The 111,458-nt window shown below is 68.8% G+C and carries 103 protein-coding genes (1 of these 103 running past the window's edge); 42 read left to right on the forward strand and 61 right to left on the reverse strand.

Annotated elements, in window-relative coordinates:
- Positions 1–75: 75 nt before the first annotated feature.
- From MOX01_RS16630 to MOX01_RS16640, 3 genes are all read right to left on the reverse strand, one after another.
- Positions 76–1,344, reverse strand: coding sequence for an ABC transporter substrate-binding protein (locus MOX01_RS16630; protein ID WP_141370630.1), 1,269 nt, complete (start codon positions 1,342–1,344; stop codon positions 76–78).
- Between the two features lie 175 nt (positions 1,345–1,519).
- Positions 1,520–1,879, reverse strand: a complete 360-nt coding sequence (locus tag MOX01_RS16635) for a fluoride efflux transporter FluC (protein ID WP_113681462.1) — start codon at positions 1,877–1,879, stop codon at positions 1,520–1,522.
- Complete coding sequence (locus MOX01_RS16640; protein WP_141370632.1) at positions 1,876–2,250, reverse strand: fluoride efflux transporter FluC; 375 nt, start codon at positions 2,248–2,250, stop codon at positions 1,876–1,878. Before MOX01_RS16640 ends, MOX01_RS16635 begins: the two co-directional genes overlap by 4 nt.
- 87 nt (positions 2,251–2,337) lie before the next feature.
- On the opposite strand from MOX01_RS16640, the gene MOX01_RS16645 reads away from it, so the two are divergent.
- A complete protein-coding gene (locus MOX01_RS16645; protein WP_141370634.1) occupies positions 2,338–3,864 on the forward strand; it encodes an FAD-dependent oxidoreductase in 1,527 nt (508 codons plus the stop codon).
- On the opposite strand, the gene MOX01_RS16650 is transcribed toward MOX01_RS16645, so the two are convergent.
- The 3 genes from MOX01_RS16650 to MOX01_RS16660 all read right to left on the reverse strand — a co-directional run bounded on the left by MOX01_RS16650 (position 3,833) and on the right by MOX01_RS16660 (position 6,013).
- Positions 3,833–4,672, reverse strand: a complete 840-nt coding sequence (locus MOX01_RS16650) for a nitroreductase family protein (RefSeq protein WP_058631650.1) — start codon at positions 4,670–4,672, stop codon at positions 3,833–3,835. The two genes, MOX01_RS16645 and MOX01_RS16650, sit on opposite strands and share 32 nt — an antisense overlap.
- A gap of 5 nt (positions 4,673–4,677) precedes the next feature.
- Positions 4,678–5,052 (reverse strand): hypothetical protein, encoded by a 375-nt coding sequence (locus tag MOX01_RS16655; protein WP_046746508.1) that lies wholly within the window; start codon positions 5,050–5,052, stop codon positions 4,678–4,680.
- A gap of 145 nt (positions 5,053–5,197) precedes the next feature.
- On the reverse strand, positions 5,198–6,013 hold the full coding sequence (locus tag MOX01_RS16660; RefSeq protein WP_230977974.1) for a MerR family transcriptional regulator: 816 nt from the start codon (positions 6,011–6,013) through the stop codon (positions 5,198–5,200).
- A gap of 228 nt (positions 6,014–6,241) precedes the next feature.
- On the opposite strand from MOX01_RS16660, the gene MOX01_RS16665 reads away from it, so the two are divergent.
- Both MOX01_RS16665 and MOX01_RS16670 read left to right on the forward strand, forming a co-directional pair.
- Positions 6,242–7,081 (forward strand): DUF4097 family beta strand repeat-containing protein, encoded by an 840-nt coding sequence (locus tag MOX01_RS16665; RefSeq protein ID WP_141370636.1) that lies wholly within the window; start codon positions 6,242–6,244, stop codon positions 7,079–7,081.
- Positions 7,078–7,704 (forward strand): PadR family transcriptional regulator, encoded by a 627-nt coding sequence (locus MOX01_RS16670; protein WP_046746510.1) that lies wholly within the window; start codon positions 7,078–7,080, stop codon positions 7,702–7,704. The genes MOX01_RS16665 and MOX01_RS16670 overlap by 4 nt, the downstream gene beginning before the upstream one ends.
- 150 nt (positions 7,705–7,854) lie before the next feature.
- Here the strand turns inward: MOX01_RS16670 and MOX01_RS16675 are convergent, their stop codons facing one another.
- Positions 7,855–8,400: a universal stress protein gene (locus tag MOX01_RS16675; protein ID WP_058631648.1), complete on the reverse strand. Its 546-nt coding sequence runs from the start codon at positions 8,398–8,400 to the stop codon at positions 7,855–7,857.
- 150 nt (positions 8,401–8,550) lie between these two features.
- On the opposite strand from MOX01_RS16675, the gene MOX01_RS16680 reads away from it, so the two are divergent.
- The 5 genes from MOX01_RS16680 to MOX01_RS16700 all read left to right on the forward strand — a co-directional run bounded on the left by MOX01_RS16680 (position 8,551) and on the right by MOX01_RS16700 (position 13,133).
- Positions 8,551–8,736 (forward strand): DUF3073 domain-containing protein, encoded by a 186-nt coding sequence (locus MOX01_RS16680; RefSeq protein WP_029259537.1) that lies wholly within the window; start codon positions 8,551–8,553, stop codon positions 8,734–8,736.
- 80 nt (positions 8,737–8,816) lie between these two features.
- The gene (locus MOX01_RS16685) at positions 8,817–9,638 is read left to right on the forward strand and encodes an MOSC domain-containing protein (RefSeq protein ID WP_141370638.1); all 822 of its coding nucleotides are present in this window, start codon (positions 8,817–8,819) and stop codon (positions 9,636–9,638) included.
- Positions 9,639–9,834: 196 nt separating this feature from the next.
- Complete coding sequence (locus MOX01_RS16690; RefSeq protein WP_046746513.1) at positions 9,835–11,148, forward strand: ABC transporter substrate-binding protein; 1,314 nt, start codon at positions 9,835–9,837, stop codon at positions 11,146–11,148.
- A 90-nt stretch (positions 11,149–11,238) separates the two neighbouring features.
- Positions 11,239–12,216, forward strand: a complete 978-nt coding sequence (locus tag MOX01_RS16695; RefSeq protein WP_127011708.1) for a carbohydrate ABC transporter permease — start codon at positions 11,239–11,241, stop codon at positions 12,214–12,216.
- Positions 12,213–13,133, forward strand: a complete 921-nt coding sequence (locus MOX01_RS16700) for a carbohydrate ABC transporter permease (protein WP_052748586.1) — start codon at positions 12,213–12,215, stop codon at positions 13,131–13,133. Before MOX01_RS16695 ends, MOX01_RS16700 begins: the two co-directional genes overlap by 4 nt.
- Before the next feature lie 407 nt (positions 13,134–13,540).
- Here the strand turns inward: MOX01_RS16700 and MOX01_RS16705 are convergent, their stop codons facing one another.
- Together MOX01_RS16705 and MOX01_RS16710 are read right to left on the reverse strand one after the other, a co-directional pair.
- Entirely contained in the window at positions 13,541–18,730 is a 5,190-nt protein-coding gene (locus MOX01_RS16705) for an endo-alpha-N-acetylgalactosaminidase family protein (protein WP_141370640.1), read from the reverse strand.
- A 265-nt stretch (positions 18,731–18,995) separates the two neighbouring features.
- The gene (locus MOX01_RS16710) at positions 18,996–20,816 is read right to left on the reverse strand and encodes a glycoside hydrolase family 35 protein (RefSeq protein ID WP_141370642.1); all 1,821 of its coding nucleotides are present in this window, start codon (positions 20,814–20,816) and stop codon (positions 18,996–18,998) included.
- Positions 20,817–20,910: 94 nt separating this feature from the next.
- Here MOX01_RS16710 and MOX01_RS16715 point away from each other — a divergent pair, with 94 nt between their 5' ends.
- Positions 20,911–21,945 carry a LacI family DNA-binding transcriptional regulator gene (locus MOX01_RS16715; protein ID WP_113680999.1) on the forward strand — a complete coding sequence of 345 codons (1,035 nt, stop codon included), beginning with the start codon at positions 20,911–20,913 and terminating at the stop codon, positions 21,943–21,945.
- Positions 21,946–21,954: 9 nt separating this feature from the next.
- Here MOX01_RS16715 and MOX01_RS16720 read toward each other — a convergent pair whose 3' ends face one another.
- From MOX01_RS16720 to purM, 3 genes are read right to left on the reverse strand one after another with little or no spacing between them, the layout of a single operon-like run.
- Positions 21,955–23,271, reverse strand: a complete 1,317-nt coding sequence (locus tag MOX01_RS16720; protein WP_058631643.1) for an MFS transporter — start codon at positions 23,269–23,271, stop codon at positions 21,955–21,957.
- The gene (gene purF, locus MOX01_RS16725; protein WP_046746860.1) at positions 23,268–24,740 is read right to left on the reverse strand and encodes an amidophosphoribosyltransferase; all 1,473 of its coding nucleotides are present in this window, start codon (positions 24,738–24,740) and stop codon (positions 23,268–23,270) included. Before purF ends, MOX01_RS16720 begins: the two co-directional genes overlap by 4 nt.
- Before the next feature lie 6 nt (positions 24,741–24,746).
- Positions 24,747–25,862, reverse strand: a complete 1,116-nt coding sequence (gene purM / locus MOX01_RS16730; RefSeq protein ID WP_046746859.1) for a phosphoribosylformylglycinamidine cyclo-ligase — start codon at positions 25,860–25,862, stop codon at positions 24,747–24,749.
- Between the two features lie 248 nt (positions 25,863–26,110).
- On the opposite strand from purM, the gene MOX01_RS16735 reads away from it, so the two are divergent.
- From MOX01_RS16735 to MOX01_RS16750, 4 genes are read left to right on the forward strand one after another with little or no spacing between them, the layout of a single operon-like run.
- A complete protein-coding gene (locus MOX01_RS16735) occupies positions 26,111–27,691 on the forward strand; it encodes an amino acid adenylation domain-containing protein (protein WP_170224302.1) in 1,581 nt (526 codons plus the stop codon).
- On the forward strand, positions 27,688–28,980 hold the full coding sequence (locus MOX01_RS16740) for an FNR domain-containing protein (protein WP_141370646.1): 1,293 nt from the start codon (positions 27,688–27,690) through the stop codon (positions 28,978–28,980). The genes MOX01_RS16735 and MOX01_RS16740 overlap by 4 nt, the downstream gene beginning before the upstream one ends.
- The gene (locus tag MOX01_RS16745; RefSeq protein WP_141370648.1) at positions 28,977–29,801 is read left to right on the forward strand and encodes an enoyl-CoA hydratase/isomerase family protein; all 825 of its coding nucleotides are present in this window, start codon (positions 28,977–28,979) and stop codon (positions 29,799–29,801) included. Before MOX01_RS16740 ends, MOX01_RS16745 begins: the two co-directional genes overlap by 4 nt.
- Before the next feature lie 44 nt (positions 29,802–29,845).
- Positions 29,846–30,451, forward strand: coding sequence for a zinc-binding alcohol dehydrogenase (locus tag MOX01_RS16750; RefSeq protein ID WP_082108549.1), 606 nt, complete (start codon positions 29,846–29,848; stop codon positions 30,449–30,451).
- A gap of 3 nt (positions 30,452–30,454) precedes the next feature.
- Here MOX01_RS16750 and MOX01_RS16755 read toward each other — a convergent pair whose 3' ends face one another.
- Both MOX01_RS16755 and MOX01_RS16760 read right to left on the reverse strand, forming a co-directional pair.
- Positions 30,455–30,769: a hypothetical protein gene (locus MOX01_RS16755; protein WP_058631637.1), complete on the reverse strand. Its 315-nt coding sequence runs from the start codon at positions 30,767–30,769 to the stop codon at positions 30,455–30,457.
- A 105-nt stretch (positions 30,770–30,874) separates the two neighbouring features.
- A complete protein-coding gene (locus MOX01_RS16760) occupies positions 30,875–35,062 on the reverse strand; it encodes an HtaA domain-containing protein (RefSeq protein WP_170224303.1) in 4,188 nt (1,395 codons plus the stop codon).
- Positions 35,063–35,225: 163 nt separating this feature from the next.
- Between MOX01_RS16760 and MOX01_RS16770 the strand changes: the two genes are divergently transcribed.
- Genes MOX01_RS16770 through MOX01_RS16780 form a run of 3 tightly spaced genes read left to right on the forward strand, consistent with a single transcriptional unit; the run spans position 35,226 to position 38,172 of the window.
- Positions 35,226–36,332: a heme/hemin ABC transporter substrate-binding protein gene (locus MOX01_RS16770; RefSeq protein ID WP_141370653.1), complete on the forward strand. Its 1,107-nt coding sequence runs from the start codon at positions 35,226–35,228 to the stop codon at positions 36,330–36,332.
- Complete coding sequence (locus MOX01_RS16775) at positions 36,329–37,402, forward strand: FecCD family ABC transporter permease (protein ID WP_141370655.1); 1,074 nt, start codon at positions 36,329–36,331, stop codon at positions 37,400–37,402. Before MOX01_RS16770 ends, MOX01_RS16775 begins: the two co-directional genes overlap by 4 nt.
- Positions 37,399–38,172, forward strand: coding sequence for a heme ABC transporter ATP-binding protein (locus tag MOX01_RS16780; RefSeq protein WP_058631633.1), 774 nt, complete (start codon positions 37,399–37,401; stop codon positions 38,170–38,172). The genes MOX01_RS16775 and MOX01_RS16780 overlap by 4 nt, the downstream gene beginning before the upstream one ends.
- An 11-nt stretch (positions 38,173–38,183) precedes the next feature.
- Here MOX01_RS16780 and MOX01_RS16785 read toward each other — a convergent pair whose 3' ends face one another.
- Positions 38,184–38,633, reverse strand: a complete 450-nt coding sequence (locus tag MOX01_RS16785; protein WP_141370657.1) for a MarR family winged helix-turn-helix transcriptional regulator — start codon at positions 38,631–38,633, stop codon at positions 38,184–38,186.
- Positions 38,634–38,695: 62 nt separating this feature from the next.
- Here MOX01_RS16785 and MOX01_RS16790 point away from each other — a divergent pair, with 62 nt between their 5' ends.
- The 3 genes from MOX01_RS16790 (at position 38,696) to MOX01_RS16800 (ending at position 40,461) form a co-directional block, all read left to right on the forward strand.
- On the forward strand, positions 38,696–39,064 hold the full coding sequence (locus MOX01_RS16790) for a VOC family protein (RefSeq protein ID WP_058631632.1): 369 nt from the start codon (positions 38,696–38,698) through the stop codon (positions 39,062–39,064).
- Positions 39,065–39,127: 63 nt separating this feature from the next.
- Positions 39,128–39,904 (forward strand): inositol monophosphatase family protein, encoded by a 777-nt coding sequence (locus MOX01_RS16795; RefSeq protein WP_141370659.1) that lies wholly within the window; start codon positions 39,128–39,130, stop codon positions 39,902–39,904.
- Between the two features lie 110 nt (positions 39,905–40,014).
- On the forward strand, positions 40,015–40,461 hold the full coding sequence (locus MOX01_RS16800) for a hypothetical protein (RefSeq protein ID WP_061016936.1): 447 nt from the start codon (positions 40,015–40,017) through the stop codon (positions 40,459–40,461).
- 13 nt (positions 40,462–40,474) lie between these two features.
- Here the strand turns inward: MOX01_RS16800 and MOX01_RS16805 are convergent, their stop codons facing one another.
- The 8 genes from MOX01_RS16805 to MOX01_RS16840 all read right to left on the reverse strand — a co-directional run bounded on the left by MOX01_RS16805 (position 40,475) and on the right by MOX01_RS16840 (position 50,465).
- Positions 40,475–42,175 (reverse strand): dihydroxyacetone kinase family protein, encoded by a 1,701-nt coding sequence (locus MOX01_RS16805; RefSeq protein ID WP_141370661.1) that lies wholly within the window; start codon positions 42,173–42,175, stop codon positions 40,475–40,477.
- A 1-nt stretch (position 42,176) separates the two neighbouring features.
- On the reverse strand, positions 42,177–43,250 hold the full coding sequence (locus tag MOX01_RS16810; protein ID WP_141370663.1) for an aminopeptidase: 1,074 nt from the start codon (positions 43,248–43,250) through the stop codon (positions 42,177–42,179).
- The gene (locus tag MOX01_RS16815; RefSeq protein WP_141370665.1) at positions 43,250–44,737 is read right to left on the reverse strand and encodes an FGGY-family carbohydrate kinase; all 1,488 of its coding nucleotides are present in this window, start codon (positions 44,735–44,737) and stop codon (positions 43,250–43,252) included. Before MOX01_RS16815 ends, MOX01_RS16810 begins: the two co-directional genes overlap by 1 nt.
- 22 nt (positions 44,738–44,759) lie before the next feature.
- Positions 44,760–45,857: an ABC transporter permease gene (locus tag MOX01_RS16820; RefSeq protein ID WP_230977975.1), complete on the reverse strand. Its 1,098-nt coding sequence runs from the start codon at positions 45,855–45,857 to the stop codon at positions 44,760–44,762.
- Between the two features lie 2 nt (positions 45,858–45,859).
- Complete coding sequence (locus MOX01_RS16825; RefSeq protein WP_230977977.1) at positions 45,860–46,888, reverse strand: ABC transporter permease; 1,029 nt, start codon at positions 46,886–46,888, stop codon at positions 45,860–45,862.
- Positions 46,885–48,420 (reverse strand): sugar ABC transporter ATP-binding protein, encoded by a 1,536-nt coding sequence (locus MOX01_RS16830; protein ID WP_141370667.1) that lies wholly within the window; start codon positions 48,418–48,420, stop codon positions 46,885–46,887. Before MOX01_RS16830 ends, MOX01_RS16825 begins: the two co-directional genes overlap by 4 nt.
- A gap of 64 nt (positions 48,421–48,484) precedes the next feature.
- The gene (locus MOX01_RS16835) at positions 48,485–49,519 is read right to left on the reverse strand and encodes an autoinducer 2 ABC transporter substrate-binding protein (RefSeq protein ID WP_141370669.1); all 1,035 of its coding nucleotides are present in this window, start codon (positions 49,517–49,519) and stop codon (positions 48,485–48,487) included.
- 172 nt (positions 49,520–49,691) lie between these two features.
- Positions 49,692–50,465, reverse strand: coding sequence for a DeoR/GlpR family DNA-binding transcription regulator (locus MOX01_RS16840; protein WP_028503122.1), 774 nt, complete (start codon positions 50,463–50,465; stop codon positions 49,692–49,694).
- Positions 50,466–50,590: 125 nt separating this feature from the next.
- On the opposite strand from MOX01_RS16840, the gene MOX01_RS16845 reads away from it, so the two are divergent.
- Entirely contained in the window at positions 50,591–51,409 is an 819-nt protein-coding gene (locus tag MOX01_RS16845; protein WP_113680446.1) for a BtpA/SgcQ family protein, read from the forward strand.
- Positions 51,410–51,493: 84 nt separating this feature from the next.
- Here MOX01_RS16845 and MOX01_RS16850 read toward each other — a convergent pair whose 3' ends face one another.
- Complete coding sequence (locus MOX01_RS16850) at positions 51,494–51,862, reverse strand: sterol carrier family protein (protein WP_141370671.1); 369 nt, start codon at positions 51,860–51,862, stop codon at positions 51,494–51,496.
- 50 nt (positions 51,863–51,912) lie between these two features.
- Here MOX01_RS16850 and MOX01_RS16855 point away from each other — a divergent pair, with 50 nt between their 5' ends.
- From MOX01_RS16855 to MOX01_RS16870, 4 genes are all read left to right on the forward strand, one after another.
- On the forward strand, positions 51,913–52,587 hold the full coding sequence (locus MOX01_RS16855) for an NUDIX hydrolase (protein WP_141370673.1): 675 nt from the start codon (positions 51,913–51,915) through the stop codon (positions 52,585–52,587).
- A gap of 68 nt (positions 52,588–52,655) precedes the next feature.
- Entirely contained in the window at positions 52,656–53,933 is a 1,278-nt protein-coding gene (gene purD / locus MOX01_RS16860; protein WP_046746842.1) for a phosphoribosylamine--glycine ligase, read from the forward strand.
- Between the two features lie 263 nt (positions 53,934–54,196).
- Positions 54,197–54,676 (forward strand): winged helix-turn-helix transcriptional regulator, encoded by a 480-nt coding sequence (locus MOX01_RS16865; RefSeq protein ID WP_141370675.1) that lies wholly within the window; start codon positions 54,197–54,199, stop codon positions 54,674–54,676.
- Positions 54,673–55,974 carry an MFS transporter gene (locus MOX01_RS16870; RefSeq protein WP_058631628.1) on the forward strand — a complete coding sequence of 434 codons (1,302 nt, stop codon included), beginning with the start codon at positions 54,673–54,675 and terminating at the stop codon, positions 55,972–55,974. Before MOX01_RS16865 ends, MOX01_RS16870 begins: the two co-directional genes overlap by 4 nt.
- Before the next feature lie 78 nt (positions 55,975–56,052).
- Here the strand turns inward: MOX01_RS16870 and MOX01_RS16875 are convergent, their stop codons facing one another.
- From MOX01_RS16875 to MOX01_RS16895, 5 genes are all read right to left on the reverse strand, one after another.
- Entirely contained in the window at positions 56,053–56,781 is a 729-nt protein-coding gene (locus MOX01_RS16875) for an amino acid ABC transporter ATP-binding protein (RefSeq protein ID WP_058631627.1), read from the reverse strand.
- Positions 56,778–58,256, reverse strand: coding sequence for an amino acid ABC transporter substrate-binding protein/permease (locus MOX01_RS16880; protein ID WP_058631626.1), 1,479 nt, complete (start codon positions 58,254–58,256; stop codon positions 56,778–56,780). Before MOX01_RS16880 ends, MOX01_RS16875 begins: the two co-directional genes overlap by 4 nt.
- Before the next feature lie 54 nt (positions 58,257–58,310).
- Positions 58,311–58,865, reverse strand: a complete 555-nt coding sequence (locus MOX01_RS16885; RefSeq protein WP_141370677.1) for a GNAT family N-acetyltransferase — start codon at positions 58,863–58,865, stop codon at positions 58,311–58,313.
- A 66-nt stretch (positions 58,866–58,931) separates the two neighbouring features.
- On the reverse strand, positions 58,932–60,503 hold the full coding sequence (locus MOX01_RS16890) for an MFS transporter (protein ID WP_141370679.1): 1,572 nt from the start codon (positions 60,501–60,503) through the stop codon (positions 58,932–58,934).
- Positions 60,500–61,126: a PadR family transcriptional regulator gene (locus tag MOX01_RS16895; RefSeq protein ID WP_046746836.1), complete on the reverse strand. Its 627-nt coding sequence runs from the start codon at positions 61,124–61,126 to the stop codon at positions 60,500–60,502. The genes MOX01_RS16890 and MOX01_RS16895 overlap by 4 nt, the downstream gene beginning before the upstream one ends.
- Before the next feature lie 199 nt (positions 61,127–61,325).
- Here MOX01_RS16895 and MOX01_RS16900 point away from each other — a divergent pair, with 199 nt between their 5' ends.
- The gene (locus tag MOX01_RS16900) at positions 61,326–62,204 is read left to right on the forward strand and encodes a phosphoribosylaminoimidazolesuccinocarboxamide synthase (protein ID WP_141370681.1); all 879 of its coding nucleotides are present in this window, start codon (positions 61,326–61,328) and stop codon (positions 62,202–62,204) included.
- 18 nt (positions 62,205–62,222) lie between these two features.
- On the opposite strand, the gene MOX01_RS16905 is transcribed toward MOX01_RS16900, so the two are convergent.
- Entirely contained in the window at positions 62,223–62,618 is a 396-nt protein-coding gene (locus MOX01_RS16905) for a type II toxin-antitoxin system VapC family toxin (protein WP_141370683.1), read from the reverse strand.
- Positions 62,615–62,878: a type II toxin-antitoxin system VapB family antitoxin gene (locus MOX01_RS19235; protein WP_170224304.1), complete on the reverse strand. Its 264-nt coding sequence runs from the start codon at positions 62,876–62,878 to the stop codon at positions 62,615–62,617. The genes MOX01_RS16905 and MOX01_RS19235 overlap by 4 nt, the downstream gene beginning before the upstream one ends.
- Before the next feature lie 111 nt (positions 62,879–62,989).
- On the opposite strand from MOX01_RS19235, the gene MOX01_RS16915 reads away from it, so the two are divergent.
- On the forward strand, positions 62,990–64,318 hold the full coding sequence (locus MOX01_RS16915) for a uracil-xanthine permease family protein (protein ID WP_113681474.1): 1,329 nt from the start codon (positions 62,990–62,992) through the stop codon (positions 64,316–64,318).
- A 73-nt stretch (positions 64,319–64,391) separates the two neighbouring features.
- Here the strand turns inward: MOX01_RS16915 and MOX01_RS16920 are convergent, their stop codons facing one another.
- Genes MOX01_RS16920 through MOX01_RS16940 form a run of 5 tightly spaced genes read right to left on the reverse strand, consistent with a single transcriptional unit; the run spans position 64,392 to position 70,571 of the window.
- Positions 64,392–66,122, reverse strand: coding sequence for an acetyl/propionyl/methylcrotonyl-CoA carboxylase subunit alpha (locus MOX01_RS16920; RefSeq protein WP_141370687.1), 1,731 nt, complete (start codon positions 66,120–66,122; stop codon positions 64,392–64,394).
- Positions 66,119–67,723 (reverse strand): 5-oxoprolinase subunit B/C family protein, encoded by a 1,605-nt coding sequence (locus MOX01_RS16925; protein ID WP_061016957.1) that lies wholly within the window; start codon positions 67,721–67,723, stop codon positions 66,119–66,121. The genes MOX01_RS16920 and MOX01_RS16925 overlap by 4 nt, the downstream gene beginning before the upstream one ends.
- Complete coding sequence (locus MOX01_RS16930; RefSeq protein WP_046746830.1) at positions 67,723–68,523, reverse strand: putative hydro-lyase; 801 nt, start codon at positions 68,521–68,523, stop codon at positions 67,723–67,725. Before MOX01_RS16930 ends, MOX01_RS16925 begins: the two co-directional genes overlap by 1 nt.
- A 1-nt stretch (position 68,524) precedes the next feature.
- On the reverse strand, positions 68,525–69,289 hold the full coding sequence (locus tag MOX01_RS16935) for a LamB/YcsF family protein (protein ID WP_058631618.1): 765 nt from the start codon (positions 69,287–69,289) through the stop codon (positions 68,525–68,527).
- 4 nt (positions 69,290–69,293) lie between these two features.
- Positions 69,294–70,571, reverse strand: coding sequence for an NRAMP family divalent metal transporter (locus MOX01_RS16940; RefSeq protein WP_046746828.1), 1,278 nt, complete (start codon positions 70,569–70,571; stop codon positions 69,294–69,296).
- Positions 70,572–70,744: 173 nt separating this feature from the next.
- Here MOX01_RS16940 and MOX01_RS16945 point away from each other — a divergent pair, with 173 nt between their 5' ends.
- Together MOX01_RS16945 and MOX01_RS16950 are read left to right on the forward strand one after the other, a co-directional pair.
- Positions 70,745–71,383, forward strand: a complete 639-nt coding sequence (locus tag MOX01_RS16945; RefSeq protein ID WP_141370689.1) for a GntR family transcriptional regulator — start codon at positions 70,745–70,747, stop codon at positions 71,381–71,383.
- Between the two features lie 235 nt (positions 71,384–71,618).
- The gene (locus MOX01_RS16950; protein WP_141370691.1) at positions 71,619–72,437 is read left to right on the forward strand and encodes a matrixin family metalloprotease; all 819 of its coding nucleotides are present in this window, start codon (positions 71,619–71,621) and stop codon (positions 72,435–72,437) included.
- Positions 72,438–72,506: 69 nt separating this feature from the next.
- On the opposite strand, the gene MOX01_RS16955 is transcribed toward MOX01_RS16950, so the two are convergent.
- Complete coding sequence (locus MOX01_RS16955; protein ID WP_082738499.1) at positions 72,507–73,193, reverse strand: TetR/AcrR family transcriptional regulator; 687 nt, start codon at positions 73,191–73,193, stop codon at positions 72,507–72,509.
- Positions 73,194–73,317: 124 nt separating this feature from the next.
- Here MOX01_RS16955 and MOX01_RS16960 point away from each other — a divergent pair, with 124 nt between their 5' ends.
- Positions 73,318–74,190 carry a DUF1266 domain-containing protein gene (locus MOX01_RS16960; RefSeq protein WP_061016965.1) on the forward strand — a complete coding sequence of 291 codons (873 nt, stop codon included), beginning with the start codon at positions 73,318–73,320 and terminating at the stop codon, positions 74,188–74,190.
- Positions 74,163–75,221, forward strand: coding sequence for a hypothetical protein (locus MOX01_RS16965; protein WP_141370693.1), 1,059 nt, complete (start codon positions 74,163–74,165; stop codon positions 75,219–75,221). The genes MOX01_RS16960 and MOX01_RS16965 overlap by 28 nt, the downstream gene beginning before the upstream one ends.
- An 88-nt stretch (positions 75,222–75,309) precedes the next feature.
- On the opposite strand, the gene MOX01_RS16970 is transcribed toward MOX01_RS16965, so the two are convergent.
- The 6 genes from MOX01_RS16970 to MOX01_RS16995 all read right to left on the reverse strand — a co-directional run bounded on the left by MOX01_RS16970 (position 75,310) and on the right by MOX01_RS16995 (position 81,768).
- Entirely contained in the window at positions 75,310–76,305 is a 996-nt protein-coding gene (locus MOX01_RS16970) for a LacI family DNA-binding transcriptional regulator (RefSeq protein ID WP_058631612.1), read from the reverse strand.
- Between the two features lie 99 nt (positions 76,306–76,404).
- Positions 76,405–76,941, reverse strand: coding sequence for a DUF6578 domain-containing protein (locus MOX01_RS16975; protein WP_061016971.1), 537 nt, complete (start codon positions 76,939–76,941; stop codon positions 76,405–76,407).
- 27 nt (positions 76,942–76,968) lie between these two features.
- Positions 76,969–78,399: a GH1 family beta-glucosidase gene (locus tag MOX01_RS16980; protein WP_174799799.1), complete on the reverse strand. Its 1,431-nt coding sequence runs from the start codon at positions 78,397–78,399 to the stop codon at positions 76,969–76,971.
- A 5-nt stretch (positions 78,400–78,404) separates the two neighbouring features.
- Positions 78,405–79,295, reverse strand: coding sequence for a carbohydrate ABC transporter permease (locus tag MOX01_RS16985; protein ID WP_046746820.1), 891 nt, complete (start codon positions 79,293–79,295; stop codon positions 78,405–78,407).
- A complete protein-coding gene (locus MOX01_RS16990) occupies positions 79,292–80,380 on the reverse strand; it encodes a carbohydrate ABC transporter permease (protein ID WP_141370695.1) in 1,089 nt (362 codons plus the stop codon). The genes MOX01_RS16985 and MOX01_RS16990 overlap by 4 nt, the downstream gene beginning before the upstream one ends.
- A 77-nt stretch (positions 80,381–80,457) precedes the next feature.
- On the reverse strand, positions 80,458–81,768 hold the full coding sequence (locus MOX01_RS16995; RefSeq protein WP_141370697.1) for an ABC transporter substrate-binding protein: 1,311 nt from the start codon (positions 81,766–81,768) through the stop codon (positions 80,458–80,460).
- Between the two features lie 234 nt (positions 81,769–82,002).
- Here MOX01_RS16995 and MOX01_RS17000 point away from each other — a divergent pair, with 234 nt between their 5' ends.
- The 3 genes from MOX01_RS17000 (at position 82,003) to purQ (ending at position 83,567) form a co-directional block, all read left to right on the forward strand.
- The gene (locus MOX01_RS17000) at positions 82,003–82,536 is read left to right on the forward strand and encodes an adenine phosphoribosyltransferase (protein ID WP_058631608.1); all 534 of its coding nucleotides are present in this window, start codon (positions 82,003–82,005) and stop codon (positions 82,534–82,536) included.
- Positions 82,537–82,614: 78 nt separating this feature from the next.
- Entirely contained in the window at positions 82,615–82,863 is a 249-nt protein-coding gene (gene purS, locus MOX01_RS17005; protein WP_017831295.1) for a phosphoribosylformylglycinamidine synthase subunit PurS, read from the forward strand.
- Complete coding sequence (purQ, locus tag MOX01_RS17010; RefSeq protein ID WP_141370699.1) at positions 82,860–83,567, forward strand: phosphoribosylformylglycinamidine synthase subunit PurQ; 708 nt, start codon at positions 82,860–82,862, stop codon at positions 83,565–83,567. Before purS ends, purQ begins: the two co-directional genes overlap by 4 nt.
- A 57-nt stretch (positions 83,568–83,624) precedes the next feature.
- Here the strand turns inward: purQ and MOX01_RS17015 are convergent, their stop codons facing one another.
- A complete protein-coding gene (locus MOX01_RS17015) occupies positions 83,625–84,887 on the reverse strand; it encodes a hypothetical protein (protein WP_046746815.1) in 1,263 nt (420 codons plus the stop codon).
- Between the two features lie 241 nt (positions 84,888–85,128).
- Here MOX01_RS17015 and MOX01_RS17020 point away from each other — a divergent pair, with 241 nt between their 5' ends.
- Positions 85,129–86,025 carry an SDR family oxidoreductase gene (locus tag MOX01_RS17020; protein ID WP_141370701.1) on the forward strand — a complete coding sequence of 299 codons (897 nt, stop codon included), beginning with the start codon at positions 85,129–85,131 and terminating at the stop codon, positions 86,023–86,025.
- 12 nt (positions 86,026–86,037) lie between these two features.
- Here MOX01_RS17020 and MOX01_RS17025 read toward each other — a convergent pair whose 3' ends face one another.
- Positions 86,038–86,469: a DUF1761 domain-containing protein gene (locus MOX01_RS17025; protein ID WP_046746813.1), complete on the reverse strand. Its 432-nt coding sequence runs from the start codon at positions 86,467–86,469 to the stop codon at positions 86,038–86,040.
- Between the two features lie 226 nt (positions 86,470–86,695).
- Between MOX01_RS17025 and MOX01_RS17030 the strand changes: the two genes are divergently transcribed.
- On the forward strand, positions 86,696–88,366 hold the full coding sequence (locus MOX01_RS17030; RefSeq protein WP_141370703.1) for a glycoside hydrolase family 13 protein: 1,671 nt from the start codon (positions 86,696–86,698) through the stop codon (positions 88,364–88,366).
- An 81-nt stretch (positions 88,367–88,447) separates the two neighbouring features.
- Complete coding sequence (locus tag MOX01_RS17035) at positions 88,448–89,455, forward strand: LacI family DNA-binding transcriptional regulator (protein WP_141370705.1); 1,008 nt, start codon at positions 88,448–88,450, stop codon at positions 89,453–89,455.
- Positions 89,456–89,479: 24 nt separating this feature from the next.
- On the opposite strand, the gene MOX01_RS17040 is transcribed toward MOX01_RS17035, so the two are convergent.
- From MOX01_RS17040 to fdxA, 4 genes are read right to left on the reverse strand one after another with little or no spacing between them, the layout of a single operon-like run.
- Positions 89,480–90,109 carry a superoxide dismutase gene (locus tag MOX01_RS17040; protein WP_058631605.1) on the reverse strand — a complete coding sequence of 210 codons (630 nt, stop codon included), beginning with the start codon at positions 90,107–90,109 and terminating at the stop codon, positions 89,480–89,482.
- Positions 90,110–90,146: 37 nt separating this feature from the next.
- Positions 90,147–90,656 (reverse strand): flavin reductase family protein, encoded by a 510-nt coding sequence (locus MOX01_RS17045; RefSeq protein ID WP_046746807.1) that lies wholly within the window; start codon positions 90,654–90,656, stop codon positions 90,147–90,149.
- Positions 90,653–92,026, reverse strand: coding sequence for an FAD-dependent oxidoreductase (locus MOX01_RS17050; RefSeq protein WP_141370707.1), 1,374 nt, complete (start codon positions 92,024–92,026; stop codon positions 90,653–90,655). Before MOX01_RS17050 ends, MOX01_RS17045 begins: the two co-directional genes overlap by 4 nt.
- Positions 92,023–92,349, reverse strand: coding sequence for a ferredoxin (gene fdxA / locus MOX01_RS17055; RefSeq protein WP_046746806.1), 327 nt, complete (start codon positions 92,347–92,349; stop codon positions 92,023–92,025). Before fdxA ends, MOX01_RS17050 begins: the two co-directional genes overlap by 4 nt.
- Positions 92,350–92,468: 119 nt before the next feature.
- Between fdxA and soxR the strand changes: the two genes are divergently transcribed.
- Positions 92,469–92,918, forward strand: coding sequence for a redox-sensitive transcriptional activator SoxR (gene soxR, locus MOX01_RS17060; protein WP_082108542.1), 450 nt, complete (start codon positions 92,469–92,471; stop codon positions 92,916–92,918).
- A gap of 111 nt (positions 92,919–93,029) precedes the next feature.
- Here the strand turns inward: soxR and MOX01_RS17065 are convergent, their stop codons facing one another.
- From MOX01_RS17065 to MOX01_RS17090, 6 genes are all read right to left on the reverse strand, one after another.
- Positions 93,030–95,276: an exo-beta-d-1,3/1,6-glucosidase gene (locus MOX01_RS17065; protein WP_141370709.1), complete on the reverse strand. Its 2,247-nt coding sequence runs from the start codon at positions 95,274–95,276 to the stop codon at positions 93,030–93,032.
- Positions 95,276–96,424 (reverse strand): ABC transporter permease, encoded by a 1,149-nt coding sequence (locus MOX01_RS17070; RefSeq protein WP_141370711.1) that lies wholly within the window; start codon positions 96,422–96,424, stop codon positions 95,276–95,278. The genes MOX01_RS17065 and MOX01_RS17070 overlap by 1 nt, the downstream gene beginning before the upstream one ends.
- A gap of 1 nt (position 96,425) precedes the next feature.
- On the reverse strand, positions 96,426–97,514 hold the full coding sequence (locus MOX01_RS17075; RefSeq protein ID WP_046746803.1) for an ABC transporter permease: 1,089 nt from the start codon (positions 97,512–97,514) through the stop codon (positions 96,426–96,428).
- Positions 97,511–98,317: an ABC transporter ATP-binding protein gene (locus MOX01_RS17080; RefSeq protein ID WP_046746802.1), complete on the reverse strand. Its 807-nt coding sequence runs from the start codon at positions 98,315–98,317 to the stop codon at positions 97,511–97,513. The genes MOX01_RS17075 and MOX01_RS17080 overlap by 4 nt, the downstream gene beginning before the upstream one ends.
- Entirely contained in the window at positions 98,314–99,138 is an 825-nt protein-coding gene (locus tag MOX01_RS17085; protein ID WP_061015111.1) for an ABC transporter ATP-binding protein, read from the reverse strand. Before MOX01_RS17085 ends, MOX01_RS17080 begins: the two co-directional genes overlap by 4 nt.
- Before the next feature lie 106 nt (positions 99,139–99,244).
- Positions 99,245–100,906, reverse strand: coding sequence for an ABC transporter substrate-binding protein (locus MOX01_RS17090; protein ID WP_017831277.1), 1,662 nt, complete (start codon positions 100,904–100,906; stop codon positions 99,245–99,247).
- A 157-nt stretch (positions 100,907–101,063) separates the two neighbouring features.
- Between MOX01_RS17090 and MOX01_RS17095 the strand changes: the two genes are divergently transcribed.
- Both MOX01_RS17095 and MOX01_RS17100 read left to right on the forward strand, forming a co-directional pair.
- On the forward strand, positions 101,064–101,711 hold the full coding sequence (locus MOX01_RS17095; protein WP_141370713.1) for a TetR/AcrR family transcriptional regulator: 648 nt from the start codon (positions 101,064–101,066) through the stop codon (positions 101,709–101,711).
- A 129-nt stretch (positions 101,712–101,840) separates the two neighbouring features.
- Complete coding sequence (locus MOX01_RS17100) at positions 101,841–103,055, forward strand: amidohydrolase (protein ID WP_061015113.1); 1,215 nt, start codon at positions 101,841–101,843, stop codon at positions 103,053–103,055.
- Between the two features lie 18 nt (positions 103,056–103,073).
- Here the strand turns inward: MOX01_RS17100 and MOX01_RS17105 are convergent, their stop codons facing one another.
- The 6 genes from MOX01_RS17105 to MOX01_RS17130 all read right to left on the reverse strand — a co-directional run bounded on the left by MOX01_RS17105 (position 103,074) and on the right by MOX01_RS17130 (position 107,944).
- Positions 103,074–103,652, reverse strand: a complete 579-nt coding sequence (locus tag MOX01_RS17105; RefSeq protein ID WP_141370715.1) for a hypothetical protein — start codon at positions 103,650–103,652, stop codon at positions 103,074–103,076.
- Between the two features lie 50 nt (positions 103,653–103,702).
- Positions 103,703–104,788: a GTP 3',8-cyclase MoaA gene (moaA, locus tag MOX01_RS17110; protein ID WP_371861872.1), complete on the reverse strand. Its 1,086-nt coding sequence runs from the start codon at positions 104,786–104,788 to the stop codon at positions 103,703–103,705.
- A gap of 121 nt (positions 104,789–104,909) precedes the next feature.
- On the reverse strand, positions 104,910–105,986 hold the full coding sequence (locus tag MOX01_RS17115) for an ABC transporter ATP-binding protein (RefSeq protein ID WP_141370717.1): 1,077 nt from the start codon (positions 105,984–105,986) through the stop codon (positions 104,910–104,912).
- Entirely contained in the window at positions 105,983–106,771 is a 789-nt protein-coding gene (gene modB, locus MOX01_RS17120) for a molybdate ABC transporter permease subunit (RefSeq protein ID WP_141370719.1), read from the reverse strand. Before modB ends, MOX01_RS17115 begins: the two co-directional genes overlap by 4 nt.
- Entirely contained in the window at positions 106,768–107,550 is a 783-nt protein-coding gene (gene modA / locus MOX01_RS17125) for a molybdate ABC transporter substrate-binding protein (protein WP_141370721.1), read from the reverse strand. The genes modB and modA overlap by 4 nt, the downstream gene beginning before the upstream one ends.
- A gap of 1 nt (position 107,551) precedes the next feature.
- Positions 107,552–107,944: a TOBE domain-containing protein gene (locus tag MOX01_RS17130; protein ID WP_058631999.1), complete on the reverse strand. Its 393-nt coding sequence runs from the start codon at positions 107,942–107,944 to the stop codon at positions 107,552–107,554.
- A 120-nt stretch (positions 107,945–108,064) separates the two neighbouring features.
- On the opposite strand from MOX01_RS17130, the gene MOX01_RS17135 reads away from it, so the two are divergent.
- The 3 genes in view from MOX01_RS17135 to MOX01_RS17145 are tightly spaced (at most 35 nt apart) and all read left to right on the forward strand, a layout consistent with a single transcriptional unit that may run on beyond the window.
- The gene (locus MOX01_RS17135) at positions 108,065–109,435 is read left to right on the forward strand and encodes a D-alanyl-D-alanine carboxypeptidase family protein (protein ID WP_058632000.1); all 1,371 of its coding nucleotides are present in this window, start codon (positions 108,065–108,067) and stop codon (positions 109,433–109,435) included.
- 35 nt (positions 109,436–109,470) lie between these two features.
- Positions 109,471–110,253, forward strand: coding sequence for a HesA/MoeB/ThiF family protein (locus tag MOX01_RS17140; protein ID WP_058632001.1), 783 nt, complete (start codon positions 109,471–109,473; stop codon positions 110,251–110,253).
- Positions 110,250–111,458 carry the 5' portion of a molybdopterin molybdotransferase MoeA gene (locus MOX01_RS17145; RefSeq protein WP_141370723.1) on the forward strand. The gene runs 27 nt beyond the window's last position, so 1,209 of the gene's 1,236 nt are visible here — the first part of the coding sequence; its start codon is at positions 110,250–110,252; the stop codon falls past the right edge of the window. Before MOX01_RS17140 ends, MOX01_RS17145 begins: the two co-directional genes overlap by 4 nt.

Below are 111,458 nucleotides of genomic sequence, written 5' to 3' on the forward strand. Positions count from 1 at the left end.
CGGGGGGCGGATGCCGGGGTCGCCGGCATCCGCCCCGCCGTCTCGACCGCGCGTGGCGCGATGACGGTCATGCGATCACTCCTGCTCGGCGTCCAGTGCCGCCTGCATCTGCTCGGCGAGGTCCTGGAGACCCTCCTCCGGGGCGACCGCCCCCGACCAGACCTGCGAGAGCACCTCGCTCTCGATGCTCGTCCAGGCCGACGTGTTCTTCGATGCCGGGTAGGGGACGGCGTCGTCGAGCGCGTCGATGTAGACCTGCAGGTCGTACTGCGGCAACGCATCGACCCACGCCTGCTGGGTGCCGTCGAATGCGGGGATCACGGTGCCGGTCTCGGCCTGGATCTTCGCCGCCTGCTCGCCGGAGGCGAACTCGGCGAACTGCTTGGCCTCGGCGAGGTGCGCGCTCTTGGCATTGGCGACGTTGCCGACGCCGTGGATCACGCTCTGGTTGCCCTCTGCTCCGGTGGGAAGCGGGGCCACGTCGACGCTGCCGCCGATGTCGGCGTTGTCCGCGTAGGCGATGGCCGCCCACGATCCGTTCTGGAACATGGCGACCTTGCCGGAGAGGAAGAAGTCCTCGGGGTTGGTGTCGGTCATCTGCTGCGCCGTGGGCGACGATCCTGCGGCGATCAGGTCGGTCCACAGCTCGATACCGGCGAGTGCCTCGGGCGACCCGTAGCCGCTCTTCGTGCCGTCGGCGGAGATCACCTCACCACCGGCCTGCGCGATCGAGTTGTAGAAGTTCTCCTGCCCGTACTGGCTTGCCGCGACTCCGAACTGCCCCGTGGCAGGGTCGGTGAGCTTCGCGGCCGCGGCGGAGAAGTCGTCCCACGTCCAGCCCGCCGACGGATACCCCACCCCGGCCGCGTCGAACAGCGCCTTGTTGTACCAGAGGGCGACGGTGTCGAAGTCCTTCGGTGCCCCGTAGAGCTTCCCGTCGTAGGTGTAGAGGTCGATCAGGCCCTGCGGGTAGTCGGCCGCGTCGATCCCGCCGTCGTCGAGGGGAGCGAGCTGACCGTTCGAGGCGTACAGCTGGAAGTTCGGGCCGTTCATCCAGAACACGTCGGCCGCCGAACCACCGGTCGCGGCAGTCTGCAGCTTGGTGAAGTACTCCTTGTACGGCGTGACCTGGATGTCGATCGTGACGTTCGGGTGCTCCTTCGTGAACGCCGCGGCGATCTCCTCCATCGCAGGCTTCTGGTTCTCGTCCCAGATGGCGTAGCTCAGGGTGACCTCGCCGTCCGAGCTCCCTCCCCCGGTTCCGGACGAGCAGGCGCTGAGGGCGAGAACGGCTGCGGCTGACGCGGCGATGGCGCCGAGAGCGCGGCGGGTCGTACGGGGCATCGGTGTCTCCTTCGACAGTGCACGGTGCGCGGATTCACGGTTGTTAATCGTTTAGCGCTAATCGATTAACAAGGAGAGTACCCCGAGGTTGACACCCCCGCAACCATCGAGTCGTTCGAATCGCGCGAATGGCCCGATCGCGGGGGCGGATGCGCGATGCGGGAAGGCCCGACGACTACAGAACGGAACCGAGAGCCAGACCGAGAGCCGCGGCGAGCAGACCGAGCAACAGCATCCCGACCGCGTTGAAGGCCGACGCCGGGCGCTCTCCGTCACGCCACAGGGCGACCGTGTCGAGCATCGCCGTGCTGAAGGTCGTGTACCCACCGAGCAGCCCCGCCCCGAGGAGGAAGGCCGCGTCGGGCAGCGCAGTGGCGACGACTCCGAGCGCGAACGAGCCGCTGAGGTTGACGAGGAGGATGCCCCAGGGGAAACGGCGGCCCGTGAAGCGGGCGACCCCGAGATCGACGAGGTAGCGCAGCACCGCGCCCACCCCTCCGGCGAGCGCTGCACCGATGAAGAGGAGCGGACTCACGATGCCCCTCCCGCGCGCGGCCGACCGAGACGCAGTCCCAGAGCCGCCGCGGCGAGCCCGAGCGTGAGACTGCCGACCGCATAGGCGACGGCGATGACAGGCGCGTCCGCCCACAGGGAGAGGGTGCCCGTCATGAAGGCGCTGTAGGTGGTGAAGCCGCCGAGCACGCCGGTGCCGAGCGCGAGTCGGAGCTCGGCTGTGGCGGGCAGGCGCGCGGCCAGCAGTCCGATCAGGAGGGCCCCGACGACGTTGGCGACCAGCACGGCCACGGGGAAGCCCCCGACATCCGGCAGCATGAGCCCCAGCCCGAGCCGTGCCGCAGTTCCCGCCGTGCCGCCGGCGGCGACCAGGAGGATGCGGCGAAGGTTCACGTCCGCCACTGTAGTCGCCGCCTGACAGCGGACCGTCCGGATGTCAAGGCGGTGGATACCGGGATGCGCGCCGCGTTGACTGAGCGCATGAATCCCCTGTGGAAGTTCGACCGGACCCTGCCGACCGGAACACCTCTGGAGTCCGGCGCGCGCCATGACGTCGTGATCGTGGGCGCGGGGCTCACCGGGCTCTCGACGGCGGTCATGCTCACCAGAGCGGGCCTCGACGTGGCGGTGATCGACGCCGGCGGGATCGCCGAGCTCGCCAGCGGTGCAAACACCGGAAAGCTGTCCCTGCTGCAGGGCGCGCAGCTCGCGACGATCCGTCGACACCATCCGGCAGAGCTCGTGCGCGCCTACGTGGATGCCAACCGCTCGGGAATGGAATGGCTGCTCGCATTCGCCGAGCTCTCGGGTGTTCCGTTCACCCGCCACACGGACCATTCCTACGCCCAGGGCCCTGACGGCATCGACACGGTGGACGAGCAGCATGCCGCCGCTCGTGAGGCGGGCCTGCCGACCAGGGTGCTGTCGCCCACCGAGCTCCTGCCCACCCCGTTCCCCGTGGCGGCCGCAGTGGCGCTGGACGATCAGGTCGCCATCGATCCCGTCGCCGTCGCGGTGGCGCTGGCCGCGGAGCTGCTCGCCTCGGGCGGGACTCTGCACACAGGCGTCAGGGCGACGGGGACCAAGGCGTTCGCCGGGCGCGTCGACACCGCACAGGGACCGCTCTTCGCCGAACACATCGTGCTCGCGACCGGCACGCCCATCACGGACCGCGGGCTCTACTTCGCCAAGGTGCGGGGGCTCCGGTCGTACTGCGTGTCGTTCCGGGTTCCCGGCGATGTGCCGGAGGGCACGTTCCTCTCGGTCGACGGACCCACCCGGTCGATCCGTCCCGTGACGGTGGCGGATGGCCCAGGCAGCGGAGCCCGGCTCGTGGTCGGAGGCAACGGCCATCCGGTCGGCCGGTCCGACAGCGAGGCGGCCGCAGTGGAGGACCTCGTCGCCTGGGCGCAGCTGCATTTCCCCGGTGCCGAGGAGACGCATCGGTGGTCGGCACAGGACTACGAGTCGCACGACCTCATCCCGTTCGTCGGGGCGATGCCCCGTGGCTTCGGCCGCATCCGCTTCGCGACCGGCTACGCCAAGTGGGGTCTGTCCAATGCACCCGCCGCGGCCCAGCGCCTCACCTCCGAGATTCTCGGCACACCGCGGCGCGATCGCCCCACCTGGGTCACGACGATCGGCACGCGCCTGACGGTTCCCGCCGACCTCGGTCGCGGCGCCGTGGAGGGCGGAAAGGTCGCTGCCGCCCTCGCCTCCGGGTGGGTGGACGCGGAACGGCGCCGCACGCCGGTCCCTCAGCCCGCGGAGGGCGAAGGGGTGGTCGCGAATCGCGCGGGGCGTCCGGTCGCGGTCTCCACCGTCGACGGCGTGACCCGGGCGGTGGGCGCCGTGTGCACACACCTCGGCGGAGTCCTCAACTGGAACGACGCGGACTGCACCTGGGACTGCCCCCTGCACGCATCGCGCTTCGCCCCGGACGGGACGCGCATCGAGGGTCCGGCGCTCCGCGACCTCACCCCGCTGTCGTCGGCGGACCCGGAGTGACGTCGGCCGAAGGGGGCGGGCCGTCCCACCCCTGCTGCGGCGTGTCCCCGTTCTCGCGGAACACGTACTGCGACACGAGTTTGCGCTGGCTGCTCGACCAGTCGATCGCAGGACGACGCTGCTCCGGCGGCAGGTAGCCCAGCCGGTAGACGGCCATGAGCTCGAGGTCGTCGGGCACGCGCAGCAGCTCGACGATCTCGTCCCACCGCCCCGGCACCTCCATCGGGAACGAGATGAACTGGATGCCCATGCCGAGCTCGACGGTCGTGAGCCACACGTTCTCCATCGCCGCGCCCATGCTGAACACCGAGTAGAACGACGACAGCTGTCCCGGTCGGTACTCGCTGCGATCGAGCATGACGCCCAGCAGCAGTGGTGATCCCGCGACGAGCTTCCGGTTCTCGGCTCCGAGGGTCTTCGGCACTCCGAACGTGTTCATCAGCGTCTGGCCGCGCTTGGTGAACACCTGGCTCGTGAACGGTCGGAGCGCTGCGGGCAGCTTGTCGAACAGCATGCCGCTGCGCTTCTCCTCCATCTCGGCCTGACTGAAGCGGAAGTACGGCTTGTAGCGCTCGAAGAAGGTGCCGTTCGACATCGCCTCGGTCATGCTCTCGCCGGAGATGCGGGCGATCTGCTCGATCGTGTCCCGGCTCTCGATCACGACGAACCGCCAGGGCTGACTGTTCAGCTGCGACGGCGCACGCCCCGCCGCCTCGAGAAGGATGCGCTGATGCTCTTCGGAGACCGGGTCGGGCAGGAACGCGCCGTTCGTGGTCTTACGGCGGCGGATGGCGTCGAGCAGCTCCATGCGTTTCACTTCCGGTCGGCGGTGGACCGCGAGAGCAGCAGCCCCGCGATGATGAAGGGTGCGGCCGTGAGGGCGACCACCGGGTGCCGTCGACCGTGCGTGCCGAGATACGGGATCGCCGCAAGCGGCGCGGCGACGGGGAGCAACGCGAGTGCGGCGCGACGACTCTGTCCGCGCGGGCGGCCCCACAGTGCTGCGCTCAGCGCCAGACCGGTCGTGAGGCACGTGGCGATGTACAGCAGGTGGTGCAGCCACCGGAAGTTCCGTGTGTCGACGACCCGCGCCGCGACGGCCGTGCCGAGAGCGCAGTTCGCTCCGTACGCCGTTGCCGCGGCGACGAACAGCGGCGCCGCATTCGTGCGCCGGGGTCCGTGAGCCATGCCCCGACCCTACGCCCGGGGCTGCTCTGCGATCGCCCCCTTGCGCCCCGCGCGCCCGTTCGGTACGGGCCCGACGCACTTCCGGTCGCGATATGACAGCCGAAACCGTGGCTGAGGCTGGCATATCGCGACCGGAGGGGGCGACTCAGAGGTTGCCGTCCGCGTAGATGCGAAGGGCGTCGCGGACGAACTCCGCGCCGTGCGTGCCGCCGGACGACGTCGCATAGTTCGCGCCGAAGCGCGGATCCGCGACGTACATCTCGCCGAGGCCGATCACGTACGCCTTGACGTCTCCTCCGGGCGCGGCCGCAGGAGTGCCGGGGATGCCCGTGAGCCACTCCACGTGGCGTCGCGCGATCTCCTGGGCTTCGCGGGAAGACGGATCGATGCCGCTCTCCGCCGCCGCGATCCAGTCGCGTCCGAGGTCGGACACCCGCTTCTGCCACTCGCCGCGTTCGGAGTCGGTCATACCGCGCCACCAGCTGTCGCTGTCGGCGTATGCCTTCTTCCCCCAGCGTTCCTCGACCTCGTCCTTGTACTTCGTATGGTCGAAACCGTCGAACATGTTCTCTGCCATGAGGTTCTCACCTCCTCTCAATGCCGTGATGGTGGATTCGACCGACGCGATCTGTCGCGCCAGCCTGGTCTGTTCGTCGCGCAGCAGCGCGAGATGGGTCTCGAGCGCCGAGGCCTCGACCGCCCCGGCGTCCGCGCTGGATGCCGATCCCAGCACCTCCGCGATCTGCGGCAGCCCGAGTCCGAGCTCCCGCAGCAGCAGGATGCGCTGTAGACGCACGAGGGCGTTCCCGTCGTAGTGCCGATAGCCGTTGGACGCGATGCGCGACGGCGGCAGCAGCCCGACCTCGTCGTAGTGCCGGAGCGTGCGACTCGTCGTACCCGCCAGCCGCGCGATCTCCTGGATAGACCAGTCGTCCTTCTCCATCGCCCCTCCGTTCTCCATCGCCCCTCCGTTCCTCGCTCAACACCCTCGACTCTGCCCAACACCTGACTCTAGAAGTTGACGCAGCGTCAAGGTCAACCACGCTCCGGTCGCGATATGTCAGCTGAAAACGCGCGGCAGGGTGTCATATCGCGACGGGAGCGGTGAGTGCCCTTGACAAGAACGAGATATATCGTGTTATCGTGGCAATACACGATATATCGTGACCCCAACCCAGGAGAAGCAGACATGACCGAGAAGTGGCTCATCGCCCCCGGCGAGGAACGTGTCATCGACATCGAATCCGTCACCCGCCTCAAAGTGGGCCTCGTCGGCGGACAGGTCGACATCATCGCCCACGACGAACCGGGCATCCGCATCGAGGTGCACGGCGTCACCACCAAAGACCTGCGCATCGAGTCCCACGACGGCGAGGTCGAGATCGACCACCCGCAGCTGGGATGGGACAACTTCCTCGAGGTGTTCCGCAACTTCGGCTCGGGCGGCCCCCGCGCCGAGGTGAGCGTCGCCGTCCCCCGCGCGATCGCCCTGAACCTCGGTGTCGTCAGCGCCGGCGCCCTGGTGTCGGGACTCCGCAACGACGCCCGCCTCAACACGGTGTCCGGCGACATCATCGTCGACACCCTGATCGGCGACCTCACCGTGAACTCCGTCTCGGGCGATGTGCAGGTGCGCGGACTCACCGGCTCGATCAGCGCGAACAGCGTCTCGGGCGACGTGGCCGTCACGGGCGTCGTGCGCCGGGCAACGGTCGACATCGTCTCCGGCTCCACGCTGGTCGATGCCGCAGGAGACGTGAACACCATCACCGTCAACTCGGTCTCGGGCGGGACCACCGTGCGTCTGGACGAGTCTCTCGCCGCGAACTACGTGATCCGGTCGCTGAGCGGACGCCTGCTGATCGACGGCGTCGAGCGCAGCACCTCGGGCCCCAGCAACTACACCGGCACCACCGGGGAACTCGCGGGGCGCTTCGTCGACCTGCGCGCGAACTCCGTCTCCGGTGGAGTGACCGTGCTCCGCCGCTCCCCCGCTTCGATCACCGACGACCCGGAGTGGGAAGCATGAGCCCCGCGGTCTTCTCCCACGGCGACCTGCGCCTGTATCTGCTGTCGCTCCTCGCCGAGGCGCCCCAGCACGGTTACGGCATCATCCAGTCGCTCACCGATCGCACCGGTGGCACCTACACGCCGAGCGCCGGCACCATCTACCCGCGACTCGCGAAGCTCGAGGAGGAGGGCCTGGTCTCCAAGACCGTCGACGGCCGAACCACCATCTACTCCATCACCGAAGCCGGTCGGGCCGAGCTCGCCTCACGCGAGGGCGACCTCGCCGGCATCGAGGCGGGACTCACCGACTCGGTACGACTGATCGCGAGCGAGGTGCGGCAGAGCGTCAAGGATGCGATGAAGAGCCTCCGCGCCGATCTGGCAGCGGCGGAGAAGGACGAGCGGAGCGCGGCGAAGAACCGTCCACGCACGGCCACCGACGACTCCCGTCTCGTGAGCCGCGAGGAGATGCACCGTGCGGATGCCGTGATCAACGCCTTCCGGGCCAGGGTGCGCACCGACCTTCGCACCCACATCGCCAAAGGCGGCACGCTGTCCCCGTCGATCGTCACCGAGCTCGAGGAAGCCCTGGATACCGCAGCCCGCGGCGTGACGGTCGCACTGAGCGGCTCCGGTTCGTGAACAGCTCCGGGTCCTGAGCCTCCGGGACCCGAGTCCCCGATCAGACGGAACCCGCCCGACCACACGGAACCCGCCCGACCACGCAGAAGGTGTCGGCATCCATCGCGGATGCCGACACCTTCTTTCTGGTTCTCTGTGCGGTCGGACGGACTACTTCTCCGGCCAGATCTCCTTCTGCTCGTCCGGCACCGACTCCCCGAGCGGCACCACGAGGACGGAGCGATGCTGACGATGGGCCAGACGAGCGGCGACCGACCCGGTGAAGAACTCCCTGATGGACTCGCCGATGCCGCGCTTGCGAGTGCCCACGACGATCAGCTGGGCGTCGAGCTTGTTCGCGAGCTGCTTGATCGCCAGCGCGGGGTCTCCCACCAGCTGCCGCGCCGTCCACGTGATGTCCGCACCAGCGAGCATGCCCGCGGCCGCCGCCTCGACCGCCTCGAACTCCGCAGCACCGGCATCGAAGTTGATGTCGATCGGAGCCGAATGCACGTAGCCGTCCGGGTCCTCGTACGTGACGAATCGAGTGACGTCGACATGCGCGACCACCAGCGGCGCACCGAGCAACCGCGCATAGCGCACGGCCTCGTCGATGACGTGTCGGTCCTGGTCCACCTGCATGCCGACGATGACGGCTTTCTGCAGCGCCGCGTTCTGTGCGGCCTCGTCGGAGGGAGTGGAGGTGTCGTCGGTCATGAAGATCGTTCCCTTCAGCAGCCTGGCGTCAGCCAGAGGGGCTTACCCGCGTGCTATTCTGAATGCTACTCTTACCGGCTTTGATCCGGTGTCGTGAAAAATGCCGCGGGCCTCGAACCCCGCCGCTTAACTCGTGAGGGGGTCTCGCGCATGGGCCGTGGCCGTCAGAAGGCGAAGCACACAAAGATCGCCCGCGAACTCAAGGCGTACAGTCCGTCGGTGAACTACTCCGCGCTCGAGCGCGAGCTGGGTCATCCGACAGACGAAGACGCATATGTCGACAAGTGGGCAGATGACTACGCCGACGAAGATGAGGACGAACTAGAGAAGGCCTGACCGCCCCTCTGTTCGTGACACCCGCACGACGTGCGGGTGTTTCTTCGTGCTCCGGGGCCGGCAGCTGAGAGGATCTCCTCATGCCTCGCGTCGTCGCCCTCTACCGTCACCCGATCAAGGGCCTCACGCCCGAACGACGTGAATCCCTGACGGTGCAGTCCGACGGCAGAGTCGACGGCGATCGCGTGCTCGCGTTCCGGTTCGCAGACGCGACCGAGCCGGAGGACCGCGACGGTTTCGACTATTGGCCCAAAGCCAAGGGGCTCGCCCTCCAGGATTTCCCCGCGCTCGCCGCTCTGCGCACGAGTTACGACGACGGGAGCCGCCGCATCCGTATCGTTCACGCCGGTGCGACACTCGTCGACGCAGGTATCGACGAGGAGGGGCGCCGGGAGATCGCGGATGCCGTCACCGACTTCGTCCTCGCCACCCCCGAGGGTCGCCGCCTCCGACGGCCGGGCCGCCTTCCGATCGTGCTCGTCGGCGACGGCGAGACGTCCCGCTTCCAGGACCGCTCGCGCGGCTACGTCTCGGTGCACAGCCGGGGCAGCATCCGCGCACTGGGCGAGGCGCTCGGGATGAGCATCGACGATCGGCGATTCCGTTCGAACATCGTGATCGATGACGCCGACCCGTGGAGCGAACTCGAGTGGACGGACGACGTGCGCATCGGGGAGCTGTGCTTCCGCGCCGCCGGCCCCATCGTGCGCTGCCTGGCGACCCACGCGAACCCCGACGACGGCCGGCGGGACGCGAAGGTCCTCACCACCCTCACCGGAGCGTTCGGCCAACAGGAGCCGACCCTCGGACGGCTGCTTCTCCCCGGCTGGCCGGCCGCGGATGACGACGGCGCTCAGCACGGTGGCGTCGTCCACGTCGGCGACGAGCTCCTCGCCCGCTGAACGCCACGCTCGAACGGGCGGGTTGCTCGATGTCAGCGCTCCCTTTCCGTATCGCCATTTCGGCCGAGAGGTCATCATCTCAGGCTTGTGAGCGCAAACATTTTCTGATTTGATGTGCATGTGATCGACGGCGCCACGACGCCAATCCCCCGCCCAGGGCGATCCGCAGGAACATGACCTCAAAGAGGAGAACAGCATGGCAATCACCCCTCGCTTCACCCGCACCGCCGCGATCGTCGCCGTCGGCGCGGTGTCGGCCTTCGGCCTCGCAGCCTGCTCATCCGGTGATTCCGGAGACGACGGCGCCGGCGGCGAACCCGTCACGATCGAGTACCTGCACCGTCTTCCCGATGGAGAGGGCATGACCCCGACGTCCGAGATCGTCGATCGCTGGAACGCCGAGCACCCCGACATCCAGGTCAAGGCGACGAAGTTCGACGGCAAGTCGAGTGACATGATCCTCAAGCTCGAGACCGACGTCAAGGCGGGCAACGGACCCTGCCTCGCGCAGACGGGATACTCCGAGGTGCCGCAGCTGTTCGTCAAGGGTCTGCTGCAGGACGTCGCGGACGAGGCCAAGAAGTACGAGGACGACTTCTCGGCCGGAGCCTTCAGTGGCATGAAGGTCGGCGACGCCATCGTCGGCCTCCCCCAGGACACCGGACCCCTCGTGTACTTCTACAACGAGGCCGAGTTCCAGGCGCTCGGGCTCGATGCCCCGAAGACGCTCGACGACCTGACGGCGGACTCCGCCACGGCAGCGGCTGCCGGCAAGTACGTCACGGCGTTCACCCCCGATGAGGCGCAGAACTGGCTCGCCGCGCAGTCGGCTGCGGCAGGCGACACCTGGTTCAGCACCGCCGGCGACGAGTGGAAGGTCGACGCCGAGGGTGCGGGCTCCGAGCGCGTCGCCGCGTTCTGGCAGGGCCTGCTCGACGGCAAGCAGACCCTCGCGACCGAGCGCTGGGGCGAAGGCTTCACGGCCGCCCTCAACGACGGCAGCCTCATCGGCCACGTCGGCGCGGCATGGGAGGCCGGATTCCTCCTCGACTCGCTCGACGGCACCCCGGCAGAAGGACAGTGGCGCGTCGCCCAGCTCCCCGACTTCGGTGCCGGCGCCATGAGCGGCCCCGACGGCGGTTCCGGTGTCTCGGTCATGAAGGGCTGCGAGCACCCCGCCGAGGCGATGGAGTTCAACGATTGGTTCAACACCCAGGTCGACGACCTCGCGTCGCAGGGCCTCGTCGTGGCCGCGAAGGGCGACGTGGAGACCCCCGAGAAGATGCTGCGCCAGTTCGGCGGACAGGACGTGCTCGCCGAGCTCGGCACCGCCACCGAGAACCTCAACCCCGACTTCCCCTACGCGCCGGGCTTCTCGACGCTGTCGAAGATGAACGAGACCGCAGCGGCAGCCGTGGCCGGCACCGCGACGGTCGCCGACATCTTCACCACGGCGCAGGACACGGCAGTGGCCTCTCTGAAGGACCTCGGCCTCCCGGTCGCGGAGTGACCGGGCGAGAAGGCATCATCGGATGATCGACGGCGGAGTGCACGCGCAATCGTGCACTCCGCCGTCGTCTTGACATCGAGAGGCGACACCATGGTCACAGTGACCGAGACGCGGGGCGCGGCACCGGAAGCTCCGCCGCGCAGCCCCACGGATCCGGCCCGCAGACGCCGGTTCGGAACCCGGAGGGAAGGCCTCACGGGCTGGCTGTTCATGACGCCATTCGCGGTGCTGTTCGTACTGGTCTTCCTGGTCCCGATCATCGTGTCGATCCGGTCGTCGTTCTTCGCACAGGTTCCCGCGGGTGACGGACTCTACGGCGGCGGTGAGCTCGTCGACACGTTCGTCGGTCTGGAGAACTTCATCACCGCCGCGACCAACGGGGCGTTCTGGACCGGCATGGGTCGCGTGGTGCTCTATGCCGCGCTGCAGATCCCGGTGATGATCCTCGTCGCCCTCGGACTCGCCCTGCTGCTGGACTCGTTCATCGTGCGCCGTCCCACCCTCTTCCGGCTCTCCTTCTTCCTCCCCTACGCGGTTCCCGGCATCATCGCGGCGATGATGTGGCTGTACCTCTACACCCCGGAGGTCTCACCCTTCCTGCCGTTCCTCCCCGAGGGCACCGACTTCATGGCGCCGGGAACGATCCTGTTCTCGATGGCGAACATGACGACCTGGACCTACACGGGGTACAACATGCTCATCTTCCTGTCAGCACTGCAGGCCGTCCCCCGTGACCTGTACGAGGCCGCGCGCCTCGACGGCGCGTCCGGCTTCCAGATCTCGATGCGCATCAAGGTGCCGCTCGTGCGGGGAGCCGCGCTGCTCGCCGTGCTGCTGTCGATCATCGGCACCATCCAGCTGTTCAACGAGCCGGTCGTGCTGCAGGCCGCGAACTCGTGGATGGGCAAGGACTTCACGCCCATGATGCTCACCTACAACACGATGATGGGCGAGATCTCGCCGTCCGGCAGCGGCCCCGCATCGGCATACTCCCTGCTCATGGCTCTGATCGCGGGTGTGCTCGCGATCGTGTACGCGCTGCTGCAGCGCCGGAAGGGCGACGCATGACCACCACGCGCCTCATCACCACAGGAGCTTCCCCGCGCCGACGGCCCCGCAGACCGCGCGACGTGGACGCCCCGCCACCCTCGATCGCCCCCACACCGGCCGCTCGGGCGTTCGGCATCGTCGCGCTCGTCGTGGCCACGCTGTACTTCCTCGTGCCCGTGTACTGGCTGATCGTCGCGTCGACAAAGAACAACACCGACCTCACGTCGACCTTCGGCTTCTGGTTCGCCGACTGGAACCTCGGCACGAACTACGACAGCCTCATGAACTGGACACAGGGCCTTTTCTGGCGGTGGGTCGGCAACTCGATGCTGTACTCCGTGAGCGCGGGCGTCATCGGCACCCTGTTCGCCGTGATGGCCGGTTACGCGATCGCGAAGTTCGCCTTCCCCGGCAAGCGCATCGCGGTGGGTGTCATCATGGCGGGGCTCCTGCTCCCGGTCGCACTGCTGACCGTTCCGCTGTACATCGAGTTCCAGGCGCTCGGACTCACCAACACCGTCTGGGCGATCATCATCCCGTCTGCGGTGTCGCCCTTCGGCGTCTTCCTCGGAATGGTCTACGCCCAGTCGTCGGTGCCGACCGAACTGCTGGAAGCCGCCCGCATCGACGGTGCCGGCGAGGCGCGCATCTTCTTCACGATCGTGATGCGGCTTCTGGGTCCGGCGATGGTGACGATCTTCCTGTTCATCTTCGTGGCCACGTGGAACAACTTCCTGCTGCCGCTCATGATGATCTCGAGTCAGGATCTGAAGCCCGTGACCCTCGGGCTCTACGGGATGGTGAGCTACTTCGCCCCAGACAAGGGAGCCGTCATGCTCGGCGCCCTGCTCGGAGTCATCCCGCTCGTGCTGTTGTTCTTCGCCCTGCAGAAGTACTGGCGCTCCGGCCTCGCCGCCGGCGCTGTGAAGGGCTGATCCGGTCCCCACCCGTCGGCCCCCGCACGGCACCCCGTCCGCCCTCGGCACTGCGCCGAGGGCGGACTTCTGCGTGTGGGGAGGTGATTGCGCCCGTGATCTTCCTCCCGACGGGGAGAAGTCCTTCCGTAAGGGTGGGCCTGAGGAGGGCCCGAGGAGGGTGGGCATGGCCCGGCCCGCCGCAGGCCCCTTGCATGTGCTGTCCTCGTGGGGAGGAGAGCTCTTCAACCGGCGGCAACTGCGGGAGGAGACCACCGCCCAACGAGGAGAACTCCTCCCGACACGGAGAGCTCCTCTCGACGAGGCGAACTCCTCCCGACACGGAGAGCGGGCCGGCACCGTGACACACGGAAAGAGGCGGTCCGGGAGGGATGCTCCCGGACCGCCTCTGCTCATCACGCGAGGGGTCAGCTGTGGCGGCGCCTCCGCAGCCACAGGGTCAGGCCGAGGCCCATCGCGAGCAGGGCCGCGAGCGCCGCCCCGGACCAGATCGCGCCGTCGGCACCGGTCGTCGCGAGGTTTCCGCCGCTTCCACCGCTGCCTATCGCAGCCGTGACGGCGAGGTCGCCCCGAGCCAGCTCGACACCCTGAGCATCGGTCGCGACGAGTGCGTGCCTGCCAGCCGGTGTCGACGCCGGGATCGTGACGGTCGCGACCGCGTCGCCTTCTGTTGACACGGTCACCTCGCCGATCCGCACGGGCTCGGAGTGCAGCCACAGCTGCACCAGCGCATCGGCCTCGAAGCCGCGCAGCTGCACCGTCAGCGTCGCGCCGGCGGAGACAGAGCCGATGGAGGCCGTGACGGTCGCCTTCTTCCCCGGCTTCGCCTTCTTGACCTTCAACGGTGCGCTCGCGAGTTCGGCGCCTGCCGCATCCCGCACGATGACCCGGTGCTTCCCGACCTCGGTGTTCGTCGGGATCAGCAGCCGCGTCGTCAACGCACCCTCCGCATCGACCGTGGCCTCCGTCAGTCCGGAGCCGTCGAGCCAGACCGAGACCGTCGACCGCGGCGCGAAGCCCGTGAGCGCCATGCCCACCGTCTCGCCGGCGCGCACCGTGTCGCTGTCGAGCCCGAGCTTCGGGTCGATCACCGGGTTGCACGCACTCAGGTCATCCGCAGGACGGGTCGCCGGGGCGTGGCCGGCCCGCGGTGCAGAGGATCCGTAGACGGCCATCTCGGCGACTGCGGCGAACTGTGTTCCCGAGATCGACGAGAGCGCCGTCACGCGGATGTAGCGAGCCGTGGTCTCCGCGAAGTCCACGTCCTGCCACTCGGCGACGTTCTTCCACTCCCCCGAGGCGACGGGTGTGTACGCCTGTCCGTCCGTCGACACCGCGACCTCGTATCCCTTGATGGGTCCGTTCTGGTTGGCACCGCGACGCAGGTACGAGATGCCGTCGACCTGCTCGGCAGCACCGAGGTCGAACGTCAGCACGTGCGGGTACGAGGTGGCCGCCGAACTCCACCGACTGTGCCAGAACGTGCCGGCGTTGCCGTCGAGCATGTTCGCGGCAGCGCCGTCTTCGCCCGAGGTCTCCTCCGAGCTCGCCGTCGCGGAGATCTGCGCGTTGGGGATGCGTGCCCGCGAGGACACCGACACCTCCTGGGTCGTGCTGACCGTACGCACATCGCAGTCGGCGAGATACGTCGCCGCTATCCCGATGCCGACCGTCGTACCCGCCGCCTCTGCCGGCGCGGTGACCAGCCAGGTGGTCTCCACACTGTCGCCGGCCGCGACCTCGTCGAACAGGTTCGACGAACCGTCGGCGACCTCGACCACATAGCCCTCCGGAACCTCGAGCTGCACGCCGATGTTCTCCACGGCGATCGACTCGCTGTTGGTGAAGGTGGTCGTGAACGCGGTCTGTGCCCCGGGGCTCAGGACGCCCGCTTCGCCCGAGACGGTCGCGCAGGGCGTGCCGCCGGCCGTGGGGCCGAGGTCGGTGACGGTGAAGTCGTCCAAGACGAAGTCCACGTCCAGTCCGCCCACGCGCTCGAGTCCCACCCAGGTGTAGTCGCCGCAGCCGACGATCACGTCCTGCGAGAACGGCGTCGTCTCCAACGCCTGCGTGATGCCGGTGCGGCTGAGCGTGGTCGAGGTGACCTTGCCACCCGCCACCGCATCGGTGCCGGTGAGCCAGCGGTACGCCCCGCTCGCGCCGGCCTGATAGTCGAATCCGATGCGGTACGAGTGCCCGGCCTGCAGCGGCACGAGCGTCGGATCCGTGCGGTAGACGACCCCGCTGTTCTCGGAGTGCGACATGAGCGAGTGGTCGCCGTTGAGCGTCGTGTCGACGGCCAGACCGGCGAGGGGACCCGCATCGAACGGCTTGGCGGTGTTGCGCCACTCGCTGCTCGCGTACGGGTCATGCCGGCGCGAGATGCTCGTGCGCGGGTCGTCGATGCCGTTGGCGTCGCCCTTCACGAACGGTCCCCAACCCACCTCGTTGCCCTCGAAGTCGTTCGAGTACACCGTGCCGGGTGCGAACGGGCCGGTGGTGTCGGCAGTGACGCGGGCATTGTCGATGCGCACCTTCGCGTCGCCGGCGACGGCACCGATCGAGACCCTCACCTCACCGGACGCCGGAGCGAGGAACGACGTCGAGCCGCGCTGGTAGTACTGGCCCGCCTTGGAGTCGGCGCGCATGTAGTTGTACGTCGGGGAGAGGTTCCACGTGCGCGTCACCGCCCCGGAGCCGGTGTCGACCGAGACGCTCACGTCACGTGTCGCGGTCGGATCGATCTGCACCTGAGCCGAGAACGCGTACCGCTGGCCGGGGGTGAGCCCGGTCACGGTCTGCGAGATCGACGAGGCAGCGGGGCCGAACACGGCGATGTTGTCGCCGCGGGACTCGTTCTTCGCACCGCCGAGGTCGGTGCGCTCGATCGTCACATCGCCCTGCGGGTTCCACACATCGAGCGAACCGGAGTTGAACCCCGGGTCGTCGAGACCGGCATCGCGGTACTCGACCGCCGCGCGCTGTGCGCCGCCCTGCGGCACCACGACGTAGGCCGCGCCCTTGTCACCGCTGAGCGTCAGCTCACCGCCGTTCGCGGTGGCCGTACCGACCTTGACGCGGCCCTGGTCACCGAGTTCGAAGACATCGAAGGTGGTGTTGCCCCGGAACGCGTCCGTGAGACCGAAGGTCTTCTCGCCGCCGGATGCGGAGTAGAAATACATCTTGTCGGCATCGACGGGCGAGCCGGCGTCCTGGTTCGACGCCAGCGACTGCCACGGAAGCAGGTAGGAGTCGCCGCGCAGCACCGTCGCGCCGTCCATGGTGACGACCCTGGTGCTGCCGTCCATCCGCACGGCCACACCATCGGTCAGAGTCGCCTCCGCACCGGCCTCGTAGGTCAACAGGTCGAAGTGCTGCAGGAACTTGGTCGGCAGGCTCTGCGTCCAGATGTTGTCGATGAAACCGTCCCAATTGCGGTTGCCGACCCATCCCTCGGCGTCGACCAGACGCTGCTGGCCGAGCAGGGTGTCGTTGTTCCAGACGTCGGCCTGCCCGTTCTGGATGAAGCGCACCATCGTGGAGTTGATGCCCTTGTTGGTCACGCCCCCGTAGCTGAGGTCGTTCGGCCAGTGCGACCAGACCGTGCTGTCGACGAACTTGTCGCCCCACTCCGTCGCGACCTCGAGGTCCATGCCGTTCAGCTCGTCCGCGAGCTCCTCGGCGACCCACCCGTTGGAGTAGTACACGTCGATGTAGACGCCGCTGAGGCCGGGGACCTCGTCGCGCAGCTGCTGGAAGCGGTCGAGCACGCGCCCCGTGCCGAGGTCGGCCTGCTGGTTGATGTAGTACGACTGGTCGAGCCAGTTCCAGCCCGGCTTGTAGGGCGCCGCTCCGTCGATGATCGCGGAGTCGAACGCGTTCGCCTGCGGATACATCTCCGTGGCGTTGACATGCACGCTCATGTCGGCGTTGAGCTTCGCCCCCTCGTCGACGAGGTTGTTCAGGTCGGTCAGCCCACCCGCGCGCTCGTTGTAGTTCCCGCCGTAGTCGGTGTTCGCGGAGTCATGGCCTTCGCTGCCGTAGCCCTTGTTGAGCACCCACTGTCCGAGGCCGTCGGTCTGGTTCGCGATGCGCTTGGTGTTGTCGAGGGTGAGGTCGAAGTAGTTCGTCGCGCTGGAGGCGAAGTTGAACGGGATCCTGCTGACGACGCGCTCTGCGACCCGGTCGGCGCCGAGACGCGGGGTGTCGACCTCGCGGTAGCGGATCGCCGCGTCCTGCCAGTCGACCGCCGCGTCACCGTTGCGGTCGGCGGCGAGGAGCACCGTGACCTTCGGCAGCGCGTAGGTGGTCACGCGGCTGTCGACGGCGGTGGTCGGGTGGATCAGCCAGGCGCTGGATCCGATCTCAGCGGTGCGTCCCGCCGTCTCGGTCACGCGCGTGGTCAGGCGCGTGTTCCAGGAGGCTGTGCCACCGGATGCCTGCGTCGTCGCGTTGGTGATGACACTGCCGACGAGCGCACCGTTGCCCAGGAAGGCGAAGGCCGCCCCCTTCTGGCCGGTGGCCGTCGAGGCGTTGACCGCGATGTGCTCGTCGGCGTTCTTCGTGCTGTCGGGGCTGATCACGGTGCGGTCGAGCGCTGCACCGGCATCCGCGGCGCTCACGGAGAGGAACGCGTTGTCCGGGAGTCCGAGCGTGGTCACGGTGGCCCCGCCTTCGACAGCGGTGACCTCGAACCCGACGGTCCCGTCCTTCGCGACGCGGATGCTGCTGCGCACGGTCACGTCGATGCCGGTGAGCGTCGACACGTAGTCGACCCCGGTCGCCGAGGACGTCGAGGTGGTCGTCGACGGATAGGTGGTGCCGTTCACCGACCAGGTCTTCGCGGAGCTGCGCTGGCCGGCGATGCTCTCCCCGCCCACCCGGTATCCGGTGATGCGGGGGAACTCGGTCGACACGATGGCTGTCGTACCGCCGGCGGCGATCTCGACGGTCTCGTCGGTGTCGGGCGTCTCCGGTTCGGTGACGATCGGAGGCAGCGGCTCGTCGGAGAGGACCTCGATCTCACCCGCGCCTCCCCCGGTGGTGCCCTGCGCGTCGATCACGAGCAACGCCACGTAGCGGCCGTCCTTGGCGGAGTCCAGGGTGATGCGCTGCTTCTCGTCGTTCGCCGTCGGTGCGTGCAGCGTCGCCGTTGCCGAGGCCGCTCCCCATCCGCCGTCGGCCGGAGAGTTGCGCGCGACATCCGCGTCATCGGTCACATAGACCTCCACCGTCTTGGCGGCGACGCCCTGACCCTTCTTGACCGAGTAGTCGAGGGCCTTCACCGAGAGCGAGCGCTGCAGGTCGACGACGATCCAGTGCGGGAACGGGGCGTTCGCGGAGTACCGCGAGGTCCACTGCGTCGCGAAATCGCCGTCGAACGCCCCCAGCGCGGTGCCGTCGAGCGACGGCGGCGCCGGATAGGGGTCCGACTCGCTCGAGACCGCGTGCAGGCGATAGTCGGTCTTGGGCACCGGAACGAGGTCGGCGGCCTGCGCGGCCGTCGCCGGGGTGAGCACACCGCCGATTGCGAGCGCGGTCGCCAGCACGGAGCTGAGAGCGACGGCGGCGCGGGGCGGTCGGGAAGGTTTCGACACGTCTTGCCTCTCGATCGGAGCGACGTCGGGAGGAGGGACGCCCCGGTGCGCCGCAATTGGTCATCGACGATCCACATCGATGTTTGCGCTATCACTGTAAGCGCACGTGGTCGCCTATATCAAGGCTTTTCGCCAGGCGAGCGCAAACATGCCTCGAAGTGCTGCGGCAGCGAAACCCATTCTCCGCGCCGAGACCCACCCTCACAGCCGCCTGAGACGATGGGTCTCGGCGCGGAGGATGGGTCTCGGAGCAGCAGCAGAGCGGTCAGGAGCCGATGAACTCCTCGGTCTCGCCGAAGGAGGGCTGCTCGCGGATCTCGACCGTCGCGCCGAGTCCGTCGGTGTCGAGCACCACGATCTCGTTGCGGCCCGTCCGCCACAGCGGCGCCGGTGCGTACAGCGTCTCCTGCGGTCCGATCTTCCAGTACCGGCCGAGGAGGAATCCGTTCAACCAGACCATGCCCTTCGAGCCGTCGGGAAATGCGAGCCAGGCGTCGAGCGGTTCGGCGATATCGAACGAGGCCACGGCGACCCCGTCGGCGGCGGGGTCGGCGGAAGGAGAGGTCGCCGCAGGAGCGTCGTGCGGGATCAGTCGATGCGTCCACCCGTTGACCAGTCGGCGACCGATCATCACGCCACGCATGATGCCCTTGCCCTCGCCGGTGTAGGGGCCGTAGTTGATGCGACCCAGGCTCTCGACGACGATGACGAGCCGGCCGACGCCACCTTCGCGCGGCAGGGGCAGAGACGTCTCGCCATCACGCTCGAGCACGCCGAGCCGAGCGCCGTCGAGGAACACCACTGCCCGGTCGTGCAGTCCGTCGACAGTGAGCGTCGCATCGGCGGGGAAGGACACGTCGGCCTCGTAGGCGACGAGCCCGTCTTCGGCGCCGAGCTCTTCGAAGGTGCGTGGTCGCGGCGAGACCTCGCCTGACGTGGGAAGCGAGGAGACCAGCTCGCTCAGGGAGGAGCGACGGTCGAGCGCTGCGGTCGCCGCACCCTGCCGCCGCGGCGCCGCGGGCACAGGCGGAAGAGCAGCTGCATGGAAGGGCGCGAACATCGCTCGGAGCGCATGGAACTTCTCGTCGAGGGTGCCGTCTTCGCCGATCGGCGCATCCGAGTCGTAGCTGGTGACGGTCGGCTGCAGCACCTGATCGTGGTTCGCACCGTTCCAGAGGCCGAAGTTGGTGCCGCCGTGCGCCATGTAGAGACTCACGGATCCGCCCGCACGCAGCAGCTCCTCGATGGTGCCGCCGGCACTCGCGGCCGAACGCACGTGGTGCCGCTCCCCCCAGTGGTCGAACCACCCGCCCCACAGCTCACTGCACATGAGCGCGTCGCCGTGACGACGCAGCTCCACCGCCTTCGCGACACCGGTGCCGAAAGTGAATGTCGCCATGGCCCCAGGCACACTGCCGTGCTCGATCATGTCGCTCGTGATGCCGTCGGCGGTCGTGAGCATCTCGACCATCCCGCGGCGGCGCAGTCCGTCACGCAGATGCGCGAGGTAGGCGGGATCGCTGCCGAACGACCCGTACTCGTTCTCGACCTGAATCGCGACGACGGGTCCGCCGTGGGCAGCCTGCAGCGGGACGAGGCGGGGGATCAGCTCGTCGTACCAGGCGTCGACGGCCGCGAGGAAGTCGGCATCGCTCGTGCGCAGAGCAGCCACGCGGCCGGACAGCCAGAACGGGATGCCGCCGTTGGACCATTCCGCGCAGATGTAGGGGCTCGGCCGCAGGAAGACATCCAGGCCCACCTCTCCGGCGAGGCGGATGAAACGCTCGATGTCGCGCCAGCCGTCGAAGCGCACATCGCCCTCGACGCGTTCGTGGAAGTTCCACGCGACATACGTGTCGACCGTGTTCGCGCCCATCGCGGCGAGGCGGCGGAGGCGGTCCTCCCACTGGTCGGGATGCACCCGGAAGTAGTGGATCGAACCGGCGATGATGCGGTGCGCGACGCCGTCGCGAAGGATCTCCCCGTCGCGCCAGGACAGGGCGGGAGCGCCGATCGGCGGCACGGCGGCCCGAGTGTCGACGGCAACGGACGCGGCGTCGACAGCCGAGGCGAGAAGGTCAGGCATAGCGCTCCAAGTACGAGTGTTTGCGTTCACATTATCGCATCACGATACTCCGCGCCTCCTGGATTCACGCCGATTGATCGCTACCATTGAGCACATGTCACCTCGTCGCCCGAGAGACGACCGCGCCCCCAGCCAGGTCGATGTCGCCCAGCTTGCCGGTGTCTCCACACAGACCGTCTCCCGCGTCATGTCGGGGCAGGACAACGTGCGCCCCGACACCGCCAGGCGCGTGCTGGCAGCGGTCGAGGAACTCGGCTACCGGGTGCACGCCGCTGCCGCCTCGCTGGCGTCCGGTCGCACACGCGTGCTGGGTGTGATCGTCGTCTCCACCGACCGCTACTCGTCGGCAGCGCTCGGCGTCGGCATCCAACAGGCGGCGGCGGCTAACGGATACACGGTCTCGACCGCAGCCGTCGCCGATCACGCGTCGGCCGAGGCCTTCCTCGAAGCCTTCGACCGACTCGAGCGCCAGGGAGCCGAGGGCATCATCCTCGGAGTGCCGCTCGAACTCGAGAGCCCGGCCATGAGGGCGCGCACCGAGCGCACGCCCGCGACCCGCAGCGAGCGCACCTCTCTCGAAGAGGATGCACCGCTCGCCGTCGATCAGCGCGCGATCGCCCGCCTCGCGGTCGAGCATCTCCTCGACCTCGGCCACAAGACCGTGTGGCACGTGTCGGGCGACGACTACTGGACCGAGACGCAGCAGCGCAGCGAGGCGTGGGAGCAGACGCTCCGCGACCGCGGGATCGTGCCCCCGCCGCTGATCCCCGCCGACTGGACACCCGAGTCGGGCTACCGCGCCGGTCGGACGATCGCCGCCATCCCCGAGGCCACGGCCGTGTTCGTCAGCAGCGACGAGATGGCGTTCGGCCTGATCCGCGCGCTGCATGAGGCCGGACGCAGCGTTCCCGACGACGTCTCGGTGGTGAGCGTCGACGACATCGCCCTCGCCGCCTACGCCTCCCCGGCACTCACGACCGTCCGCCAGCCCTTCGAGGCCATGGGTCGCGCGGCGGCGCTCCGGGTGATCGCGCAGATCGAGGGCCATGAGGCGGTGGGCGAGATGCCCTCCACCGATCCTCAGCTCATCGTGCGCTCGTCGACGGCCCCGCCGCGGTCGGTGAGCTGATCGAGCGCATCACCAGCGCCCGTGCCGGCGCTCCCACTCGTCCTCGACCGTGCGCCGACGACCTGCGACGATGCCCGCGGGGATGGAGGCCACGAGCACTCCCGCGACGACCAGCAGCGGAACCTGCCAGCCCGCGGTGGTCTCGTGGAGGAGCCCGACGAGCAGCGGGAAGGTCGCCGCGATCCCGTAGCCGATGCTCTGCACGAAACCGCTCAGCGCCACGGCGCTCTCCGGTGTGCGGGCGCGGATGCTCAGCAGCACGAGACTGAGCGGGAACATGATGGCCGTGAGGCCGAAGATCGCCACCCAGAGCGGCAGAGCGACGGTCGGGAAGAGCAGCAGTCCGAGAAGGCCGACCAGTCCCGCCGCCACTGCCACGAAGAACAGGGGCCTGGTGGCCTGGAAACGCACCACGAGCACGGGGACGAGCATCGAACACGGCAGACCCACCAGAGCGAACAGCGACAGCAGGAACCCTGCCGTGGCCGGGGTGACGCCGCCGATGTCGACGAGCATGGTGGGCAGCCACGCGAAAGCGACGTACGCCATGGTGGACGAGGTGCCGAACACGAGAGCGAGCGACCAGGCCAGCGGCAGCCGCCACAGCCGCCCGAACGCCTTCGGGTTGGCGGACTGGGTCGTGATGGGTCCGGTGGATGCGGCCACCGCGTCGCGGACGTCGTCCACGCCGTCGGTCGGATCCGGGACAAGCAGCTCCGTGGTCATCGCGCGGTCGTCGGGCTCGGAGCGTGAACGCACCAGCAGCGTGATCCAGGGAACCAGAGCGAGAGCGGCCACCACACCCCACATGCCGAGCGACACCCGCCAGCCGAGACTGTCGGCGACGGGAACCGCGACCAGAGGTGGCAGGAACGTCGAGACGGCGAGCGTGGTCGAGTAGGCCGTCATCATGACGCCGAGACGGTCCGCGAAGTACTTCTTGACCAACGGCGGCAGCAGCACGTTGCCGGAACCGACACCCGCGAACACGAGAGCGGTGGCCGCGAGCAGGCTCGTCGAGTCCTGCGCGACGCCGCGCAGGAGCATGCCGGCCGCCATCAGCGTGATCGCGGCGACGGCCATCCGCTCCAGACCGAACCGCCGCTCGAACAGGGGCGTGAGCAGACCGAAGATCGCGAAGCACACCGGAGGCGCGGCACCGATCAGACCGATCACGACGGGCGAGACCGGGAAGTCCGCGGCGACGTGATCGATGACCGGCGACAGGGAGGCGACCGCGGAACGCAGCGAGAACGCCACCAGGACGATCCCCACGAGTGCGAGAGCCCGACCCTGCCACAGCGGTCGTGCGCTCGGCATCGTCATGAAGTCTGCGACCCCTCCACCCAGGCGAGATACTCGTCGGAGACCGTGCCGGTCACATATCGGCCGTCGAAGCAGCTCATGTCGAGATCCGTGAGCACGGAACCCTCGGTGATCGCGGCCTTGAGGTCTTCGACCTCCTGATACACGAGATGGTCGCAGCCGAGCTCGTCGGCGATCTCGGGGATCGTGCGTCCGTGGGCGATGAGCTCGTGACGGGACGGCATGTTGATCCCGTAGACGTGCGGGTGCCGCACGGGCGGTGCTGCCGACGCGAAGGTGACGGAGGCGGCTCCGGCATCCCGCGCCATCTGGATGATCTCCTTGGAGGTCGTTCCCCGCACGATCGAGTCGTCGATGAGGAGCACGTTCTTGCCCTGGAACTCGGTCGACATCGCGTTGAGCTTCTGGCGGACGCTCTTCTTGCGCACCGCCTGCCCCGGCATGATGAAGGTGCGGCCGACGTAGCGGTTCTTGTAGAAGCCCTCGCGGTACTCGATGCCGAGCTTGCGGGCGACCTCCATCGCGGCGGGGCGCGAGGAGTCGGGGATCGGCATGACCACGTCGATCTTGTCCATCGGCACATGCTTGGCGATCGTGTCGGCGAGCTTGTCGCCCATGCGCAGACGCGACTCGTAGACGGAGATGCCGTTCATGACGGAGTCGGGGCGGGCGAGGTAGACGTACTCGAACGCGCAGGGCGCGAGCGTCGCGGCGGTGGCGCACTGCTGGGAGAACAGCTCGCCGTCGTTGGTGATGAAGACGGCCTCACCGGGCTCGACCTCGCGCACGACCTCGTAGTCGCCGTTCTCGAGCACCAGCGACTCGCTCGCGACGACCCACTCGTCCTTGCCCTCGGCCCCTGGGACGGTCGAAGGACGACGGCCCAGGATCAGCGGGCGGATGCCGAAGGGGTCACGGAAGGCGAGCAGACCGTATCCGGCGATCACCGCGATCACCGCATAGGCGCCCTCGATGCGCTCGTGCGTGCGGGCGACGGCCTCGAACACCCGCTCGGGGTCGAGGTCGACGGTCGAGGTGGTGTTCTGCAGCTCACCCGCGAGCACGTTGAGCAGCAGCTCGGTGTCGCTCGAGGAGTTCAGGTGGCGACGGTCGCGCTTGGCCATGTCGGCCGTGAGCTCACGCGTGTTGGTGAGGTTGCCGTTGTGGATGAGGATGATGCCGTACGGCGCGTTCACGTAGAACGGCTGCATCTCCTCCTCGTTCGAGGCCGTGCCCTTGGTGGCATAGCGCACATGACCCAGACCCACGTTGCCGAGCAGGGCGCGCATGTCTCGGGTGCGGAAGGCCTCGCGGACCATGCCCTGTGCCTTGGCGTTGTGCATCACGCCGTTCGCCTCGGCGGTCGCGATGCCCGTCGCATCCTGGCCGCGATGCTGCAGCAGCAGGAGTGCGTCGTAGATGTCCTGATTGACCGGGGCAGAGCCCACCATTCCGACGATGCCGCACATGGGCTCTTACTTCGCTCCGTCCGCATAGGCGCCGACGAGGCGCACTGCTCCACCATCGACGCCCTTGGCGCCCTGTTCGAATTCACCGGCTGGACGCGGGCCGAAGCCCACGGTCCCGACCTGCCACGAGGGCATGCCCTCGGCGTTCAGAGCGGCGATCGCGGCGTCCTTCTTGTCCGCGGCGACCACCGCGAGGAATCCGATGCCGAGGTTCCAGGTGCCCTCGGCAGATTCCAGCGTGGAGCCGGCGATGTCGCTGAGCACACGGAAGACCGGACTCGGCGACCAGCTGCTGCGGTCGACCTCGGCCCAGCTGCCCTGCGGGAGCACGCGGGCGAGGTTCGCCGCGATGCCGCCGCCGGTGACATGGCTGAGCGCGTGGACGCCGCCGGACAGCTGCTCGATCAGGCGCAGCAGCGGAAGCGTGTACAGGCGGGTCGGCTCGAGGAGCGCCTCGCCCCACGTAGTTCCGAAGTCAGCGGCGTTGTCGCCGTAGGAGATGCCGGCACCGGTGATGATGTGCCGCACGAGGGAGTAGCCGTTGGAGTGCAGTCCGCTGGAAGCCACGGCGATGACCGCATCGCCATCCTGCACGCGGTCGGCGCCCAGGATCGCATCCGCCTCGACCACACCCGTCGCCGCCCCCGCCACGTCGTAGTCGCGCGGTCCGAGCAGACCGGGGTGCTCCGCCGTCTCGCCGCCGACCAAAGCCGTGCCGGTCGCGGAGCATGCCTCGGCGATGCCGCGCACGATGTCGGCGATGCGCTGCGGATAGACCTTGCCGCACGCGATGTAGTCGGTCATGAAGAGAGGCTTCGCGCCCACCACCACGATGTCGTCGACGACCATGCCGACCAGGTCCTGGCCGATCGTGTCGTGCTTGTCGATGGCCTGCGCGATCGCGACCTTCGTGCCGACGCCGTCGGTACTGGTCGCGAGCAGCGGACGACGGAAGTCGCGCAGCGCGCTGGCGTCGAACAGGCCGGCGAATCCGCCGACACCGCCGAGCACTTCGGGGCCGTGCGTCGCGCGTACGGAGGACTTCATCAGCTCGACGGCGAGATCACCTGCAGCGGTATCGACGCCGGCTTCGGAATAGGGGTTGGTGGGGGAGGCAGCCACGCCCCCAGCCTACCGCCCGGAGCAGGCCACTCTCTCCGCGAAGTCCGAGGCGGGACCTTCGGCGGTCCGGACCGGTTCCGGGTCGACATGATGACGCCCGAAGTTACGAGACCCCTCGGTTCCTTACCGTTCTGAAAGAACTCCCCCCACCCGCCGAGGCGCTCCTTAGCGTTGGCGCTCACGCCCCGATCCGTCGTCGTCCTTCCGGCCACGGGATCCGCATGCGGGGCGGAGGGAAAGGACACTCGATGACCGATTCGATCGCCCCTGCTGCCTCGGCGGCCTCACCCGCGCGTTCGGCCGCGCACGAGGTATCGACCTCGACCGTCACCGCCCTTTTCGAAGCGCGAGTCGATCGGCAGCCCGACGAGACGGCGGTGCGGCACCTGTCCGCCGCGATGACCTACGCCGAGCTCGATCGAGCTGCCGAGACACTGTCCGCGCGGCTGCGTTCGCGTGGCGTCGGACGCGGTGACGTGGTGGGCGTGTTCGTGCAGCGTTCGATCCCGATGGTCATCGGCATCCTGGCCGTGCTGAAGACCGGCGCGGCGTATGCCCCCCAGGATGCACGGATCTCCCCACGGATGCTGCTCGGTCGAGTGGCGGCCTCATCGCGCATGCGCATCGCACTCACGACCGAGGAGTTCCTCGACGCCATGCCGGAAGCCGTCGACGCCATGGTGATCGACACCGCCCTGATCGACGACACGCAGCTCGACGACACGCAGCTCGACGACACGCAGCTCGACGACACGCAGCTCGACGACGCAGGAGCGGTCATGACGCGCGCATCCGTGGACCGGCGCGCGTCGGACGTCTGCGCCGTGATCTACACCTCAGGCACCACGGGATCGCCCAACGGTGTCCAGGTCACGGACGGCAACCTCGTGAACCTGTTCCGCAATACCCCGGGTGATCTGGGCATCGGCCGAGGGACGACGGTCGGCCAGGTGCTCAACATCGCGTTCGACATGGCCATGTGGGAGATCCTCGGAACGCTGGTCAACGGTGGAACTCTGGTGATCCGCGGCTCCGACATCGCCGAGACCGCCGAGCAGGTCGATGTGCTCATCGCGACGCCCAGCATCGTGAGCACCCTCTCGTCCGCACGCTGCCACGCGCGCACCGTCGTCGTCGCCGGCGAGCGCTGCCCACAGGCGCTGGCCGACGAGTGGGCGGCGGAGCATCGCTTCCTGAACTCGTGCGGGCCGACGGAGATCACGATCATCAACACCCTCGTGGAGCATGTTCCCGGCCGAGCACTGTCGATCGGGACCCCCGTTCCCGGCACGACGGTCTATGTGCTCGACGACGAACGGCAACCGGTTCCCGCGGGGGAGATCGGCGAGATGTGGGTCGGCGGCGCCGGCGTCACCCTCGGATACATCGGTGATCCGGAACTGACGGCGCAGCGCTATCTCCCCGATCCCTTCTCTGCCGACGGCGGGCTGATGTTCCGCACCCGCGATGTCGGCCGCTGGACGTCTCGCGGCGAACTCGAGCACCTGAGCCGCACGGACGACCAGGTGAAGGTACGCGGATTCCGCGTCGAACTCGATTCGGTGTCGCGGGCGCTGGAGACGAGCCTGTCCTGCACCACGGCGGTCACCGTGCAGCTCGACGCGCGACGCCTCGGAGCCGTGATCACCCCGGCGAGCGCAGACCCCGAGGCCGCACGGGCCGCCGTCGCCGCGCTGCTTCCGTACTACTGCGTGCCGTCCGACATCATCACCGTCGATCGGATCCCCCTGACGGCACGGGGCAAGGCCGACCGCGCGGCGGTGCTGCGCATGATCGATACGGGCGCACGACCGAGGCGAGTGGCATGACCGGCGTCTCACTCTCCGCAGCGACGCTCGACACACCGCCGCTCCCGGGCCGGTGGTCCCGGCTGCGGCGGTCCCGCCGTCTCAGGCCGTACAACCGTCTCGCGCTGGCGACCGTCCTGCTGAATCTCGTCGCGTGGGCTGCGAATCCGTCTCCGACCGCGGAGCAGGCATTCGTCGTCGCCGGTGTCAACGTGTTCGTGGCGGCGATCGTCCGTCAGCAATATGTGATCAACGCCCTGTTCCGGCTGGCGACGAGCATCCGCTCCACGGCCCCGCTTCGCGTGAGGTGGGGTCTCGGCAAGATCTACAGCTTCGGCGGGGTGCACGTCGGCGCCGCCGTGAGCGCGACCGCCTGGTACGTCGCGTTCTGCGTGCTCACGATCTCCGACGGGCCCTCGCCTCTGTTCGCGATCACCGCGGTCCTGGGCTCGTCGGCCCTCATCGCGATGCTCGTCACCGCCCTGCCGCCCCTGCGTGCGCGATGGCACGACGCCTTCGAGGTCACCCACCGGTTGGGCGGTTGGCTGCTGCTGGTCCTCGTCTGGGTGCAGACGGTCGCGACGCTCGTCGACGCGCAGGCCTCGCTCCTGCAGGTGCTCTCCTCCGCTGGGCTCTGGCTCCTCGTCGCCACGACGGTGAGCGTCGCGCTCCCCTGGATGCGGCTGCGGAGGGTCCCCGTCGACATCTCGACACCGTCGAGCCACGTCGCGATCGCCCGGTTCGACTACGGCGTCACCCCGTTCGCCGGGTCCTCCACGTCGATCAGTCGCAATCCGCTGCTCGAATGGCACTCCTTCGCGAACGTGCCGTCGCCCGGCGAGCCGGGTTTCCGGCTGACGATCTCGCGCGCCGGCGACTGGACGAGCAGATTCATCGACGACAAGCCACGATACGTGTGGGTCAAGGGCATCCCGACCGCCGGCGTCGGCAACATCGACAAGCTGTTCCGGAAGGTGGTCTGGGTGGCCACCGGCAGTGGCATCGGTCCGTGCCTGCCGCATCTGCTCGCCGGCACGGCGCCGGCGCACCTGGTCTGGTCTGCACGCGCTCCGCAGAGCACCTACGGGACCGAGCTGGTCGCCGAGATCCGCAGGGCCGTCCCCGATGCCCTCGTCTGGGACACCGCCTCCGACGGCAAGCCCGACCTCCTCGCCCTCGCCCGCCACGCCGTCACCACGACAGGAGCCGAAGCAGTGATCTGCATCTCGAACAGCACCACCACCTGGTCCATCGTCGAAGGACTCGAACAGCAGGGGATCCCCGCCTTCGGCGCGATCTGGGACTCATGAACGGCGATCGGGAGACCATGGAGCACAGCTACGAGACGATCGAGGTCATCACGAAGGGTCCCGTCGCCCACATCCGGCTGCAGCGACCGGAGCGGCGGAACGCGCTGTCCGCCCTCATGCTCACCGAGCTCGGTCGCGCCTTCCGCACCCTCGAGCACCTGACGCTGTCCGGCATCGTGCTCAGCGGAGCCGGGTCCGCGTTCTGCGCCGGAGCCGACATCGGCGAGTTGCACGTCGCGCGGGTGTCCGACGACCCGGCCGCAGCAGGACGACGGATCGCCCTGGCAGCGAAGTCGCTCCTGTCGCAGATCGAGGATTCGCCGTGCCCGACGATCGCGTGCGTCGACGGCCCCGCGGTAGGGGGCGGCCTGGAGCTGGTGCTCGCCTGCGACACCATCTACGCGACACCGGATTCTCACTTCGCTCTGCCGGAGCCGACTCTCGGCCTCCTTCCCGGCTTCGGGGGAGTTCGGCGACTCGTCGAGCGGGTGGGGCCAGGACTGGCGGCGGAGATGGTGCTCACCGGTCGGGCCTTGAACGGTGTCGGGGCGCAGGCGCACGGCCTCGCGACCCGTCTCGCGCCGAGGGACGGCGTCCTTCGCGAGGCGGTCGCGGCTCTCTCCTCGGGGCCACGCCGCTCGCGCGCCGCCACCGCGATGGCCCGTCAGGCGCTGCGAGCCGCTGTGCAGGAAGACAGGAGCACGGCCTTTGCGGAGGAAACGCGGTTGTACGGCATCGCCTTCACGCATCAGGACAGTGACGAGGGCATCCGGGCATTCCTCGCCAAGCGTCCACCCGAGTTCTCACCCGACGACATATGAACCCGGAGGGCCGCCGCCGTCGACCATCCGCCTACGATGGGGCCATGGCAGACAAGCCGCAGTGGCTCATCCGCGAAGACGCGAGCGTTCCGGTGCTCGTCGCGCTCGCACTGCGGCAACAACTCGGGATCCGGGTTCCCGAAGACCTGCCGAGCCTGCGGGAACTCGCCGTCCGCGCCCCCGATGCCGCCGACGCCTCGCCCGATCTCGAAGCGCAGTGGCGCCACTACTGGGACATGACCGTGGAACCTCGCGCCCACCCCTCGGATGTGCCGCTCGAACTCATCGACGGATTCGACACCCTGGTCGCGCTACCCGCCCGCGGTGCCGAGGAGCTGATGGCGGCGATCGCACCCCAGGCGACGTCGGCCCTGCTGTATGCGCGTGCCGCGCACGACAGGTACGTGACCTCGATGAAGAGCCATACCGGCGGCGATGCCTACCGCGCGTATGCCAGCGCGATCGCGGAGTTCGAGCGCGAGGTCGGTCGCCGGGCCCACTCGTTCGAGCTGAACGTGCAGGTGCTGCCGTTCTCGCAGCGCGGTATCTGGTGGATCGGGGCTCTCACGGTCGCCGTGACCGATGGACTGCGCCGCGATGTCGTGGCATTCGATGCCGCGATCCGTCCGGTGATCGCCGAGTTGGCGTAGCGGTCAGTCCTCGTCGACGACGGTCTCGCGGTCGACCCGCACGACCCGGTCATGGCGACGGGCGAGACGCTCCAGGATCAGGCCGACGACGCCCCCCAGGGCGATCCCGATCGGGACCGTCCACAGCAACAGGAAGCCGAACACCTGGCCGGGCGGGTAGACGATGTCGAGGGCCTGAGACTCGTCGAAGCTGCCGGTCCAGGTGAGGATGCCGGCCGCGATCACACCGACCACGACGCCGATGCCCATGAGCACGCCGTACCGCGGCACGCGGCGCACGGTCGCTTCGACGGTCTGGTGCGAGTCGGTGGGGGTCATGTCTCCATTGTCCCACCGACGACGGCCGCCGTGCACCGGTGTCACGAGCGGCAGAACGGCCCTCCCCACGTCTGCTGCGGGGAGGGCCGTTCCGTGTCACCGCGATCAGACCTCGGTGGTCATCTCGGCGGTCTCCGCCACCCGGTTGCGACGGGCGATCAGCGCAGCGAGGGCGACCACGACCAGGCCACCGACGATCCACGGCCACACCGGAGCACCCTCGGCGTCGGCGGGCTCTTCCGCGGCAGTCACCACCGCAGTCGCCTCCGAGTCGGATTCCGGCTTCTCCGCCTCGACGCCGCAGTCCGCGCCGACCGGGATGACAGCCGTGACCGGATCGAGCTCCTCCCCCGCGGCGTAGGTGCCGAAGGCTGAGGCCCCGGCCTCGGTCAGCGTCGTGGGGATCGCGTCGAGCGTCAGCGCGCCATCGACGACTGCGGCATCACCGAGGGCGAACTCCGCGAGGCGGACCCCCTTCTGATCGATGCTCTCCCCGCCCTGCGTCGTGCCGGTCACGTCGAAGACGAGGTAGCCCTTGTCTCCCGCGAGTTCGACCGCCGCGTTCGCGAGTGTCGTGTTCAGCGCGCCGTCATGACCCGTGAAGGTGATGCTGCCGCCGAAGGTGATCAGGCCGGCGAGGCTCTCGTCGTCCAGGGATCCCGCCCCGTTCCCCCACACGTAGTCGGGGTACTCATAGGTCACGTCGGTCAGGGTCCAGCCCCCCTTCGCGATGCCCTCGATGTAGGTGCGGAACGACTCCTTGTAGCCCCACTTGAGCGTGGCGCCCTCCACCGTGCAGACGCCGATCGCCGCCGTCGCCCTGTTCAGGGTGAACACCAGACCACGGTTGACGGAGCCCTGGAACGTGAGCGTGTGCTCGCCGTCCTCGAGGGCGGCGGGAAGGGCACCCGACCAGGTCGCGACACCGTTCTCATCGGCCGCCACCGTGTCGAGGAGCACGGGGGTCGAGTACACGACGACCTTGATCCCCTGCTCGTTCGCCCGGAATCCGGATGCGGACACCGTCGCGGGCTGCCCCGCGGCGAGTGCGGCCAGAGCGGCCTCGTCGGCCTCGATTCCCGCGGTCGCCGGCGGGGTCGACGGCAGCGTGACCTTCGGCTTCACGACCGCCGCGGCGACCGTGCCGCTCGATCCGGCGGGCGCTGAGGCGACCGAGCCGATCGTGAAGGTCACCGGGTTCAGTGCCGTGCCGTAGCCCGAGAGCACCCGATCGCGTCCCTCAGCGGTCAGCGCCGCGGGAGCCGCCGTGTAGGTCACCGCGCCGTTGGCAGCGACGCGCGCCGCCCCGGACAGATCGAGCGTCGCGAACGGCACCTGCGCGCCGCCACTGGTGACGTACAGAGTCGCGGCGTTCGTCGAGGTGATGCGGATCGACGGGTTCGAGACCGTCACGTCCAGCACGCCCTGGTGTCCGGTGAAGCGCACGGATCCGCGGTACACGACGCTGCCGAGACCGGTGTTCACGTCGAAGTCGCCCCCGACGGTCTGGCCGAACTGGAACTGACCGCCGGAACGGGTCGCGCCGTCGGAGACCGCGATGGACCCCTTCGCGATGTTGCCCGTGATGTAGTCGGTGAACGACGAGGAGATGGCCCAGCGGAGGGAGCCGCCCGGAACGCTCGCCGCCGGAGCGGTCGGCGTGACCGGTGTGCCCGGTGTCTCCGGTACTTCAGGGTTCTTCACGTCGAGCAGGGCATCCCACTGCGCCGGCGTGATGGTCACGGTGGAGCGCGCGTAGATCGTGCTCGCATCGGGCATCGAGTGCTGCTTCCACACGATCACCTCGTACGACTTCGTGCGGTCGAGGTTCTTCGCCGCGGTCGTGAGGTCGACCGCGAAGGCACCGAACGTGACCTTCTGCACGTACTGCATCGCGAGGAAACCGCCGTCGGCGCTCACCTCCGCCTCGGTCCCGGCCTCGATCAGTGCGACGTAGGCGCCGGGGATCTCGCCGAGGTTCGTGGCTGCGGCGTTGACGGTCAGGCCGTCCTTCGCCGTCGCCGTCTTCACCGTCGTCGTCGTCGTCGGCCCCGCAGGGAACAGCGTGTCCCACTGCGCGCCGGTCACCGTGACGGTGCTCCGCCCGTAGATCGTGCTCGCATCGGGCATCGAGTGCTGCTTCCACACGATGACCTCGTACGACTTCGCGCGGTCGAGCGTGTCGGTGGCTGCGGTCAAGTCGACCGAGAGCGCGCCACCAGAGATGTTCCGCACGTACTGCATGGCCAGGAAGCCGCTGCTGCCGGTGACGTTCGCCTCGGTGCCTTTCTCGATCAGCGCGACGTAGGCGCCGGTGATCGCGCCGAGCTGGGAGGCGGAGGCGGTGACGGTGAGCCCGCCGCTCGCGCTCGCAGATTTCACCGTCGTGGTCACGCCCGACGCGACACCGTAGTTCAGGGCGACACTGCGCTCCTGATCGGCGTTGACCACCCCACCGGCCGCGTACGTGTAGACACCGTAGGAGCCAGGCGTCGCCGCCGCATCCTTCAGGGTGATGGTCGCCTGGAACGTGCCGTCAGCCGCGATGTCGACCCACTGCGCGCGGATCGCGCCCTGGTACTGGGCGGGGACCTGGTTCAGCACGCCCTCGGCGAGTGCCCAGACCTGCGCGCCCACCGAACGGGCCGACGATGCGGCACCGGTCGACGGCTGCCACGTGGAGGCGAAGTTGCCGAAGACCACGTAGGTGCCCTGCGGGAGGTGCTTCGGGATCGGCACGCCACGCCCCTCGGTGCCGAGGTTCGCGGTCGGGTCGTAGCCGGATCCCTTCACCACGACCCTGTCGCCCGCCTTGAGCGGCACCCCGGCAGCCGGAGTCGTGCCATCGGCCAGGAACACCTCGATCGCGGCGGATACGGGGGCCGGCCGCAGAATCTCCCACTGCGCGTCGGAGATGGCGATGGTCGAACGCGCGGAGATGGTGCTCGCATCGGGGTTCGAGTGCTGCTTCCACACGATGACCTCGTACGACTTCGCGCGGTCGAGCGTGTCAGCGGCAGTGGTCAGGTCGATCGTGAAGACCCCGCCCGAGATCGGACGCACCCACTGCATGGCCAGGAAGCCGCTGCTGCCGGTGACGTTCGCCTCGGTGCCCTTCTCGATCAGCGCGACGTACGCGCCGGTGATCGCTCCCAGCTTCGAGCCGGATGCCGTGACGGTCAGGCCGTCCTTCGCGGTCGCTGACTTCACGACCGCGGAGACGGCCGGAGCCTCGGTGTAGTTCAGGGCGACGCTGCGCTCCTGATCGGCGTTGACCACCCCACCGGCCGCGTACGTGTAGACACCGTAGGAGCCAGGAGTCGCGGACGCATCCTTCAGCGTCAGCGTGGTCTGGAACGTGCCGTCGGCCGCGATGTCGACCCACTGCGCGCGGATCGCGCCCTGGTACTGGGCGGGGACCTGGTTCAGCACGCCCTCGGCGAGAGCCCAGACCTGCGCGCCCACCGAACGGGCTGACGATGCGGCACCGGTCGACGGCTGCCACGTGGAGGCGAAGTTGCCGAAGACCACGTAGGTGCCCTGGGGGAGGTGCTTCGGGATCGGCACGCCACGCCCCTCGGTGCCGAGGTTCGCCGTCGGGTCGTAGCCGGATCCCTTCACCACGACCCTGTCGCCCGCCTTGAGAGCGGCGCCTGCGGCCGGCGTGGTGCCGTCGGCGAGGAAGACCTCGATCGCCGCAGACTTCGGCGAGGTGCCCGGATCGGTACCCGGATCGGTGCCGGGGTCCGTACCGGGGTCGGTGCCAGGATCGGCGCCGGGGTCGGTGCCAGGATCGGTGCCAGGGTCGGTACCGGGATCGGTCGGCACGGGACCGAACACGGCGTCCCACTGTCCGGACGAGATGACGACATCGCCGCGACCGTAGATGGTGGCGTCGCTGGGGTTCGAGTGCTTCTGCCACACGAGCACCTCGTAGGACTTCGTCCGATCCAGCGATCCGGCCGGTGCATCGAGCGTGAACGAGCTCGCGCCGGCGGCGACGGTCGGCATCACGAACGCGGCATACCCGCCCCCGCCGCTGAGTCCCGACTCCGTGCCCTTCATGATCAGCGCGGCGTACGTGCCTTCGACCTCGGGCAGGCCGGCGGCCTGCACTTGCACGCTCACGCCGGAGGTGGTTGCCGACGCGACCGTCGCGGTGACCGCAGCGCCGGCAGCATGCGCTGGCGGGACGATCACCGCGCCGGCGGCGACGAGGAGAAGGGAGACGAAAGCGGCGAGCAGCACGCGTATGCGGGTGCTCACCGAGGGTGCGGGGGCTGTGGTGTTCACGGTTCTCCACGGCTCCGGGCGCACCGAGAAGCAGGCGCGCCGGCGGTGCCGCAATGCAGTCGGGCGAGGAAGGAGTTTTGGTTAGGCTTAGCTAAGCAAGCCGCCGGTCCCGAGCGTAGAGGTGCGGATCATCGCGCGTCAAGTTTTAGGATAGCCTTGCCTAATGCGTCGAGTTCCCGCCCTCCTCTTCGTCGCCGTTCTCGCCCTCGGGCTCACCGCCTGCGCAGAACCGGAGGCCACCTCGGCACCGGCCTCCGTCGCCGATGACGACTGCCCGCAGGCATCCGTCCCGCTCGCCTCGCTCGACCTCATCGACGACGTGCGCACGCACGAAGGCCCCTCGACCGCCTGCCTGTCGAGTCACGCGATCGAGCCCGTCGACGACGACAGCGCTCCGAAGCTGCCTGTGACCGTGACCGACAACGAGGGCCACGAGGTCGAGATCAGCGACGTCGACCGCATCCTCCCGATCGACATCTCGGGCACGATCGCATCGACCGTGTTCGCGCTCGGCCTCGGCGATCAGGTCGTCGGTCGCGACGCCTCCACCGTCTTCGCCGGTACCGAAGACCTTCCCGTCGTGACGAAGACCGGTCACACGCTCAATGCCGAGGCGATCCTCGAGCTGGCCCCGACCGTGGTCCTCACCGACACCACGATCGGCCCGAAGGAGGTGCGTCAGCAGTTGCGCGACGCGGGAATCGCGGTCGTCGTGATCTCCAGCGACCGGCGACTCGACACCACCGACGAGCTGGTGACCGAGATCGCCGCCGCTCTCGGTGTGCCGAGCCGCGGTGAAGCACTCATCCAGCGGCTGGATGCATCGGTCGACGAGACGCTCGCGGAGATCGCCGAGGTCGTTCCCGCCGACGAAGCCGAACGCGCACGGATGCTGTTCCTGTACGTGCGCGGCAGCGCGAACGTCTACTACATCTTCGGCGAGGACTCCGGAGCCGATTCGCTGATCGACGCCGTCGGCGGTGTCGACGTGGCGGCCGAGATCGGCTGGGAGGGTATGAAGCCGATGACCGCGGAAGCCCTGGTCGCCGCACAGCCCGACGTCCTCGTGATGATGACCGACGGCCTGGAGTCGGTCGGCGGCATCGACGGACTGATCGAGCGGATCCCCGCCGTGGCAGAGACCCCCGCCGGAGCGAATCGCCGCGTGATCGACATGGCGGACAGCGAGATCCTCAGCTTCGGTCCACGTACCGCCGACGTGATCGGGGCCCTGGCTCGCGCCCTCTACGCCCCCGAGCCCGCGACGTGACCGGCGAGGTCGTCACCCCGACCCCTTCGAGACACCGGGGTCTGCGCTTCGCGCTGGTGGCGGTCGGCCTGATCGTCGCGCTCGCCGTCACCTGCATCGTGTCGATCACGAGCGGACAGTATGACCTCTCCCCCGCATCGCTGATCGGAGTGCTGCTGCGCGGTGTCGGCATCGACACCGCGTGGGCGCCGACGGCTTCCACCGACTACGGCGTGATCTTCAATCTGCGGATGCCGCGCATCGTGCTCGGGCTGCTCGTCGGCGCCGCCCTCGCCGTCTCGGGTGTGCTCATGCAGGCGATCTTCGGCAACCCCCTCGCGGACGCCGGTGTCGTGGGGGTCTCCTCGGGCGCAGCGCTCGGCGCGGCAGCGAGCATCACCTTCGGACTCGCGACGTTCGGCATGTGGACCACGCCGGCGTTCGCGTTCCTCGGGGGGCTGGTCGCAGTGTTCTCGGTGTACTTCATCAGTCGGTCCGGTGGTCGCACCGAGGTCGTGACCCTGCTGCTGACGGGCATCGCGATCAACGCGATCGCGGGCGCCGGCATGGCGTTCTTCACGTTCCTCGGCACCACGTCGACGCGCGAGCAGATCGTGTTCTGGCAGCTGGGATCGCTGAACGGCGCGTTGTGGTTGAACATCCAGCTCGTCGCACCCCTCGTGCTGATCGGCGTCGTCATCGCGCTGATCGTGGCACCGAGCCTCGACCTCTTCGCCCTCGGCGAGCGCACCGCCAGGCACCTCGGCGTCAATGTCGAGCTGCTGCGGATCGTCGTCATCGTGACCGTCGCGCTGCTGGTGTGCGCGGCGGTCGCGTTCGCGGGGATCATCGGCTTCGCCGGGCTCGTGGTCCCGCACCTGATGCGCATGCTGATCGGGCCGGCCCACCTGCCGCTCGTGATCGCCTCGGCTCTCGGTGGCGCACTGCTCATCGCCGTCGCCGACCTCGTCGCGCGTACGGCCGTACCGCTCGCCGATCTGCCCATCGGCATGATCACCTCGCTCGTGGGCGGGCCCTTCTTCCTGTGGCTGCTCGTGCGCACCCGCCGTCGCTCGGGAGGATGGGCATGAACGTGCGGCTGCGCGGATCGGGGCTCACGGTTCGCGTGGGCGAAGGACGGACGATCCTCGACGACGCCTCCATCGAGATCCACCGCGGAGAGATCCACGCCCTGGTCGGGCCGAACGGGGCCGGCAAGTCCACCCTGTTCGGAGTGCTCGCCGGAGACGTGCCGGCTCACGCAGGGACGGTCGAGCTCGACGGGCGGTCGATCGACCGGATCAAGCCGCGCACGCTCGCCCAGCAGCGCGCTGTCCTCCTGCAGGAGAACACCGTCACGTTTCCCTTCAGCGCCGAACAGGTCGTGCGCATGGGGCGTACTCCGTGGGCACGCACACCCGCGGCCGACGAGGACGACGAGCTGGTGTCCGCAGCGATGACACAGACCGAGGTGACGGCGCTCGGATCGCGGGCCGTGCCCTCACTGTCCGGCGGCGAGCGCGCAAGGGTCGCCCTCGCCCGCGTGATCGCCCAGGCCACCGGCGTCCTGCTGCTCGACGAACCGACCGCTGCTCTCGACCTCAAGCACCACGAAGACGTCATGCGGTTGATCCGGGGACTCGCTGACACGGGGATCGCGGTGGCGATCGTGCTGCACGACCTCAACGCCGCACTCGCGCACGCCGACCGCGTCACCTTGCTCACGGGCGGCCGTGTCGCGGCGACAGGCACAGCGAGCGAGGTGCTCACTGCCGAGCGGATCGAGCAGGTGTACGGCCAGGCGGTCGACGTGTTCCCCCACCCCACGACCGGTGTGCCGCTCGTGGTCGCTCGGCGCTGAACCCTGCGGGGCTAGGACTCTTCGCGAAGCGAGCGGATCATGCTTCGGAGGATCTTCCGTGCTTCCGTCTGCTCCTCCTGCGTCATACCGGACAGCATCCGGACCTCGACGGAGCGGACGGCCGCGGTCGCCGTCGCGAGACTTTCACGGCCGCGCTCGGTGAGGCGGGCGGGGAGGGTCTTTCCGACAGGCGCTTCCGACGGCCTGGTGACGAACCCCTCGCGTTCGAGCGCCTGGAGCAGGACGTTCATCGACTGCCTCGTCACGAATGCGCCCCGTGCGAGATCGGAGTTCGACAGGCCGGGCCGCTGGGAGAGCAGTTCGAGACAGGAGTAGTGGGTGATGGTCATGCCGAGCGGACGCAGCACCTCTTCCATCGCGGTGCGGAGAGCGCTCGATGCCTCCTTCAGCAGGTAGCCCAACGACGTGTCGAGGTCGATGCCTGCGCGGTCTTGACTCATGTCAGTATTCTGACATACACTCGCCTATGTCAGAAAACTGACACAAAGCGAAGGATTCTCCCATGCCCGTCACCGGCCCCGACTTCATCTCCCTGCAGGCGCGCGACCTCGCCGCCTCCCAGGCGTTCTACGAGCGCTACCTCGGCCTCGTCCGCTCTCCCGCAGGCCCTCCCCACGCCGTCGTCTTCGAGACCGCACCGATCGCGTTCGCCCTCCGGGACATCGCACCGGGCACCGACCTGACCGGCGTAGCCCAGCCCGGCATCGGCGCCGCCATCTGGCTGCACGCCACCGATGTCCAGGCCATCCACGATGCACTCCTCGCCGACGGACACACCATCGTCGCGGAACCGATCGACGGCCCGTTCGGTCGGACCTTCACGTTCGCCGACCCCGACGGGTACCGGATCACCCTCCACGACCGCGCCTGACTCCCCGCCGCGTGCCTGCCCGCCGCTACGCTGGAGGATCGCCCACCGGAGGATCGATACGCCATGCCGTCTGCATCCGAACTGCTCGACATCGCCCTCTCCGCCGCCGCTGCCGGCGCCGCAGTCCTCGCCGAGGCGGCAGACGAGCGCGATGCATCGCCCGACGCACTCGGCCTTCGCACGAAGGGCGCGTCCGGCGACGTGGTGACCGAGATCGACCTGCGCGCCGAACGCGCGATTCGCGCTGTGATCGCCGAACACCGCCCCGACGACGAGGTGTCGGGTGAGGAGTACGCGACCACCGGCACCGGCTCCGCGCTGCGCTGGTCGATCGACCCGCTCGACGGCACCTCGAACTTCGTGCGCGGACTGCCGCACTACGGATCGTCCGTCGCGGTGCAGGACGTGAGCTCCGGCACCTGGCTCGCCGGCGTGGTGCACGCCCCCGAGCTCGAGCACGTCTACTCCGCCGGAGCGGGACTGGGGGCGTACCGCGAGTCCCGCGGCACGCGGCGAAGGCTTCACGGGCCGGCAGCAGACGCGACCCCTGTGCTGCTCGCAGTCGGCTTCTCGTACGACGCCGAGCAGCGGGCGCGGCAGCTCACCGACCTGCCGGCGAGGATGTCGGCGTTCACGGATCTCCGCAGCGTGGGCTCGGCAGCGCTCGGGCTGTGCCTCGTGGCAGAGGGCAGCGTCGACGCCTTCATCGAGACCGACCTGTACGAGTTCGACTGGGCGGCGGGCGCGCTGATCGCCGAAGAGGCCGGGCTCATCGTGAAGCGTCCGGCGACGATGCGCGGCGGCATCGTCGCTCACCCGCCGCATCTGCCGGTCGACTAGAGGATCTGGCAAAGCCCGGAGGGATCTGCCCGGCACCATACAATCGCGGTGAAGGCGACGCGCCAGGCCGGGATACCGGCAACGGCGAAGGGGTGCGAGGGAGGGCCAGGATGTTCGGTTCGAAGAAGAGGAAGCAGAAGCTCGACGACCTGATGGCGCAGCTCAGGCCCGACCTCAGTCGGGAATCACTGGGCGTCGGCCCCGACTTCCCCGGAGTCGCCCCCAACCCGCTCCTGAGCGGTGAGGCACGCACTCGCAATGCAGAACTGCGTACGGGCGAGCTTGCGCTCGGCGTTCTCGTCGACTGGCGAGAGGTCAACAGCAACCCCCGTGTGGTCCTGATGCTCGACGTGGAGACCGCCGACGGGATCTCGTTCCGCGGTATCGCCGACGAAGACCTCACCATCACCGACCTCACCCGGCTCGCGCCAGGACAGACGATGCCCGTGCGCTACCGGCCGGCGGTCCTGGACCATTACGTCGCCCTCGCCGAGGATGCGGACCCTGCCGAGGTGCAGCTGCTCACCGACGAAATCGCGAGCCGCAGGCGGGGCTGATTCGAAGCATGCTCTAGGCCTCGGGCCCGCCGGTCCCGTCCTGAGCCCGCACGATCTCCTCGACGAAGCGCATGACAGCGACCGAACCGGGGTCTGCATGACCGACCGAGCGCTCCTGCTGCCATCCGGCGCGACCGCGTCGTGACTGCCATCCGGTGCTCTCGGTGACCGCGGCGAGCGCCGCCCTCGAAGCCCCGGCCGCATCCGCCCCGGCATCCAGCGCCTCAGCGATCGGGAGGAGCACGTCGATGACGGTCTTGTCACCGCGCACCGCACCGCCCTGAGCGCCGATCCTCGCCGCAACGGTGCGCACGACGTCGATGAGACCCGCACGGTCGAGGTGTTCACCCACGGGCGCCTGCTCCGCCGCGGCGAGCAGGCCGCTTCCGATCAGTGCCGCGAAGGTGGAGGGATTCGCCGCTGCGAACGCATCGCCCGAGGCACGAAGGACGCTGCGGGCATCGAGGTCGTCCGGGAGCTGCTGCAGAGCATCGGCGACCGCAGCACTGCCGACCGCTACCGTGACGCCGAGGTCGCCGTCTCCGAGCGCGGCATCCAGGGCACGCAGTTCCTCGCGGTGCCGCTGCATCCGCGGCAGCACGGTCAGGAGCAGGTCGCGCGCCTCGCTGGCAGATCCGGCCACGGTCACGTCGACGGCGGCCGCGTCGTCATCCAGTGCGGTCTCGGCCGTGCGGACATCCCCCACCGGGGCCGCTCCCTGACGGAAGAAGGGCGACCCTGCAGGGTCGTGCAGCAGCTCTTCCAGCTCGTCGTCGAGCTGCATGATCGACAGCGAGGCTCCAGCCATCTCCAGGCTCGTGACGTACTCGCCGATCAGCCGGTAGCCGATGGTCACTCCGGCGTCCGTGAGCGCGTGGTGCACCCGGCGATAGATCACGTACAGCTCTTCGAGCGGTGTCGATCCCAGACCGTTCACGAGCACGGCAACGCGCCGTCCCTCACTCAGGTCGAGTTCGGTACCGATCTCGACCAGGAACCGATCCGTGATGGCATCGGCCGTCTCGAGAGGGCCGCGGTGGCTGCCGCGCTCTCCGTGGATGCCGACGCCGATCTCCATCTCGCCCTCATCCAGCGTGAAGGTCTCCTCCCCCGCGGCCGGGAGAACGGTCGGCGAGAGGCCGACGCCCATCGTGCGAGTCGAATCGGCGGCCTTGCGGGTCACGCGCTCGACCTCGGCGAGAGAGGCACCGCGATCGGCCATCGCTCCGGCGACCTTGTAGACGAGGACGAGCCCGGCCACCCCGCGGCGCGACTCCGCCCGCTCGCTCGGTGCGGACTGGATGTCGTCCGCCCCGAGCACCGTGCGCACCTCGATGCCCTCGGCGCGGCAGCGCTCGGCCGCGATGTCGAAGTTCAGCACATCGCCGCCGTAGTTGCCGTAGAGATAGAGGAGTCCGGAGTCCGAGTGCACGGCCACCGAGGCCGCGTGGATCTGAGCGGAGCTCGGCGAGGAGAAGACGTTGCCCACGGCGACCGCCGAGCACAGCCCGCGGCCGACGTATCCGAGGAAGAACGGCAGGTGTCCCGAGCCGCCACCCGTGACGATGCCGACGCGCCCCGGTGCCGGAGCATCCGTCCGCGCCAGCGCGCGCCGGTCCGCGGTGACCGCCCGCAGCTCATCGGGGTGGGCGAGGAGGATGCCCTCCAGCGTCTCGTCGACGAACGACTGGGGGTCATTGATGATCTTGCGCATGTCAGCTCTCCTGCCCGGCGAGGATCGGGTCGTACGTCGTGCGGTCGATGAGCACCCGGCCATCCGCCTCGAGCCGCCCCGAGGCGCGGAGGTCCTTCACGATGTCCCAGTGGATCGCCGACTCGTTCGTGCCCCCGCACTGCGGGTACGAGCGACCGAGCGCGATGTGCACGGTGCCGAGGATCTTCTCGTCGATCAGCAGGTCGCCGGTCATGGTCTGCACATGGGGGTTCGTGCCGATGCCGAGCTCGCCCACGCGGCGAGCGCCGTCGGCTTCGAGGATGCGCTCCACGAGGTCGAGGCCACGGGTGGCCGACACCTTCTCCACTCGCCCCTCGACGAACTCGAGCCGGAGGTCGGTGATGGTCGCCCCGCCGAACCAGAACGAGCCGGGGAACGTGATGTGCCCGTCGACGCCGTCTTCCACCGGAGCGGTCGCGACCTCACCGTCGGGCAGGTTCGCCTCCCCTGCGAACGGCACCCAGGTGCGACCGGCGCAGTTCAGGCGCAGGTCGGTGTCGTCATCGAGGATGCGCACCAGCGAGGTGGCGTTCAATTCGGTGCACAGCCGATCGAGGTGGGTGCGGTGCGCGGTCCAGTCGGCGAGGGTGCCGGCGAAGAACTCCTGCTCCAGCTGTTCCCTCGGGACTCCGATCAGCGTCGCCCATTCGGGCGTGGGGATGCGCACGAGCGTCCACTTCGTTCCCTGCCAACGCGCGGTCGACACGAGGCCCTTGCCCTCCCGCTGCAGGCTGAGCCTGGTGCCGTCGATCTCATCCGCGGGCGGTTCCATGCCACGGAACGAGACGTGCACGTCTGCCCACTCCATCGATGCCAGCTCGAGAGGTGCCGCCTCGCGCAGCAGGGATTCGCTCGCGTGCTCCAGCGCGAAGCGGTCGTACTTCTCCTCGACGAGCAGCACCTGGGGCATCCCGCCACGGCGGTACACCTCTTCGACGAAGGCGTCGACCGCGTCGAGCACGGAAGCCGTGGTCGCGAACACCGAGACCCTCGTCCCCTGCCCGACCTCGTTCACCTCGGCCAGATGCACGGCCAGTTCCTGCCACCTGCTCATCAGTCCACCTCTCTCAGCGCGCGCAGCGCGCGGTACTTCTTCGGGAATCGTTCGTAGGCCGTCTGCAGCTGCGGGTTGGGGTCCTCGTCGGGCGCGACCTCGCCCGAGAAGGCGACCCAGCTCGCGGCCTGCTCCTCGGTCACGATGCCGAGCCCGATCGCTGCGAGCATCGCATCCCCGTACGCGGCTCCGAGGGTTGCGGCCGTGCGCTGGTGAAGGCCCGTCAAGTCGCCGACCGTCTGCACCAGCACCTCATTGTGCGTTCCGCCGCCGATCGCGACCACGCGCGGCGCTGCGGCACCGCCATCCAGCAACGCGGAGACGGCGAGCGCGATCGACTGCCCGACGCCCTCGACCACCGCGCGTGCGAGGTCGGCACGGCCCGTCGACAGCGTGAGGCCACTGAAGGATGCTCGCGCATCGGCGTCGTGCAGCGGTGTGCGCTCCCCGCTGAAGTGCGGCAGGTGCAGCACGCCGTTCGCACCCGGAGGTGCCGCGCGCACCAGCTCCATCAAGCGCCCGAACATCGCGGTGTCGCCGTCGCCGTGGTCGAGCCCGAGCAGGTCGGCGATCCATCGCGTCGCCGTGCCGGCCGTCGAGGTTCCGGCCGCGAGCACGTAGCGTCCCGGCAAGGCGAAAGGCGCAGCCCACAGCCGCGGATCCGCGTGCGGCTCGTCGGTCACGCGGATGAAGTAGCCGCTCGATCCGTACATGAGCATCAGGTCGTCGGCCGCCATGACCGAGGCGCCGACCGCTTCTGCGACAGCGTCGGTCGTGCCGACCAGCACCGGAGTTCCCTCGGGGATGCCGGTCGCCGCGGCAGCCGCGGCAGTGACGGTACCGGCGACGTCGGTCGACCAGCCGAGCGGGGGCAGAGTGTCCGGACGGATCAGGTCGTCGATCCCGTCGAAGTTCCACTCGAGCCGGGCGAGGTCGTAGCAGGGATGGAAGTAGCCGGCCGTCGCATGGTCGATCACGACCTGACCGGTCAGGCGCGCGACGAGGTAGCTCTGACTCGTGAGGTACCACCGGGTTCGGGCGGCGACCTCGGGCTCGTTGCGCTCGATCCACAGGATCTTCGGCCCCGAGGACTGGCTCGTGAGGGCGTTGCCCGCCCGCCGGAAGATCTCCTCGCGCCCGAGACGCGTCTCGAGCAGATCGATCTCCTCGGTCGCCCTGGTGTCGACGCCGTAGAGGATCGCAGGGCGCAGTGGACGCAGCTCGGCATCGACCGGGAGCACGCACGGACCGATCGCACTGCACGCCACCGCGACGATCGGGGCATCCGGAACCGCCTGACGCAGAGTCGAGGCGACCTCGACGAGGTCATGCCACCACACCGCATCCGCGTCCTGCTCGACCATGCCGGGCGCCGGGGTGCTGATGCCGTGCCGAGAGCGCGCCTCGGCGTGCACGTGACCGGTGGCATCGACCAGCACGCCCTTGGTCTCGTACGTTCCGACGTCGATGCCGAGGAACAGTTCCATCAGGATGCCTTTCGGATGCGGTTCAGGCGCGGGGGATCTCGGCGAGCGCGATCGTCTCGGTCTGGCTGCTCGGTGCGCGGCGTGGCCTTCGCCTCACCCTCACCTGATCGAACACCATCACGGCGATCAGGATCACCCCCTGCGCGATCGCGTATTCATATGCCGAGAGCCGGATGGCCGTGAAGCCGGACTGCACGACCTGCAGCACGAGCGTCGCGAGGACCACGCCGGTGATGGTCGCGAAGCCGCCGGTCGGGTTCGTGCCGCCGAGCACGGCGATCACGATCACGAGCAGCACGTACGACGTGCCGTAGTCGGCGCTCGCGGTGGGGTTGCGTGAGAGGAACACGAGCCCTGCGATGCCGCCGAGCAGCCCCGTCGTCACATACGTGCCGTAGAGCACGCTCGTGCTGCGGATACCCGAGTACATCGCCGCCGTCGGGTTCGCGCCCTGCAGCTGCGTACGTCGTCCGAACGGCGTGCGCGAGATCAGCACCCCGATCAGAACGGCGACCACGAGGAACTCGAGGAACAGGATCGGGATGCCGCCGACCGTCGCCTGCCCGACCGAGGAGAGCACCGCCGGGGCCCCGTAGAGCGTGGTGCCGCCTGTCCACACGATCGCGATGCCGTTGAAGATCTGCATCGTGGCGAGCGTCGCGAGAATGGGCGTGATGCCGACGGTTGCGATCAGGAAACCGTTGACGGCTCCCGCGAGCGCGCCGACCAGGACGCCGACCAGGGCGATGAGGCCGCCCATCGACTCCGCCGTGGCCGGATCGCTGCTCGCGATCGCGGTGAACATCGTGCTGACCGTGATCGCCGAGAGGTTCGCGATCGCGACCAGGGACAGATCGATCCCGCCGGTGAGCATCGCGAGGGCCATGGCGATCGCCAGGATGCCCACCTCCGGCGAGGCGACCATCATGTTCTGCAGGTTGATCGGATTGAGGAAGACCCTCGGGTTCAGGATCGCGAACAGTCCGAAGGCGAGCGCGAACAGCACCAGCATCCGACCGACGCCGCGGCCGACGTGGATACGGCCGAGCAGGGAGCGCACCGACCGATCGACCTGGTCGTTCATCCGGGCGAACTGCCCGGGAGGGGGCGACTGAGGCATGGTCATTCCTTCACCGTGTCGAGGACGAACGTCCGGCGAGAGGCGCGGCGGGCCATGACGGCCTGGATCCCCACGCCGATCACCAGCAGGAACCCGACGGCGGCGCGCTGCCAGGCCGTGGGCACGCCCATCAGGATGAGACTGTTGTTGATGATCTGCACCAGCAGCACGCCGAGCACTGTGCCGGTGACGGTACCGCGCCCGCCGAAGATCGAGGCGCCGCCGAGCACGACAGCCGCGATCACGTCGAGCTCGGTACCCACCAGGTCCTGCGGGTTCGCGCTGCGGCCCAGCACGACGTGGATGAGTCCGCCGATCGCGGCGACCGCCCCGACCAGCACGTAGAGCATGATCTGCAGGCGCACGACCGGGAATCCGGCACGTCGTGCCCCTTCCAGGTCACCACCCATCGCGTAGATGCCCCTGCCGAACATCGTGCGGCGCAGCAGGAGCGCGGCCCCGAACACGAGCAGCACGACCGGCACGATCAGCATCGGCAGGTAGGCGCGGGTCGATTCGACGGAGATCAGGTTCGCGGTCGACAGCCAGGAGATGCCGTCGGGCAGCTCGGCGATGTACCTGGAGCCGATGTAGGCGAGCAGCACGCCCTTGAAGATGCCCTGTGTCGCGAGAGTCACGATCAGGGTCGGGAGCCGGAACCGGGCGATCACGATGCCGTTGACGAACCCGAGGGCGCCGCCGATCACGATCGCGAAGGCGAGGATGCCGACGAGGCCGAAGTCCAAGCCCCCGCCCTGGGCGAGCGACACCGTCGTGTATGCGGCGAAGATTCCGATCGCGGCGAACGACACGTCGATGCCGCCGGAGATGATCACGAAGAGCACCGCGAGCGCGAACACCATCGGGACCAGCGCCGAGCGCAGGATCGAGAACAGCGTGTGCACGCTGAAGAAAGCGGGGTTCACGGCACACATCACGATCACCAGGACGACGATGATGCTCGCGAGCACGAGCTCGTTCGACATGCGTCCGATGCGGGGAAGGCGGATGCGGGTGTCGGTGGCGCTCACGCGGCCATCACCTCCTGGATTCGGGGCGCTGCGATGTCGTCGCCCGCCAGTCGTGAGACGATCTCGCCGCGACGCACCACGAGCACCCGGTTGCAGAGCGAGACGAGCTCGGGAACGTCGTCGGAGATCATGATCACGCCCATCCCGTCGCTCGCGGCCTCGCGGAGGATCTGCAGGATCTCCTCCTTCGAGCCCACGTCGACGCCGACCGTCGGTCCGTTGAGGATCAGCACGCGCGGCTTGGTCGCGAGCCACTTCGCCAGCACGACCCGCTGCGCGTTGCCGCCGGAGAGCGACCGCACGGGTGCCTCGACGCTCGGCGCCTTGATGCGCAGGCGCGAGAAGAGACGGGAGATGGTCTCGGCGGTGCGCTTGCGACTCAGCAGCACCTTGCCGACAGCGTGCTCGCTCAGCGAGCCCGCGATGATGTTGTCGGAGATCGACTTGTCCAGGAACAGGCCCTGCGTGAGCCGGTCCTCCGGAACGTACCCGATGCCCGCCTCGACGGAGGCCCGGATGCTGCCGGGTCGCACGGCGCGGCCGCCGACGGTGACGGTTCCCGACTGGGGGGTCAACAGGCCGAACAACGCATCGGCGATCTCGCCACGACCCGAGCCGAGCAGACCGGTGAGGCCGAGGATCTCGCCCGGCTGCAGGTCGAAGGAGACATCGGTGAAGGCACCGGGAAGATCGAGGTGCTCGACGCGCAGCAGCGGCTCGGCGTCGTCATCGACCTCGACCACGACGCGCGAGTCGTCGACGGCGCGGCCCGTCATCGCGTGGGTGAGGGAGGCGACGTCGAACTCGTCGGCCGGGCCGTTCGCGACCAGGCGCCCGGAGCGCAGCACCGTGATGTCCTGCGACACCCGCAGCACCTCGTCGAGCTTGTGGCTGACGAACACCAGGGCGACGCCGCGCTGCTGCAGCCGCCGCACGAGGGCGAAGAGCCGCTCGACCTCGGAGTGCGTGAGAGCGGTGGTCGGCTCGTCCATGAAGATGACCCGCGCGTCCTGCACGAGCGCCCGGCAGATCGCCGTGAGCTGTCGGTCGGCGACCGAGAGCCGTTCGACGTCGGCGTCGAGGTCGAGGGTGAGTCCCAGCTCCTCCACGATGCGCTGCGCCTCGGGACGGCGGTTCTTCGCGCTGTAGAGCTTGCGTCGCGCGGCGATCGCGGCCGGGAGCACGATGTTCTCCGCCACGGTCAAGTTGGGGAAGAGCGAGAAGTCCTGGTAGATGACCTGGATACCGGCTCGCAGGGCCTGGGTCGGCGAGAGGGTGAGCGGTTCGCCGTCGAGCAGGATCTCGCCGGCCTCCGGCTTCTCGACCCCGCTGATGATCTTGATGAGCGTGGACTTGCCGCACCCGTTCTCGCCGGCCAGACAGTGCACCCGCCCGGGGTAGAGGGTGATGCCGACGTCGTCGAGCGCGACGACCCCGCCGAACACCTTCCGCACGCCTCTGACCTCGAGAACGGGTCCGGCATCGGGAGCGAGCCCGGCCTCGGATGCCGGCTGCGCCTGTTCTTCGTTCATGTTCTTCCTCCGAGGCGGGGCCGCGCGTTGGCGGCCCCGCCCTGAGTGGTGGTGGACGTCGGGATCAGAAGTCGTAGTCGTCGACGTTGTCCTTGTCGACGATGACCGCGGCGTCACCCACGTACACGTTGTCGAAGCCGTCGAGCTTCTTCAGGGAGTTGTAGCCCTCGATGCCGAGGTCGGTGCCGTCTGTGATCTTCTCTCCGTCGACGAGCAGCTGCGCGATCTTGAGCTGCGCCTTGCCGGCCATCGCCGGGTCCCAGAAGAAGATCTTGTCGATCGAGCCGTCGACGATGTACTTCTTCGCCACCGACGGGATGCTGGTGCCCATCACGCAGACCTGATCCTCCAGGCCCGCCTCCTGCACCGCGCGGGCGATACCGGCGACGTCGGTGCCAGCCGAGCCCTGGAAGCCCTTGATGTCGGGGTACTTCGCGAGCAGCTCCTTCGCGCGCTGGTAGGCGACGTTCTCGTCTTCCTTGCTCTCGACGGGCTCCTCGACGCGGGTCAGGTCGGGGTACTCGGCCTGCTGCTGGTCATAGGCGCCGCCGACCCAGTCCATGTGGGTCTTGGCGGTGAGGCCGCCGACGAACGAGACGTACTGACCGGAATCGCCCATGCACTCGGCGAGGTTGTCCATGATCTTCGCGCCGTAGGCCCGGTTGTCGAAGGCCTCGATGTCGACGTCGGCGTTCTTGATACCGGCCGCCTCATGGGCGACCACGATGATCCCCTGGTCCCTGGCCTGCTTGAGCACCGACTCCAGCGCCTCGGGCGAGTTGGGGACGACGGTGATCGCGGCGGGCGACTGGGCGATCAGGTCCTGGATGATCTGGATCTGCTTCTCGGGGCTGGCGTCATCCGCGCCCTCCTGGCGGGCGTCGAGCCCCGTCTCCTCGGCGAACTCCTTCACGCCGACCTCCATGCGGTCGAACCAGCCGACGCCCGAGATCTTGACCACCGTGACCATCGCGCCGTCTTCGGCGCTCCCGCCGGTCTCGCCACCACCGGTGGTGCCGCCGACCTGACCGCAGCCGGCGAGGGCGAGCATCGCCACGGCACCGAATCCGACACCTGCAAGCAACTTCGTCTTACGCATGTTCCACTCCTTCGTGTGTGAGCCAGTGTTAGTTTCCACCACCCCCAGGGAGGAATGGGAAGAAATCTCATCGCTGTGGAACAGTAAAACGTGATCCTGCCGCTTGTCAATGCGAAATCTCACACCCGTTGCGCAACCGTTGCGCAACGGGGAGGCCGAAGGAGCGACGCGGCTAGAGCGCGGCGACGGCCTCGATCTGCACGCCGGCAGCCCGCAGGCCGACAAGCGCGGGATGATCCACCGCGCCGTCGGTCACCAGCAGATCGATCTCGCCTGGACCTGCGACATTCGTCAGGTGCACCCGACCGAGTTTCGATGCGTCGGCGACGACGATGACCCGGTCGCACGCATCGATCGCCGCGCGCTTCACAGCACCCTCTTCATTGCTGTAGTCCGAGAGGCCGCGCTTGCCGTCGACACCCGAGACGCCCATCACGTACACGTCGCAGTTGTAGCGCTTGAACGCCTCGATCGACTCGGCCCCGACCAGGCTGAGCTCGCCGGGGCGCACGCGCCCACCCGTGACGAGGATCGTGGTGTTGGGCTCGTCGTGGAGCTCGAGGGCGACGAGGATGCTGGGCGTGACGACGGTGAGTCCGAGGCCCTTGCCGACGATCGCGCGGGCCACCGCGAGGGCGGTACTGCCGCTGTCGAGCACGACGGTCTCGCCGTGGTTGAGGTGGGCGACGGCCGCTGCGGCGATGTTGATCTTCTCGCGCGCTCCCATCAGCGCCCGGGAGTTGAATCCCGGCTCCACGGCGGTCCCGTGGGCTGCGATCACACCACCCGTCACCCGACGTACGCTGCCGCGCTCCTCGAGGAGTTCCAGGTCGCGCCTGATGGTCATCTCGGAGACGTCGAACTCCAGGGCGAGGGCCTTGAACTCGGCCTCGCCGTCAGAGAGGACCCGCTGTTCGATCAGCGCGCGGCGCTCGTGGGCTTCCATCCCTACCTCCTCGTGTGGCAGATCCAACCTTAGGCGACCCGCTTGTGTGAATGAGTAACTTGTGCTTTGCTCATCGTTAATCTTTCACAGTGCTTGTGATCCATTCCGAAGAAACGAGGAAAGACATGCCCAACTGGCTCCCCGAGGTGTTCGGCACGCAGAAGCCGATCGTGGCGATGCTGCACCTGGCCCCGCTCCCCGGCGACCCCGGCTACGACACCGCTGCCGGAGTGGCCGCGATCGTGAACCGCGCCAAGGGCGAACTCGACGCGCTGCTGAGCGGTGGAGTGGACGCCGTGCTCATCTCGAACGAGTTCAGCCTCCCGTACCTGACGAAGACCGAGCCGATCACCGCGATCACTATGGCCCGCATCATCGGCGAACTGCAGGGCGAACTCGCCGTGCCGTACGGCGTGAACGTGCTGTGGGACGGCCGTGCCTCCATCGACCTCGCCACCGCCACTGACGCCGCATTCGTCCGCGAGATCTTCACGGGCGTCTACGCCAGCGACTTCGGGCTGTGGAACACGAACGTCGGCGAGGTGGCCCGTCACCGGCACCGCATCGGTGCGGCGAACGTGAAGCTGCTCTTCAACATCGTGCCGGAGTCGGCCGCCTACCTCGCCGAGCGCGACCTCGGCGCGATCGCCCGCTCCACGGTGTTCGCGACCAACCCCGATGCCCTCTGCGTCTCCGGACTCACCGCCGGCGCCCCCACCGACACGCAGTCGTTGGCCATCGTGAAGGAGAACGCCGGAGATGTGCCGGTGTTCGTCAACACCGGCGTGCGGGCCTCCAACGTCGCCGACCAGCTGTCGGTGGCCGACGGCGCGGTCGTCGGCACCTACTTCAAGCAGGACGGCAAGTTCGAGAACCGCGCCGACCGCGCACGGGTGGAAGAGCTCATGGGTGCCGCGAAGGCGTTCCGCTCGCAGCTCGTCTGACCGCGAGCTCCCGCTACGCGCAGAGCCGCTCCCGATCCTGGTGGTCGCGGGGCGGCTCCGTGCGTCTCGGGCCGAGGGCCCCGATCACGGTCGCACCGGCAGGACATCACTCAGATCGGCGCGCGTGCCGGAGGCGTGGATACGACCGGATGCCGCTGCATCCGCCCAGGCCTCCGTGCCGGTGGAGACGGCGATCCACGTCGCCGCATCCATCTCGACCACGTTCGGCGGTGTACCTCGCGTGTGCCGGGGCCCCTGGATGACCTGTACCGCACCGAAGGGTGGGACGCGCACCTCGACGCTGTTGCCCGGCGCCTTCTCGTCGAGGAGCTGCAGCAGGTAGCGCACGGACGTGGCGAGGTCGGTGCGCTGCGGCTTCGCACCGGAGGCCTCCGCGGTGCGGACAGCGTCGAGCGCCGCGCGTCCGTCCACGATGTCGATCTTCTTGGCCATTGCTCCAGACTACGACCGGCCGCGGCGCGCCGAGTCCTATGCTCGAACGCATGAGCATGCATCCCCAGGGCGCCCGCGCCGAGCTGCTCGCGGCGGTCGCCGACCACTCGTGGGGCGTGCGCATTCCCCCGCTGGCCGACCCGCAGAGCGCCCACGACGCGGCTGTCCTCATCCTGTTCGGTGTGCTCGACAGCGTCCCGGCCTCCACGATCGTCGCGGCCGTCGCCCGAGACCTCGACGTGCTGCTGCAGCGGCGCGCCCCCACGCTCTCGTCGCACCCCGGACAGGTCTCCTTCCCCGGCGGGAGGGTGGAACCGGAAGATGCCGACGTCGTCGCCACGGCCCTGCGCGAGGCGGAAGAGGAGACCGGACTGGACCCGGCCGGTGTCGAGATCCTGGCCACCCTGCCCGAGATCCCGCTCGCCGCGAGCAACCATCTCGTGACCCCCGTGCTGGCGTGGTGGCAGTCGCCGTCCCGGGTCGTGGCGGTCGATCATGCGGAGACGGTCGAGGTGTTCCGAGTCCCTGTCGCGCAGTTGCTCGATCCGGAGACCAGGTTCACCTCGACGATCACCCGCATGGGCCACACCTTCCGCGGCCCGGCGTTCGATGTCGACGGCACGATCGTCTGGGGCTTCACCGCGATGGTGCTCGACGCGCTCTTCGACGCGGCCGGCTGGACCGTGCCGTGGGACTCCACGGTAGAGCGCCCCGTAGAGCTCTGAACGTCGCCAGAGGGCCGCACGCCACAGACCGCCGAAACCCGGTCCACGACCCTCGGTAGTCTGGACGGGTGAAGATTCTCGTCCTCGGTTCCGGTGCCCGTGAGCACGCGATCATCCTCGCCCTGCGGGCAGAGCAGACGGAGCACGAGATCTTCGTCGCGCCGGGCAACGCCGGCATCGCTCAGGATGCCACCCCGGTCTCGGTCGATCCGCTCGATGGTGGAGCGGTCACCGCCTTCGCCCATGAGCACGCGATCGATCTGGTCGTCGTCGGTCCTGAGGCCCCGCTCGTCGCCGGGGTCGCCGATGCACTGCGTGTCCGCGGAATCCCGGTGTTCGGACCGGGGAAGGCCGCCGCCCAGCTGGAGGGCTCGAAGTCGTTCGCGAAGCGCGTGATGGATGCCGCCGGCGTCCCCACCGGCCGCGCTGTCCGCGCCGCCACCACGGCCGATGTCGAGTCGGCGTTCGACGACCTCGGCGCCCCCTACGTGGTCAAGGCCGATGGACTCGCTGCGGGCAAGGGCGTCATCGTCACGTCCGACCGCGCGCACGCCCTCGCACACGCCGAGCAGTATCTTCCCGCAGGCCCCGTGCTGATCGAGGAATTCCTCTCCGGCCCCGAGGTCTCCCTGTTCTTCCTGAGCGACGGCGACACCGTGCGCGCACTCAGCCCCGCACAGGACTTCAAGCGTGCGCTCGACGGCGACGAAGGGCCCAACACGGGAGGCATGGGCGCCTACTCGCCGCTCCCGTGGCTCGACGAGCAGTTCGGCAGCGAGCGGGCCTTCGTCGAAGAGGTCACCCGCGACGTGGCACTTCCCGTCGTGCGGCAGCTCGACGCGGAGGGCACCCCGTTCATCGGACTCCTCTACGCGGGGCTGATCCTCACCCCCGCCGGCGTACGCGTGATCGAGTTCAACGCCCGCTTCGGAGACCCCGAGACGCAGATCGTGCTTCCGCGCCTGGTCACCCCGCTGTCGGAACTGCTGTTCGCCGCGGCATCCGGCACCCTCGAGGATCAGCCGGAGCCCGTGTTCAGCGACGACGTCGCGATCACGGTCGTGCTGGCCAGCGAGGGATATCCCGAGTCGCCGCAGACCGGCCGCCCGATCGAGGGCCTGGCCGACGCCGCAGCCGTCGAGGGCGTCCGGATCGTGCACGCCGCCACTGCGAGCCCCGATGCCCCGGGCGGATCGCTCATCGCCACGGGCGGTCGGGTGCTGAACGTGGTGGCTGTCGCCTCCGACTTCCGCACCGCGCGGGACCGCGCCTACGACGCGATCGCCCGTATCCGCCTCGACGGCTCCCACTACCGCACCGACATCGCCGCCCGCGTCGCCGAGTAACCGGCGCCGCCCGCGTCGTCACGCCCGCCGCGTCGTCGCGTCGTCGCGCTTGCCGTGCCGCGGAGCGCACGGCTTCTTCACGAACGCACGGCTTCCCCACGCCGACTGCCCGTGCGCTCGGCGAGTGCACGGGCAGTCGGCGGGCTCGGGGAGCCGGAGAAGTTCGCGGCGTAGGGCATGAAATCCGCCGAATACGGGGCGGATGACTGCCAACGTGTGTGAACGCGATTGACACTCGACGCTTTCTTCAAGAAAGTTATCGCATGCCGGTCCGCTCCGACTGGTCGTCTGCGACCTGCCCCATCGCGCGCTCCGCCGACATCCTCGCCGACCCCTGGGTGCTGCTCATCCTGCGTGAGCTCTTCTCCGGACGCACCCGGTTCGACCAGCTGCGCGAAGCCACCGGCGCGGCCGACTCCGTGCTGTCCCGGCGACTCACAGCGATGAGCGAGGCAGGACTCGTCGAGCGCGAAGACCCCGCCGATGCGCGCAGCGGTTACCGCGTGACGATCGCGGGGCATCAGACACTCCCGATCCTGCACGCCTACGCACGGTTCTCCCGCGTGACCGACCCCGATGGCCCCTGGGGTCTGACGGTGAGCTGCGGTCGATGCGGCGAGATCTCGGATTCGGTCGATTGGTGCGTCACGTGCGCGGCACCCCTCGACGTCGACAGCACCCACTGGGCGCGACGCAGCATGGGCGGGGAGCCGTTCGCCCTTCTCACCGGACGCGCAGCATGACCGCCGAATCGCTCGACGGGCCGATCGAGGAACCCCTCGGCACTCGGCAGCGTCGATTCCACCCCGCGTGGACTGTGGCCCTCGTGGCTCTCATCGCCCTGATCGGCGCCGCCGGTTTCCGCGCAGCTCCCGGCGTGCTCATGGTGCCACTCGAGGAGGAGTTCGGATGGACCACGGCGGAGTTGTCGCTCGCCGTCTCCATCAATCTGCTGCTCTACGGACTCATCGCCCCGTTCGCAGCAGCCCTCATGCAGCGGTTCGGGATCCGCGCGGTCACGGTCGTCGCTCTCTTCGTGATCGGGGCGGGCTCAGCGCTGAGCGTGTTCGTGGCGACCCCCGGCCAGCTCATCCTGACCTGGGGCGTGCTGATCGGACTCGGCACGGGCTCGATGGCGCTCGTGTTCGCGGCGACCATCACCGACACCTGGTTCGCCACCCGGCGCGGACTCGTCTCGGGCGTTCTGACCGCAGGCAGCGCGACGGGTCAGCTCATCTTCCTCCCCGTGATCGCGGCCGCTGCCGAGGACGTCGGTTGGCGCGGAGCGTCACTCATCATCGCGGGCGGAGCTCTCGCCGTCGTGCCCCTGGTCTGGATCTTCCTGCGCAACAGGCCGAGCGACCTCGGCGTCGCCCGCTACGGCGAGACCTCACTCGCGCCCGCCCCTGCACCCGTCCGTCGCGGCTCTGCCTGGGGCGCAGCGAAGCTCGCCCTCTCGACGCTGAGAGAAGCCGCGCGCACCAAGACCTTCTGGGCGCTGGCGATCGGCTTCGCGATCTGCGGAGCGACGACCAACGGACTGATCGGCACGCATTTCATCCCGAGCGCCCACGACCATGGCATGGCGACGACCACCGCGGCCGGCCTTCTCGCGGTCGTGGGCGTCTTCGACATCGTCGGCACCGTGTTCTCCGGCTGGCTCACCGACCGCGTGAATCCACGCATCCTCCTGGCCGCGTATTACGCGCTGCGCGGGGTGAGCCTGCTCTTCCTGCCGAGCCTGCTCTCGGCGGAGGTGCAGCCGAGCATCGTCGTGTTCATCGTCATCTACGGGCTCGACTGGGTCGCGACCGTGCCGCCGACCATCGCGCTGTGCCGTGAGGTCTTCGGCGACAAGGGTCCGCTCGTGTTCGGCTGGGTGTTCGCGGCGCATCAGATCGGCGCCGGCATCGCCTCGATCCTCGCCGGTGTCGTGCGCGACCACACCGGCCAGTACACGGTCGCGTGGTTCGCCGCCGCGGGTCTCTGCGCGGTCGCCGCCCTGGTCAGCGCGACCATCCGCAGGCATCCCGCACCCTGACCCTCGTTCCTATCGCGCAAATGGTTGCATCCCGGGGCGGAATGCAACCATTTGCGCGATTGGTGACGAGGAAGGGCGTCAGAGCACCTTGGAGAGGAAGTCCTTCAGACGCTCGTTCTTGGGGGCGCCGAACAGCTCGGCGGGCGGGGCCTCCTCCACCACGACGCCGCCGTCCATGAAGACCGTGCGGCCGGAGACCTCACGCGCGAAGCCCATCTCGTGCGTCACCAGCACCATGGTCATGCCGCCGGAGGCGAGGTCGCGGATGACCTGGAGCACCTCGCCGACCATCTCCGGGTCGAGCGCGCTCGTCGCCTCGTCGAACAGCATGATCTCGGGGTCCATCGCCAGCGCACGGGCGATCGCCACGCGCTGCTTCTGACCGCCGGAGAGGGATGCCGGCTTCGCGCCCGCCTTCTCCGACAGGCCGACACGCTCGAGGAGCGAGAGCGCCCGCTCCTTCGCCTCGGCCTTGGTCAGCTTGCCGCACTCGACCGGGGCGAGAGTGATGTTCTCGAGCACGGTCATGTGCGGGAAGAGGTTGAAGTGCTGGAACACCATGCCGATGCGCTGGCGCACCTCATCGAGCTTCACGCTCTTGTCCGTCAGGTCGACGCCATCGATGATGACGTGCCCCGACGTGGGCTCCTCGAGCTTGTTCAGGCAGCGCAGCAGCGTGGACTTCCCCGAGCCGGACGGGCCGATGACCGCGACGACCTCGCCATCCTCCACGGCCAGATCGATGCCCTTGAGCACCTCGTTGTCACCGAACGACTTGTGCAGGTCCTGCACCAGGATCTTGCTCATGCGTTGAACGTCCTCTCCAGGCGGTTCGCGAGCAGCGTCAGCAGCGTGATCACGACGAAGTAGATGATGGCGACGATCGTCAGCACCTGCGCCGACAGATACGTCGAGGCGATGATCTGGCGGGAGACGAACGTCAGCTCGGCGAGGCCGATGACGCTGATCAGCGACGTGTCCTTGAGGGTGATGATGCCCTGGTTGACGAACGAGGGCACCATGATGCGGAACGCCTGCGGGAGCACGACCTTCTGCATGGTCTTCCAGTGGCTCAGACCCAGCGAACGCGAGGCCTCGTTCTGGCCGGGGTCGACCGCCTGGATGCCACCGCGGATGATCTCGGTCATGTAGGCACCCGTGTTGAGCGAGAGCGTGATCGCTCCGGCGACGAACGGGTTGAAGGTGAGGCCGGGGAACAGCTGCGGGATCGCGAAGAACACGAAGAAGGCCTGGATGAGGATCGGAGTGCCGCGGAAGACGTACACGTAGGCGGTCGCGACCCAGCGGAACGGCGCGAACTTCGAGACCCGTCCGAAGCCGAAGATGAGCCCCAGGATGAACGCGGCCACGATGGCGACGATCGTCGCGAGGATCGTGAGCCACAGGCCCTCCATGAGAGCCGGCCAGTACTTCACCGCGACGGAGAAGATGTCGGTCGGCTGCGTGGACTCCTCGCCACCCGACAGATAGGTGTCGACGATCTTGTCGTACTCCCCTGAAGCCTTGAGGTTCGCGAGCCCGGCGTTGAACATCTCGATCAGCTCGGGCTTCTGCCCCTTGTTGACCGCGAATCCGTACTCGCCGCCGAGCTCGGGCTGACCCACGAGGCGGAAGCCGGAGCCCTGCTGGATGCCGTATGCCAGCACCGGGAAGTCCTCGAAGTAGCCGACCGCCTGGCCGGCCTTCACCGCGTCGACCATGTCGGTCGTGTCCTGGTACGGGGTGACCTTGAACCCGTACTCGTCCTTGTTCTCGTCGGCGAAGGTCTGCCCCTGCGTACCGGTCTTGACCGCGACGGCCTTGCCGTCGAGGTCGTCGAGCGACGTGATGTCGCTCGACTCGAGCACGCCGAGCTGGATGCCGCTGGTGAAGTAGGGCTCGCTGAAGTCGAACGTCTTCTGCCGCTCCTCGGTGATCGACATGCCGGCCATGACCGCATCGACCTGGTTCGACTGCAGCGCCTGGACGGCGGCGTCGAATCCGAGCTGGCGGATCTCGACCTCGAACCCCTGGTCCTTCGCGATCGCGCGGAGCAGGTCCATGTCGATGCCGACGAGGTCACCGTCGGCATTCGTGAACTCGAACGGCGCGAACGTCGTGTCGGTGCCGATGACGTACTTGTCGCCGTCGTTCGCTGCGGCGGCGGGGGCGGCACCGGCGAGGAGCGCCCCGACGCCGACGAAGGCGACGAGTGCGGCTGCGCCGGCGGTGCGCACCGATCGGCGCAGACGGCCAGCCGCGGTGGATGGATTTCGGATCACGACGTGTGCTCCTCGGGTCGACAGCAGCGACCGGACGACCGCCGAGGAACTACCCTAGCTCGCGGCGAGTCGGGTGCCCGAAACGTCGATCCAATACCGGCGGACGAGAGGCTGCCCCGCCTGCGGTGCCTCGATCACGTCTTCGAGCTCGCCACCGGCTCCCTCGATGGTGCGGATGGACCCGACGTTGTCGTCGTCACAGGTGAGCATGACCCGTTCGTAGCCCTCCGCCTTCGCCTCGCGGAGCACCTGCCGCATCGCCTCGCGAACGATCCCTTCGCGGCGACGGGAAGGGATCACCGAATAACCGATGTGGCCGCCGAAGCGACGCAGGTAGTCGTTGAGCTCTCGGCGGAAGGAGAGGAAGCCGACCACCTGATCGCCCTCGGTGATCCAGTAGTAGTCGCAGGGCACGTGCCCCTCCGGGAGCACCGCGCCAGGTGTGGCGTAGAGCTCTGCACGCTCGACGAACGCCTCGAAAGCGGCCCGGTCCGGCACGAAGCCCTTCTCGAGACCGCCCCCGTCGACGTGTCCACCCTCGAACTCGGCCACTGCGGCGGCCCAGGAGTCGAAGAGGTCGATGTTCGGTCGAGAGAGTGCGATCGTCATCGCCCGATGACACCAGAAAGGGGCGGCATCCGCAAACCGACGGACACGGCCCCTCCCCTGGTTCGACTACTCGGTGCGCGCGGATCCGGGCGCTGCCGGCTCCGTCTTGTCGTAACGACCGAGGAACAGCGAGGCGATGAGCGCGACCGCCATGACGCACGCCGGCAGCAGGATCGCCTGCGACATTCCCGCAGCGAACCCGTCCGCCACCTGCGGCGGCAGTGCACCCCCGGTGGAGATGCCCGCCGGTGCGTCAGCGAGCCCCGGAAGGTTCGCTTCGAGACGGGACTGCATGAACGCGGCGATGGAGGCCGACCCGATCACCGATCCGATGGTCCTGGTGGTGTTGTAGATGCCGGCACCTGCACCCGCCTGGCGCGGGGGCAGCTTGCGCGTCGCGGTGGTGGCGAGTGGACCCCACATGCCGGCGTTGCCGATACCCATCAGCGCCGAGGGCAGCAGGAACATCCAGATCGGGGTGTCCATGTTGATCAGAGCGGAGTACCAGATCAGTGCGGCGGCGACGCAGAGCAGCCCGGGGATGAGGATGATGCGCGGGTCCACGCGGTCGAGGATCTTGCCCGCGACCGGAGCGAGCACTCCCGACAGCACCGCCATCGGGATGAGGAGCAGCGCCGCCTCCGTCGGGGTGAGCCCCCGCGCGGTCTGCAGGAAGAACATCATCGGCAGCGACATGCTCGTCACCGTGAAGCCCACGGCGGCGATGGCCACGTTCGCTCCGGAGAAGTTGCGGTCGCGGAACAGTTCGAGCGGAACGAGAGGTTCACTGCGTGTCTTCGCCTGCTGGAGGATGAACAACCCGAGCACGACGAGTCCGGCGATGATCAGGCTCCACACCGAGATCGGGCCCCAGATCACGCCCCAGTCGAATTTCTCGCCTTCCTGGAGTCCGAACACGATGAGGAACAGCGCCACGGCGCTGAGCACCACACCCACGATGTCGAAGCGGTGCGGGTGCGTGGCCAGCTTCGGGACCAGGCGCCAAGCGAGCACGAAGGCGACGATGCCGACCGGGATGTTCACGAAGAAGATCCACTCCCAGCCGAAGCCGTCCACGAGCAGACCACCCACGAGCGGACCGACGAGCGTGGCGACACCGGCGGTCGCACCCCACAGGCCCATCGCCGCGCCTCGACGTTCGGGCGGGAAGGTGCGGGTGATCACGGCCATGGTCTGCGGGGTCATGAAAGCGGCGCCGAGACCCTGCACGGCACGTGCGGCGATGAGCATCTCGAGCGAATCGGACAGCCCGCACCACAGCGAGGCGAGGGTGAACACCGCGAGGCCGATGAGGTAGATGTTCTTCGGGCCGAAGCGGTCACCCAGGCGCCCGGTGATCAACAGCGGCACCGCATACGCGAGCAGGTAGGCGCTCGTGACCCACACGACGTTGTCGAGGTTGTTCGTGTTGGGGTCGAGGGCGGCCTTGATCGCCGGGTTCGCGACCGAGACGATCGTGGTGTCGACCAGGATCATGAAGAACCCGATGACCAGCGCCCAGAGGGCGGGCCAGGGGCTCGCGGGCTTGTGCCCGACCGAGTAGGTACCGGTCGACGGACCGGAGGTGGAGGGCGCGGAGACCGGCGGGCGGTCTCCGTCGCGAGGGATATCTGTCATTGCTGTGCAGCCTTTCGCTGAGCGCGGTAGCGGTCTGAGTTCTGGAATGCCGTGGGACCCCACGGCAGGACACGGGCTTCGAGACGATCGAGGAGGGAGTCGAGCCAGCGGAGCTCGGCCGCCAGCAGAGCTTCCTGACGCTCGATCTCGACCAGCACCTGCTCGGGCACGTGCTTCTCCCTCGCGTTGCCGAGCCCGTCGCGGTGGCGAGCGTGATCCTCGACGAGCGCGACGCGCCTCGCGCGCAGGAGGTCCATGACCTCCGGGCGCTCGAGGTTGTGCGCCTCGGCGAGCGCGATGCGGAAGTCGGCCGGGTGATCGATGCGGGGCAGCTCACGCTGCACCCACGTCACGACGGCCTCACGTCCGGTCTCCGTCAAGGAGTAGGTCGTCCGCTCGGGCCGATTTCCCTCGCGGTCGATGCCGAGTTCGTCGATCAGGCCGGCGCGGTGCAGCCGGGACACCGTGTGGTACAGCGTCCCGTTGGTGATCGTGAGCAGGCGATCATCATGGCGCGCCCGCATGAGACGCACCATCTCATAGGGGTGCATGTCGCCTTCGCGCAGCAGCGCGAGCACCATCACCCCCATGGGAGTGAGCCGGTCGACCGCATCCTTCTTCATGTCCCACCTCAAATAGTCCATGTGGACTATACGCCTGTTTCCGCCCCTTGAACAGACGGGGTCGAACTTCTCACCGAGGCCCATGCTCTCCGTCGAGACCCACGCCCCCCGGCGTGTGCGGGGATGGGTGTCGGCGCGGAGCATGGGTCGCGAAGGAGCGCGAGTGAGTGCATCGCGAGGGAACCGGGATAATGGGCGGGTGAGCACACCTTCAGAAGGCACGGCACAGAGCATTCCCGGCTGGCGGCACATCTACTCGGGCAAGGTCCGCGACCTGTACGCCTCCGAGGATCCGGCGGATACGCGCATCCTCGTCGTCGCCTCCGACCGGGTGAGCGCCTTCGACTTCGTCCTCTCCCCCGGTATCACCGACAAGGGCGCCCTGCTGACGCGACTGAGCCGCTGGTGGTTCGCGCAGCTCTCCGACTTCCCCAACCACATCGCCGAGGGCGAGCTGCCAGAGGCCGTGGCGGATCGCGCGATGCTCGCCCAGTCGCTCGAGATGCTGCCGATCGAGTGCGTCGTACGCGGTTACATCACCGGTTCCGGATGGGCGGAGTATCGGGAGAGCGGGACGGTGTGCGGCATCCCGCTGCCGGCCGGCCTGCAGAACGGCGACCGACTGCCCGAACCTCTCTTCACTCCGGCATACAAGGCCCCGATGGGCGAACACGATGAGAACATCACGTTCGAGCGCGCGGTCGAGCTCGTCGGCGCCGACCGCGCGGCCGAGCTGCGCGACACCTCCCTTGCCATCTACACGGCTGCGGCCGCCATCGCCGAGGAGAAGGGTCTGATCCTCGCCGACACCAAGTTCGAGTTCGGCACGGACGCCGACGGCACGCTGCGCCTGGCCGACGAGGTGCTCACGAGCGATTCGTCCCGCTACTGGGATGCCGAGGCCTGGCGCACCGGCACCACACCGAGCGCGCGGATGGCGAGCTTCGACAAGCAGATCGTGCGCGACTGGCTCGCCGCCAACTGGGACCAGGAGGGCGAGCCACCCCTGCTCCCGGACGACGTGGTCGAGCGCACCGCCGACCGCTACCGCGAGCTGATCGAGCGCCTCGGCGCCTGACGCTTCAGGCCTGACGACTCAGCTCAGCTCCACCCGGCGCACGTCTGTGTGGATGAAGTCGTCACCCTTGAAGAGCAGAGGCTCGTCGCGACTGATCGCGAGCGCATAAGAGAAGCAGTCGCCGTAGTTCAGCCGAGCCGCGCTCCCGGAACCGCGTCCGAATCTGACGAACGCCCTGGCCGCCAGACGCGCCTGGGCCTCGTCGAGCGGAACGACGGTCGCACCCGTCGCTTCCAAAAGCTCGTCCAGCGCGAGCACCTTCGCCTCGCCTCCCTTGCCGCGGAGCACGATCATGCACTCCGTGAGCGTGGCCGCGGACAGTGAGAAGGGACCCTCCTCCAACAGTTCGCTCATCTCGGCAGCTTCGGGCTCAGCCATCAAGACAGCCACGAGGGCCGAGGAATCGACGATCAACGCGGCATACCCGTCTCGTCGTAGAGCTCGTCCATGATCTCCTCGGTCGTGCGTCCGGGGGAGGGAATCTGCTGCGCCCGGCGGATCACCGCACGGATACGGCGACGGCGCTCCTCTTCTTCGCCCGAGCGCTGCTCCTCCAACTCGGCGAGGCGCCGCCGAACGGCATCTTCCACCGCACTGGTCTGACTCTGCCCGGTGAGCGCCGCGAGCCGGCGCACCAGCTCATGCGTCGTCTCGTTCTTGATGTTCAGGCTCATGTCTACCATTCTACCTCGCCGTCTACCATGGTAGAAGACGTTCAGTGAAAACTCAGGAATCGGTAGTGTTGCTCCGGCACTCCTGCCATCCCCCGAACCTGAGGAGCCCGCATGGCCCTGTGGAAGCTGCACGGAAACGGCCGCACGGTCGAGCCCGGCGCCGTCGTCCGTCCCGACGAGCGCCTGAACTGGCCCGCGACGATCGCGATCGGACTCCAGCATGTCGTGGCGATGTTCGGGGCCACGTTCCTGGTGCCGATCATCACCGGGTTCCCGGTCGCCACCACGCTTCTCTTCAGCGGTGTAGGAACGATCCTGTTCCTGCTGGTCACACGCAACAAGCTGCCCAGCTACCTCGGTTCGTCGTTCGCCTTCATCGCGCCCGTGACCGCCGCCACCGCCTCCGCGAACATGGGCACGGCCCTGGCCGGGATCGTCGCGGTCGGCGTACTGCTGGCGATCATCGGGGTCGTGGTGCACACGGTCGGGGTGAAGTGGGTCGACCGCTTCCTGCCGCCGGTCCTCGCCGGCACGATCGTCGCCCTCATCGGGTTCAACCTCGCCGGTGCCGCGCACAACAACTACGCGGCAGCGCCCGTGACGGCGACGTTCACGCTCGCCATCACCATCCTCTTCGCCGTCGTCTTCCGCGGATTCCTGGGCCGCATCTCGATCTTCCTCGGCGTGATCGCCGGCTACATCTTCGCGGCGTTCCGGGGAGAGCTCGACTTCTCGGCCGTCGAGAAGGCCGACTGGGTGGGCCTTCCCACCTTCCACTTCCCGAACTTCACCGAGCCCGGCACCCTCACCGCGCTCGCGATGTTCCTTCCCGTGGTCCTGGTCCTGATCGCCGAGAACGTCGGACACGTGCGCGGCGTCGCGACCATGACGGGTGACACGACCGTGAACCAGCAGACCGGCAAGGCCCTGATCGCAGACGGCGTCTCCACCACGCTCGCGGGATTCTTCGGCGGTTCGGGCACGACGACCTACGGCGAGAACATCGGCGTGATGGCATCCACCCGCGTCTACTCGACCGCCGCGTACTGGGTGGCCGGCGCGGCCGCGATCCTCCTCAGCCTCTCCCCCAAGTTCGGCGAGGTCATCAACTCGGTGCCCGCGGGAGTGCTCGGCGGCGTGACCACGGCGCTCTACGGCCTGATCGGCGTCATCGGCATCAAGATCTGGGTCGACAACCGGGTCGACTTCTCGCGCCCGGTCAACCAGTACACGGCAGCCGTCGCGCTGATCATGGCCGTCGGAGGCTTCATGATCAAGGACGAGGCATCCGGCTTCGAGTTGGGCGGCATCGTCATCGCCACCGTCGCTGCGATCCTGATCTACCACCTGGGCAACCTCATCGCCCGCCTGCGCAAGACAGGCGCCGACGACCCCAAGCCCTTGGAGGCCGTCGGCCCGCTCGGCGGCGATCCCGAGTAAGCCGGTCCCACAGACGACGATCCCGGATGCCCCTCCTGAGGCATCCGGGATCGCTGCGTTCGCCGTGGAGCGCTCAGCCGATGAGCCCGAAAACCTGATCGGCCGACACCATCTCCGCGACCTCGGCACGATGGGACAGGGTCCCGGTCCGGTGCGCGTTCACCGTGGTCTCCATCTTCATGGCGTCGAGCACCGCGACGGGTTCGCCCTCCGTGACCTCGGCGCCGTCGTCGACGAGCCACCGCACGAGAGTGCCGGGAACCGGCGAGCGCAGCTCACTCGGATCGGTCGTGGGTGCTGCGGCCGCAGGGTCGACGGGATGACCGAGGCCCGACAACAATCCGGCAGGGATCCCGAGCATCACACGTCGACCGTCGATCTCGACCGGGAAGCGCTGCAGCACGGACTCCGGCACCGCTGCCGGTCGCGACTGAGTCTCGAGCTTCGGCAGCAGCGCCTTCTCGATCCACTGGGTGTGCACCGCGAAGGTCGCCGTGGCGAACGCCTGCTCGTCGAGCGCCATCACGTCGAACGGGATGACGGTGGCCGGCCCATCCACGGTGAGCTCCCGCAGTGCCCGCCGCGCACGCACGATGGCGGCATCGCGGGAGTCGGCATGCACGATCAGCTTGGCGATCATCGAGTCGAAGGCCGATTGCACGACGTCGCCCTCCTCGATACCGCTGTCCCACCGCACACCGGGTCCGCCGGGGATGCGCAGACGGTCGACGCGACCGGGGCTGGGAAGGAAGCCACGGCCGGGGTCTTCGGCGTTGATGCGGAACTCGAAGGCATGCCCGACGGGTGTGGGCGTCTCGACGAACGACGGTCCCTCCCCGAAGGCGATGCGGAACTGCTCGCACACGAGGTCGGTTCCGGTGACCTCTTCGGTGACCGGATGCTCCACCTGCAGTCGGGTGTTCACCTCGAGGAACGAGATGGTGCCGTCGGCGGCGAGCAGGAACTCAACGGTGCCCGCCCCGCGGTACTGCACCTCACCGCAGATCGAGCGCGCTGCATCGTGGAACCGCGCACGCTGCTCGACGGAGAGCCCGGGAGCAGGCGCCTCCTCGATCAGCTTCTGATTGCGGCGCTGCATCGAGCAGTCGCGGTCGCCGACCACCACGACACCGCCGAGTCCGTCGCCGAGCACCTGCACCTCGATGTGGCGCGGGCTCTCGAGGAAGCGCTCCACGAAGCACTCTCCTCGGCCGAAAGCCGCGACCGCCTCGCGAGTGGCCGCGTCGAAGGCCCCCGCGACCTCGGAAAGCTCACGCACCACCTTGAGCCCGCGTCCGCCGCCGCCGAACGCGGCCTTGATCGCGATCGGGAGGCCATGTTCCTCGGCGAACGCCACCGCCTCCGCGGGCCCTGCCAGAGGCTCGTCGGTGCCGGCGGCGAGCGGTGCGCCGACCTGCTGGGCGATGCGGCGGGCCGTCATCTTGTCGCCGAGCGCGTCGATGCTCTCGGGGGTCGGTCCGATCCAGACCAGCCCCGCATCCTCCACGGCACGGGCGAAGCCCGCGCTCTCCGACAGGAATCCGTATCCGGGGTGCACGGCAGTCGCCCCTGACCGCCGCGCGGCCGCGAGCAGCGCGTCGACGGACAGGTACGTCTCGGCCGCCGTGGAGCCGCCCAGCCCCACGGCCTCGTCGGCCAGGCGCACGTGCAGGGCATCGGCATCCTGATCCGCATAGACCGCGACCGAGGTGTATCCGGCTTCAGCGCAGGCACGGATCACACGAACCGCGATCTCTCCGCGATTCGCGATCAGCACCTTCTGCGTGGGTGACGCCGTGGTCATGAGGGCTCCTTGACGGTGAGACGAAGACGCACTCCCGGAGCCAGCTGACCCGCGAGGTCGAGGCTGCGATCCGTGAGCGCACCGATGATGGGGTATCCCCCGGTGAGCGGATGGTCGGGGAGGAACAGGACCGGCTGTCCGTCGGGCGGCACCTGGATCGCACCGGTGACGGCACCCTCGCTCGCGAGTTCGCCCACGCGCGCACGTTCCAGAGGCACCTCACCGTGCAGGCGGATGCCGACGCGATCGGACCGTGGCGTGACCGTCCACTCCTGGTCGGTGAGGGTGGCGAGTGCCGACGCCGTGAACCAGTCGTCGCGCGGACCGAGCGTGATCTCGAGCTCGATGAGTTCGCCGGGGGCCGGCAGATCGCGCGGAAGGGCATCGGGCTCGACGGGATGCACGCCGGCGTCGCCGACCCGGATGACGGCACCGGCTCCGAGCCTTTCCGGGCCGAGACCGGCGAGCGTGTCCGCCGCGCGACTTCCCAGCGCCGGCGCCGCGTCCAGGCCCCCACGGACGGCGACGACGTAGCGCAGTCCGCGTTCGGGGTGCCCGAGAGTGAGGTGATCGCCGTCGACCGTGGCGAAGGGTTCACCGTGTGCGACAGAGCGCTCGCGCCCCTCGGCGTCCTGCAGGGTGAGCGCACCGAGAGCACCGGTGACCGCCGCGACACCGGCACCCCGGAACCGCAGGACCGTTCCCCCGACGCTCTCAAGCACCGCGGCATCGGTCGCGTTGCCCACAGCCCGGTTGGCATCGCGCATCGCCCGACGGTCGGCCGCCCCCGATGCCGAGACCCCGAGCGCCGCATAGCCGGGGCGACCCCCATCCTGCACCAGCAGCTGCAGCGACGGGCGGACCACCTCGACCGCGGCATCAGTGCCGAAACCCAGACCGTCCGCAGCCGACGCCGCGTGTTGCGCCGCGACGCGCCCAGGCCGCGCCGGGTCATCTCCGTTTCGGCCTGGATGACCATCTGCCAGCCGAGCGGTTTCCCGCACGGGCTTGAAGCGCACGGTCGCGCCGGGCGCCAGCAGCGCAGGCGGCGTGCGGTCGATGTCCCACATCACGGCATCCGTGCGACCGATCAGCTGCCATCCGCCCGGGCTCTCGCGGGGGTACACTCCGGTGAACTGTCCGGCGAGCGCGACCGAGCCGGCGGGCACGCGCGTACGCGGCGACGAGCGGCGCGGCACATCGAACAGCGGATCGCTGCTCACCACGTACCCGAAGCCGGGGGCGAACCCGGAGAACGCGACCCGCCAATCGGCAGCGAGATGCCTGTTGACGAGCGCTTCCGCCGACACGCCCAGCAGCGACGCCGCCTCGTCGAGGTCTTCACCGTCGTACCGCACGGGGATGACGGCATCGCCGGTCGCCGGGAGGTGCGCCGCATCGACCTCCGTCGCCTCCAGCACGGTGCTCAGATCATCCGCGGAGATGCGGACGGGGTCGAAACGCACCAGGACGGTCCTGGCGCCGGGGATGCGCTCGAGGACTCCGGGCAGTCCGTCCCAGGCGAGGTTCAGGCGCATCGCCTCGTCGAGGTCGGCCGCCTCGACGAGCAGGGCGTGATCGGATGCGGTGAGGATGCGCATCAGACGAGATACTCCGCATCGGGAACATCGGTGATGAACATGTAGCCCGGAGCGTGCGTGATGGCGAACGGCGGCTTCGAGGCCATGATCGCCGCCTGCGGAGTGACACCGCACGCCCAGAACACCGGGACCTCGCCGTCGCGCACCTCGGGGGCGTCACCGAAGTCCGGATGCGCCAGGTCGTCGATGCCGAGCGAGGCCGGGTCGCCGATGTGGACGGGAGCACCGTGCACAGCGGGAGTCCGCCCGGAGATCTGCACCGCGTCCGCCACCCGGGACGCGGGGATGGGGCGCATCGACACGACCATCTCGCCGCGCAGTCGTCCCGCGGGAGCGCACGCCGCATCGGTGCGGTACATCGGCACGTTGCGTCCGAGCTCCTGATGCCGGATCGGGATGCCGGCCTGCACGAGCCCGGATTCGAAGGTGAAGCTGCATCCGATGAGGAAGGCGACCAGATCAGGGTGCTCGGCCCAGGCCGCTCTCGCGTCGCCGACCTCCTCCGCCAGCTCGCCGTCGCGCCAGACGCGATACCGGCCGATGTCGGTGCGGATGTCGCTGCCGGGCGCGAGCCGAGACTCCACCTGACCCTGCTCGATGACCTCCAGCACGGGGCACGGCTTCGGGTTGCGCTGGGCGAACAGCAGCGTCTCGAAAGCCCAGTCGGCCGGCACCGCGATCAGGTTCGCCTGCGTCAGCCCGACCGCGACGCCACTGGTCGGCTCGGCATGCCCGGCACGGATGGCGGCCCGCGCTCTGCGAGCATCGGCGAGCTGAGCGGCGGAGGCGAGGACGGACACGTCAGGCTCCCGCGAACGGGGCGATCGTGATGCCCGCATCCTGCAGCATCCGTCTGGTCTCCGCCGCCATCGCCACCGAGCCGGGACTGTCGCCGTGCACGCAGATCGACTGCGCGACCACGGGTACATCGGTGCCGTCGATCGCGCGGATCACGCCGTCGGCGGCGAGGCGCACCATGCGCTCGGCGACTTCGGCGGGGTCGTGCAGCACGGCCCCCTCCTCGGCGCGGGAGACGAGCTGGCCGTCCGGCTGATAGGCGCGATCGGCGAAGGCCTCGGCCGCGACCTCGAGTCCTGCCCGCTGGGCGACGTCGAGCACGACACCACCGGAGAGCCCCAGCAGCACGAGCTTCGGGTCGATCGCCCTGATGGCCGCGACGACATCCTTCGCCTGCCGTTCGTCACGCGCGATCGTGTTGTACAGCGCGCCGTGAGGCTTGACGTACGACACCCTGCCGCCGACCGCCGAGGCCAGACCCATGAGCGCACCGAGCTGGTACTCGACGTGCGCCTGCAGCGCGGCCGAGTCGATGTCGACCTTCGTCCGTCCGAAGTTCTCGTAGTCACGGTAGCCGGGGTGCGCACCGATCACGACGCCGCCCTGCACCGCGGCCGCGAGCGTCTCTCGGATGCCCTCCGGGCTCCCGGCGTGGAAGCCGCACGACACGTTCGCGCTCGTGACCAGCCGCAGCATGCTCTCGTCGTCGCTGACGATCCGGTCGGCGACGTTCTCGCCGAGGTCCGAGTTCAGGTCGATCGACGTCATGCGATCACGCTCCGATTCCGAGGAAGGCGAAGATGGGACCGATCGACACGATCCCCATGTACCAGGTGAGCAGCGTCACGAGCGTACCGGCGACGAGCAGCCACATCGGGTACTTCTTCGAGCCGAGCAGATCGCGCCGGAACCAGCCGATGTACATGAACACCGTGAGTCCGATCGGCAGGATCAGGCCGTTGAAGCCGCCGACGAAGACGAGGATCGCAGCCGGGGCCGTGCCGATCGACAGGTACACCGCCAGAGACACGACGATGAACGCGACGGTCGCGAGCTGCAGCGGCCATCCGCCCTTGAGCTTCTTCGTGAACGTGGAGAGGAAGGTCGCAGAGGTGTACGCGGCGCCGATGACCGAGCTGATCGCCGCGGCCCAGAAGATCGCACCGAAGATGCGCAGGCCTGCGTCGCCGAGCACCGCGCCGAACGCCTGACCGGCCGGGTTCGCACCCTGCCCGGAGAGGTCGAGGGTGACGCCGGAGGCCACGACGCCGAGGATCGCGAGGAACAGCACGTAGCGCATGATGCCCGTCACGAGGATGCCGTTGGTCGCCGCGCGCATCACGGGGCCGGCGTGCTCCGGACCCGTGTGACCCGAGTCGAGGTAGCGGTGGGCGCCGGAGTAGGTGATGTATCCGCCGACGGTTCCGCCGACGATCGTGGTGATGGTGGCGAAGTTGAGCTCATCGGGCACGAAGGTCTGACGCAGCGCCTCGCCGATCGGCGGCTGCGCGATCACGGCCACGACCACGGTCATGACGATCATGCCGATGCCGAGCACCACGAGCACGACGTCCATCACGGGGCCGGCCTTCTTCACGAGGAAGATGATGATCGCGAGGACTGCGGTGATGATCCCGCCGAGCTTCGCGTCGATGCCGAGCAGCGCGTTCAGGCCGAGACCTCCACCGGCGATGTTCCCGATGTTGAAGGCCAGCCCGCCGATCACGACGAGCACCGCGATCAGATGCCCGGAGAACGGGATGGCGCTGTTGGCGAGTTCACCCGCGCGCTTTCCGGAAGAGGTGATCATGCGCCAGATGTTCAGCTGCACCGCGATGTCGACGAGGATCGAGACGAGGATCGCGAACGCGAACGCCGCGCCCATCGTCGCCGTGAACGTGGCGGTCTGCGTGATGAAGCCGGGACCGATGGCACTGGTGGCCATGAGGAAGATCGCGCCGATGACGGCGCTGCGCCCGGCGCGCTTCTTCGCGGAGGAGAGGCGGGCTTCGTCTTCCGGCGAGAGGGAGGCGGTGGTCTGCTCAGACATGGAGGGGGATTCCCATCGTCGTTGGTGGGTGTCGGGTGACCCCCAGTGTAGAACGGATAGAACCCGATTGTTCAACAATCATGTTACGGCCGCGCTACAGAACGGTTGCCGTCGTGTGATTTCCGGCACCCGATCGGCGACGACCCCCGTGAACCGACGCCTACGATGAAGGCATGAACCAGCAGGGTCCGCTCGCCGACGTGCTCCGTCAGCGCATCATCGACGGCGACTTCGCGCCGGGGTCCCGCCTTTCGGAGTCTGCCCTCGCCGAGCAGTTCGACGTCTCGCGCAACACCCTTCGCGAAGCGTTCCGCGTCCTCGCGGAGCAGGGCCTCGTCGAGCACATCCCGCACCGTGGAGTCTCGGTGGCCTCCCCCACCATCGCCGACGTGATCGACATCTACCGCGCCCGCCGCGTGATCGAATGCACGGCCCTGCGCCAGTCGGAGCCGGAGCACCCCGCCGTACAGCTCATGCGCGACGCCCTCGCCGAGGCCGAAGAGCAGCTGCCGCACGAGGACTGGCGGCGCATCGGCAGCGCCAACATGGCCTTCCATGATGCGATCGTCGCCCTCGCCGACAGCGCGCGCCTGGCCCGCACCTACCGCGACGTCGCCGCCGAACTGCGGCTCGTCTTCCTCGAGATCGACGAGCCGCGGTCCCTGCATGAGCCATTCGTCCGTCGGAACCGTGCGGTGCTCACAGCCCTCCTCGAGAGGGGTCCCGAGGCGGCCGCGGAAGAGCTGGAGCGATACCTCACGGCATCCGAACGGAGCGTGCTCGGCGCCTTCGCCCGCATGGGTCATGCCTGACCCCTGACCTCTCGCGGCTCCTGGCAGCACCTTCGACCAGAACAGTGTTCGGTATTTCTGACCTGAGTGCATAAATCTGTGAACGTGCCGGGAAATGCCTTGCCATCCCGTGAAAGCGGTGCTTACCGTGAGCGGACTTCGGACGGATCGGGACGCAGAGCTGCTCCCCTGTCCACCCGGAGGCCGCGTACCGAGGGGGTGCGCGGAATCGTTCAGATCGAAAAGGACTACTACTTTGCGACTCACGAGAAAACTGGCGTTCGCCGCTACCGCGGCTGCTGCGCTCTGCCTCGGCACGGTCATCCCCGCTGCCGCCAACTCCACGCCCGACGCCGACGACATCCCCACCTTCCAGGAGTTCGAGGCGTCGACCTATCGAGACGTCGACGGCGCCTACGTCGTCAACGGAGACGAGGTGATCTCCAACCAGGGCGAGCTGCGATCGTTCTACGAGCAGCTCCTCGGCGCCGACCCCGTGACCAACGGCCTGATCGTGAACACGGTCAACAACATCGACGACAAGTGGTCGAGCACCCAGGTGGGCAACCTCACGTACTGCGTCAGCACCGCTTTCGGTGCTCGTCACGCCGACGTGGTCAACGCGATGGAGAGCGGCGCCGCGCTGTGGGAGGCCGCGTCGTCGAAGGTGAACTTCATCTACGACAGCGGCGCCGACGCCAACTGCACGACGCGTAACAACGCCGTCCTGTTCTCGGTCGAGCCGGTGCAGACGACGCAGTACATCGCCAGGGCGTTCTTCCCGAGCACGGCACCGCGTCTGCAGAACGTGCTCATCGACGACTCGATCTGGACCCCCGGGTCATCCTGGACCCCGACGAACGTCCTCGGACATGAGCTCGGCCACGTTCTTGGCTTCCGCCACGAGCACACCCGCCCGGAGGCCGGCACCTGCTTCGAGGACAACAACTGGCGTCCGCTGACGCCGTACGACTCCTCGTCGATCATGCACTACCCGCAGTGCAACGGCTCCTCTGACGACCTGTCCATGACGAGCGTCGACACCGCCGGCGTCGTCTCCCTCTACGGCAACTGACACGCTCCGCACCGCCGGAGACAGCGGGGCCCGGTCGTTCTCGACCGGGCCCCGCTGGCTGCCGCGGCATCAGCGGCGCGGGTTCGGCACAGCTTCATCCGGACGCAGAGCCGCTGTCGCCCGCGGCCGCGGTTCGCCGTCGCGGAGCGGAGCCGGGGGCGCGATGGGAGCGGTGGGCTCCGGCAGTCCGTATCGACGGAACATCCACCGTCGCGCCTCTTCGAGCGGATAGGTCTCGCCGAAGACGGCGGACTTCACGAAGACGCCCTCGATGGTGCTGCGCAGCATGACCTCTTCCAGCGCCGGGTCCTCGGCCCCGCGCGCGCGGAACAGGTCGCGGACCGCGTCCTCCGCCGCGGTGGCGCCCACCTCGTGCCGCGCCTCCGACTCCGCGAAGAGCCGATGCGTGGCCGGCTGCTGCTGCATCGCGAGCACGGCCCGCTGCAGGGGTATGGCATACGCCGTCGCGGTGAGGGCGCCGTCGATCACCGCGGCGAGCATCTCATCCGGCGTTCCTTCGACACGGGCGAACCCGAGCACGGTCTCGAACCACCGGTCGATCACGGCGGCGACGAGCTGCTCCTTGCCGCCGAAGTGATAGTTCACGAGGCCCTGCGCGACGCCGGCCCGCTTCGTGATCTCGGCGATGCTCGCCCCCGCGACGCCTCGCTCGCTGAACGCCTCGATCGCCGCCTGCAGGATGTTCTCCCTGGCGCGCTCCCTGGCCACCCGGTTCTGCTCGTCGGAGCGTGCCATCGGCATCCACCTCCTGAGTCCCGCCGGCCTGTCTTTCCGAATCGCCCCCCGCCGTATAGATTACTCACTGAATGTTTGTTCAATCTAGGAACAGGCGCGGATTCACCCCCTCCCAGGAGCCTCAATGCACTCTTTCGCGAGCGTCGACTTCAACAGCATCACCTCGATCTTCGAGTGGCTCGTCGGTCAGTGGTGGGCCTGGGCGATCGTCGGCGTCATCGCGCTGTTCTTCCTCGTGACCTGGATCCTCCCCGACGCGAAGGTCAAGGCGTCGCCGGAGTATTCCACCACTGGCGCGGAGGCCGACGAGATCGCGCTCGGCTTCCTGCAGATCGTCAACCTCCCCTCCGGGCACTGGAACGATCCGACGGCCTCGCTCCTCGGCGACCGCGAGAAGAAGGTCCTCGTCGACCAGTGGGGTGTGCACACGCGCGAGGAGTGGCTGGCCAACATCGAGCGCCTCAGCACCGTGCGTCGACGCCGCGAGGTGTGGGTGCTCTACCTCGCCGTGCGCACCGAACTCGCTCAGCGTCTGGGCCGCGCCCCGAAGGCGAAGGAATGGCTCGCCGCGATCGTGCAGGAGGGCGGGGACAAGCGCGACGCCCGCACCTTCGTCACCTCGATCGAGTACGCGGAGGCACAGGTGCGCAAGCGCGTCGGCAAGGACATCGTCACGCCCGACCTGTTCGTGAAGACCCTCGACGGCTACGGGATCGGGCAGGCCGTGGCGATGGCCACGTGGGGCGTCGCGCTCGGGCACGCCGATGTCGACGAAGCGCGGGCGATCATCCACCGCATCAACGTCGACGGCCGCCCGGCCTTCGAGTCGTGGGCCGACTTCGGGCTGAGCTACATCGTGGGTCGCGTCATGCACTGGTCGGACGGCAACGTCGACGAGAAGTCGTTCGAGAAGTTCGGAGACGGCTGGTCCGACTTCAAGGCCGCTGCGACGGAGAAGCGCAACGGGCCGTGGGCGACACTGTCATGGAGCCTGTAGCCGTCGACCTGGAACCGCTGCGACGAAGCGCCGGCCTCCGCGACATCCTGACCTACGAGCGCATCTGCGGGATCCCGCCGCACCGCCGATTCCTCGTGATCCTGGTGGCTGTGCTGCTGTTCGCCGTCGCGATGCTGACAGGGCTGTGGTTCCTCGGGCGCGGCGACATCCTCACGGTCGCGCCGATCCTCGGGATCTTCGTCATCGGGTACACGGTGCTCGCCGCCGTCGGCTTCCTCTGGTGGGCGGTGGGCCTGAGTCGTCGGGTGAAGATCGCCGCATTCGCGTGGCAGAACGGCTGGGCGTACGCCGACCTCCTCGAGCGCACCCGCCGCCCCGGCGCGGCTTTCACCAGAGTCGTGCACGGTCGCGAACGAGCGGTCATCGCCTGCGACGACGCGCGGATGCCGTTCGAGCTGGGCATGCACCATTCGGTCTCGCGTGGACAGGAGCGCGCGACGATCCAGCGCCCGTTCGCCTTCATCGAGCTGCCGCTGCCCGCATCCGTCCCGCACATCGTGCTGGCGAACCGGAAGCACAGCATCGTCCCCACGCTCGGACTCGGACGCGGAGCAGCCCGCATGGAGTTGGAGGGGGATTTCGCGAAGACGTTCCGTCTCATCGTTCCCGAGGGGTATCAGCAGGACGCCCTGTACATCTTCACCCCCGACCTGATGGCCCGGGTGCTCGACCTCGGTTCCGGTGCCGAGATCGAGCTCGTCTCCGATCGCCTGTACGTCTACCTGCCGTCGCGCACACGGTTCGATCGGGCCGAGACCATGGCGGCCGCCGTCACCCTGGCCGAGGAGTTCCACCGGCGCTTCACCGCACGCACCGAGCTGTATCGCGACGACGCCGGGGGCCTCGCCGCCAGGGCCGGCGTCTCGATCGGCCTCCGCGGTCAGCGGCTGGGACGTCGCGGGATCTCCGTCTTCGCCGTGGCCGGCACCGCCGCGGTGCTGCTGCTCTCGGCCGGCATCACCGCCTTCTCCCTGTTCGGCGGTGATCTGCTCAGTTCGCTCGTCGACTGAGCCCTCAGACGCACGGCTGTGGGCCTGGCCCGGAGGGGGCGCCAGGGCCGCAGCCGTGTCCTTCCCCTCGTTGACGGCCGCGCGGCGCTCAGGCGGAGCCGCGGACGACCAGCTCGGTCGGAAGGATCGTCGTGGTCGGCGGATTCTCGCCCGCGAGACGTGACAGCAGCACCCGCGCCATGGCCTCACCCTGCGCGTACATCGGCTGGCGCATCGTGGTGAGCGGCGGGTCCGTCGTGACGGCGACCGAAGAGTCGTCGAAGCCGACCAGCGCGATGTCCTCCGGCACCCGCAGTCCGGCCGAGCGCAGGGCTGTCAGCGCACCGCGGGCCATCAGGTCGCTCGCGACGAAGATCGCATCAGGTCGGCCCCCGTCGAGCAAGCGCCTCGCGGCCTCTGCCCCGCTGCTCTCGCTGTAGTCGCCCTCTTCCTCCGCGTACGGGGTGAGCCCCGCACCGGTGAGAGCGGCCCGGAAGCCCTGTACGCGATCCTCGGAGGCGACCATCGTGAGCGGACCCGAGATCGTGGCGATGCGCGTGCGACCGATGTCGATCAATCGCTGGGTGGCATTCCTCGCCCCCGCGACGTTGTCGACGTCGACGACGTAGTCGCCTTCGTTTCGACGCACAGGGCGTCCGCCGAACACGACGGGCACCGCATCCGCTATCCGATCGACGAACGCATCGCTCGTGTGGTGCGACACGATGAGCGCGCCGTCGACTCCGCCGTTGCGCACGAAGCTGGTCATCTTGTCGCCGGGGTCATCGCTCGCGATCAGCAGGTTGAGCAGGTAGTCCGAGCCGCCCAGCGCCCCGGTGATGCCCGCGACGATCGCAGCGAAGAACGGGTCCCCGAAGAAGCGCGTGGTGTCCTCCGGAACGATCAGCGCGATGGCGTGCGTCTGACGCGACGCGAGTGAGCGTGCCGCACGGTTGGGCACGTAGTTGAGCTCGTCGATGGCTGCGCGCACGGCGGCGAGGGCCTCGGGACTCACGGCCGTCGACCCGTTCACGACCCGCGACACGGTGGAGCGGGAGACACCGGCAGCCGACGCCACCTCTTCGATGGTCGCTCGGGGCGACATCAACGCACATCCTCTTCCATCGCCCTATTCTCACCGGTCACGCGGCCATCTCGCTTCGAATCGCGCAAATGGTCGCATCTCGACCGCGGATCGAACCATTCACGCGATTCGAGGGGCGGGCTGGAGCTCGTCGACGTCGACGAGCCAACCGATCCGTTGACGTCGCCGCTCCTCGACCGGCGAATCCTCGGCGTCAGCGGGTCGGGTCGACGGCCCGTGATACTCGACGGCCGCGACCGGTAGTCCGCCGACGGGAGACAGGCGGGTCGTGCCGGGCACCCGTTCGATGCTGGACCCTTGCCGCGAGAATCTCGCCCCCGCGGACACGCCATTCGGAAGCTGCAGCCTACCGGCGGTCCGGGCCCGGGCGAATGGGTCCACGAAGTGCTCGAACCTGCGCTCGACCACCTCCCGACTGACCTCATGCACCGCGACGACTCTGCCGCGAACCCGATCCGCGTGCTCCTCTTCGTGATGCGACTCCAGCGCATCGACGGTGCCAGCCAGTTCCGCCCCCAGCTCGTCGACCAGACCCTCCGGATCACGCGACCGGATCCCGAAGTCGACCTCGCCGCCGATCTCGAACGGGTCTCCGCAGCACGCCCACTCCCACGGCGTGAGCCACACACGCGTCATGCCGTCAGACTATCCCCGACGCCCGGCTCAGAGCGCGCGAGCGGCGATGATGCGGGTGTACTCGTGGGCGGAGTCCTTGAGGGTGCGCTCCTGGGTGTCATAGTCGACGCGCACGATGCCGAAGCGCTTGTCGTAGCCCCAGGCCCACTCGAAGTTGTCGAACAGCGACCAGTAGAAGTAGCCGCGCACGTCGACACCCGCCTCCGCCGCGTCGAGCACGGCACCCAGGTGCAGCCGGAGGAACTCGGCACGGTCGGTATCGTGCACGCGTGGCTCGCCGTCTTCGACCACCACGACGTCGTCGTAGGCCGCGCCGTTCTCGGTCATGTAGAGCACCGTTCCCGCGGGCTCGGCGTACTCCGTCCAGACCCGCTGCAGCACACGGGTGAGCCCCTCGGGCTGCACCTCCCAGTTCTGCGCCGTGCGGGGCAGGCCTCGCTCGACCGCGTGGATGCCCTCACTCGACGGATACGGGCTGCGGCGCACGCGCTCGGTGTCGGGCTCGGCCGAGACGGGTTCCTCGGTCGGTGCCGTGCCCGAGACGAAGTCGCCGTGGTAGTAGTTCACGCCCTGGGTGTCGATGGGCTGCGCGATCGTATCGAGGTCGCCGTCGTGCACAGCCGCTTCGAACGTCGCGACGGCTTCAACGTCCACCGCACGGATGTCCTCGACGATGTCGGCCGGATAGCTGCCGCGGTAGATCGGGTCGAGGAACCAGCGGTTGAACTGTCCGTCCACGCGGCGGGCGGCGTCGACGTCGGCCGGGTTCTGCGGGTCGGCAGGATCGGCGACCGTGTGGTTGAGCGTGATGCCGAGATTGAGCGAGGCATCGCGCCCCCGCAGCTCCTGCACCGTCTTGCCGTGTGCGAGCAGCAGGTGGTGCGCGGCGAGCAGCCCCTCCGCGATGCTGGTGTGCCCCGGCGCGTGCTCACCCGCCGTGTAGGAGAGGAACGATGAGCACCACGGCTCGTTCAGCGTGGTCCAGACGTTCACCCGGTCGCCGAGCGCATCGTGCATGGTCCCCGCGTACTCCAGGAAGCGGTCGACGGTGTCGCGGTTCGTCCATCCCCCGACCTCCTGCAGCGCCTGCGGCATGTCCCAGTGGTACAGCGTCAGCCAGGGCAGGATGTCGGCGGCGAGCAGTTCGTCGACCAGGCGCTCGTAGAAGTCGACGCCCGTGGCGTTCACCGCTCCGCCGTCAGGACGCACCCGGGACCACGAGGTGGAGAACCGGTAGGTCTGCAGGCCGAGCCGCTTCATGAGCGCGACATCCTGCGGGTACCGATGGTAGTGATCGCACGCGACGTCGCCGTTCTCCGCTCCGATCACGGCGCCCGGCTCACGCGAGAACGCATCCCAGATCGATGCGGTGCGCCCGTCCTCGAACGCCGCCCCTTCGATCTGGTACGCGGCCGTGGCTGCGCCGAAGAGGAAGTTCTCGGGGAAGGAGCGGGTCATAGGGGTCATCCTTTCACCGCGCCAGCCATGATGCCACTGACCAGCTGCCGACCCGCGACCACGAAGAGCACGAGCAGCGGAAGGGTCGCGAGCACCGCTCCGGCGAGCACGATCGAGTAGTCGATGTAATACCCCGACTGCAGCTGGCTGAGCGCCGTCTGCAGGGTCGGGTTCTGGGGGGAGAGCACGATCAGCGGCCACAGGTAGTCGGTCCACGCCGTCATGAAGGTGAAGAGGCCGAGGATCGCCATGGCGGGCCGGGCCGCGGGGAGCCCGACGGTCAGGAACGTGCGGAACTGGTTCGCGCCGTCCATGCGCGCAGCCTCGATCAGCTCGTCGGGGATCACGTCCACCAGGTACTGGCGCATGAAGAAGACACCGAATGCCGTGACGAGAGTCGGCACGATGACGGCGCCGATCGAGCCGGTCCAGCCCAGCTCGCGCATCAGCATGAACAGCGGGATGATGCCCAGCTGCGTCGGGATGGCCATCGTCGCGATCACGAACACCATGAGTCCGTCGCGCCCCTTGAAGCGCAGTTTGGCGAACGCGTATCCGGCGAGCGTCGAGAACGTGACCACCGAGACGGTGATGATGCCCGAGATGAGGAACGAATTGCCCAGCGCCAGCCAGAACGGGATCGCGTCGAACACCTTGGCGGCGTTGGTGAAGAAGTTGCCGCCGGGGATGAGGGGCAGCGTCTCCCCGCGCGTCGCGTTGGTGCCGCTCGCGACCACGACCGACCACCACAGCGGATACACGCTGCCGATGATGAAGGCAGCGAGGAGGCCATAGGTGAGGAAGCCGGGGCGGCTGCCGATGCCGGCCGTGCCTCCGGTGGCGGCACGGCGACGGCGGATCTTCTCGGGGACGCTCAGCGCCTGCGTGGCGGTCATCGCGCGTTCTCCTCGGTCGTGATGGCGATCGTCGTGCCGGCTGCGGCTGCGGTCGCAGCCGCGCCGGCGGTGCGCGCGCTGCGGCGGGCGGCGCGGCCCTTCGGTGCATCCCCGGTGGAGATGCGTCGGGAGATGAGGAAGTTGATCACGCCGATGAGCACAATCAGCAGGAACAGCAGGATCGCGACCGCCGACGCTTCACCCAGGTTGCGCCGGAAGAACGCCAGCTCCCACAGGAACAGCACCGTCGTCTGGAACTGGCGGTCGCTGCCGCCGATGCCCCCGGCCGTCGACACGTCGAACAGACGCGGCTCTGCGAAGATCTGCAAGCCGCCGATCGTCGCGGTGATGATCACGAAGATCAGGGTGGGACGGATCGTGGGAATCGTGATGGAGAAGAAGCGGCGAGCGGCACCGGCCCCGTCGAGGGCGGCGGACTCGTACAGGTCGCGCGGCACGGCCTGCATCGCGGCGAGCAGGATGAGGGCGTTGTAACCCGTCCAGCGGAAGTTCACCATGACCGCGATCGCGATGTGCGACAGCGCAGTGTTGTGCTTCCACTCCTGGTCGGCGATACCGATGAGGTTCAGCAGATTGTTGGCCAGGCCGTCGGCCTCGTTGAAGATGCTCGAGAAGATGATGGCGACCGCGACAGGGGTGACCACGAACGGGATGAGCACGCTCATGCGCCAGAACGTCGGGGCGCGCAGCCCGCGGTCGAGGAGGTAGGCGATCACCAGAGCGACCGCGAGCTGGGGGATCGCGGAGAGCAGGAAGATGCTCAGGGTGTTGCCGATCGAGTTCCAGAACATGGCATCGCCGAGGATCTTGGCGAAGTTGCCGACGCCGACGAACTCCCCCTCGCCCTTGAGCAGGTCCCACTCGTGCACGGCCACCCAGACCGTGTAGAGCAGCGGGAACAGGCCGACCAGCCCGAACAGCAGGAAGAACGGCGAGATGTAGAAGTACGGCGAGGCGTTCTGGTCGAACCGGGAGAGGCGGTGGCGCCAGGAGCGTTTCGCCGGGGCGTCCGAGGTCGCGGATGCGGTGCGCTGCTGCTGCGCCGGCGGTGCGGTGAGAGTCATGAGGGTCCTTTGCCGGGGCTCCGACAGGCTCAGCCCCCCGATCTGCGGGGTCGCTGAGCCTGTCGGAGCGGAGATGATCAGCCGACGAGGTCGTTCAGCAGGCCGATGGCCTGGTCCCAGGCGCCCTGGGTGTCGGTGTCACCGCGGTCGAGGCTGCTGAGCGCCGGCCCGAAGACGTTCTCCTGGATGACCGAGTCGTCGGCGCCCTTGAACTGCGCGACGACTCCCTTGGCACGCTCGGCGAGGATCGCGCCGGTGGGAGCGTCGTTGAAGAACGCGTTCGGCGTCGCGTCGGCCGCGAGAGTCTCCTGCGCCTTGATCGTCGAGGGGAAGTTGCCCGCCGCAGCGGACTGCTTCACCTGCTGCTCGGGCTGGGTCAGCCAGTCGGCCAGCTCGGCCGCCGCCTCCTTGTGCTGCGACGACTCCGGGATCGACAGGAACGCGCCGCCCCAGTTGGCCGCACCTCCGGGGAACACGTCGGCGAAGTCCCATCCGGTCGATGCGTCACCGCCGCCGGCCTCGACCTGACCCTGCACCACACCGAGCATCCAGCCCGGGCAGACGAAGGTGGCGAAGGTGCCGTCGACGAACGACTTGCCGCCGTTCCAGTCCCAGGCCGTCTGCGCGGCCGACTGGCCGCCCTCGGTCGCGGCCCCGAGCTGCTCGAAGCGCTCTTTGAGCTCGGTGTTGTCCTCGACGTTCAGCTTGCCGTCGCTCGTGTAGTAGCCCTCGTCGAGCTGATTCACCATGGCGTTCCAGACGAAGCCGGAGTGGTCGTACCAGGCCTTGCCGGTCTTCGCGGTGTAGTCGGCTCCGACCTTGAAGTAGTTCGCCCAGTCGCCGTTCAGCAGCTCGGCCACCGACTCGCGGTCGCTCGGGAGGCCGGCGGCCTCGAACGCGGCGCCGTTGTAGCAGATGCCGCTCGGGCCGATGTCGGTGCCGTAGCCGATCACGCGGCCCTCGGCGTCGGTGGCCTGGCCGTACTTCCAGTCGACCCAATCGTCCTTGCGGTCTTCGATGCCGTAGTCACGCAGGTCGACGAAGGTGTCCGAGACGTCCATGATCGCGCCGAGCCAGCCCTCTTCGATCGCGACGACGTCGCTGAGACCGGAGCCGGCAGCGATCTTGGTGAAGGCATCGGTGCGGGCGTTGCCGCCGGTGTCGATGTTCGTCGCCTCGATCTTCACATTCGGGTGCGCCTTCTCGTACTCCTTGTAGAGGTCTTCGTAGCCGAAGGTTCCGAACGTGGTCACGGTCAGTGTGACCTCTTCGTCGCCGTTCGCGTCACCGCTGCCGCCGTTGTCGCCGGAGCAGCCGGCGAGGGCGAGGGCGGATGCGGAGGCCACGGCGGCGATCGCGAGGATCCGGTGGCGGGCACGTGTGTTCACAGTTCACTCCTTTGTGGTGGTCGTGCGGTGTGGTGCTTCGGGACGCGTGGGAGCGCTCCCACGCATTGAGCAGTCACTCTATGGGAGCGCTCCCACGCGTGTCAAGCCGCGCCGGTGCGGGCCCGGGGCCGTGCACAGCTCCTCAAGAATTCGCTCCTGGCACCGCCTCGGGCCCCTCGCGGGGAGCGGGGCCGGTGTTTCTGAGGAGTCGCGCACCGGCGGTACCCTTGGGCAGTGCCCGACGCCACCCTCTCCCCCGCCCTCGTCCGTGCCGAAGCCCTGATCCGCAACGTGCCGGACTACCCTCAGCCGGGCATCATCTTCCGCGACATCACGCCTCTTCTCGCCGATGCCGAGGCCCTCCGCGTGACGACGGAGGCGATCATCGAGCCCTTCGCCGGACAGTTCGACGTGATCGCGGGCATCGAGGCGCGCGGCTTCATCCTCGCCAGCGCCGCCGCCATCGCCGCAGGCGTCGGCCTGATCCCGATCCGCAAGGCCGGCAAGCTGCCCAGGCCCGCGGCGTCCGTAGACTATGCGCTCGAGTACGGCACCGCCACGATCGAGATGCACGACGACCTGCCCGCCGGCTCGCGGGTGCTGCTGATCGACGATGTGCTCGCGACCGGAGGAACTCTCGCCGCCGGTCGCGAACTGGTCGAGCGCCTCGGCAGCCACGTGATCGGCATCTCCGTGCTGTTCGAGATCGACGGCCTCGGCGGCCGCGAAGCGGTCGGCGACCTCCACACCGTCTTCCACTCCGCCTGACTCCTCCACGGCGCCGAGCGGATGCGGCGAGGGCAGTAGACTGGGTGCACCCCTCCGCCCGCGACTCTTGGAGCCGTCATGCCCACCATCGTCGTCGACGTCATGCCCAAGCCCGAACTGCTCGACCCGCAGGGCAAAGCCGTCTCCGGCGCCTTCGCCCGTCTCGGCGTCGAGGGCTTCACCGACGTCCGCATCGGCAAGCGTTTCGAGCTCACCGTCGAGGGCGAGGTCACCGACGAGGTTCTCGCTGAGGCCAAGCGCATCGCCGACGAGGTGCTCTCCAACTCCGTGATCGAGGACGTCGTCGGCATCGAGGTCGCGGAGTGACCGTCCGCATCGGCGTCATCACCTTCCCGGGCTCGCTCGACGACCGCGACGCACAGCGCGCCGTCCGCATCGCCGGCGCCGAGCCCGTCGCCCTGTGGCACGGATCGCATGACCTCGAAGGCGTCGACGCGCTCGTCCTGCCGGGTGGTTTCAGCTACGGCGACTACCTCCGCGCCGGCGCGATCGCCGCGCTCTCGCCGATCATGAGCGAGGTCAAGGATGCTGCGGCCAAGGGCATGCCCGTGCTCGGCATCTGCAACGGCTTCCAGATGCTGGTCGAGGCGCACCTGCTGCCGGGCGGCCTGATCCGCAACAACCACCAGCACTTCGTGCGGCGCGACCAGAAGCTCACGGTCGAGAACTCCGACACCGCGTGGACCAGTGCGTTCCGCACCGGTCAGGAGATCGTGATCCCGCTGAAGAACGCCGACGGCGGCTACATCGCCGACGAGCAGACGCTCGATCGCATCGAGGGCGATGGTCTGGTGGCGTTCCGCTACGCCGGGGTCAACCCGAACGGATCACTGCGCGACATCGCCGGCCTCACCAACGCAGCGGGCAACGTCGTCGGCCTGATGCCGCACCCCGAGCACGCCACCGAGGCCGGCTTCGGTCCCGACACCGCGGCCGCGATGCGCAGCGGAGTCGACGGTGTCGACTTCTTCACGAGCGCGATCGCCGCGGTCGCCCGCGTCGCCGCCTAGCCTCCGTACCGCGAATCGGACCGACTCGACGCCGCCGACCGGTTCAGGTCGGTCTGTTCAGTCGACCGGAAGGGCGAACGGGTTGTCGCCGACCGCTGCGAGCAGGTACCAGGCGGTCGCGCCGGTGTGCAGGCTGGCGTAGTACAGGTCACCGAAACCGGAGTCGAGGCCGTCGCTCGACGTGGCGACGATCCCCTTGCCATCGCCGTTCGGTGCATCGCGCTGCGCAAGCCGGATACTGCTCAGAAGCGTCTCAGCACGGTCGGCGTCGCCGTCGCCGTCACGCAGCGTGAGTGCGAGCGCGAGGTGTCCACTGCCCTCGAACCACGCCTTGGACGTATCGACCTCACTGATCGACGGCCCCGTGTAGGGACCATCTGTTGCCAGCAGGTTGGCGAGCGTCCAGTCGAGCGCCGCACCGTAGCGTGGGTCGCCCGTGGCGAGGGAGCTCCAGGTCTGGGCGTCCAGCGGGATCGGACGGGTGTTGATCGTCGAGCCGTCCAGGCCCGTGCCGGTGTTCACGTGGCCGTCTGCGCTCTGCATGGCGGCGACGAAGTCCGCGGCGACCGCCGCCCGATCCGTCCAGACCCGGGCGCCGGTGAGCTGGCCGAGCTGGGTGAAGAAACCGGCGATGTCGCTGTTGTGCTCGGTGGACTTCCACGTCAGCGAAGTGCCGTCTTCGAGCTGACCGCCGGTGTAGCCGTAGGGCGCCCTGGTCATGTCCGCCGTGTGGTCCTGGATCCATTCACCGATCCGAACCGCGCCGTCGAGATATCGGGAGTCCCCTGTCGCGTGTGCGAGACGGGCGAGGGCCAGCCCGACCCAGGCCTGGTTTCCGGTGAAGGCGCCGGCTCCCGTGATCTCCACCCGCCCCTGACGGATGCCGTGCGGCTCGTACGACGCTCTGGTGCGCCCGTCGCCGATCGGATCGTTCTCCTGCACGAAGAGGAGGGCGTCGCCGATCGCCCGTGCGCGCCGGAGGTCGTCCGGAAGGCCGCGGGCGGTGTAGGCGATGATCACGAGGGCGTCGTCGTAGACGAAGGAGGGCGTGAAATCCCAGGTCGGAGTCGTGAAGAAGCCACCCTCGTAGCTGCGCGGCAGACAGCGGCCATCCCCGTCGCAGAACTCGTCGGTGCGCGCGTCCAGGAACTCGTACGCCAGCGCGACCGAGGCTGCCGGGTCCGCGACCGGGTCCGCCGGGGTGTCGGCTCGCGCCGCGAAGGCATCCGACACCGCAGGCGCAGCACCCACGAGCACGGCGCCGACGACGAGCGCGGCGACGGTCACCCAGGGGGCGGATCGGCGGGCAGAACCGGACATCGTGACCTCTCGAAGGCGACAGCCCCCGCGGGCGGGACGCACGGGTGACACGGGGGACGATGCGAAGCCTGTCATGACAGCAGTCGATCGGTGAAGTGCCTTTCGGCCACACTTCGCCACGGGATGACGATGCCGCGCCTCTCGTAGCGCACGGGGCATCCCCGTGCAAGGCGTTTGCGCGATCCAGGCCCGGCGCTCAGCATGGTCACCCCGCCCCCGAACAGCCTCGAAAGGATCGCCCATGTCCCGCGACCAGTACACCTTCACCGACCCGTCCGCGCTCTACTCCGACATCCAACCGCGGAAGCAGCACATGCCGGAGCCGGGACTCGACGCGGATCTCACCCCGCGCGCCGACCTGGGCGAGGAGTCCTACCGCGGCACCGGGCGCCTGACCGGACGCAAGGCCCTGATCACGGGCGGCGACTCCGGCATCGGCGCTGCCACCGCGATCGCGTTCGCCCGTGAGGGCGCCGATGTCGCGATCTCGTACCTGCCGCAGGAGGAAGAGGACGCGAGCCGGATCGCCGAGATCCTGCGGGAGGCCGGCGCGACGGTCGCCACCATCCCCGGCGACCTGCGCGACCCGGAGTACTGCCGTGCCCTCGTCGCCGAGGCGGTCGAGAAGCTGGGCGGCCTCGACGTCGTCGTCAACAACGGCGGCAAGCAGGTGTATCAGGAGTCGCTGACCGACATCACGGACGAGCAGTTCGACGACACCTTCAAGACCAACGTCTACGCGATGTTCTGGATCACCAAGGCGGCCCTGCCTCATCTCCCCGCGGGCTCGACGATCATCAACACCACGTCGATCCAGGCCTACTCGCCCTCCGGCATCCTGGTGGACTACGCCTCGACGAAGGCCACGATCAACGCCTTCTCCAAGGGCCTCGCGGAACAGCTCGCGCCGAAGGGCATCCGCGTGAACGCCGTAGCACCGGGGCCGATCTGGACGCCCCTGCAGCCCAGCGACGGACAGCCGAAGGACAAGCTCCCCGAGTTCGGGAAGGACACACCCCTCGGGCGCATGGGACAGCCGGCCGAGCTCGCTCCCGCATACGTGTTCCTCGCCTCGGCGGAGTCGAGCTACGTGGCCGGGGAGACCTTGAACGTGAACGGCGGCATGCCGACCCCGTGACGCTCAGGGCGATCAGGAGGCGAGGGCCGGCGGCCACACGCCGATGAGCAGTGCCATGACCACGACCGTGACCAGCTCATGCGCGATGTTGAGCGTGGTGAGTCGGGTCGATCGCCCCTCGAAAGCGTCATGGGTGATGAAGCGTGCGGCCGTGAACCCGGCCCACAGCGTGACCGCGGTGACGATCGTTCCCCAGAAGAAGGATCCGCCGTAGAAGTGCCAGGCGATCGACGAGGCACCGGCGAGGACCCAGGCCGTGATGAAGCTCACGATGACGGTGGTGACGATGGGCCACACCGCCGTCGCGGCAGGCCGGTCCATGTCGACGTTCGCGAGCTTCGACCAGCGTGTGCCGAACACCTTCGGCGCGTACCAGATCGAGCCGACGACCATGCTCGATGCGGTGGCCAGCAGGACCGCCCAGTAGTTGATCTCGGGAACCATGACAGCCTCCACTCGTCGGATGCCTCACGATACTCCCGGGGCGGGCGGAAGTGCGGGTGGCACCTGCATGATCCTGTGACGGATGCATGACTCGGACAGCCGGGACGCTCATGCACGCGGGGAACGGTCATGCAAACGGCCAGGGCGATCCGGGGAAGTCGGGCACGCCGAACCGATTCGATCCCCGCCCTGGCATGAATGTAAGCGTTTGCACTAGCCTGTTCCCATGGCACAGCTTGAGCAGATCGCAGCCCCCGGTTCCGAGTGGTGGCGCAGCGCCGTCATCTACCAGATCTACCCCCGCTCCTTCGCGGACGCCTCGGGCGACGGCATCGGCGACCTGCCGGGCATCACGAGCCGGCTCGATGCCCTGCAGGAGCTCGGCGTCGACGCGATCTGGCTCAGTCCTTTCATGACGAGCCCGCAGCGCGACGCCGGCTACGACGTGGCCGACTACCGCGACGTCGACCCGCTGTTCGGCACGCTGGGCGACTTCGACGACATGCTCGAGGCTGCGCACGCCCGCGGCATCCGCGTGATCGTCGACCTCGTCCCCAACCACTCGTCCGACCAGCACCCCTGGTTCCAGGAGGCACTGAAGGCCGCACCTGGCAGCCCCGAGCGCGCGCGCTACATCTTCCGCGACGGCAAGGGCGAGAACGGCGAGCTCCCGCCGAACAACTGGGAGTCGGTGTTCGGCGGCGGCATGTGGCAGCGCGTGACCGAGGCCGACGGAACCCCCGGCCAGTGGTACCTGCACATCTTCGACGCGACGCAGCCCGACTTCGACTGGAACAACGAGGAGGTGCAGGAGGATTTCCGCTCGATCCTGCGCTTCTGGCTCGACCGTGGTGTCGACGGCTTCCGTGTGGACGTGGCCCACGGCATGATCAAGACCGAGGGCCTGCCCGACTACACGCCCCCGACCGACGCGGACTCCATGGGCGGCGGCGAGTCGAACGTGCCGTACTGGGGCCAGGACGGCGTGCACGAGATCTACCGCGACTGGCACAAGGTGCTCGCCGAGTACGACGGCGACCGCGCCCTGTGCGGCGAGGCCTGGATGCCCACCCTCAAGCAGACCGCGCTCTGGGTGCGCCCGGACGAGATGCACCAGACCTTCAACTTCCCGTACCTGATGACGGAGTGGGACGCGAAGAAGCTCGGCGACGTGATCCGCGAGTCGCTGGACGCGTTCGGTGAGGTCGGCGCCCCGAGCACGTGGGTGCTGTCGAACCACGATGTGGTGCGCCACGCGACGCGCCTCGCACTCACCTCCGACAACCCCCAGGGCGAGGGCATCGGACCGAACACCCCTGACAAGCCGGACACCGCGACCGGACTGGCTCGCGCTCGCGCTGCGACGACCCTGATGCTGGCTCTGCCCGGTTCCTCCTACCTCTACCAGGGCGAAGAGCTCGGGCTGCCCGAGGCGATGGAGATCCCGGACGAGTACCGTCAGGACCCGACGTGGTTCCGCACGAACGGCGCACGCTACGGACGTGACGGATGCCGCGTGCCGCTGCCCTGGAACGCAGAGGCTCCGGCCTTCGGCTTCAACGACACCGGACTGTCGTGGCTTCCCCAGCCCGCCGACTGGGCGACCTACGCGCGCGACGTGGAAGAGGTCGACCCGGCGTCGACGCTCGCGCTGTACAAGCGCCTGCTGGCCGGACGGCGTGAGCACGGCTTCGGCAGCGGCTCTCTGGTGTGGGAGGACGCCGGTCCCGAGGCGGTCGCGTTCCGCCGTGGTGACGTGCACGTGGTCGCGAACCTCGGTACCGCCCCCGTCGAGCTGCCGGCAGACGTCTTGGTGTTGCTGCAGAGCCAGCCCTTCGAAGGAGCCGCGATCCCGGTCGACACGGCCGTCTGGTACACCACCGCGACCCACGCCTGACACCCTCCGGTCGCGGTTGTCGTCGCCCACGCCTGCGTGAAGCGACACACACCGCGACCGGAGCTTTTCGACAGAGGAACCATGGCCAGCATCGATGAGGTCGCCCGGCTCGCCGGAGTCTCCACCGCGACCGTCTCGCGCGCACTGAGCGGTCGCGGCCACGTGTCCGAATCCGCGAAGGAGAGGGTGCAGGCCGCAGCGCAGACTCTCGGCTACGTGGTGTCGTCCCGTGCGTCGAGCCTGGCATCGGGTCGCACCCGCAACGTCGGGGTCATCGTCCCGTTCCTCGACCGGTGGTTCTTCAGCACGGTGCTCTCCGGCGTCTCGGCCGCGCTGATGCGCGAGGGCTACGACATCACGCTGTACAACATCACCGCCGACAAGGACGTGCGCCGACACGTGTTCGACACCTTCCTGCGACGGCAGCGCGTGGACGCCGTGATCGCGGTGTCGATCGAGCTCGACGAGGACGAGACGCAGTACCTGCTCGACCTCGGACTCCCCGTGATCGCGATCGGTGGTCCGAACCCGAAGCTCGACACCATGACCGTCGATGACGTCGCCGTCGCGCAGTTGGCCACCGAGCACCTGATCAGCCTCGGCCACACCGACATCGCGCACATCGGAGCCAACCCCGAGTTCGACATCGACTTCCACATCCCGACCAACCGCCGTCTGGGCTTCGAGAAGGCACTCGCCACGGCAGGGATCCCCCTGAACCAAGCCTTCCTCGAACCAGCCGACTTCACGGTGGAGGGCGGCTACCGGGCGGCGAAGCAGCTGCTCGGCAGGCCGGGCCCCCGCCCGACCGCGGTATTCGCGGCGTCGGATGAGATGGCCATCGGAGCACTGCTCGCTGCCCGCGACCTCGGCTTCAGCGTGCCGGAGGAGTTGTCGATCGTGGGCATCGACGGCCATGAGCTCGGCGAGTTCTTCCGCCTGACCACGGTCGATCAGTTCCCGCTCGGGCAGGGCGAGCGGGCAGCGGATGCGGTGCTTGCCAAGCTCGCCACCCCGGATGCCGTGCACATCCCGTCTGCACTTCCGTACGAGCTGAACGTGCGCGGGACGACGGCCCGCCTCCTGTAGGTCGAGGCGAGCCGTCGTCACCGATCAGCTCGCGACGATGAGGCCCTCGGTCGCCGTGCGAGCAGCCTCGAAGCGGCGCTGCACGTCAGGCCAGTTCACGAGGTTCCAGAACGCCTTGACGTAGTCGGCGCGCACGTTGAGGTAGTCGAGGTAGTAGGCGTGCTCCCAGACGTCGAGCTGCAGCAGCGGCGTCACGCCGAGCGGTGCGTTCCCCTGCTGGTCGAACAGCTGGAAGATCACGGGGCGGGCGCCCACGCTGTCCCAGGCGAGCACGGCCCAGCCCGATCCCTGCACACCGAGCGCGGTCGCGGTGAAGTGCGCCCGGAACGCATCGATCGATCCGAATGCGTCGACGAGCGCGGCCTCGAGCTCGCCCTCCGGAGCGCCGCCGCCCTCGGGCGAGAGGTTCTGCCAGAAGACGGAGTGGTTGATGTGGCCGCCGAGGTTGAACGCGAGGTCCTTCTCGAGCTTGTTGACGTTCGCGAGGTCGCCGGCGCTGCGTGCGGTGGCGAGCTGCTCGAGCGCGGTGTTCGCGCCGGTCACGTACGCCTGGTGGTGCTTGGAGTGGTGCAGCTCCATGATCTTGCCGGAGATGTGCGGCTCGAGCGCGGAGTAGTCGTACGGGAGCTCGGGGAGCGTGTAGAGAGTGGACATTGTGCTTCCTTTCGATGGTGCTATCGGTGGGTGCGGATCAGTGCTCGGGGTCGTGCGGGAGCGAGTGGAATCGGCGGTCGAGGTAGACCAGAGGACGCCCGGACGGACCGGGCAGCACCTCGATGACCTCGGCGATGACCACGGTCGACGACCCCACTGCGACGGTCTCGATGGTGCGACACCGCAGCGCCGCCCTGGCCTCGGGGAGGTGCGGTTCTCCGGTCGGCAGCGTCGCCCACCCCTGCTCGGGGGTGAAGCGCTCGGAGCCGCTGACCGCGAAGCTCTGCGCGAGGTCGGAGTGCTCGTCGTCGATCAGATGCACCACGAAGGTGTCCGCTCCGAGGATCGCTCCCGCGGACCCCGTCGCCCTGGTCACGGAGAACACGATCGCCGCGGGGTCGACCGCCACCGAGGCGACGCTCGACGCCGTGAGGCCGACCGGCCCGTCCGGAGTGCTCGCGGTGATGATCGCGACGCCGGCGGGATGCGTGCGGAACGCGGCCTTGAGCCCTTCGCCGATCGGGGTGGGCACGGGTGTCGCGGTCATCGACCGGCCTCCATCATCTGTTCCTGCTTCGCATGCGTCAGCATCTCCTCGCGCTCGACGATCTTCGTCCGCTCACGGCCACGGGCTGCTCCCGCCCCACGCTCCGCGGCATCGATCCGCAGCCAGCCATCGAGGTCGACCGCGTGCGACAGGTGGGCGATCGGATCGTCGTCACGCGCTTCCAGCTCGACCGATCCGAGGTCGTCGACGACGTGGCCGATGGTCTGCGCGGCGTCCGACTTGGTCGAGCCGATGAGTCCGACCGGCCCGCGCTTGATCCAGCCCGTGGCGTACAGCCGGGGGATCGGGACGCCCTCCGCGTCGACGACTCGACCTTCGATGTGCGGCACGACTCCGAGCGTAGTGTCGAACGGCATCCCAGGCACGGGCGTCGATCGATATCCCACGGCACGGTAGACCGCTCCGACGTCGTAGCGCAGCAGCTCGCCGGTGCCGACCATGCGACCGAGCTCGTCTGACGCGGTGCGCTCCATCTCGATGCCGGTCACGGAGTCGGTCCCCAGCAGCCGCACCGGGCGTTGCCGCAGGTGCAGGTGTATGCGGCGCGAGGCCGTGCGCGTCGCGGGGTCGACGGCGGCCCATTCGGTCATGGTGCGCACGATGATGCGCCGCTGCGAGAACTGCGCGACCATCCGCTCGGCGTGCTCGTCGAGAGCGAGTTCTTCGGGGTCGACGATCACATCGACGTCGTCCTGCTCGGCGAGCTCGCGCAACTCCATGGCCGAGAAGCGCACGTCGGCCGGTCCTCGCCGAGCGAAGAGGTGCACATCGCGCAACGGGCTGGCCACGAGCTGGTCGAGCACGGCATCAGGGGTGTCGGTGTGGGTCAGCGCCGAGGCGTGCTTGGCCAGGATCCTCGTGACATCCAGCGCCACGTTGCCGGCCCCGAGCACGGCGACCGACTCGGCGGCGAGCGGCCAGGTGCGCGGTGCATCGGGGTGCCCGTCGTACCAGGCCACGAAGTCGGCGGCGCCGAACGAGCCGGGGAGATCTATGCCGGGGATGTCGAGAGCGACGTCGAGGTCGGCACCCGTCGCCACGATCACTCCGTCGTATGCGGCACGCAGCTCGTCGATCTCGACGTCACGGCCGATCTCGACGTTGCACCGCAACCGGATGCGTGGGTTCACGAGCACCTCGTGCAGGGCGTCGGTGATCTTCCGGATGCGGGGATGGTCGGGCGCGACGCCGTAGCGGACGAGACCGTACGGCGCCGGGAGCTTCTCGAACAGGTCGATCGCTGCGGTGGGGACACGGTCGAGCAGGATGTCGGCGGCGTAGATGCCCGCAGGGCCCGCCCCCACGATGGCGATGCGCGGCTCCACGGCGGGTGATCCGGCGGCGGTCATGCGTGCTCCCCCTGGGGCGCGAGCGCGGCGATGATCGGGTGATCGAACGTCAGCGTGCCCGTCTTCGCGGCACCGCCGGGAGACCCGATCTCGTCGAAGAACTCGACGTTGGCCTTGTAATAGTCCTGCCACTCATCGGGCAGATCGTCTTCGTAGAAGATGGCCTCGACCGGGCACACCGGCTCGCAGGCGCCGCAGTCCACACACTCGTCGGGGTGGATGTAGAGCGAGCGTTCGCCCTCGTAGATGCAGTCGACAGGGCACTCGTCGATGCAGGCCTTGTCCTTCACATCGACGCACGGGAGGGCGATCACATAGGTCATCGCAGGGTCTTCGTTCGGGTCACGCTGTCCTCGTTCGGGTCGATCAGCCCTTGCCGGGCCACATGACTACCGTAAAACCTCAAGTACACTTGAGGTCAAATCGAAGGAAAGGCGGCCGGATGAGTCCGCATGCACCCGACGAACCGCTCACGATCGGCGAGATGACCCGACGCACGGGGGTCGCCGCTTCCGCGCTGCACTTCTACGAGGGCCTCGGCCTCATCGCGTCGACGCGCACGCCGGGCAACCAGCGCCGCTATGCACGGCACATGCTGCGCCGCGTCTCGCTCATCACGGTCGCGAAGCGCCTCGGCATCCCGCTCTCCGACGTGCAGACGGCCTTCGCCGACGTGCCACTGACCGAGACCCCGAGCCACGAGGACTGGCAGCGGGCCTCCCGACGTTGGAAGCGCGAGCTGGAGAAACGCCGCGAAGGCATCGAACGGCTCGAACGCGAACTCACCGGATGCATCGGCTGCGGCTGCCTGTCGATGAAGGCCTGCGGCCTGCTCAACCCCGACGACGCGCTCGGCACTCAGGGCGCCGGCCCGCACCGCCTGCAGGACTGACCCACTCGCCTGCGAACGCCGCGAGACCCACTCCCGCCGCCGAGACCCATCGCCGCATGCGCCGGCGGGAGTGGGTCTGGGCGAGGAGAGTGGGTCTCGACAGGGAGCGGGTCAGCGCACCTCGAAGTCCGCGGAGAGCAGCACCTCGTCGCGGGAGCTCGGGCCCACCAGCAGCTCGAACGTGCCGGCCTCGACCAGACGCGTGCCCGCGGCGTCGACGATCGTGCAGTCGGACACCGGCAGCTCCAGGCGCACCCGTACGGACTCCCCCGGGGCGACGTCGACCTGACGGAAGGTCTTGAGCTCCTTGTCGGTCCAGCTCACGCTCGTCACCGAGTCGCGCACGTAGACCTGCACCGTCTCGCGTGCAGGCCGTTCCCCCGTGTTCGACACCGTGACGTGCCCGACGATCGTGTCGGACTCCGCCAGCGAGGTCTCCTCCAGCACGAGGTCGGAGTACTCCACGGTGGTGTACGACAGACCTTCTCCGAACGCCCAGGCGGGCGACTGCGTGAGGTCCGCGTAGCGGTCGCCGTGTTGTCCGCGGATCTGGTTGTAGTACGTCGGCTGCTGGCCCACGTGGCGCGCGAACGAGATCGGCAGGCGCCCTGACGGTACGGCAGCTCCGGAGATGATGTCAGCCAGCGCGCGCCCACCCTGCATGCCGGGGTTCGCCGCCCAGATCACCGCTGCCGCCTTCGATGCGGACGCCGGGAGCACGAGCGGCTTCGAGGCGAGCAGCACGATCACGACGGGCTTCCCGGTCGCGATGAGCGCATCGATCAAGGCGTTCTGCCCGCCGATGAGCTCGAGGGTCGCAGTGGAGCGGCCCTCGCCGACGAGCTCGATCCGATCGCCCACGACCGCCACGACGACGTCCGAGTCGGATGCGGCCGAGACGGCCTCCGCGATCAGAGCGGCGTCGGGCTCGCAGGCCCTCACCACCGGCGGACGCGGCTGCTTGTCGGGGAAGAACGGACCCTGCGGGTCTTCCTCGAGCGTGAGGATGTCGGCACCGCGGGCGTGGGTGACGCTCCAGCCGTCGATCGTCTGCAGGCCGTCGAGCACGGTCGTGATCATCTCGCGAGGCTGACCGTCGAGCCATCCCGCCTGACCGGAGCCGCCGGCCCAGTCGCCGAGCTGCGTCTGCGCATCGTCGGCGAGGGGGCCGGTGACCGCGACCTTCAGCGCGGACGCGGGGTCGAGCGGCAGCACGCCGTCGTTCTCGAGCAGCACGAGCGAGCGGCGGGCGACCTCGAGGTTCAGTTCCGCGTGCTCCACGCTGCCCACCACGGTGTCGAGCGCGGTGCTAGGAAGGCGCGGGTTCTCGAAGAGCCCCAGCTCGAACTTCAGCGTCAGTATGCGGGCGGCGGCGGCGTCGAAGGCGTCCTCGGCGAGCATGCCCTTCGCCACGGCATCCAGCGCTCCCTCGAAGAAGCCGGGCGTGGTCATGATCATGTCGTTCCCCGCCCGCACGGCAGCCGCGGCCGCGTGCGTGATGTCGGGCTGGATCCGCTGCTCCCACACCATGCGACCGACGTTGTCCCAGTCGGTGATGAGCGTGCCGGTGTAGCCCCACTCGCCGCGCAGCACGTCGCTGAGCAGCCAGTCGTTGGTGGTGATCGGCACGCCGTCAGTGGTCTGGTAGCCGAGCATGAACGTGCGGCAGCCCTCGCGGGCGACGCGCTCGAACGGCGGCAGGAACCACGAGCGCAGCTTGCGGCGGGAGATGTCGGCCTCGCTCGCGTCGCGCCCGCCCTGGGTCTCGGAGTACCCGGCGAAGTGCTTGGCGGTCGCGAGGATGGCCGTGGGGTCGTCGAGTCCGTCACCCTGATAGCCGCGCACCATGGCCGAAGCCAGTTCGCCGATCAGGAACGGGTCTTCACCGAAGGTCTCGTCGATGCGACCCCAGCGCAGATCGCGGGCGATGCACAGCACGGGCGAGAACGTCCAGTGGATGCCGGTGACCGCGACCTCCTCGGCCGTCGCACGGGCGACGCGTTCGACGAGCGCGGAGTCCCACGACGCGGCCATGCCGAGCTGCGTCGGGTAGATCGTCGCCCCCGGCCAGAACGAGTGCCCGTGGATGCAGTCCTCCCCCACCAGGAGCGGGATGCGGAGCCGGGTCTGCGCCGTGAGCTCGTTCGCTCGCAGGATGCGCTCGGGCGAGGTGTGCAGGATCGAGCCCGCATGGCGCCGCGCGATGTGGTCGTCGATGTCGTCGCGAGCGTCGAGCTGAAGCATCTGCCCGACCTTCTCCTCCAGCGTCATGCGGCTGAGGAGGTCGGCCACGCGCTCGGGGATCGAGAGAGCGGGGTCCTGGTACGGGAGCTGCGTGGTCAGAGTCTGAGAGGTCATCACTTCGTGTTCTGGTTCGTGTTCGGTGTCGGGGTCGTCGAGGCGTCGCCGGGCCCGGAGGGGTCGGACGAGGTCGCCGACGTTACGGGATCGGGAGCCTTCTTCGGCAGGGGCACGCTGCGGACGGCGGTGACGGCGTCGTTCACGTTCAGCCCCTTCTGCTTCATCGCCCTGGCCCGCTCGCCCGCCGAGCGCAGTCGCGGGTTGACGTACTCGTCGATGCCGAAGTTGATGAGCGAGAGCGCGACGCCGATGATCGCGATGCAGAGCCCGGCCGGCACGTACCACCACCACAGTCGCGGGAACGCACCGTTCTGCTGCGCCCAGAACAGGATGGTCCCCCAGTTGAGGTTGCTCACCGGGATCACCCCGATGAAGGCCAGCGTCGTGAGACCGAGGATGGCCGCCGTCACGGTCCCGACGAAGCTCGAGGCGATGAGCGCCATGAGGTTCGGGAGCATCTCGACCGTGATGATGCGGCGCAGCGGCTCGCCGTTCGCGCGCGCGGCCTGGATGAAGTCGCGGTTGCGCAGCGACATGGTCTGCGCGCGCAGCACGCGGGCGCCCCACGCCCACCCGGTTATCCCCAGCACCGCGGCGATCACGATCAGCGGCGGGTTCTCGAACTGCGAGGCGATGATGATGATCAACGGGATGCCGGGGATCACCAGGAACACGTTGGTCAGCGCCGACAACGACTCGCTCTTCCAGCCGCGCACGTAGCCGGCGATCACACCGATCGTGATCGCGATGATCGTGGCGATGAAGGCCGCGAGGAATCCGACGACGATCACACCGCGGGTGCCGTAGATGATCTGGCTCAGCACGTCTTCGCCCATGTGCGTCGTGCCCAGCCAGTGCTCCCAGGAGGGCGGCTGACGCAGCGCCGTGCGGTCCTTCTGGGTCGGCCCGTACGGGGCGATCCACGGAGCGAGGATCGCGATGAGCACGAACACCCCGAGGATGATGAGCCCGGCGATCGACTTGGGGTTGCGGAACATCGCGAACGCCTGCGCGAGCTGCGACCAGAACGTCTTGCGCGGCGGCGCTCCCGTCGACGGGGTGCGCAGCGTGGCGGTCTCGGGCATGCCGGAGACGACGGCCGATCCGTCGGGCGCTGTGGTCGCTGCAGTGGTGGGAACGGTCATGTCAGGACTCCATCTGGCGCGTGCGCGGGTCGAGGTAGGCGTAGACGACATCGGCGAGGATGTTGGCCACGAGCACAGACAGCGTGATCACGAGGAACACGCCCTGCATGAGGGCGAAGTCCTTGGCGTTGGTCGCGTCGAGCAGCAGCTTGCCGACACCCGGATAGCTGAACACCATCTCCATCACGATCGTGCCGCCCACGATGAAGCCGATCGACAGCGCGAAGCTCTGGATCTGCGGCAGCACCGCGTTGCGAGCGGCATAGCCCCAGAGCACCCGCTTGTTGGGCATGCCCTTCGCCTGCGCGACCGTGATGTAGTCGTCGTCGAGCACCGTCAGCATCATGTTGCGCATGCCGAGCACCCATCCGCCGAGCGAGGCGACCACGATGGTCAGCGCCGGGAGCGTGCCGTGCATGATCACCTGGCCGATGAAGTCGAGACTCCATTCCGGCGACTGCCCCTTGTCGTAGGCATGCGATGACGGGAACCACTTCAGGGTCGAGGAGAAGATCGCGATCGCGATGAGTCCGAGCCAGAAGTACGGGATCGTGTTGAAGAACGTGGTCACCGGGATGATCGCGTCGAGCCTGCTGCCCCGCTTCCATCCGACGACGGCTCCGAGCAGCGTGCCGATCGCGAAGGAGATGATGGTCGCGATGCCGACCAGCCCGAGCGTCCAGGGCAGGGCGGCGGCGAGCACCTCGGCGACCGGCCGCAGGCCGTGCAGGGTCGAGATGCCGAGGTCGCCGCGCAGCAGCATCCCCCAGTACTCGAGGTACTGCTGCCAGATGGACTTGTCGGTGTCGATGCCGAGCAGCACGCGCAGCGCGTCTGCCGCCTCGGGGCTCACGTTGCGGTTGCGCGCGAGGTACGAGCTGACCGCGTCGCCCTTCATGAGGCGGGGCAGGAAGAAGTTGATCGTGATCGCCGCCCACAGTGTGAACAGGTAGAACGCCGCGCGACCGGCGAAGAAGCGCCACGGCACCGGCCGCCTGGTGCGCTCTGCCGTGGTCGCCGTGGTGCCGACCTCGAGGGCATCGCGGGCGACGAGGTCGTTGTCGTCGAGCTGGGGGAGAGCGGAGCTCACAGCGCGCCTCCGTTCGATGCCGCTGCAGCGAAGTGCTTCTCCGGATCGGGAGAGGCCGCGCGCAGCTCGCGGGTGTACGGATCCTGCGGGTTGAGGATCACATCGTCGGCGGTTCCGTACTCGACCACGCGCCCCTGGTTGAGGACCATGATCTCGTCGCTGAAGTGCCGGGCGGTCGCCAGGTCGTGCGTGATGTAGAGCACACCGAGTCCCTCTTCGCGCTGCAGATCGGCGAGCAGGTTCAGCACGCCGAGCCGGATGGAGACGTCGAGCATCGACACCGGCTCGTCGGCGACGAGGAGCGAGGGACGCGAGGCCAGGGCACGGGCGATGGCAACGCGCTGCCGTTGGCCGCCCGACAGCTCGTGGGGGCGGCGGTCGATCACCGCGTCCGCATCGAGGCGCACCCGGTCGAGGAGCCGACGCACCTCGTTCTCGGTCTCCTTCTTCGGCACCACGTCGTCGAGGCGGATCGGACGCTCCAGGTGGTAGCGGATCGAGTGGTACGGGTTGAGCGAGGCGAACGGGTCCTGGAACACCATGCGCAACTGCTGGCGGTACTTCCGCAGTCCCCTGCCGCGGCGCGGGATGGGCTTGCCGTCGAGCAGCACCTCGCCGCTGGTCGGGGTCTCGAGCTGGGTGAGGATCTTCGCGATCGTGGACTTGCCGCTGCCGGACTGGCCGACCAGGCCGATCGTCTGGCCGGACGTCAGGGTGAAGCTCACGTCGTCGAGGGCTTTGATCTGCCCGGCGCCTCGGACGTTGTACGCCTTCGTGACATTGCGGAACTCGAGGGTGGTCATCGCACCAGCACCCCTCTCTCCCCGGTGAGCCGGGGGAACGACGACAACAGGGTCTTCGTGTACTCGTGCTCCGGCTGCGTCCAGATGCGCTCTGCCGTATCGAGCTCGATGATCTCTCCTTCGCGCATGATCGCGATCCGGTCGCTGATCTCCAGCAGAAGCGGAAGGTCGTGGGTGATGAAGATCACCGAGAAGCCGAACTCGTGCCGCAGCTGAGAGATCTGCTTGAGGATCTCCCGCTGCACCAGCACGTCGAGCGCGGTCGTCGGCTCGTCCATGACCATCAGCTGCGGACGGAGCGCCAGGGCCATGGCGATCATGACGCGCTGGCGCATGCCGCCGGAGAGCTCGTGCGGGAAGGAGCGCACACGCTGACGGCCGACCTTGACGATCTCGAGCAGTTCCTCGGCCTCGGCACGCCGCTGCTTGCGGTTCATGTCGGGGCGGTGGATCTCGAACACGTCCTCCAGCTGCGAGCCGATCGTCGCGACGGGGTTGAGGGCGTTCATCGCGCCCTGGAACACCATCGACACCTTGTCCCAGCGGAATCGCTGCATCGCGTCGACGTCCAGAGCGTTGATGTCGATGTCGATGCCGGTCACGTCGTGGAAGGTCACGCTGCCGCCGGTGATGACGGCCGGAGCGCGCAGCAGGCGCTGCACCCCGTAGGCGAGCGTGGTCTTGCCGCATCCGCTCTCCCCGGCGAGGCCCAGGATCTCGCCGCGCTGCAGTTCGAGGGTCACGTTCTTCACCGCCTCGACGGGCGGATCGACGTCGTACACGACGGAGAAGTCGCGCACGGTGAGCAGGGGGTCTGGCATGGGGGTGTCCTTCGTGGGGGCGGGCCCTTCGACAGGCTCAGGGACCCAGATGGGGTGGCTGAGCCTGTCGAAGTCCCGGCTGTGGGTGGCTGAGCCTGTCGAGGTCCTACTCGGCGGGCTTCAGCTTCGTGAGGATCTGCACGATGTTCGGCTGCGTCGGGTCGGCGGACGCGTAGGTGTCGTCCTCCGAAGGCCAGCCGACGTAGTTGCGCGTGTTGAACTCGCCCAGCAGCGGGTGGGCGCCCAGCGGGATGGCCGGCACCTGCTCGGAGAAGATCGTCTGCAGCGTGTCGATGGCGGTGGTGCGCTCCTCGTCGGACGAGGCGTTCGCGTAGGTGTTCAGGGCGGCGGTCGCCTCCGGGTCGTCGAAGCGACCGAAGTTGAAGCCGGCCTTGCCCTCGGGGGAGATCCACCGCGGATCCATGGTCGAGGTGTAGAGGCCGTACGCCGTGCCGCTGTCCTCCAGCCAGTGGATGATCGCAGAGAACGTGCCGTTGTCGCGGGGATCGGCCCAGCCGCCCCAGTCGGGCATGTCGATCTTGACCTCGGCGCCGATGCTGTCCTTCACGTCCTCGGCGATGAGCTCCTGCGCCGTGTTCCAGTCGCTCCAGCCGGACGGGACGGAGAGCGTGAACGAGACGGGCGTGCCGTCGGGGTCGATCAGGGCGTCGTCCTTCCAGGTGTATCCGGCGGTCTCCAGCAGGTCACGCGCCTTCTCGGCGTCGACCTTGTAGTCGACTCCCTCGAACTCCGGCTGGATCTCGTCTTCGAGGATCGACGACAGTCCCGTCACGGACCAGACCGGCTCGCTGGCACCCTCGCGCGCGATGTCGACGTAGGCGTCGCGGTCGATCACCCAGGCGAGCGCCTGACGGAAGGCGGGGTCGTCGAACGGCTTCTGCTGCAGGTTCATGAACAGCGTGGCCGAGCCGGTGGTCGGGGAGGCGAGGAACTTGTTGTGCTCGGGGTCGGCCGAGAGGAACTGCTCCTCGATCTGCGGGATGAACGCCTGCGCCCAGTCGGCGTCGCCGTTCGCGAGGGCCGTGGTGAGGGCGGTGTTGTCACCGTACGAGACGTAGTGCAGCTCGGGCACGGCGAGGTCGCCGCCCCAGTAGTCGTCGCGCGCGTCGAGCGTGACCGACTCGGTCGACCAGTTCGCCATCGCGTAGGGGCCGGTGCCGACGAGGTCGTCGCCCTTGACGGGGTCGGTGGCCGGGTCCTCGAACTTCTCCCAGATGTGCTTGGGGACGATCGGCACGTGCAGCACGCGTGCCTGGTTGACGTACTTGGAGTCGCCGAAGCTCAGCACGACCTTGTCGCCGTCGACCTCGGCGCCCTCGTACTTGAGGCCGGCGGTGTCGAGGGCGGGGATCGAGGCGGTCTCGAACGAGAAGACGATGTCGTCGGCCGTGAACGGCTCGCCGTCGCTCCAGGTGACGTCCGCGCGCGGGACGACCGTGAGCTGCGTGTAGTCGTCGTTCCACTCGAGGCTCTCGGCGAGCCATGGCGTGGTACCGCGATCTCCCGTCTGGTTCACCAGGGCCAGGGTCTCGAACACGACCTTGGCGTAGCCGTACTTCGACGCGGCGGAGTCGCCGACGAACGGGTTGTTCGACTCGGTGGTGATCGCACCGTCGGGCTTCGCGATGGTGAGGGATGCGGATCCGGCGCCGTCGCCGGATCCACCGCCGGCCGAGCAGCCGGCGAGGGCCGACACACCGAGCGCGGTGATCGCGGTCGCGGCGATCAGAGACTTTCTGAGCTTCATTGCTTCTCCTAGGCACGGGTCTTTGTGCTGTGTCGCCGGCGAACGGGGGTCCGCCGGCCGTCGTGATTTGCTTACTGTCGAGAAAGTAAGCTTCCGTGAGGTTACCGAGTAGTAAGTTTGACCGCAAGCACAGTCCGACGATGGAGAGGAGGCCGCGGTGGCAGACAGCGACCAGACAGTGCGCGTGCGCCCGGCGACGCTCGAGAAACGCGAGCAGATCCTCAAGGCCGCGATCGAGATCTTCGGCAACAAGGGCTCGACCAACGGGACCCTGGCGGACGTCGCCGAGCAGGTCGGCATCACGCACGCCGGCGTGCTCCACCACTTCGGCTCGAAGCAGAAGCTCCTACTCGAGGTGCTCGCTTACCGAGACAGGGACGATGTCGCCGGCCTCGCCCAGAAGCACATCCCCGGGGGACCGGAACTGTTCCTGCACCTCGTGCGCACCGCCTTCACGAACGAGAAGCGGCCGGGCATCGTGCAGGCCTACACGGTGCTCTCGGCGGAGTCGGTCACCGACGAGCATCCCTCGCGCCCGTTCTTCGAGGAGAGGTACACGACACTGCGCCGCGAGGTCACGGCCGCGTTCGACGAGCTGTGCGCCCAGGAGGGCGTGCGCGACCCCGACTCAGTCGCTGCCGCCTCCGCCGCGATCCTCGCGGTGATGGACGGGCTGCAGCTGCAGTGGCTCCTGCACCCCGGGGCGATCGAACTGGGCGCGACCAGCGAGTTCGCGATCCGGGCGATCGTGAACGCCGTGCTGCACCCCGGCCCAGACCTCACGAACTACACATCCCCCGCCTGATCCCCCCTACCCGCGGCACCGAGACCCATGCGCCGCGCCGAAACCCATCGAGCCAGACGCTTGTGACAGTGGGTCTGGGCGGCGACCATGGGTCTCGGCAACGCGGGGCTGCCCGGCTAGGCTCGGGCCATGACGATCGACCTCGAAGCGCTCTACATCGACCTGCACCAGCACCCCGAGCTCTCGTTCCAGGAGACGCGCACCGCCGGCATCGCCGCCCAGCACCTGCGCGACCTCGGCCTCGAGGTCGAAGAGGGGGTCGGCGTCACCGGCATCGTCGGTGTGCTCCGCAACGGCGAAGGTCCGGTGGTGTGGGTGCGCGCCGACATGGACGCGCTCCCCGTCGAGGAGCAGACCGGCCTGTCGTACGCCAGCACCGCGAAGGGCGTGGATCCCGCGGGTACGACGGTTCCCGTCATGCACGCGTGCGGCCACGACATGCACGTCACCGCGATGGTCGGCGCGGTCGAGAAGCTCGTCGCCGAGCGGTCCGACTGGTCGGGAACCCTCGTCGTGCTGATCCAGCCCGCCGAGGAGTACGGCGCCGGAGCGCGCGCGATGCTGGACGACGGGATCCTCGACCGCTACCCGAAACCCGACGTGGTGCTCGGTCAGCATGTGACTCCGCTCCCCGCCGGTGTGATCGGCGTGCGCAGCGGCACGCAGATGGCCGCCTCCGACGGACTCACCGTGACCCTGCACGGCCGCGGCGGACACGGCTCCCGCCCGCACGCCACGATCGACCCCGTCGTGATGGCCGCCGCCACCGTGATGCGTCTGCAGACCATCGCCTCACGCGAGATCGACCCGCAGGGCGTCGCCGTCGTGACCGTCGGGTCGATCCACGCGGGACTGAAGAACAACATCATCCCCGCCGAGGCGAAGCTCGAGCTCAGCCTGCGCTACCCGAACGAGGAGACGCGCGACAAGGTGCTCGCGAGTGTCGAGCGCATCGTGCGGGCCGAGGCCACGGCCTCCGGCGCCGAGCGGGAGCCCGAGATCCGCACCGACCACACGCTGCCCGCCACGATCAACGACGAGGATGCCACCGCCCGGGTCACCGCGGCGCTGCAGCGCGCCCTGGGCGAGGCGGCCGTGATCGACCCCGGCATGTTCACCGGCAGCGAGGACGTGTCATGGTTCGCCCGCGATGCCGGAGCACCCCTCGTGTTCTGGTTCTGGGGCGGTATCGACCCCGCCCGGTTCGCCGAGGCCGTCGCTGCGGGACGCCTGGGCGAGGACATCCCGACGAATCACTCGCCGTTCTTCGCGCCGGAGATCCACCCGACGATCGAGGTCGGCGTCACCGCACTGTCGGCCGCGGCCCGGGAGTTCCTCGCCTAAGGATCGGAAGGATCTGGTTCACGCGACTGCTCGCCGCTCCCGCAGGAAGACGTGCAGGCCGAGTGCGTTTCGCTTGCTCCGTTGCTCGACAAGGAGATGACGTCGCAGGAGGTTTGTCACACCGACGGGAATCGGGTCCATCGCGTTGGTCCGCTTGACGTCTTGCGAGCCGAAGCCGGCCAACAGCGTCATGGACCCGTCGTCCGTGTCCCTCACCTCGACGCGGGCATAGTCGGTGTCGAGGCGGATCAGTACTCGAGAGATCGACTCCCAGGGGAACGATCGCTCCGACCCGGCTCCGACGATTCGTAGCCCCTCGTCATCCCACTCGATGACGTAGCGCTTCCTCCGCCAGGCGAAGATCCACAGCAGGGCGAGCACGATGACGATCCCCAGGCCGCCGGCGACCAGGACGACACCGGATCGGCCGAACATGACGTCGGTCTCCAGCGAGATGGCGATCAACGCCGCCGCGGCACCGCCTCCTCCCACGATGATGCAGCCGACGATGATCGCGACGAGCTGGATCATGGAGACTCGTGTCGCCCGGATCGTCAACCGGTACCCGTCGGTCCCCGGCCGGATCGTCTCCCACATCCGTTCACCCCTACATATCGAGAGAGCGTCGTCAGCTCGCTCTTCTTCGCTCAGCCGCCGATCGCGTTCATGCCGCGCGCGGGCTGCAGGAACGAGGGGTCGTCGATCGCGTGCCCCGGCAGCTTGCCATGCACGCACGAACGCAGCAGTGCGGCGATCTCGTCCGCGCGTTGCCCCGGCGCGGAGGCCGACTCTCCGCGCAGCAGCCCGGTCAGGTCGTACTCGGCGAGCGAGAACAGGCAGTTGCGCAGTTGCCCGTCGGCGGTCAGCCGCAGACGATCGCAGGCGCCGCAGAACGGGGCGGTGACCGAGGCGATCACGCCGACCTCGTGCGGCCCGCCGTCGATCCGCCACTTCTCGGCGGGAGCGCCACCGCGGCCCTCGACCGGCTCGAGGTGCCAGCGTTCTCCCAGCGAGGCGAGGATCTCCTCGCGCGTGACCATCGAGGCGCGGTCCCAGGTGTGCCCGGCGTCCAGCGGCATCTGCTCGATGAATCGGAGCTGAGCGCCCACGCCCATCGCGAACTCCACGAGATCGACCAGCTCGTCGTCGTTCACGCCGCGCATGGCGACCGCGTTCAGCTTGAGGGGACGGAGGGACGAGGCCGCAGCCGCCTCGATACCCGCGAACACGTCGTCGAGGCGGTCGCGGCGGGTGAGGTCGGCGAAGCGCTGGCGGTCGACCGTGTCGATGCTGATGTTGAGGCGCGTGAGTCCGGCATCGATCAGGGCCGGGAGCTTCTGGGCGAGGCTGATGCCGTTGGTGGTCATCGCCACCTCGACAGGGCCCTCCTCCCCCTCGATGCGCGCGATGCGCCGCACGACGTCGACGATGTCGGTGCGCAGCAGCGGTTCGCCGCCGGTGAGACGGAAGGTGCGGATGCCGAGAGCTGCGGCGACCTCCGCCACCTCGACGATCTCGTCGGTGGAGAGGATGCTCGTGCGGGCGAGCCACTCGTTGCCCTGCTCGGGCATGCAGTACGTGCAACGCAGCGAACAGCGATCGGTGAGGGAGATACGCAGATCGCGATGCACACGGCCATGCGTGTCGACGAGACCTCCCGTGAGGCCGGCGGCATGAGATGCGGGCTCGGTGCGCGGCGCGCGCATGCCGATGACCACCGGCACGGCCGTCACGGTGCTCCCCCGCTCCCCGTCATGTTCCGAGACTAACCCCCGGAGCAGCGCGCGGGGGCGGCTCGGCGGCGACGACCGGCACATTGTCAGTGTTCCGCCCACGACCGCCCGGGGCGACGACTCAGCGCAGGGGAACGAACCGCACATGCTCGGGCTCGATCCGCAGCTGGACGGTCTCGCCGACGAGCAGTCCTGCGGCATCGGAGACAGAGAGGTCGACGACGCACGACCCGGTCTGCAGCCGGACGCCGGTGACCGTGGGTTCGAGCCGGTCGACCTCGGCGATCCATCCACCGCCGTCCGAGCCGTCGACCAACCGCACGTGCTCGGGGCGGAACACGGCGATCAGCGGCGTTCCATCGTCCTCGGCGAGCGCGCGCGAAGCGGGATCCGCGCTGGTCAGCCGCACCTCACCACCCCGCCACGCGCCCCCACTCGCGACGCCGACCAGGCGATTGACGCCGGCGATCGAGGCGACGAAGCCCGACGCGGGTGCCGACAGCACGTCGCGGACCGGCCCGCTCTGTGTGACCCGCCCCGACTCGACGACCAGGAGGCGCTCGGCCAACGCGACCGCATCAGCGGCATCGTGGGTGACCGCGATCGTGGTGACCCCGGCGAGCTGGTCGCGCAGCATCTGTCGGATCTCGCCCGCCGTCACCGGGTCGAGCGCCACCAGCGGTTCGTCGAGCAGCACCGCGCGCGGAGAGGCGGCGAGCGCCCTGGCGACGGCCACGCGCTGCCCTTCACCACCCGAGAGCTCATGCGGCATCCGGTCCCCGGATCCGGCGAGCCCGACGCGTGCGAGCCACTCATCGGCAGAGTCTCGCGCGGCACGGGCGTCCGTACCTGCCGCCCGAGGGCCGAAGGCGACGTTCTCGCGGACGGACAGGTGCGGGAACAGACGCGCATCCTGGCCGAGCAGCACGACCCCGCGGTTCATCGGCGGCGTCCGCACCCGTGGTGAGGCGACGCGGTCGACGACCCGGCCGGCGACCTCGATCTCTCCCGCGCTCAGCGGCTCGAGGCCCGCGAGTGCCTGCAGCAGGGTCGATTTGCCCGCGCCGCTGGGCCCCATGATGGCCATGGTCTCCCCCACCGCCACCTGCAGAGCGACGTCGACGGCGAAGTGCTCGCGATCGACCACGATGTGTGCGCGCAGCCCCGGCGCCTCGGCCCGGGTCTCCCTTCCCGTCATCGTGCGGCCCCCGGTCGCCAGCCGCGCACGAGAAGCAGCACGACGATGGCGGTCGCGAGCAGCAACAGGGCGAGCGCGACCGCCGTGCCCTGCGAGACTCCCGCACCGTTGAACGCGGTGTAGATCGCGAGCGGCATCGTCTGGGTGACTCCCGGTCGATTGCCTGCGAACAGCGCCGTCGCACCGAATTCCCCGATCGCCCGCGCGAAGCACAGCACGACGCCAGCCACGATCCCCGGTGCCGCGATCGGCAGGGTGATGCGGCGCAGGATCGTCCATCGTCCGGCTCCGAGGGCCGCGGCCGTGCGCTCGTGGTCCACGCCCGACGTGCGCACGGCACCCTCGACGGCCAGGACCAGGAAGGGCAGCGCGACGAAGGTCTGCGCCAGCACCACGGCGGGAGTGCTGAAGGAGAGGCCGAGCCCGCCGAACCACCCCGCACGTCCGAACAGGTACAGCAGCGCGACGCCGCCCACCATCGGCGGCAGCACCAGCGGCACCGTGACGACGGCGCGGAGCACGGCGGCGAGCCGGGGGCCGGAACGGGCGATGTACAGCGCGAGCGGAACGCCGACGACGATGCAGAGCAGCGTGGCGACGAGGCCGGTGCCGAGCGAGAGGAGGAGAGCAGAGAGGGCTGCCTGCGACGTCACATCGGCCAGGAACGTCGACCACTGCACACGCGCGACGAGAGCGATCAACGGCAGGATCAGGAAGGCCAGACCGATCGCAGCGGGGATGGCGAGCGCCCGCGGAGCGTACCCTCGACCCCCTGCTGCACTCATGGGGCTCCGAAGCCGAAGTCCGCCAGGATCTTCTGTCCGGCGGCCGACAGCACGAACGCCACGAACGCATCAGCCGCCTCGGCGTTCGGCGCGTCCGAGAGCGCGGCGATCGGGTAATGGTTGACGACTTCGTCCGCACCATCGGGCACGACTGCCTCGACATCGGAACGCCCGATCACGTCAGTGGCGTACACGAGTCCGGCATCGGCCTCGGACGCGGCGACCTTCGTGAGCACCGCCGTCACGTTCTGCTCGAGGCTGGACGCATCGACCGTCACATCCGCGGCGGCTAGCAGCTTCGCGGAAGCAGCACCGCACGGCACCTCCGGTGCACACAGCACCGTGGTCACGTCGGCCAGATCGGCGAGCGTCTCGACGCCGCCCGGGTTCCCGGAAGGCACCGCGATGACGAGGGTGTTGGAGGCGAACAGCGTCGGATCCGCGGTGACGTCGGCGGCCTTGCCCATGTTCGCCTCGTCGGCCGAGGCGAACACATCGGCCGGTGCGCCTTCGAGGATCTGCGTGACCAGCGTGGATGAGCCGTCGTACACCGGGCTGAACCGCACCTCCGGATTCTCGGCGACGAACGCCTCGCCGATGGCATCGAAGGCGCCGCTGAGCGATGCGGCGGCGTAGACCGTGAGGTCTCCACTCAGGCTGCTCTGCTCGGTGGTGGCCGATGGCGACGGCGTGCTCCCTGCCGTGCTCGCACAGCCGCCCAGGGCGAGGACGGCGGCGGCGAGGACGAGGACGGTGGAGCGGCGGAGCGTGCGGTTCATGTCAGTCTTTCGGGACCTCGACGACGACCTGCGTCGCCTTGACGGATGCGGTGGCGAGGGAGCCCACCTCGAGCTGCAGATCGCGGGCCGCCTCAGCGGACATGAGCGAAACGACGCGATGCGGCCCTGACTGGATGTCGACCTGCGCCATCAGCCCGTCGATCTGCACGCGCGTCACGATGCCGAGGAAGCGATTGCGGGCGCTGGAGAGCACGCTCCCGGCATCCGACTCCTCCGCGGCGAGCGCCTCGGCCCGTGCCGCGAGCGCGTCACCGGGGATCTCCGCCGGCGCCGCATCGGTGACCGGCAGCAATCCCTGCTCGATCCAGCGACGGACGGTGTCGTCGCTGACGCCGAGCAGTTGCGCGGCCCGGGCGATCCGATAGGTCTGCATGACAGGAATCTACCGCACGAGCGGAGAGATCAGGTCGATAGTTCCGATTCTGCGACAATCCGTCGTGTCCCCCGAATGGCCGATACCGCGCGGGCGGGTTCTCCGCCATGATGGCTCTCGATGACGGCGCCGAATCAACCACAGGACGGGCTGTCCGACTTCGCGGAGCTGATGGCCCGCGAACAGGAGTTCTCCACCCCTGACCGGATCCCCCCGGAGGTACGCAGACGGCGACGGCGCCGCGGCCTCGTCGCCACCGCCATCGTCGTCGTGCTGCTGCTTGCCGCGGCGGGCGGCTACGTCGGGTGGGCACTCACCGCTCCCGTGAGTCCGCCGGCGGTGTCGACGCAGATGCCGCAGGTCCCGGCAGCCGCTCCGGCATCGATCACCACGCCCCCGGCGGATGCCTCGGCGCTCAGCGTCGCGGGCGCTGACGTCTATCTCGGCGAAACGGCGAACGGCGTCTGGTCGTCGAGCGGCACGGGCGAGCCCCTGCCCATCGCGAGCATCACCAAGCTCATCACCGCCCTGGTCATCCTCGATGCCTCCCCGCTCGCCTCCGCCGACGACCCGGGTCCCACCATCACTTTCAGCAAGGCCGATCACGACCTCTACGACCGTTACTACGTCCTCGGGGCGACGATCGCCCCCATGCCCACCGGCACCTCGATGTCGCTGCGCGATGCCCTGGCCGCCATGCTCATCCCCTCGGCCAGCAACTACGCCGATGCACTGTCCTCCCGGATCTTCGGGTCGCAGAACGCGTTCCTCGGCGCCACGCGAAACTGGCTCGCCGCCCACGGGCTGACCGGCACGACGATCACCGAGCCCACGGGCATCAGTCCCCGCAACACCAGCACACCCACCGATCTCCTCGCGATCGGCAAACTCGCCGCGGCGAACCCCGTCATCGCCCAGATCGTGGCGACTCCGTCGATCACGCTTCCCGGCGCCGGCCTGCTCCACAACACCAACGGCCTCCTCGGGACGACGGGGATCACGGGATTGAAGACGGGCACGTTGGGCGAGGGCACCTACAGCCTGCTGTACACCGCGAGTCTCGCCGTCGGCACGGCCGAGCCGCTCGCGGTGACCGGGGTCGTACTCGGGGGAGCGTCGCGCGAGTCGGTCAACGCCGGTGTGCTCGCGGTGCTCGACAGCATCCGCGCCGGGTTCCACCAGGTGCCGGTCGCGTCGGCAGGGCAGAAGGTGGGCACGATCACGACACCCTGGGGAGACAGTGCCCAGCTGCTCATCGACGAGGACGCGACGATCTTCACCTGGTCGGACACACCGGTCGTCGTGACGATGGACATCAAGACCCCGCCGACCTATCGCGACGGCACGGAGGTGGGAACCGTCACCTGGACCGCCGGCCCGAACACCGTCACCGCTGCAGTCACGATCTCGGGCACCATCGACCAGCCGACGGAGTGGTGGCGGCTGACGCATCCCTCCGAGCTCGGTGCGATGACGGAGACCGAGGGCTGAAGACACAGTCGGCGGAGCGGGCATACGCTGAACCCATGCAGCCTCTCGTCGCCCCTGCCGCCGCGCTGGCGCCGGAAGAACTCGTCCGCACTGCGCGGCATGCGGTCCTCACCGGCATCGGCGAGGAAGGCCAGCGCCGCCTGAGCGCGGCTCGTGTCACCGTCGTCGGCGCGGGCGGGCTCGGCTCCCCCGTGCTGCTCGCCCTCGCCGCCGCGGGGGTCGGCACGCTCACCGTGATCGACGACGACGTGGTGGAGCTCACCAACCTGCAGCGTCAGCTCGCCCATCGGGTGGAGGACATCGGTGTCGCGAAGACCGCATCCGCCGCGCGCGCGATCGCGTCTCTCGCCCCGCAGACCGTCGTGCACCCGGTGTTCGAACGCCTCGACAGCGCCAACGCCGAGCGGCTCCTCGCGGGCGCCGATCTCGTGGTCGACACGAGCGACTCGTTCGCGACCCGCCGGGATGTGGCCGCTGCGGCCGAGGAGCTCGGACTCCCGCTCGTGTGGGGTGCCGTGCAGGAGTGGCACGCGCAGGTCACTGTCTTCTGGTCGACCCCGCCGGAGGGAGAGTCGGTGGTGCTCGCGGACCTCTTCCCGCTGGGCACCGAGGGCGAGCCACCCAGCTGTGCCCAGGTCGGGGTGCTCGGGGCGCTGTGCGTGCAGGTGGGCGGGATGTTGGCCGGCGAGGTGATCAAGCTCGTCACCGGCGCCGGTGAACCGCTGCTCGGGCGGCTCGCGATGATCGATGCGCTGACCTCCCGGCAGCACGAGATCTCGATCCGCCCGGCATCCACAGCATCGGGGGTGTCGGCATGAGCGGCCGCCGCACGGTCGAGGAGCAGCTCTCCCGCGTGCTCGACGCGGTTCGCGTCGTCGAGCAGGTCACGCTCCCGGTGGCGGATGCCGCAGGACGCACACTCGCCGCACCCGCCGCGGCCGCCCACGACATCCCCCTGTTCGACAACTCCGCGATGGACGGGTTCGCGGTGCGCGGTGCGGACGTCGCGTCGGCCTCCGAGCAGAACCCGGTGACGCTGCGTGTGGTCGCCGACCTCCCTGCCGGCGTCGCCCTCGACCCGGCGCTCGGCCCTGGCGAAGCCGCCCGCATCATGACCGGTTCTCCCACGCCCACCGATGCCGACGTGATCGTGCCTTTCGAGGACACGGCCGGTGGCCTCGCCGACTCCCTCGGAGAGGTGACGGTGCTGCGCGCCCCCGCCAGGCCCGGCGTGTTCGTACGCCGGCGCGGCGCCGACCTGCACGCAGGCGATGAGGTCGTGCACGCGGGTGAACGCCTCGGGCCCTTCCAGCTCGCCGCAGCGGTCGCCGCGGGCGTCGAGGCGGTCTCGGTCACCCGTGCGCCCCGCGTGGTCGTGGTGTCGACCGGAAGCGAACTGCTCGGACCGGGAGACGCACCGGTGCGCGGGCGCATCCCCGACTCGAACGGCCCCCTGCTCCAGCAGCTGGTCGCCGACGCCGACGCCGAGGTCGTTCTGGTCGCGCGCGTTCCCGACGAGCCCGAGGCCGTCGGAGCCGTCACCGCCGAAGCCACGGCCCTAGGCGCGGACGTGATCGTCTTCACCGGCGGCGTGAGCGCAGGCGCCTACGAGCCCGTGCGCGGGGCCTTCGACGGCGGCGGACAGGTCGATTTCAGCGCGGTCGCGATGCAGCCGGGCAAGCCTCAGGCCTTCGGGGTGCTCGAGGGTGGGTGCCTGGTGTTCGGCCTGCCGGGCAACCCCGTCAGCGTCGCCGTGTCGTTCGAGGTGTTCGTGCGACCCGCGCTGCTCGCGATGCAGGGACGGAGCGAGATCCACCGCCCGCATGCGCCGTTCACCGCGGATGCCTCGTGGACGCCTCCCCCTGGCCGCCGCCAGTATCTTCCCGCCGTCGTCGACCTCGCCGCGCGCACCGTGCGTCCGGCGACCGCGGGCGGATCGGGATCCCACCTCGCCGGAGGCCTCGCTCGCGCGCACGCGTTCGCGATCGTGCCGGCCGAGGTCGAGACGGTCGCCGTCGGCGAC

The organism is Microbacterium oxydans (assembly GCF_006540085.1).
In the GTDB taxonomy this organism is placed as follows: Bacteria; Actinomycetota; Actinomycetes; order Actinomycetales; family Microbacteriaceae; genus Microbacterium; species Microbacterium oxydans.

What these genes read in the sequence shown, in the direction of transcription:
- MOX01_RS16630 (WP_141370630.1), bottom strand. Translation starts at nt 1,344, where the DNA reads ATGCCCCGTACGACCCGCCGCGCTCTCGGCGCCATCGCCGCGTCAGCC.
- MOX01_RS16645 (WP_141370634.1), top strand. Translation starts at nt 2,338, where the DNA reads ATGAATCCCCTGTGGAAGTTCGACCGGACCCTGCCGACCGGAACACCT.
- MOX01_RS16650 (WP_058631650.1), bottom strand. Translation starts at nt 4,672, where the DNA reads ATGGAGCTGCTCGACGCCATCCGCCGCCGTAAGACCACGAACGGCGCG.
- MOX01_RS16655 (WP_046746508.1), bottom strand. Translation starts at nt 5,052, where the DNA reads ATGGCTCACGGACCCCGGCGCACGAATGCGGCGCCGCTGTTCGTCGCC.
- MOX01_RS16660 (WP_230977974.1), bottom strand. Translation starts at nt 6,013, where the DNA reads ATGGAGAACGGAGGGGCGATGGAGAAGGACGACTGGTCTATCCAGGAG.
- MOX01_RS16665 (WP_141370636.1), top strand. Translation starts at nt 6,242, where the DNA reads ATGACCGAGAAGTGGCTCATCGCCCCCGGCGAGGAACGTGTCATCGAC.
- MOX01_RS16670 (WP_046746510.1), top strand. Translation starts at nt 7,078, where the DNA reads ATGAGCCCCGCGGTCTTCTCCCACGGCGACCTGCGCCTGTATCTGCTG.
- MOX01_RS16675 (WP_058631648.1), bottom strand. Translation starts at nt 8,400, where the DNA reads ATGACCGACGACACCTCCACTCCCTCCGACGAGGCCGCACAGAACGCG.
- MOX01_RS16680 (WP_029259537.1), top strand. Translation starts at nt 8,551, where the DNA reads ATGGGCCGTGGCCGTCAGAAGGCGAAGCACACAAAGATCGCCCGCGAA.
- MOX01_RS16685 (WP_141370638.1), top strand. Translation starts at nt 8,817, where the DNA reads ATGCCTCGCGTCGTCGCCCTCTACCGTCACCCGATCAAGGGCCTCACG.
- MOX01_RS16690 (WP_046746513.1), top strand. Translation starts at nt 9,835, where the DNA reads ATGGCAATCACCCCTCGCTTCACCCGCACCGCCGCGATCGTCGCCGTC.
- MOX01_RS16695 (WP_127011708.1), top strand. Translation starts at nt 11,239, where the DNA reads ATGGTCACAGTGACCGAGACGCGGGGCGCGGCACCGGAAGCTCCGCCG.
- MOX01_RS16700 (WP_052748586.1), top strand. Translation starts at nt 12,213, where the DNA reads ATGACCACCACGCGCCTCATCACCACAGGAGCTTCCCCGCGCCGACGG.
- MOX01_RS16710 (WP_141370642.1), bottom strand. Translation starts at nt 20,816, where the DNA reads ATGCCTGACCTTCTCGCCTCGGCTGTCGACGCCGCGTCCGTTGCCGTC.
- MOX01_RS16715 (WP_113680999.1), top strand. Translation starts at nt 20,911, where the DNA reads ATGTCACCTCGTCGCCCGAGAGACGACCGCGCCCCCAGCCAGGTCGAT.
- MOX01_RS16720 (WP_058631643.1), bottom strand. Translation starts at nt 23,271, where the DNA reads ATGACGATGCCGAGCGCACGACCGCTGTGGCAGGGTCGGGCTCTCGCA.
- purF (WP_046746860.1), bottom strand. Translation starts at nt 24,740, where the DNA reads ATGTGCGGCATCGTCGGAATGGTGGGCTCTGCCCCGGTCAATCAGGAC.
- MOX01_RS16735 (WP_170224302.1), top strand. Translation starts at nt 26,111, where the DNA reads ATGACCGATTCGATCGCCCCTGCTGCCTCGGCGGCCTCACCCGCGCGT.
- MOX01_RS16740 (WP_141370646.1), top strand. Translation starts at nt 27,688, where the DNA reads ATGACCGGCGTCTCACTCTCCGCAGCGACGCTCGACACACCGCCGCTC.
- MOX01_RS16745 (WP_141370648.1), top strand. Translation starts at nt 28,977, where the DNA reads ATGAACGGCGATCGGGAGACCATGGAGCACAGCTACGAGACGATCGAG.
- MOX01_RS16750 (WP_082108549.1), top strand. Translation starts at nt 29,846, where the DNA reads ATGGCAGACAAGCCGCAGTGGCTCATCCGCGAAGACGCGAGCGTTCCG.
- MOX01_RS16755 (WP_058631637.1), bottom strand. Translation starts at nt 30,769, where the DNA reads ATGACCCCCACCGACTCGCACCAGACCGTCGAAGCGACCGTGCGCCGC.
- MOX01_RS16770 (WP_141370653.1), top strand. Translation starts at nt 35,226, where the DNA reads ATGCGTCGAGTTCCCGCCCTCCTCTTCGTCGCCGTTCTCGCCCTCGGG.
- MOX01_RS16780 (WP_058631633.1), top strand. Translation starts at nt 37,399, where the DNA reads ATGAACGTGCGGCTGCGCGGATCGGGGCTCACGGTTCGCGTGGGCGAA.
- MOX01_RS16785 (WP_141370657.1), bottom strand. Translation starts at nt 38,633, where the DNA reads ATGAGTCAAGACCGCGCAGGCATCGACCTCGACACGTCGTTGGGCTAC.
- MOX01_RS16790 (WP_058631632.1), top strand. Translation starts at nt 38,696, where the DNA reads ATGCCCGTCACCGGCCCCGACTTCATCTCCCTGCAGGCGCGCGACCTC.
- MOX01_RS16795 (WP_141370659.1), top strand. Translation starts at nt 39,128, where the DNA reads ATGCCGTCTGCATCCGAACTGCTCGACATCGCCCTCTCCGCCGCCGCT.
- MOX01_RS16800 (WP_061016936.1), top strand. Translation starts at nt 40,015, where the DNA reads ATGTTCGGTTCGAAGAAGAGGAAGCAGAAGCTCGACGACCTGATGGCG.
- MOX01_RS16805 (WP_141370661.1), bottom strand. Translation starts at nt 42,175, where the DNA reads ATGCGCAAGATCATCAATGACCCCCAGTCGTTCGTCGACGAGACGCTG.
- MOX01_RS16810 (WP_141370663.1), bottom strand. Translation starts at nt 43,250, where the DNA reads ATGAGCAGGTGGCAGGAACTGGCCGTGCATCTGGCCGAGGTGAACGAG.
- MOX01_RS16815 (WP_141370665.1), bottom strand. Translation starts at nt 44,737, where the DNA reads ATGGAACTGTTCCTCGGCATCGACGTCGGAACGTACGAGACCAAGGGC.
- MOX01_RS16820 (WP_230977975.1), bottom strand. Translation starts at nt 45,857, where the DNA reads ATGCCTCAGTCGCCCCCTCCCGGGCAGTTCGCCCGGATGAACGACCAG.
- MOX01_RS16830 (WP_141370667.1), bottom strand. Translation starts at nt 48,420, where the DNA reads ATGAACGAAGAACAGGCGCAGCCGGCATCCGAGGCCGGGCTCGCTCCC.
- MOX01_RS16835 (WP_141370669.1), bottom strand. Translation starts at nt 49,519, where the DNA reads ATGCGTAAGACGAAGTTGCTTGCAGGTGTCGGATTCGGTGCCGTGGCG.
- MOX01_RS16840 (WP_028503122.1), bottom strand. Translation starts at nt 50,465, where the DNA reads ATGGAAGCCCACGAGCGCCGCGCGCTGATCGAACAGCGGGTCCTCTCT.
- MOX01_RS16845 (WP_113680446.1), top strand. Translation starts at nt 50,591, where the DNA reads ATGCCCAACTGGCTCCCCGAGGTGTTCGGCACGCAGAAGCCGATCGTG.
- MOX01_RS16850 (WP_141370671.1), bottom strand. Translation starts at nt 51,862, where the DNA reads ATGGCCAAGAAGATCGACATCGTGGACGGACGCGCGGCGCTCGACGCT.
- MOX01_RS16855 (WP_141370673.1), top strand. Translation starts at nt 51,913, where the DNA reads ATGAGCATGCATCCCCAGGGCGCCCGCGCCGAGCTGCTCGCGGCGGTC.
- MOX01_RS16865 (WP_141370675.1), top strand. Translation starts at nt 54,197, where the DNA reads ATGCCGGTCCGCTCCGACTGGTCGTCTGCGACCTGCCCCATCGCGCGC.
- MOX01_RS16870 (WP_058631628.1), top strand. Translation starts at nt 54,673, where the DNA reads ATGACCGCCGAATCGCTCGACGGGCCGATCGAGGAACCCCTCGGCACT.
- MOX01_RS16875 (WP_058631627.1), bottom strand. Translation starts at nt 56,781, where the DNA reads ATGAGCAAGATCCTGGTGCAGGACCTGCACAAGTCGTTCGGTGACAAC.
- MOX01_RS16885 (WP_141370677.1), bottom strand. Translation starts at nt 58,865, where the DNA reads ATGACGATCGCACTCTCTCGACCGAACATCGACCTCTTCGACTCCTGG.
- MOX01_RS16890 (WP_141370679.1), bottom strand. Translation starts at nt 60,503, where the DNA reads ATGACAGATATCCCTCGCGACGGAGACCGCCCGCCGGTCTCCGCGCCC.
- MOX01_RS16895 (WP_046746836.1), bottom strand. Translation starts at nt 61,126, where the DNA reads ATGAAGAAGGATGCGGTCGACCGGCTCACTCCCATGGGGGTGATGGTG.
- MOX01_RS19235 (WP_170224304.1), bottom strand. Translation starts at nt 62,878, where the DNA reads ATGAGCCTGAACATCAAGAACGAGACGACGCATGAGCTGGTGCGCCGG.
- MOX01_RS16915 (WP_113681474.1), top strand. Translation starts at nt 62,990, where the DNA reads ATGGCCCTGTGGAAGCTGCACGGAAACGGCCGCACGGTCGAGCCCGGC.
- MOX01_RS16920 (WP_141370687.1), bottom strand. Translation starts at nt 66,122, where the DNA reads ATGACCACGGCGTCACCCACGCAGAAGGTGCTGATCGCGAATCGCGGA.
- MOX01_RS16925 (WP_061016957.1), bottom strand. Translation starts at nt 67,723, where the DNA reads ATGCGCATCCTCACCGCATCCGATCACGCCCTGCTCGTCGAGGCGGCC.
- MOX01_RS16935 (WP_058631618.1), bottom strand. Translation starts at nt 69,289, where the DNA reads ATGACGTCGATCGACCTGAACTCGGACCTCGGCGAGAACGTCGCCGAC.
- MOX01_RS16940 (WP_046746828.1), bottom strand. Translation starts at nt 70,571, where the DNA reads ATGTCTGAGCAGACCACCGCCTCCCTCTCGCCGGAAGACGAAGCCCGC.
- MOX01_RS16945 (WP_141370689.1), top strand. Translation starts at nt 70,745, where the DNA reads ATGAACCAGCAGGGTCCGCTCGCCGACGTGCTCCGTCAGCGCATCATC.
- MOX01_RS16955 (WP_082738499.1), bottom strand. Translation starts at nt 73,193, where the DNA reads ATGGCACGCTCCGACGAGCAGAACCGGGTGGCCAGGGAGCGCGCCAGG.
- MOX01_RS16960 (WP_061016965.1), top strand. Translation starts at nt 73,318, where the DNA reads ATGCACTCTTTCGCGAGCGTCGACTTCAACAGCATCACCTCGATCTTC.
- MOX01_RS16970 (WP_058631612.1), bottom strand. Translation starts at nt 76,305, where the DNA reads ATGTCGCCCCGAGCGACCATCGAAGAGGTGGCGTCGGCTGCCGGTGTC.
- MOX01_RS16975 (WP_061016971.1), bottom strand. Translation starts at nt 76,941, where the DNA reads ATGACGCGTGTGTGGCTCACGCCGTGGGAGTGGGCGTGCTGCGGAGAC.
- MOX01_RS16980 (WP_174799799.1), bottom strand. Translation starts at nt 78,399, where the DNA reads ATGACCCGCTCCTTCCCCGAGAACTTCCTCTTCGGCGCAGCCACGGCC.
- MOX01_RS16985 (WP_046746820.1), bottom strand. Translation starts at nt 79,295, where the DNA reads ATGACCGCCACGCAGGCGCTGAGCGTCCCCGAGAAGATCCGCCGTCGC.
- MOX01_RS16990 (WP_141370695.1), bottom strand. Translation starts at nt 80,380, where the DNA reads ATGACTCTCACCGCACCGCCGGCGCAGCAGCAGCGCACCGCATCCGCG.
- purS (WP_017831295.1), top strand. Translation starts at nt 82,615, where the DNA reads ATGCCCACCATCGTCGTCGACGTCATGCCCAAGCCCGAACTGCTCGAC.
- MOX01_RS17015 (WP_046746815.1), bottom strand. Translation starts at nt 84,887, where the DNA reads ATGTCCGGTTCTGCCCGCCGATCCGCCCCCTGGGTGACCGTCGCCGCG.
- MOX01_RS17020 (WP_141370701.1), top strand. Translation starts at nt 85,129, where the DNA reads ATGTCCCGCGACCAGTACACCTTCACCGACCCGTCCGCGCTCTACTCC.
- MOX01_RS17025 (WP_046746813.1), bottom strand. Translation starts at nt 86,469, where the DNA reads ATGGTTCCCGAGATCAACTACTGGGCGGTCCTGCTGGCCACCGCATCG.
- MOX01_RS17030 (WP_141370703.1), top strand. Translation starts at nt 86,696, where the DNA reads ATGGCACAGCTTGAGCAGATCGCAGCCCCCGGTTCCGAGTGGTGGCGC.
- MOX01_RS17035 (WP_141370705.1), top strand. Translation starts at nt 88,448, where the DNA reads ATGGCCAGCATCGATGAGGTCGCCCGGCTCGCCGGAGTCTCCACCGCG.
- MOX01_RS17040 (WP_058631605.1), bottom strand. Translation starts at nt 90,109, where the DNA reads ATGTCCACTCTCTACACGCTCCCCGAGCTCCCGTACGACTACTCCGCG.
- MOX01_RS17045 (WP_046746807.1), bottom strand. Translation starts at nt 90,656, where the DNA reads ATGACCGCGACACCCGTGCCCACCCCGATCGGCGAAGGGCTCAAGGCC.
- MOX01_RS17050 (WP_141370707.1), bottom strand. Translation starts at nt 92,026, where the DNA reads ATGACCGCCGCCGGATCACCCGCCGTGGAGCCGCGCATCGCCATCGTG.
- fdxA (WP_046746806.1), bottom strand. Translation starts at nt 92,349, where the DNA reads ATGACCTATGTGATCGCCCTCCCGTGCGTCGATGTGAAGGACAAGGCC.
- soxR (WP_082108542.1), top strand. Translation starts at nt 92,469, where the DNA reads ATGAGTCCGCATGCACCCGACGAACCGCTCACGATCGGCGAGATGACC.
- MOX01_RS17065 (WP_141370709.1), bottom strand. Translation starts at nt 95,276, where the DNA reads ATGACCTCTCAGACTCTGACCACGCAGCTCCCGTACCAGGACCCCGCT.
- MOX01_RS17070 (WP_141370711.1), bottom strand. Translation starts at nt 96,424, where the DNA reads ATGACCGTTCCCACCACTGCAGCGACCACAGCGCCCGACGGATCGGCC.
- MOX01_RS17080 (WP_046746802.1), bottom strand. Translation starts at nt 98,317, where the DNA reads ATGACCACCCTCGAGTTCCGCAATGTCACGAAGGCGTACAACGTCCGA.
- MOX01_RS17085 (WP_061015111.1), bottom strand. Translation starts at nt 99,138, where the DNA reads ATGCCAGACCCCCTGCTCACCGTGCGCGACTTCTCCGTCGTGTACGAC.
- MOX01_RS17090 (WP_017831277.1), bottom strand. Translation starts at nt 100,906, where the DNA reads ATGAAGCTCAGAAAGTCTCTGATCGCCGCGACCGCGATCACCGCGCTC.
- MOX01_RS17100 (WP_061015113.1), top strand. Translation starts at nt 101,841, where the DNA reads ATGACGATCGACCTCGAAGCGCTCTACATCGACCTGCACCAGCACCCC.
- MOX01_RS17105 (WP_141370715.1), bottom strand. Translation starts at nt 103,652, where the DNA reads ATGTGGGAGACGATCCGGCCGGGGACCGACGGGTACCGGTTGACGATC.
- MOX01_RS17115 (WP_141370717.1), bottom strand. Translation starts at nt 105,986, where the DNA reads ATGACGGGAAGGGAGACCCGGGCCGAGGCGCCGGGGCTGCGCGCACAC.
- modB (WP_141370719.1), bottom strand. Translation starts at nt 106,771, where the DNA reads ATGAGTGCAGCAGGGGGTCGAGGGTACGCTCCGCGGGCGCTCGCCATC.
- modA (WP_141370721.1), bottom strand. Translation starts at nt 107,550, where the DNA reads ATGAACCGCACGCTCCGCCGCTCCACCGTCCTCGTCCTCGCCGCCGCC.
- MOX01_RS17130 (WP_058631999.1), bottom strand. Translation starts at nt 107,944, where the DNA reads ATGCAGACCTATCGGATCGCCCGGGCCGCGCAACTGCTCGGCGTCAGC.
- MOX01_RS17135 (WP_058632000.1), top strand. Translation starts at nt 108,065, where the DNA reads ATGACGGCGCCGAATCAACCACAGGACGGGCTGTCCGACTTCGCGGAG.
- MOX01_RS17140 (WP_058632001.1), top strand. Translation starts at nt 109,471, where the DNA reads ATGCAGCCTCTCGTCGCCCCTGCCGCCGCGCTGGCGCCGGAAGAACTC.